The sequence below is a fragment of the Chromobacterium alkanivorans genome, from assembly GCF_016937655.1.
Lineage (GTDB): Bacteria > Pseudomonadota > Gammaproteobacteria > Burkholderiales > Chromobacteriaceae > Chromobacterium > Chromobacterium alkanivorans.
Genome location: NZ_JAFHKL010000005.1, coordinates 226,383 through 338,221, shown reverse-complemented (window position 1 = coordinate 338,221; position 111,839 = coordinate 226,383). Strand labels below are relative to the sequence as shown.

The following is a 111,839-nucleotide window of genomic DNA, read 5'->3' as shown; positions in this document are numbered from 1 at the left end:
TATATTATGTCAAATTAAGGACATACAGGAGAAAACCCTCAAAGCTCCTCCGCCGTCTTTGTTGCCACCCCTCTACGCCAAAATCTGCCATTTCACCGTGCCGCCCAGCTGATCGGTTTGCGTCATGTCGGCGTCGATGCCGATTCCGTTCACCGTTTGAGGCACTAGCGTCTGCACCATTTGATAACCCCGCTGCGGGATGCTCGGCACGCTGCTGCAAGACTGCCAGTAATGCTGGAAAGGCAATTCGTACAACTGCGTTCCGCTCAAGCCCGCCGCGGACCCCACATACAGGCCTGGCGCATAAGCCGCGTTGGACACCGCTTCGAACCATTGAGTGCAGTAATCGGCGACATCCTGCCCGGATGCGCCGTCCGCCACGCCTTCCAGATCACACCAGACGTTTACGCCGGGCAACAGCCCTGCGGTCTGCGCATGCGCGACGGTGTTCTGGCCGTCGCTCTTTCCCATGGCGGCATTGGGCGACCAACCGGGGTCTCTGACATGTTGCACGGCCATCAAGGCCAGGCCCGCGCCAAGAATGTCCTGAGCTTCGCCGGCGGACAAGTCCGCCGCGTAGGCATTGGGGCCCAGCGTCAGATAACGCACGCAAAACCGGTAGCCGGAGGCGGCGAATTGTCGGGCAAGCTCCAGCGACAACGGCGTGTCTGCGTCAAAGCCATGCGCGCCGGCCGGCGCGGCCGCCACGCAAGCGCCGTTCTGTTTGTAAGGGGTGGTTGAGTCGCTCATTTCAAGCTCCGCGCAGAAACAACACTCATCAGCATAAGCCAGGCGAAATCTCGCGCAATGGCCAATGGGAGGGTTGCGTTTCAGTCGTACGCATCCTCGCCACTGTCCTGAGGCCTGGCCGCGGGCTTGTGAAAGCAGCTGGGCGGCGGATTGCCTTTGATGGCGGCGCTGTAGATTTTTCTGGCCAGCGCGAAGTCGGACTCGCCGTAACGCGCCGGATCGGCCTTCAGCGCTTGCTCTAGCATATTGGTGAGGTGCGCCCACTCCTTGTCATTTAACGTTACGGTGACGGTATTTGCTCGGTACTTGCGTTGCCGTTCGGCTCCGGACATCGCCAGGCCGGTGACCGGACGACCGCGTTTCTTGCTTGCCGCGATCGCGGTTTCTTGCAACGGGTCTGCGCTCATCGGATGCCCTCCTCTACTGGTCTGAGTTCATTATGCGTTACCGTAACGGAAATTAAAAGTTATCGTCACCATAACGATAATTACCCGTGCAAGCGCCCTTCCGCTGGCCGCTTGTGCCCGGCATTTCGCCCTGGATGCATAATAAATTCGAAGGAGATATGGTATTGAGATGCTATTTTTTTTGTTTTTGGATTAAAATTTGGAATAAAGTAAATATGTGACAGGTATTTGCATGGCATTTTATTTGTCGAGTTCGCCCGCTCGGGCGATAACCAGCAACACTGGCTGCGCACAGCCGGAAGCAACGATCTAAATGACCAACAAAAACATAAAACTACATAATCAACGGCTGCCCCAGCACCTGCTGCGGGCCAGGGAATCGGTGATGGCCTACTTCCGCCCGATCCTCAACCGTTACGGGGTGACAGAGCAACAATGGCGCATTCTGCGAGTGCTGGAGGACTTCGGCGACCAGGAGGCTGGCGTCATTGCGGACCGGGCCTGCATCTTGCCGCCAAGCCTGACCGGCATTCTGGTCCGCATGGAAAAGGCGGGGCTGATTCATCGCCAGCGCGATCATGTGGACAGCCGGCGCCTGATCATTTCAATGTCGCGGGACGGACGCGAACTGATTCAACAAATCTCCCCGTTGGCGGAAGACTGTTATCGGCAGATTGAAAGCCATCTGGGTCAGGAAAAACTGACGCAATTGCTGGGCCTGCTGGATGACCTGGAGAAACTGCCGGCGCCGCGCGCCGGCTGATGATCAGGACTCCGGACCCGGGGCGGTCTCCGCTTCGGGTTCGGGCAGCCTTTGCGCCGGGTCCTGGCGGTAAAACAAGACAAGCTGCTCGTACAACTCAGGGCAATCCAGCTTGAGATGGTGCGGCAGTTCGAAAAAGGCTTCGCTCAACACGGCGAAGAACTCCGCGGGGTTCTCCGCCGCGTACGGGTCCAGCCAGCCGGGATCGATGCCGCGGTCCAGCATGCGGCACAATAGACGATACCCCCGGGACCAGACGCGGCTCCATTGCGCCTGCTTCATGCCCTTGTGCAAAGGCGGCGAGCCGTTGGCCGGACCGTTGAGCATGTCCAGCTTGTGCGCCACTTCATGGATCACCACATTCCAGCCGTCCAATTGCTCGGAGGCGCGCGCGTCCGGCAGCGACAGCACCACCGGGCCGTCCTGACGCGCCTGGCCGATCAGCACGCTCTCGCTTTCATGCTGCAAGCCTATGCCGTCCATCCAGATGTCGCGCGCGACAAATGGCGACGGGTACAGCACCACGTCGTTCCAGCCGCTCAGGGCGGCCTTGCCCAGATTCATCGCGGGCAGCGCCATTTGCAAAGCCACGCTGGCGCAGGCGCGGGCGCCTAGCCTTACCCCGTCCTGACCGGAAAAGCTTTTGCTGCGCAACACCCAGGCCGCCAGTTCGATCAAGCGCGCCAACTCCGCTTCGTTCAGCCCGGCCAGCAGCGGCATGCGCGCGGCCTGCTCCCGCAGCGCGGCCATCGTTTCCGGAGCGGTTTTGCCGGTCAGCGCGCGGCGAATCCACTCAATCACCATGAACTCTCGTCCCGTTTTATCGTCTCTCATACTCTGAGGGCGATTTTGCGCATTTCAATGCGCGCCCTTTCCGATCCGTCGCAAGACGTCAACATTCCGCTTTCGCTGCGCCGGCCCAAGCCGGCGCGACAGTCAAAATCATAAAATAAACGGGGGAATCATCATGAGCCTGCCTTGGCAAACGCTGGCGCTCAATCCTTTGGCGGCATTCGGCGTGCTGTTGTCGCTGGGGGTGATAGGCGGCCAGATCGCGGTGCGGGTGGCGCGGCTGCCCGCCATCGTCGGCTATGTGCTGACCGGCTTGCTGATCGGCCCGCACAGTCTGCGCCTGCTGGACGAGCAACTCTTGCAGCAAGCGTCCATTTTCGTGCACCTGGCCTTGGGCATCGCGCTGTTTGAGGCCGGGCGCCGCGTGGATCTGCGCTGGCTGCGGGTGGAGCGCACCCTGCTGTTGACCACGCTGTTCTATTGCCTGTTGACCTTGCTCGGCCTGTTCGCCGCCTTGCAGCTGTTCGGCCTGGGTCTGGCGGCCAGCCTGATGCTGGCGGCGCTGGGAGTGGCCACTTCGCCGGTGGTCACGCTGGAGATCGTGCGGGAATCGAACGCGGACGGCCAGGTCAGCGAACGCCTGCTGGTGGCCACCGCTTTGTCCAATCTGCTGGCGCTGCCCTGCTTCGCGCTGGCCTTGTCTTACGGACACTTGTCCGGCAACAACGGGGTGGAAAGCGGCATCCTGCTGCCGGGCTGGCTGACGCTGGCCTCCTGTGCCTTGGGCCTGCTGGCCGGCCTGGCGGCGATCCAGCTGAACCGCTGGCTGGGCGGCAGGCAGCGCGAAGCGCAGAAAGTCATGCTGTTCGGCTTGATCGCGCTGGTGGTCGGGGTGGCGGACATGCTGCAGGTCTTGCCGTCGCTGGCCTTGCTGACGGCTGGCCTGGCCACGCGCAACCTCAAGCACGGCCATACCGTGACCGAACGCGGCATCATGTCGTCCGCCCATATCTTTACCGTGGCCTTCTTCGTGGCCGCCGGCGCGCAACTGGCGCCGCAGTCGCTGGCGCAGTTCTGGCCGGTGGCCGTGGCCTGCCTGCTGTTGCGCACCGGCGTCGCCGTGCTGATCTGGTGGCTGGCGGCCGGCGCCAACGGCCTGCCCAAACGCCACGGCGCCTGCCTGGGGCTGGCGCTGAACTCCTGGTCCGGCGGCACCTCGCTGCTGATGAGCCTGGGCGCCATTTCCCTGGGCACGGCCGCGGGCGACTTCAGCGGAGTGATGATGGCGGTCCTGGTAATCAATGAATTGTGCGCGCCGGTGCTGACCCGCCTGGCCTTGAAGCTGGCCGGCGAAACCCGGCCGCAGGAGTGAGACGATGCTGGAATTCAACCGCAGTCAGCCGCTGACCCTGGGGGTGGAACTGGAGCTGATGATTCTCAATCGGCGCGATTACGATTTGACCCGCGGCTCGGACGATTTGCTGTTGCAGGTGAATCGCCAACAGCACGGTTTCGACATCAAGCCGGAAATCACCCAGGGCATGATAGAAATCGGCACCGCCGTGCACAGCGACGTCAACAAGATGCTGGAGGAGATCCTGGCCATCCGCGAACTGCTGGTCAGCAGCGCGCGCAAATTGAACCTGGGCCTGGCCGGCGGCGGCTCGCATCCGTTTCAGCACTGGGACGAGCAGCGCATCTATCCCAAGGAGCGCTACCACCTGGTGTCCGAGCTGTACGGCTATCTGGCCAAGCAGTTCACCGTCTACGGCCAGCACATCCACATCGGCTGCCCGGACGGCGACAGCGCGGTGCGGCTGACCCATTATCTGGCGCGCTATATTCCGCATTTCATCGCGCTGTCCGCGTCCTCGCCGTTCTACCAGGGGGTGGACACGCTGTTCCAGACCTCGAGGCTGACCAGCGTCAACGCCTTCCCGCTGTCCGGCTGCATGCCTTGCGTCAACAACTGGGCGCAATTCAACGACTATTTCCGGCGCATGGCCAATCTGGGCATTGTCGCCAGCATGAAGGACTTCTACTGGGACATCCGTCCCAAGCCGGAATACGGCACGGTGGAAATCCGCATCTGCGACACGCCGCTGTCGGTGGAAACCCCGGTGTTGCTGGCGGCTTACGCGCAGATGCTGGCGCACCGCTGCCTGGGCGAACGCCAGGACGAGGTGTGCCAGGAACATTACCTGACCTATAGCTACAACCGCTTTCAGGCCTGCCGCTTCGGTTTTGACGGCATGTTGGTGGATGCCGGCAACAATAGCCAGGTCGGGCTGCAGGAGGACTTGCTCAATATGCTGAATCAACTGGAGCCGCAGGCCGAGGCGCTGGGCAATCAGGCGCAGCTGGCCGCCCTGCGCCAGCGGGTGCTGAAGCGGCAATCGGACAGCGCCTGGCTGCGCCAGGTGTTCGACGACAGCGGCTCTTTGTCCGAAGTTGTGCGGCGGCAAAGCGAACACTGGATGTACGCGGCGCCGGGAGTGGGCGTAAACTGAGCGGCTCAAACCTCAGCCAAGCCGCCATGCCATTCGACCTGCCCGTCCTGCCCGACCCTGCGCTGCCTGCCCGCTACTGCATTTTCGAAGGGCCAAAGATCCTGTTGCTGGACCAGGCCTTGCCGGACGAGCGCGCGCGCGGCTGGCCCTTGTCCCAGCAACTGTTCATCGGCGTTCACGACGGCCACAATCTCTATCTGGCGGAACTGGTGGGCGCGCCGCCGGCCGGCTGCGACTGGCTGGCCCTGCGGCCGGCCCTGCTCAGCCTGCCTTCCGGGCTGACCCCCGCCATCGCCCGCGCCGCGCAGATCCGCCAATTCCAGCGCACTCACCGTTATTGCGGCCGTTGCGCCGGACCCTTGGTGCAACGGCCGGACGACAGCGGCAAGCGTTGCTCCAGCTGCGGACAGCTCTATTATCCCAAGCTGTCGCCGGCGATGATGGTGGCGATCCACCGCGGCCGCCAGCTGTTGCTGGCGCGCAGCCCCCACTTCGCCCCCGGCGTCTACAGCGCGCTGGCCGGCTTTGTCGAGCCCGGCGAGACGCTGGAGGAGTGCGTGCACCGCGAAGCCTTCGAAGAAGTGGGCGTGCGCATCAAGAACCTGCGTTATGTCTGCTCGCAATCCTGGCCCTTCCCTCATTCGCTGATGCTGGGCTTTACCGCCGAGTACGACAGCGGCGAGATTCTGCCGCAGGAAGGCGAGATCGAAGACGCCGGCTGGTTCGACATCGACGCCCTGCCGCTAACGCCGACGCCCATTTCCATCGCCTATCAATTGCTGAATCACACCGTGGCCTGGTTGCGCGAGCAGGATGATCTGCCGCGACCCGGTCTTGTCTAGATCTAGCGCCAAATTAAGATAGCCGGAAGCCGTCTGGCAGCCGGCTTCTTGCCTCTATCGAAGCAAACCCCTGCTTCGCAAGCGGCCCCTCGGTCGCTCGCCCGCTGCGCGCCAAGGCATCGCCTTGGCGACGCCGCCCTCCTCTTTTTCTCCTGTCTTCATATCCTCAAGCGCCGCGCTGACGTCCGTCTCTTTATATAAATTTTTCTACTCATATACATAAATACAAAAAGTAATACTGATATGCGAGCGGTGATAAGCTAGGGTCATTGCTACAGACAAAGCGACCCAATCTCTCCCAATGGCTGGAGATTTCGCAAATTCAATGAAATACGGCGCCGATAACGCAAATGGCCTCCTCCCTCAGGTCGAATCGCCGCGCCGCACAAGGAGTGCAAAATGAAAATCCGCATGCTTGCCTTATCCCTCATGCTGGCCTGCGCCGCAGGCGCCGCCCTCGCCAGTCCGACCCAATGCGAAAACAAGGACTACTCGTTGCAATTGCTGGGCTCTGGCGGGCCGATCTCCGATGACGGCCGCGCCTCGTCGGCCTCGCTGATCTGGTGGAAAAACAAGCCGGTGGCGATGATAGACGCCGGCGGCGGCGCCTTCCTGCGCTTCGGCCAATCCGGCGCGCGCCTGGAAGACGTGCGCTTCATCGGCCTCACCCACTTCCACACCGACCATGTATCCGATCTGCCGGCGCTGCTCAAGGGCAGCTACTTTTTCAGCTCGCCCCGCGCCATCGAGATGTCCGGCCCAAGCGCCGGAGCCGGCTTTCCCAGCCTGAGCGGTTTCATGAACGCCCAGTTCAACGCCAAGAGCGGCGCTTACGCCTATCTGTCTGGCATCTACTCCGGTCAGGGCGACATTCCGCTGAAGGTGTCACTGTCCAATGTGGACTACCGCAAGACCACGCCGACCAAGGTCTATGAAAAAGACGGCGTCAGCATCAGCGCGCTCGGCATTCCGCACGGCGACGTGCCCTGCCTGGCTTATCGCATCGACACCAAGGACGGCAGCATCGTCGTCTCGGCCGACCAGAACGGCAGCAACCCGCACTTCCTCGACTTCGCCAAGAACGCGGACATCCTGGTGATGCCGCTCGCCATCGACGAGCAGGCGGACCCCGCCTCCGCCTTCCTGCACGCCAAACCGTCCGCCGTCGGCCGCATCGCCGCCGCGGTGAAGCCCAAGCAGCTGGTGCTCAACCATTTCATGGGCAAGGGCCTGCGGCTCAAGGAGCAATCAATCTCCATCGTCCGCCGCTACTACAAAGGCCCGATCCACGCCAGCCGCGACCTTTCATGTTTCCCGGTGCATTGAGCGCCGTCACCCCGAAGGAGACCCGTCATGAAAAAACAGATCATTCTTTCCATCGCCATGACATCCTTGCTCGGCCTGAGCGCCGAAACCGCGTTGGCGGCGGAAGCCAGCCAGCCGGCGCAAGCGGTGAAAAGCCAAAGCGGCCACGGCGGCAAATGCGCCAGCGGCAAGTGCGGCACGGTGAAGATGTATGAAAAAGCCCATCTCAAGCACGACCCGCAAGACCAGCTGGTGCGCGCCCGCGACGGCAAGTGCGGCAAGACCGGTCAGGGCGTCCATGCCGACAAAGCCGGCAACAGCAAAATGGTGGAGGGCGTATGCGGACAATGAATCAGCGAGCCGTCGGCGTGGGGCTGCGCGCCGAACATGCTCAATGGCTGGCCGATCGCGACCCGCAGCCTGAGATCGACTTCCTGGAAATCACGCTGGAAAACTGGATGGACGTCGGCGGCCGCAAACGCGAGCAGCTGGACCGTCTGGCGGAGAAATACCCGCTGATCGCGCACGGGCTCAGCCTGTCGATAGGCGACGAATTGCCGCTGGACGCGGACTATCTCCAGCGCGCCAAACGCTTTCTCGACCGCTATCGCATCCGCCTGCACAGCGACCACCTCAGCTACTCCCGCGACCGGCAAGGCTATCTGTACGAATTGCTGCCGATTCCGCGCGACGAGGCGGCCGCAACGCGCATCGCCGCCAAGATCCGCCAGGTTCAGGACACGCTGGAACGGACGCTGATCCTGGAAAACATCAGTTATTACCACGCCCACCCCGGCCAGATGGCGGAGGCGGACTTCATCCGCGCCGTCGTGGAACAAAGCGGCTGCCAATTGCTGCTGGACATCAACAACGTCTACGTCAACGCCTGCAATCACGGCTACGACCCGCGGCGCTTCATCGCCGACATGCCGTCCAGCGCCATCCGCTACTTCCACATCGCCGGCCACTGGCGCCGCGACGACGGCATGTTGATCGACACCCACGGCGCGACCGTGTGCGAGGAAGTTCTGGAACTGGCCCGCTACGCCGTGGCGCGGCACGGCCCGCGCCCGCTGCTGCTGGAGCGGGACAACAGCATGCCGCCGTGGCGGGAGTTGTGCGCCGAAGCCGCCGAGCTGCGGCGGCGCATTCATCAGCCGGCGGCCCAGGCCGCCTGAGCGCGGCAAAGGAGAAAAACATGAACGCGACATCGGACATCGAAACCTTCTGCCGGCGGCTGCGAGACGCCCCCGCGGCCTTGGGCGAGCGCTCCATCGAGCTTTACCGCCAATTTCTGCGCGGCAATATAGAAGAAGTGCTGACCCACGTTTTTCCCCTGTTCTGCGCCAGGCTGCCGGCGGCGGAGCTGCAACGGCGCATCGACGAGTTTCTGACGGAACACGCGTCGTCCAGCCCTGAATTCCACCACATCGCCACCGAGTTTCTCTGCTTCTCCCAATCGCGTCTGCCCGACGATCTGCGGCAATGCCTGGAATACGAATGGCTGCTCTTCAGCGTGGAAATAGACGACGCCGTGGTGACGCCGCCCTCCGCAAGCGCGTTGACGGACCACTCCGTCGTCTCGCTCAACCCCACGCTGGCCTGCATTGAGGTTCGGCTGGATTTCGCCGAGCTGGCTGGCCCCTTCGCCGTCTTCCGCGATTCCAGCCATAGGGTGATCCAGAAGCCGCTGACCGGTTTCGATCGCTGGCTGCTGGAAAAGCTGCAAACGCCCTGCCGCTATCCCGCGCTGCGGGCCGAGGCTCCAGCAGACGCTGTGCCGGCCTGGCTGAATGAAGCCGCCGCCATCGGCTTGATACACATAGGCGACGCCCGCGCGTCGTCGCCGGCCGACGGCGTCTGACGCCGGCCGCCCAATTCAAGGAGTACGAAAATGATTGCCAAGATAATGAATGGTTTCGACCGGGCGCTTGCCGCCTGCAAGCAATACGACTTCATCGCCCTGCTGGGCATCCGGCTCTACCTGCTGCCGGTGATCTATGTCGGCGCCCACTCCAAGGTGGTCGGCTTCAGCGAGGCGGTGAACTGGTTCGGCGCGCCGGCCAGCGAAGGCGGCCTGGGCCTACCCTTCCCTGTTCTGTTCGCCTTCCTGGCCGCGGCCACCGAGGTGCTGGGCCTGGTCTGCATCGCGCTGGGGCTGTTCACCCGCGTGATGGCCATCCCGATGATGGTGCTGATGAGCGCGGCCAGCGCCATGGTGCACCTGCCGCGCGGCTGGCTGGCCATCGCCGCCAAGGACATGGAGTCCAGTCAGCGGCTGGCCGGCTTCCTGTCCTGGCTGGCTGAGAACTTCCCCGGCCGGTACAACTACATCACCGAGCTGGGCGATCCGGTCATCCTGAACAACGGGATGGAGTTCGCCGCCACCTACTTCGTCATGCTGCTGGTGCTGTTCTTCTACGGCGGTGGCCGCTACGTCAGCCTGGATTACTGGCTGCGCAAACGCTACGCCGCTTAGATCCGCTAAAACCCCTGATCCTGCGTCGCGCCGACTTGCCGTGCTCAAGTGCGGCCTGCGTCGGCGCGCCTTGCCTCAGTCGTGAAACTGACCGCGTTGCGCCGCTCTGTCCCGCGGCGGCGAGCTCAGTCTTTTTCATCGCCGCAGAACGCCCCTCCGCAACTCTTCTGGAGCCCCTCATGAACGGATTCGACGCGCTGACGCTGGCGCGAATGCAATTCGGCGCCAATATCAGCTTTCATATTCTTTTCCCCAGCATCAACGTGGCGCTGGGCTGGCTGCTGCTGTTCTTCAAGCTGCGCTACGCCGCGAGCGGCCGGCAAGGCTGGATGGACGCCTACCACTTCTGGATCAAGGTGTTCGCGCTGTCCTTCGCCTTGGGCGTGGTCAGCGGCGCCACCATGAGCTTTCAGTTCGGCACCAACTGGCCCGGCTTCATGCGCGTGGCCGGCAATATCGCCGGGCCGTTGCTGTCCTATGAAATCCTGACCGCCTTCTTCCTGGAGGCCACCTTCCTGGGCGTGATGCTGTTCGGCCGCCCCCGGCTGTCAGAGCGCGCCCACACCGCGGCCACCTTGCTGGTGGCCTTCGGCAACACCTTGTCCACCTTCTGGATCCTGACGCTGAACTCATGGATGCAGACGCCGGCGGGCTTCAAGATGGTGGACGGCCACGCGGTGGTGACCAGCTGGTTGCAGGTCATCTTCAACCCTTCCGCACCCTACCGCTTTGCCCACATGCTGATCGCCTCCGGCCTCACCGCGGCCTTCCTGCTGGCCGGCCTGTCCGCCTATCGCCAATTGCGCGGCGACGATGGCACAGGCAACCGGCTGGCCTTGAAAACCGGCGTCTACCTCGCCGCGATGCTGATCCCCCTGCAATTTGTCGCCGGCGACCTGCACGGACTGAAAACGCGTGAAGTCCAGCCGGCCAAGCTGGCGGCCATGGAAGGCGTCTGGCGCACGGAGAAGGCCGTGCCGCTGCTGCTGTTCGCCCTGCCTAACGAAGCGACTCGCAGCAACGACTACGCGCTGGGCATCCCCCATCTGGCCAGCCTGATCCTGACTCACCACCCGGATGGGGAAATCAAGGGCCTGGACGCCTTTCCCCAGCACCCGCCGGTGGCCAAAGTGTTCTGGTCCTTCCGCGCCATGGTCGGCATGGGCGCCTTGATGCTGCTGACGGCCTGGCTGGCCGCCTGGCGCTTGAAAAAACGCGGCAGACTGCCGAAGCCCTTGTTGCGCGTCCTGGTCGGCATGAGCTTCTCCGGCTGGATCGCCACGCTGGCCGGCTGGTACGTCAGCGAAATGGGGCGTCAGCCCTGGCTGGTCAACGGCGTGCTGACCACCGCCCAGGCCGCCGGCCACGCCAGCTCCGCCATGCTGACGTCCAGTCTGGGCATGTATCTGGCGCTCTACGCGGTCTTGGTGGCCAGCTATGTGGCCGTGCTGTTCCACATGGCGGGCAAGGCCGCCGCCGCCGACCGGACAACGCGTTTAGAGGAGAAACGGATATGAGCGCGAGCTACTGCCTGCCCATCGTCTTTGCCGGACTGTTGACGCTGGCGATGCTGATTTATGTGATTCTGGACGGCTACGATCTGGGCATCGGCATGCTGTTGCCCAAGGCCGCTCGTCCGGACAAGAACCGGATGATCGCCTGCATCGGACCGTTCTGGGACGCCAACGAAACCTGGTTGGTGCTGGGGATAGGCCTGTTGCTGGCCGCCTTTCCCGCTGCCAACGAAGCGGTGTCCGCCGAACTGTACCTGCCCCTGGCGCTAATGCTGGGCGGCCTGATCGTGCGCGGCGTGGCTTTCGACTTCCGCGTCAAGGCGCACGACCCGCACCAGCCCTGGTGGGATGCGGCCTTTTTCGCCGGCTCCTTGCTGGCCTCGGCCATGCAAGGCCTGATGCTGGGCCGCTATCTGACCGGTTTCGCCGCCGGCGTCGAGGCCTGGGCCTTCGCCTGCTTGAGCGCCGTCGGCCTGTGTTGCGCCTATGTGCTACTGGGCGCCAGCTGGCTCATTCTCAAAACCGACGGAAGCTTGCAGGCGCGCGCCTACGCCTGGGCCCGCCGCGCGCTGTTCGGCGCCGCCGGCTCGGTGGCGCTGGTTTCCATCGCCACGCCGCTGGCCAGCCCCGCCATCTGCGCAAAATGGTTCGCCCTGCCCCGTACGCTGATGTTGCTGCCCCTGCCGCTCGGCGCCGCCTTCCTGTTCGGCCTGCTCTGCTGGCTGTTGCCTAGGCTTGCGGCCAGGCAGGCGCGAGGCGACGATCGCTACTGCTGGCTTCCCTTCGCCCTGTGCGTCGGCATCGTCTTGCTGTCGTTCTGGGGGCTGGCTTACAGCGTGTTTCCGGACATCGTCATCGGGCGGATGTCGATCTGGCAGGCCGCCGGCGACGCCGAAGCGTTATGGGCAATTCTGGCGGTCGCCATCGTGGTCTTGCCCCTGGTGCTGGCTTACACCGGCTTTGTCTACCACCTCTTTCGCGGCAAGGCGGCGGATGAGTTGAGCTATCACTGACAGGCCGTTTACGCTCTCTCAAACAAGGCAAGATCTCGGCGCGACGATATGGATGACTGGCCAAGGGGCAAGGCCAGGGCTCTGAAAGGAAAGCGCCCTGCGTCGCCGGCCTTTTGGTCAGAGCGAGCGAGCGGATTGCCCGCCTATAACAGGCAGTAGCTGGCACCCTCATGTCAGCCTCCTGTTATGACCATGCCCCCCGGCCAGGCTTGGCTGGGGGCTTTTTATTTCCTCATATCGCATGATCAAGCCGACGCGCGTTGCACCATGTAAGATCTCCTCCGCAAAGTCCGAACTCATTCCCGTCGACAGGTCCGCTCAATATTCGCCGCAAACGCCGGCCTTACGCTCAGCAGACCACACTTGTCGAACGAACAAGACCAGGGCCACTAATTCCGGGAATCGATCCCACACTTCGTCGGAGTGATTGAAGTACATGTTTCGCAATTCGCCTTTGTGTCGTCATGTGCCTGAGATGTGTGAGCGGCGGCCAGGGGCAATGACTCGCCGTCAAGCCAGCGACCTCGGTTTGGCTTGTATCGGGAATGTGAGGACGAGAATGGCGAGAATAACGGCGGCCACGCCAAGGGCCTGCACCCATCCGATCTGTTCGCCGAGCACCAGCGCGGCAAGCACAACCGCCGTCAGCGGTGCGACTGCGGTAAATGTCGCAGCCTCACTCCCTCTCACCCGCGCAACTCCGCCGTACCACAACAAAAAGCCGCCGACCGTGGGCACCAGTGCGTACCAGACGACTGCTGCGATCGCTGCGGTGCTGGGTGCGGCAACCGGCAGTTCGAGGAAGGCAACGGGCAGCGACACCAGCAGGCCCAATCCCGTCATCGTCGTGGCCTGCAGCAATGGCTTGAGTGGCACCGGCATGCGCTTGTTGAGCAGAATGGACGCACTCTCGCATACGACAGCTCCCAGGATGTAGAGCATGCCGGTCAACGACGACGCTCCACCGCCTTTCCACCCTACCGCCATCACCCCGAGGGTGGCGAACAATACGCTGATCAGCAAGCGTAGTCCCGGTCGTTCGCCAAGCACTATCACGGAAAGGAGTTGTCGAGAGCCAAGGAGCGCATCGACACTCACCCGGAAATCCCTGTCTCGCTCGCCGAGCTTGCTGCCGAAGCAGGGTTGAGCCGTTTCCACTTTCTTCGCATATTCAAGGCTGCGATGCATCTGCCGCCGCACGCCTATCGTCTTCAGCGTCAACTGCAGATGGCGCGCCGCCTGATCATGGCGGGCCATTCGCTTCTCCAGGCGTCTTACCTCGCGGGCTTCGCGGATCAAAGCCATTTGACTCGTCATTTCATATCGAATTACGGGCTGACGCCGGGATCGCTCTCCCACTCCCTGCGCACACAGCATTTGTCAGTCACCGAGTAAGTCACAATGATTGATTGGAGTCATGCGGCCAGCCGGATCAAAATGTACAATATTAATTCTTGAATTCGCACATATTCAAGTTAACCCTGCTTGAGCAGATGTCAAAACAGCTAGGGCATGCCAATTGCAAGAAAATCCATGAAAATGACTAAACAGAGCGGCAGGACGAGATCCAAGGCGGTAAACGACGGCTTGGCGAAACAATGGACGGGTTTTGGGCATGCTAGAAACGCGGCACTGGATGGCGTTTTGTAAGGGATAAAGGCGGGATGTATTTAGACATTGCTGTCTAATATTTTTCCTGAAATGCATCAAGGGCTTACAGAAATAAATCTGTAAGCCCTTGATTTTATTGGTGCCGGCGGCAGGAATCGAACTCGCGACCCCCTGATTACAAGTCAGGTGCTCTACCAACTGAGCTACACCGGCGAAGAGAGGCGTATTATGTCGCGCCTCAATCGCTTTGGCAAGCCGTCAACCCGCCTTTTTCGACGCTTTTTTATGCGTCTTTTTGGACTGTTTGCTTACCGTTTTGTTTTTGCTGGATTTTTTGGCGCTTGCCTTATGCGGCGCGCGTTTCGCGGCTTTGGTCGCGTGGCGGGGCTTTTTGGTCGTTGATTTCTTGAGCGCCGATTTTTTAGTCGCCGGCTTGACGGCCGCCTTGCCGTGACGCGCTTGCTTGGCGCTGATGGCCTTGGCTTGGCGCTTGCCCTGCTTGGCGGATTTCGCCTTGGCCTTGGCCTTGGTCTTGGCTTGGCGCGCCGGCTTGGCTTGCTGGCTGGCGCGTACGGGCTCGGCTTGCTGAATGGTTTTGACCGGAGCGGCCTTGCGCGCGGGCTTGCTCGCCGGCGCCATCTGCACATCGCCGGGCAGAGGCATGTCTTCGGGTTCGGCCAGGCTGGCCGGGCTGATCAACGCCAGGCTCAAAGCCAGCGCAATGGTGTGCGTCGCGAATTTCATGATCGGGGGTCTGATGCTCTCTGGGATGAAACGGGCCGCGCGCGTTGCGCTGCCAAAACCCGCATACTAGCACGGTGTTTCCCGCGCCTTGGCGGAAATTGATCGCCGCGGGCTAAGTCCGATCCGCGACGTTGACTGATTTTTATTGCCGCAGTGCGCCATTGCCCCTTCTCATATGCTATACCCACAGTGAGATGCCAATGTAATGGATTATTGGCGCCTATGCTCCGCTTGCTTTCCCTTTCCTGACACGTTACGGAAACCGCATGCCTCAGCCTAAAATTTTGTTGGTGGACGACAGCGCCACCAATAGCTTGATGGTCCGCACTTTCGTTGAAGACCTGGGTTATCGGTGCGATCTCGCCGGTAACGGCCGGGAGGCCGTCGCCATGTGCAAGGAAGTCGGCTACGACCTGATCCTGATGGACATCATCATGCCGGTGATGAACGGGCTGCAAGCCACGATGGAGTTGCGGACCCTGTTCGGCGAGCACTGGGTACCCATCATCTTCCTGACCGGCTTGAGCCAGCAGCAAGACCTGATCGAGGGCCTCAAGGCCGGCGGCGACGACTACCTGACCAAGCCGGTCAGCCCGGACCTATTGACGGCCAAGATCCAGGTGTTCCTGCGCATCGCCCAGATGCAGCGGCAGATCAACCAGGACGCGGTGCGCCTGGAGCGTTACTTCCTCAACAACGAGCGCGAGCAAAGCTACGCGCTGGAATTGATCGAGCGCCTGAACCGGCAACAGCTGGAGCTGCCGTCCCATGTCTGGCGCCATCTGCGCCCCGCCTCTCAGTTCAACGGCGACCTGGTCTGCTACGCCCGCGCCGGGGACCGGGAATACCTGATGCTGGCCGATTGCACCGGCCACGGCCTGACCGCGGCCATCAGCGCAATTCCGGCGGTGGAATGCTTTTACGACCTGGCGCAGACTCAGGCGGCGCTGGGCGACATCGCCGCGGCCATTAACGACAAGCTGCATCGCCTGCTGCCCTTCGGCCGCTTCGTCGCCGGCATCCTCATCGCGATCGACGCCGCCGCCCAATGCGTGCAGGTCTGGAACGGCGGGATTCCCTGCGCGCTGATGTTTGATCCGCAAGGCCGCAAGATCAAGCAATTCCGTTCCGAGCACCCTCCTCTGGGAATTTTGGCGGCGCGGCAGTTCGACCGTTCGCTGGAGACCAGCATGCTGAAACCGGAGCATGCACTGGTCGTCTGCTCGGACGGCATCACCGAGGCCCAGGCGGACAATGGCCAGATGTTCGGCCTGGACGGGGTGATCAAGGCGGTGGAGACCGGCTGGCCTGGCCGGATCGGCAATACCGTATTGCAGGCGCTGCAGCGGCATCGTCAAAACGAAGCCATCCTGGACGACGCGTCCTTGCTGGTGGTGCACGCGCCATCGCTCAAAAACAAGCAAGGGGCCGACATGGGTTGCGTCTCCCCAAGCCGCTCCCGCTGGCACGACGCCTGATCTCAGCCCCGGTTTCGCCTTGATTCGAGATTGAGATGGCAACATAATCTGCCGTTTTCATAAATTGGAGCGAATCCGGATGACGCCGATCTTAGAGCGCAAGCCCCTGCCCTTGCCCGGCGGCCATGACAAGGTGTTGCTGCACTCCTGCTGCGCGCCCTGCTCCGGCGAAGTGATGGAGGCCATGCAGGCTTCCGGCATCGACTTCACCATTTTCTTCTACAACCCCAACATCCACCCGCTGAAAGAGTACGAACTGCGCAAGAACGAGAACATCCGCTTCGCCGAACAGTTCGGCATCCCCTTCGTGGACGCGGATTACGACCGCGACAACTGGTTCGAACGCGCCAAGGGCATGGAAAACGAGCCGGAGCGCGGCGTTCGCTGCACCATGTGTTTCGACATGCGCTTCGAACGCACCGCCCTGTACGCGCACGAGCATGGTTTTCCGGTGATTACCAGTTCGCTGGGCATTTCGCGCTGGAAGAATATGCAGCAGATCAACGACTGCGGCGTGCGCGCGGCCGCGCGCTATCCCGGCCTGATCTATTGGGAATACAACTGGCGCAAGGGCGGCGGTTCCGCGCGAATGATAGAAATCAGCAAGCGCGAACAGTTTTACCAGCAGGAATATTGCGGCTGCGCCTATTCCCTGCGCGACAGCAACCGCCAGCGCCGCGAAGCCGGCCGCGCGCCCATCCGCCTCGGCGTCAAATACTACGGCGACGAAGACGAGCAGACCTGAAGCGTCCCCGCCTCATTGCTCTATCTCGCGCGCATAGCGCGCCAGCGCCTGCAAAAGCTGGGCGAAGCGATGCGCGGCCAGGTTGCCGTCCGAGGGCGTGAGCCAGGTGCTGCTGATTTCCAGCTGGATGGCGGGAACGCCCAAGCTCGCGGCGAACTTGGCGATGGTCTGGTGCTTGGACGCGGCGAAGTAGTTGTCGGAGACGTTCAACAGTCCCTGCTGCCTCAGGTTTTGCTCCAGCTTTTGCAGCAAATCCGGCTTGCCCAAGAGCGAAGCTCCGTTCAGGGTGCCGAAGTCCACGTCGTAAGGCCGGTAGGGATGGCTGCCGTGCAGATCCAGCACCAATAACGGACGCCGTTTGGCGACCAGCGCCGCCAGCTTGCGCTTGAAGTCGTTATCGTCCTCGTAATTGGGGTCGGACGGCGAAGCGCGGGTGGTGTAGATCGCGGTGACGCCGGCCAGTTGGTGCAACATCGCCGCCAGGGCCGCGGTGCCGCCGCCGTCGGAGAAGCGGTATTGTCCTTCACGAAACGGACTAGTGGCGTGCGGCGCGGTCACGATGACGGGCCGCTCGCCTTCCAGCACCGCGAACCATGGCTCGCCGTTTTGCGGCGGCCTGTCCTTGGCCTCGTCCGCCTGCCGTTGCAGCTTGATGGCCTCGACGATGTGGGCCGGTTCGATGATGGCCCGCGCCAGCGGCGACTTGCCGACGGCGGGCGCCGTCGACAGCGCCAGGACCAGGATGCCCAATGCCAGTTTGCTTCCCACCGCCCCTCCCCGTTTCGGTGACCGCGGGCCGCATGCCCGGTCTTTGCTGGACCGAGCCGGCGCAGCTTGGTTCTGCGCGCCAGCCCGGCAAGGCAATGCTAAAGCATGGGCTTGCGCGCAGTGAGCAGCAGCAGGGCCGGACGCCGCGCATGCGGCCGCAACCCTTGCTGGCGCGCCAGCGCCCGCTCGTCCGGCGCGGGTTCGCCCAGATGCAGCAACTGGAATCCGGCGCCCAGCAAGCCGGCCACATAGCTTTCCACTGTGCGATGGTGCTTGATCACGCCGTCGACGAACCAGCGGGTTTCGCGCGCGTCCTGCCGGAAATAGCCGTCCAGCGTCCAGTGCGCCTGCCGCCCGGCCTCGTCCAGCGCCCAGCCCCGCGGGCTTGCGGTGCAAATCGGGTGCTCCACCGTCAGCGCGAACACGCCGCCGGGCTTCAGCGCGGCGAACACGCGCGCCGCCACGGCGGCGTAGTCCGCCACGTAATGCAAGGCCAGTGAAGACACCGCCAGATCATAGGCCTCGGCGGATGGCTGAAAGTCCTCGATGGCCGCGCACTGGTATTGGATGGCTTGATCCTGGGTGCGCGCCCGCGCCTGCTCCAGCATGCGTTCGGACAAATCCACCGCGGTGACGCCGGCCGCGCCCTGGGCGCGCGCCCAGCGGGCGAAATCGCCGAAACCGCAGCCCAGGTCCAGCACCTCGGCGCCGGTCAGCGGCGGCAGCGCGCCGCGCAAGGCGGGTTGCTCCAAGGCGCCGTTCAAGCCCGTGTCGCTGTCGCGCAAGGCCTGGTATTGGGAGAAAAAGACCGGATGGTCGTAGATGTTTTGCTGCATTTGGAGGCTCCGTAAAGACTTAAAGGAAGCGCTCCAGGGCGGCGCGCGGCCATGCCGACGCGCAAAAGCGCGCCAGGCTCTCACGGCATGGCGCGCGTCTTCTCTCATCCGGACTCTCACCGTCGGCTTCGGCTTCGCACCGAATCTGCTGACCCGCGCGTCGTGGCTACGACAGCGCGGCGCTCGCGGGCTCGCCGCCGGCAAACGCCGCGGCATACCGCCGGTGGGGAATTTCACCCCGCCCTGAAGACCGGCACAGCATAAAGGCCTCGGAGAAGTTGGACAAGCCCCGGCCCATCGCGCATAGTCTGCGCATTCCAATTGCAATGGAGCGATGCATGACCCTGAAACTGCCGATCTGGCTAGCCTTACTCCTGAGCGCCGGCGCCGTTTTCGCCGCGCCCGCGCCGGCCGCCAAGGCCGAGATCAATCATCTGCTGGACTACCTGGCCAAATCTGGCTGCGAATTCAATCGCAACGGCAGCTGGTACGGCGCCAAGGAGGCCCGCGATCACCTGAACGACAAATACCAGTACCTGCTGAAGAAGGACTGGGTCAGCAACGCGGAAAGCTTCATCGAGCGCGCCGCCACCCAGAGCAGCATCAGCGGCAAGGCCTACCAGGTGCGTTGCGGCGCCGCGCAGCCTGTGGCCAGCGCCGTCTGGCTGAAAGCGGAGCTGGGACGCTACCGCCAGCGCAAATAAGCGTCGCCTCGCGCGGCCGGCCGGCAATCCCGGCCAGCCGGACCGCCACGCAGCTGTTATAATCGCCGCTTTCCTGTAATCCAGTGTTCTTTTCCCGATGACTGCTGCCCAGCTGCTGGCCCGACTCAAGGCCGACCTCCCCTCTTGTCTGATCCGCGACCGCCACGCCTTGCGCCGCAAACTGAGCGACGCCGCCGAGCGGCTGAAGAAGAACCAGCCTGCGGACAAGCAGCTGGCCGACATCCAGTCGCAGATCGAACGCTCCGCCGCCAAGGTGGCCGCGCGCCGCGCCCATCTGCCCAAGCCCGATTTCGACGACGCGCTGCCGGTCAACCAGAAACTGGCCGACATCAAGACCGCGATCGAGCGCCATCAGGTGGTGATCATCTGCGGCGAAACCGGCTCCGGCAAAACCACCCAGCTGCCCAAGATCTGCCTGGAGCTGGGCCGCGGCGTGCACGGCCTGATCGGCCACACCCAGCCGCGCCGGCTGGCCGCGCGCTCGGTGGCCAGCCGCATCGCCCAGGAACTGAAATCCACGCTGGGCGAGCACGTCGGCTTCAAGGTGCGCTTCACCGACAAGTTGTCGGAAAAATCGGTGATCAAGCTGATGACCGACGGCATCATGCTGGCGGAAACCCAGACCGACCGTTACCTGGAAGCCTACGACACCATCATCATCGACGAGGCGCACGAACGCAGCCTCAACATCGATTTCCTGCTGGGCTATCTGAAGCAGCTGCTGCCGCGCCGGCCGGATCTGAAGGTGATCATCACCTCGGCCACCATCGACGCCGACCGCTTCTCGCGCCATTTCGACGGCGCGCCGGTGATTGAAGTCTCCGGCCGCACCTATCCGGTGGAAGTGCGCTACCGGCCGCTAGCGCAGCGCGACGAAGACGAGCGCGAGGTGGAAATGGAAGGCGCCATCGTCGACGCCGTCGACGAACTGTCTCGCCAGGGCCCGGGCGACATGCTGGTCTTCCTGCCCGGCGAGCGCGAAATCCGCGAAACGGCGGAAAAGCTGCGCAAGTCCGGCATCCGCGGCTACGAGATCCTGCCCTTGTTCGCGCGGCTGTCCAACGAGGACCAGCAAAAGATCTTCAAACCGTCCGGCGGCCGCCGCATCGTGCTGGCCACCAATGTGGCCGAAACCTCGCTGACGGTGCCGGGCATCAAATACGTGATCGACACCGGACAGGCGCGCATCAACCGCTACAGCCCGCGCGCCAAGGTGGAACAGCTGCAAGTGGAGAAAATCTCCCAGGCGGCGGCGCGGCAGCGCGCCGGCCGTTGCGGCCGCGTCGAGGCCGGCATCTGCGTGCGTCTGTACGGCGAGGACGACTTCAATCAGCGCCCGGCCTTCACCGATCCGGAAATCGTCCGCTCCAACCTGGCCGCAGTCATTCTACGCATGGCCGCGCTGCGGCTGGGCAAGGTGGACGCCTTCCCCTTCCTGGAAGCGCCCAGCAGCCGGCTGATCGCCGACGGCTATCAGGTGCTGACCGAGCTGGGCGCGGTGGACGACAAGGGCGAACTGACCGGCGTGGGCAAGGAACTGGCGCGGATTCCGGTGGACCCCAAGGTGGGCCGCCTGCTGCTGGCCGGCCGCGACTTCGGCTGCGTGCGCGAAGTGCTGATCATCGCCGCCGCCTTGAGCGTGCAGGACCCGCGCGAACGCCCCTTCGAGGCGCGCGAGGCGGCCGAACGCGCGCAAGCGCGCTTCAACGACGAGAAGTCCGACTTCCTGTCCTTTCTGCACCTGTGGGACTTCTTCGCCGACGCGCTCAAGCACAAGAAATCCAACCGACTGCTGATCAACACCTGCCACGAGCACTTCCTGTCCCATCTGCGCTTGCGCGAATGGCGCGAACTGCATGCGCAGCTGGCCGACATCGCCAGCGAGTTGGGCTTGATCAAGCGCGAACAGGCGCATGCCGACGCCGAACAGCCGGACGCGCAGATGACGCAGAAAAAGCGCCAGCAGCTAGACGCCGTCGCCTATGAAAACCTGCACAAGGCGCTGGTGACCGGCCTGATCGGCAACCTGGGCATGAAAAACCAGGAAGGCGACGACTATCAAGGCACTCGCGGCGTCAATTTCCATGTTTTCCCCGGCTCCGGCCTGAAAAAAGCCAAGCCCAAGTGGCTGGTGGCGGCGGAACTGGTGGAAACCACCCGCCTCTACGCCCGCTGCGTGGCCAAGATCGAGCCGGAATGGGTGGAAAAGCTGGCGCCGCATCTGGTCAAATACCATTACTTCGACCCGCATTGGGAAAAGAGCCGCGGCGAAGTGGTGGCCAGCGAGCGCGTCACCCTGTACGGCCTGACCCTGGTGCCGCGGCGCCCGGTCAGCTATGGCCGCATCGCGCCGGAAGAGGCGCGCGAACTGTTCATCCGCGGCGCGCTGGTGAATATGGAATACGTCAGCAACGCGCCCTTCTTCCAGCGCAACCAGCAATTGATCCGCGAAGTGGAGCAGCTGGAGCACAAGGCCCGCCGCCAGGACGTGCTGGTGGACGAAGAGGCGCTGTTCGCCTTCTACAGCGAACGGATTCCGGCCGAAGTGGTGGACGCCGCCAGCTTCGAGGCCTGGCGCAAAGAAGCGGAAAAAACCGAAGCCAAGCTGCTGCACCTGACGCGCGAGGAGCTGATGCGCCACGCCGCGCAACATGTCACCGAAAACCAGTTCCCGGAATGGCTGGAACTGGAAGACGGCCGCCTCAAGCTGCGCTACCGCTTCGAACCCAATCACCCGCTGGACGGCGTCACCCTGGACGTGCCGCTGGCCATTCTCAACCGCCTGCAGCCGGCGGCCTTCGAATGGCTGGTGCCCGGCATGGTGCGAGAGAAGCTGCAACAGCTGATCAAGGGCCTGCCCAAGCAGATCCGCCGTTGCTGCGTGCCGGTGCCGGACTTCGTCACTCGCTTCCTCAGCGGCAATCCGGACCCGCAGCAGCCGATCGCGCCGCAGCTGGCGCGCTTCATCCTGCGCGAGACCGGCGGCGTCAAAGTGGACATCGACGACTTCCGCGCCCAGGAACTGCCGGCCCACCTGCTGTTCAACTTCCGCGTCATCGACGACGGCAAGCAGGAAATCGGCCTGGGCCGCGACTTGCTGGCGCTGCAAAAGCAGTTCGGCCAGGCCGCCCAGCTGACCTTCCGCGACACCAGCGCGGAATTCGAGCGCGACGAGGTCAGCAGCTGGGACTTCGGCGAACTGCCGGAAAGCATACAGTTCGCCCGCGGCCGTCAGCAGCTGACCGGCTACCCGGCCTTGACGCTGGAGCAGGACAAGGTGGCGATCCGTCTGTTCGATACCCAGCTGGTGGCCGAGCGCCATCATCGCCAGGGGGTGATCCGGCTGCTGCAGCTGCAGCTGAAGGAACAGATGAAGCAGCTGTCCAAGGGCCTGCCCGGCATGACCCAGCTGGGTCTGCAACTGCGAGCGGTGGCCAATGTCGACGAATTGCTGGCCGACGCCATCGCCTGCATCTGCGACCGCGCCTTCATCGGCGACGACCCGCTGCCGCGCACGGAAAAAGCCTTCAACGATCAGAAAACCCGCGCCCGCACCCGGCTGCCGGCGGTCAATCAGGCGGTGACCCAGTACCTGGGCCAGGTGGCGGCGGAATACGGCCCGCTCAGCGTCAAAATGCAGAAGCACAAGCTGGGCTACGACTTGCAGCAGCAATTGGCCAAGCTGGTTTACAAGGGCTTCCTGGCCGCCACGCCGTGGAGTCAGCTGCCGCATTTGCCGCGTTATATGCGCGCGATGGGTCTGCGCATGGACAAGCAGCCGGCCAATCCGCAGCGCGACGGCCAGCGCGGCGCGGAAATCCGCGACCTGTGGCAGAAGTGGGAAACACGAGTGGCAGAGGACAACGAAGCCGAAGGCGCGTCCCAGGCGCTGCTGGACTTCCGCTGGCAAATCGAGGAGCTGCGCGTCAGCCTGTTCGCCCAGGAACTGAAAACGCCCTATCCGGTGTCCGCCAAGCGGCTGATGAAGCTGTGGAGCGAGCTGCCGCGCTAACGGCGCAAGCCGCGCATGGCACAACGGCGGCGTCCAGCCATCTGGATGCCGCCGTTTTTTTATTGCCTGCTTGCGGCCGAAGCCGCTCGCCTCAATGCACCGGGTGGGACAAGCCCGGCCTATCTCCCCAGGCCAGCAGGAACAGGCCCATCGCCAGGCCGATCAGGCAGAAGATCAGCAGATAGCCGGCCAGCGCCAGCGAACTGGCTTCCATCCACACCGACAACAGCACCGGCGTGAAGCCGCCCACCACCGCGTAAGCCACATTGTAGGAAAACGACAGGCCGCTGAAGCGGATGGGGGCCGGGAAGGCGCGCACCATCAGATAAGGCACCGCGCCGACGATGCCGGCGGCGAAACCGGTCAAAGTGTACAAGGGACGCAGCCAGCTCGCGTCCTGGCCCATGGTCTGGTAGAAACACCAGCTGCTGACGCCCAGCAGCAGGCTGCCCACGGTGAATACCGGGCCGCCGCCGAAACGGTCCGCCGCCAGGCCGGCGACGATGCAGCCCACGCTCAGCGCGACGATGGCCAAGCTGTTGGCGAACAGCGCCTCCACCGGCGGCACGCCGAACTGTTTTTGCAAAAAGGTGGGCGTCATCAGGATCACCACCACAATGGTGACCGACAGCATCGCGGTGGCCGCCATCGACAAGGCCATGCCCAGCCGGTGACCGCGCAGCGCCGCCTTCAAGGGCAGCTCGGCGGACAGCGCCTTGCGCGCCTGCATTTCGCTGAACACCGGCGTTTCATGCAGCCAGCGGCGCAAATACATCGCCACCAGGCCGAACACCCCGCCAACCAGGAAAGGAATCCGCCAGGCGCCGTCCTCCAGCTGCTGCGGCGTGAAGGCCAGGTTCATCGCCATCGCGATCAGCGAGCCGAACAGAATGCCTATGGTCAGGCCGGAGGTGATGATGCCGCAGGCGAGACCGGTGCGGCGCGCCGGCGCGTGCTCGGCGACGAAGACCCAGGCGCCCGGCACTTCGCCGCCAATGGCCGCGCCCTGCAATACGCGCAACAGCAGCAGCAGGATCGGCGCCCATATCCCTATGTTCTGATAGGTGGGCAGCAGACCCATCGCCAGCGTCGGCAGCGCCATCAACACGATGCTGAGCGTGAACATGCGCTTGCGGCCGAACAAATCGCCGAAATGCGCCATGACGATGCCGCCCAAGGGCCGCGCCAGATAGCCGGCGGCGAAGATGCCGAACACCTGCAGTTGCCGCAGCCAGCCCGGGATGTCGTGGGGGAAGAACAGCTTGCCCAGCACCAGAGCGAAGAACACGTAAATGATGAAATCGTAAAACTCCAGCGCGCCGCCCAGCGAGGCCAGGCCCAGCGTCTTGCAGTCGTTCCGGTTCAGCTTGCGCGTGTGCGCCGTCTCGGCGCTCGCGGTTTGAGTCATGTCGGGTCCTTTCCGCGACCAGGATGCGATCGCCCTCCCCGCCGCGCGGCGCGAAGGGCGCGATATTCATTTTTTGAAGGGATTGATCGTCGGCGCGTCCTCGTGCTGGACAATGCCGAAGCTGCGACGGATCAGAGAATTGAGCACCGGCTGGCGATGGCGTATCCACAGCGAGGTCGGCACCGGCCGGCAGCCCATTCTCGCCTTGGGTTCCAGCGCGGTGCGGCCGAAGATCACCCGCCGTCCGCCGGCGGCCAGCGCCGACTCTATCGCCGAATGCAGCAGGCGCAGATACAACGGCAGCGTCTTGGCCGCGGCGCGGTCGAAGCCTATCTGCGCGGCGGTGATCTCAGCGCCGTTCTTCAGGACCAGCAAGAAGCCCAGCAGCGCGCCGTCGCGCCACAGTCCGCGCAATTCCGCCCGTTCCGGCCCCAAGGCGGCCATCCGCCGCCAGTAAGCGGCGCTCACCGTCACCGGCCGCAGCGTGGCGTTGTCCTGCACCGCCAGATAGAGCTGCTGCATCCGCTCCGCCTGGGCGTCCACCTGCTCCGGCGTCATCACGCCGATTTCGCAGCCGGCGGCCTCGATAGGCTTGAAGATCTGCTGGCGGATGGCGCTGCGGTACTTGGAGGTCATGCCGGCCAGGTAATCGTCGTAAACGCGCCAGTCATCCGCCAGCGGCAACACCATATTGGGTTCCGTTTCCAGGGCGCTGTAGCTGAGCTTGCCCAGCGCCTGGCTGTCTTCCCGCGCCGTCTCGTCCAGATCCTTGACCAGCACGAAGTCGATCTGGCCGTTCAGCTTCTCGGCGCGGCGGATGCGGTAGAGGATCTCCGCCGTCGCCTGCCAGCGGGTCTGCGGGTCCAGGTCCGCGGCGAAGGCCGCGCCGTCCAGGCCGTAGCTGAGCATATTGCCGCAGACCAGCAGCCGTTGCCGCAGCCGCGGCTTGAGGTTTTGCGCCAGCGCCGCGCGCAGCGAGCCTTCCGGACGCGGCCCGGGGTGGGCGTGCATGGTCTCCAGGCTGACCTCCAGCAACTGCATCGCCACCGCCGCCACCGGCACGCCGTCGCGATAGGCCAGCGCGTAGCGGACTTCGAAATCGGCGAGCCCGGACTGCTCCAGCGCGCGCCAGTAATCGCGGGACATCAGCAGGCCGTGCGGCGCCGCCAATTGATCCCAGTGTTGTCCGTTCAGGAAGTCTATGCGCTCGGAAAAGGCGAAATTCAGCGCGCTGGCTTGCCGCAAGCGACGGCGCAGCTTCCAGCCGTCGCCCAATTGGCGGGCCAGTTGTTTGATTTTCTTGCTCATGGGTGGGGACGCAGCAGGCGGGCTCTATGATTGACAATCATTCCAGTGTGCCGCAATGCCAAACGGGCAACAAGCGTCCTCAACTCATCTCCCCTGCCAGCAGCCGGCGATAACGCTCCGGCGAATAGCCCAGTTGCTTGTTGAACATGGCGATGAAGGCGGAGGCGGTGCCGTAGCCCAGGTCAGCGGCGATGTCCTGCACCGCCCGGCCCTCGCGCAGCCAGACCAGGGCCCGCATCAGGCGCACCCGGGTGCGCCACTGGACGAAGCTCATGCCCAGTTCCAACTGAAAATGGCGCGCCAGCGTGCGCTCGGTGCCGTGCACCCGCTGCGCCCACTGCGCCAGCGTGGTGTCGTCGGCCGGGCGCTCGCGAATGGCCGCCAGGATGGGCGCCAGCTGGCGGTGACGGCTGTCCGGCAGATAACTGTCCTGGTGGCCGGCCCGGGCCAGCCGCTCCAGCAGCAGCTCGGCCTGGCGGCGGTCCCACGGGTCCTGGATGGCGGTGACGCCGCGTTGGCAGAAATCCTCCAGCAGCGCGCGCAGCAAGGGCGTTTGCGGGATCAGACAGGGGTGGCCGGGCAGCTTTGCCGCCTGCTCGGCGTCCACGTAGACCGAGGTGTAGCGTATCGCCTGACGCACCGAGGCCGAATGGCGAACGCCGGCCGGCACCCAGATCAGAAACTCCGCCGGCGCCGCCAACGCGCGCTCGCCCTGATCCGGCTCGTACAGGGTCAGCTCTATCACCCCCAGGCTGATGCTGTTCAACTGCCCCCAGGAATGGCTGTGCGGCAAACATTCGGAATCCGGCGTCAGCAAGTGGTGGCGCAGGTGAATCGGCGCGGGCTCCGGCAAGCCCGGGTCCAGCAGATAGTCGTCCAATTTGTCGGTTTCCCGTTATCGTCTTGTCTGAATTGCGCTATATGAGATAAATCAGACAGCGGTACACTGCGGACTGTCAATGCTTTTCTGTGCTCTTGCCGGCAAAACCGCCGAGAGCCGCATCCGGAGCCGCACCATGTACTCATTGTTTCCCATGCTGGCCGTGCTGATCTGGTCCGCCAACACCGTGGTGTCCAAAGCCGCGGCCCAGGCGCTGGACCCCGCCGCCATTTCCTTCTATCGCTGGCTGCTGGCCGCGCTGATTCTCACCCCGCTGAGCCTGCGGCCGGTGCTGCGCCAATGGCGCGTCATCCGCCCCTGGCTCGGCCGCTTCGCCGTGCTGGCCGCGCTGGGTATGGTGATGTACCAATGCCTGGCCTATTACGCCGCGCACAGCACCAGCGCCACCAATATGGGCGTGATCTGCGCCCTGATCCCGCTGCTGGGCCTGGCCTTGAACGCCATCGCCTTCCGCCAGCCGGTGGGCGCGCACGCGCTGTTCGGCGTCGCGGTGTCCTTGCTGGGCGTGCTCTACCTGCTGGGCCAGGGCCGGCCGCTGGATCTGCTCAGCGGCGGCGTCAACCGCGGCGACGCGCTGATGCTGGTCGGCTCTCTCTCCTACGCGCTGTACGGCATTCTGCTGCGCCGCTGGGCGCCGCCCTTCGGCAGCTGGACCAATCTCTACATCCAGGTGCTGCTGGCGGTGCTGATGCTGGTGCCAGTGGCGATGAGCGCGGACAGCCTGGCGGTGCCGCCGCAGGGCGTGGGCCTGGTCGCCTTCGCCGGCATCGCCTCCTCGGTGCTGGCGCCCTATCTGTGGATGCGCGGCATCCAGGGCCTGGGCAGCGAGCGCACCGCCATCTTCATGAATCTGTTGCCCTTGTTCACCGCCGTGATCGCCAGCGCGCTGCTGGGCGAGACCATCCACGACTTCCACTGGCTGGGCGGCGGCCTGATCCTGCTCGGCGTCAGCCTGAGCCAAGGCGGCTGGGCCAAGCTGCGCGGCCTCGCCCGTTCGACGGCCTGAGCTTCGCTTTTCCCGCCGCGCCCGGGCTCCACGGCCGGCGCGGCGGGATTGCCGCGGCCCCGCATATCGCCTAAGCTCTGTAACAAAACCGCAGCCGGCGCGGGCCGGCCATGACAACCTCTTTACCGTGGAACTCGAACCCATGTGCCAGTTATTGGGCATGAATTGCAATACTCCAACCGACATCCTGTTCTCCTTCGAAGGCTTTCACCGCCGCGGCGGTCAGACCGACCATCACGCCGACGGCTGGGGCATCGCCTTTTTCGAGAGCAAGGGCTGCCGCATCTTTTTGGACGACAAACCGTCGGTGGAATCGCCGGTGGCCAATCTGGTGCGCAACTATCCGATCAAATCGGAAAACGTGATCGCCCACATTCGCAAGGCCACCCAGGGCGAAGTCAACCTGGCCAACACCCATCCCTTCATGCGCGAGATGTGGGGCCGCTACTGGATCTTCGCCCACAACGGCAATCTGGAGAACTTCCAGCCCGAAGCCGGCTGCCATTACAACCCGGTGGGCGGCACCGATTCCGAACGCGCGTTCTGCCACCTGATGGAGCGGCTGCGCGCCAAATGGTGCCAGCAGCCGCAGCTGGATGAGCTATTCGCCGAAGTGGCGCGGCTGGCGGCCGAGATTTCCAGCCACGGCGTGTTCAACTTCATGCTGAGCAACGGCGAGGTGCTGTTCGCCCACTGCTCCACCAATCTGCACTACATCATCCGCCAGGCGCCGTTCAACACCGCCCACCTGGTGGACGACGACGTCAGCGTGGACTTCGCCTCGGTCACCACGCCGCACGACCGCGTGGCGGTGATCGCCACCCAGCCGCTGACCGACAATGAAAGCTGGACCCCGCTCGTCCCCGGCGAGCTGCTGCTGTTCCGCGACGGCTCCCCGCTGTCGCAGCACCTGCCGGACTGAGCGTCCGCCGACAAGCCCTTGCCGCCGGTGTTATGCTGGCGGCAACGTCTTGTGTTCCGCGAGGGCCGCCATGCAGCGATTCGACTTCAGCCACGCCCCCTTCGACGCCCTGAGTCCGGACGAGCGCCTGCGCCTGGAGGCCTGCGCCGACATCCTGTTCTACGCCGACGAGCAAACCGTGCTGGCGCCGGACGCGGCGGTGACCGCCATGTACGTGGTGATCAAGGGCGTGGTGCGGGAAATGGCCGGCGACGAGATCGTCGCGCTGTACCGGGCCCAGGACGGCTTCGACGCCCGCGCCATGGCCGCCGGCCAGACCTCCCACCGTTTCATCGTGCAGGAAGAAGCGCTGCTCTACAGCCTGCCGCGCGCCGAAGTGCTGGCGCTGACCGAGAGCAACCCGCGCTTCGGCGCCTATTTTTACGCCAGCGTGTCGGAAAAGCTGGGCCGGCTGGCGCAGAGGGCCGGCCAGCGCGAACTGCAAACTTTGCTGGCGGCCACCGTGCGCGACGTCGGCGGCCGCCAGCCGGTGTTCGTCGACGGCGACGCCAGCCTGCGCGACGCGGCGGCGGCGATGAAGGCGCACAAATCCAAATCCGTGCTGCTGCGCGACAACGGACGGCTGGGCATCCTCACCACCACCGACTTCCGCGACATCGTGCTGAACGGCGTGTCCTCGGACGCGCCGGCGGCCGCGCATTGCCAGTACGAGCTCCTGACCATAGACATCGACGACTTCCTGTTCAACGCCCTGCTGCTGATGACGCGCCGCAATCTGCGCCGCCTGGTGGTGACCGAGCGCGGCGAGCCGGTGAGCATGCTGGCCCAGGTGGACGTGCTGTCCTATTTCTCCAACCACTCCCATCTGATCGCGCAGCGGCTGGAGCGCGCGGCCACGCTGGACGAACTGACGGAAGTGGCGGAGCAGATCCCGCGGCTGGTGCGCATCCTGTCCGGCCACGGCGTCAAGGCGCTGCAACTGGGCCGGCTGGTGCAAAGCCTCAACGCCCGGCTGTTCGCCCGCGCCTGGCGGCTGATCGCGCCGCCGGAGCTGGTGGCCAACAGCTGCCTGTTGGTGCTGGGCTCGGAGGGGCGCGGCGAACAGATACTCAAAACCGATCAGGACAACGCGCTGCTGCTGCGCGACGGCGCGGCGTGGCCGCAACTGGAGGCCAGCTGTCAGGCCTTTTCCGCCGCGCTGGCCCGCTTCGGCTACCCGCCCTGTCCCGGCGACATCATGCTCAGCCATCCGGACTGGCGCTTCAGCGGCGCCGAGCTGCGCGACCGCCTGCACAACTGGGTGCACCGCCCGGACGGGCAAGCCTTGATGCGGCTGGCCATCTTCGTGGACGCGGAAGCCGTCTGCGGCGACGCCGCGCTGCTGGAGGACGCCCAAAGCTATCTGCGCGCCACCTTGCGCGACGACGCCGGCTTCTTCTCCCGTTTCGCCCGCGCCATCGAACAGTTCGACACCCCGCTGGGCCTGTTCTCCCATCTGCAGACCCGAGACCGCGACGGCCGCGCCGCGCTGGACCTGAAAAAAGGCGGCATCTTCCCGCTGGTGCACGGCATCCGCGCGCTGGCGCTGGAATACGGGGTCAGCGACAACAACTCGCAGCAAAGGCTGCAGGCACTGGCGGCGCAAGGCCGGCTGGAGCGGAGCCTGGCCGAGGACGTGGGCGAGGCGCTGTCCTATCTGATGCAGCTGCGGCTGGAACAGGGGCTGGAGCGGCTTGGCGCCGGCAAGCCGGCCGACAATCTGCTGGAACCGGAAAAGCTGTCCTCGCTGGAACGGGACCTGCTCAAGGACGCGCTGGCCGTGGTCAAGCGCTTCAAGGCGCAGCTGCGCCACCATTACCGGCTGGGCAGCTTCTGATGCTGACCGCCCTGCTGCGCCAATGGCAGCGCCGCCGGCTGCGCGATCCGGCCTACGCCGGCATGTATAGCGAGCATCCTGACGAACTGGTCAGCCTGGACTGCGAAACCACCAGCCTGAATCCGGCGGAGGCCGAGCTGCTGTCCATAGGCGCGGTCAAGCTGCGCGGCAACCGCATCCTCGCCAGCGAGGCGCTGTATCTGTTGGTGCGGCCGGAACGGGCGCCGCCAGCGGACAATGTGCGCATCCACGGCCTGCGGCCCATCGACGTTAATCAGGGCATGGAAGCCCTGGACGCGATGCGGCGGCTGCTGGACTTCGTCGGCGGCCGGCCGCTGCTGGGCTATTACCTGGAATACGATATGGCGGTGCTCAACCGCTATATCCGCCCCTGGCTGGGCGTGCCGCTGCCGCAGCGGCGCATCGAGATCTCCGGCCGCTATTACGACTACAAGCTGCGGCAAAACCCGGACGCCCACATCGACCTGCGGCTGGCCAGCATCTGCCAGGATCTGGACATGCCCGCGCCGCCGCGTCACGACGCGCTCAACGACGCCATCAACGCGGCCATGCTCTACCTGGCGCTGAAACAGCGCGGCTATGGCTAAGAACCTGTTTACGATCTGCTGCGCTGCGGCGATACGGCGTTGAAAACGCCTTCGAAATGCTCATGTACCCTCTGTACATTCCGCTTTCTCAGCCGTTTTCGCCTTGTCTCGCTCTTGCTCGCGAGATCGTAAACAGGTTCTAAGCCCGCAGCGCGAGGGCCGAACCTGCCGGAACATGGCGGCTTGCCATTGCGCATCAGACTGATAGCTTGTTCTGTTTGCCGCTCACAACCTTGGAGGCACAGGCATGCACTCGAGCCGAATCCAGCTAGCGGACGGCGAGCACACTGTTGTTGAATGGCACGGCGTTCCGGAACAAGCCCCGCAGGGCGTGATCCTGTTCTTGCCGGCCTTGGGCGTCAACGTGTCCTACTATCGCGCGCTGGGCGCGGCCTGGGCCGCGCGCGGCTATTGCGTGGCGGCGCTTGAGACCAGGGGCATGCGTCAAAGCTCGGTGCGGGACGTCCGCCGTCAGGACTTCGGCTACCAGGAAGTGCTGGCCGATATCGCCCATCTGCGTCGACGGCTGGGCGAACAGACATCCGGCCGGCCGCTGCTCCTGGCGGGACACAGCCTGGGCGGGCAATTCGCCCTGCTGCAAGCCTGCGAAAATCCGGCCGAGGTGGCCGGCGTGGCTTTGCTCGCGAGCGGCTCCAACTACTTCCGCGCCATGCCCGGCGCATTGTCCGCCTGGAAACGCGGCTTTGGCCTGCGGCTGATTCAACAACTCAACCGCGGCCTGGGCTACTTTCCCGGCGACAAGCTGGGCTTTGGCGGACGACAGCCGGGGCGGCTGATCCGCGACTGGACGCAGGAAGCCTTGCACGGCCGTTACCGGCCGGAAGGCGTGGACACCGACTACGAAGCGGCGCTGCGCCGGCTGGAACTGCCGGTGCTGCTGCTATCGCTGTCCGGCGATCGCTTCGTTCCCCGCTCCTGCGCGGATTTTCTGGCCGACAAGCTGGCGCGCGCCAGCGTGACGCAGCGGGAATTGCAGGCCGCGGATCACGGTCTGCGCGCCTTCTCCCACTTTGCCTGGGCCAAGTCCCCGCAACCGGTGCTGGACGCGTTTCAGGCTTGGCTGGAACAGCTGCCCAACGCGGCGGCCTGACTAGCGCCCTCCGCCGCGCAGCCGCCGGTACACCGTGCTGCGCGCCACCCCCAACTCCACCGCCGCGCGGCTGACATTGCCCTGACAGCGCGCCAGCGTCTGTTCGATCAAATCGTCGCGGCCGGCGGCCAGCGTCGGAGAGAGGGTGGCCGCTTCGGCGCGGCAGCCGGCCGGCAGGTTCTCGATCCCCAGTTCCGCGCCGTCGTCGGCCAGGGCCAGCATGGTGCGCAGCGCGCTGTGCAGCTGGCGCGCGTTGCCCGGCCAGCTGTAGGCCAGCAAGGCCGCCCGCAGCGGGCCGCCCAGGCGCACGCCGCGTCGCGCGGCGCCCAGTTCGTCCCAGATCTCGTCGATCAGAAGCGGCAGGTCGTCGCGCTCGCGCAAGGGCGGCAGCCGCACCGGATAGTCCTGCAGCCGGTAGAACAGGTCGGCGCGGAACTCGCCGGCCGCCGTCATCGCCGCCAGGTCGCGGTGAGTGGCGCAGACCAGCGCGAAATCCACCGCCTGCGTTCGGCCGCCGCCCAGCGGCGTGACTTCGCGCTGCTGCAAGGCGCGCAGCAGCCGCGCCTGCATCGCCGCCGGCATGTCCCCCACCTCGTCCAGGAACAGCACGCCGCCGTCGGCTTCGCGCAGCTTGCCCGTCATGCCCTTGCGCCGCGCGCCGGTGAACGCGCCCTCCTCGTAGCCGAACAGCTCAGACTCGATCAGTGCCTCTGGTATCGCCGCGCAGTTGACGGCGACGAAGGGTCCGCGGCCGCGCCGGCTGGCGGCGTGCAAGGCGCGGGCGAACACCTCCTTGCCCACGCCGGTTTCGCCTTGCAGCAACACAGGAATGTCGGCGTTCAGCACTTTGACGGCGCGCTGCAAGGCGACCGAGGGCCGCGCCGCCGCGTCGGCCTTGGGCGTTTGCCGCGCCGTCGGCGCCTGACTCGCCGGCGGCGTGATGTGCAGATGAAAATGCTGGCCGCGCCGGCCTAGCCGCGTTCGCAGGCCGTCGGCCGGCTGCAGCTCGCCGTCGAACAGCTGGCCGAAGCGCGCCCGCCCCAGGTCGGCCCAGGCCAGGCCGAGCCAGGCCAGCGCGCAGCTATTGGCCTCCACCAGCACCTCGTCGGCGAAAACCAGCACGCCTTCGCGCGGCGAGCCCAGCAAGGCGTGGTTCAGGTGGAAGCGCACCAGCCAATGTTCGGAGGCCGGCCGCGCCAGCCAGCGGTGTTCGATCTGGCGCGCCGCCAACCGCACCAAGCCCAGCGCGTGCGCGTCGTGGGCGCGCGCGTCGCTGCTGATGTTGAGCGCGCCGGCCAGGCGGCCGTTGGGCGCGAAGATGGGCGCGGCCGAGCAGGAGATGCCGCCGTTGCTGGCCAGATAGTGTTCGCCGCCGTTGACCTGCACCGCCGCGCCCAGCGCCAGCGCGGTGCCGATGGCGTTGGTGCCTCGGTCGCGCTCGCCCCAGGCCATGCCTGGCAGCAAGGCCACCTGTTCCGCCTTGGGCAGAAAACCGGGGCAACCGGCGGCGTTGAGGATCACGCCGTCGGCGTCGCTGAGCAGCACGATGCCGCGGCGGTCGACGACTTGTTCGCCCAGCCCGTCCAGCTCGGGCTGGGCCAGCCGCAACAACAGGCCGTTGGCCTCGCGCAGCGCGTTCAGCGCCGCGCTTTCCAGGCCGTCTTGCCGTCGCGCGCCCTGCGGCGGCAAGGCCTGCTGCCGGCAGCGCTGCCAGGACTGGGCGATTTCGCCCCTGAGCCCGGCCGGCGCCAGCCCTTGTTGGAAGAAGCTGCGGCGCGCCCGCTCCACGGGCGAGGCGATGGGATGATCCATGATGACTTCCCTCCGGACGTGAGCGCCGGCGCTAGGTCTCGCGAGCGGCCGCGAGACGGGACGAAAACGGTTGCGGCGGCGGATGAACCGCCACCTTAGCACGACGCGCGCCGGAGCCGGCGTCGCATCGGACGCGACACTGTAGCGTTTTGCGACAGCTTGCGCCGCGGCCAATCGGACAGGCCGCCCCCTTGGCGCCGGCGTCGGCCTGCTGCGGCGCAATGCGCGGCGCGCGGATCGCAACGGCCTGGCCGGCATGCCGCGTTTTGCATCGCAACACGCCGTCCCGGCGGCCGTCATTGGCACGCTTTCTGCTGCACAGCGGCCACCGCGGCCCGCCGCCGCGCGGCAACGGCCAATCCACAACAGGAGAAACACCATGCGTTACGCCCACCCCGGCACGCCCGGCGCGCTGATCGCCTTCAAGCCCCGCTACGGCAACTACATCGGCGGCGAGTTCACGCCTCCGGTCAACGGCCAGCACTTCACCAACACTTCGCCGGTCAACGGCCAGCCCATCGCCGAATTTCCGCGCTCCGACGCCGCCGACGTCGACAAGGCGCTGGACGCCGCCCACGCCGCCGCCGACGCCTGGGGCCAGACCTCGGCGCAGCAACGCTCCTATCTGCTGCTGCAGATCGCCGACCGCATCGAAGCCAATCTGGAGGTGCTGGCCGTCACCGAAACCTGGGACAACGGCAAGCCGGTGCGCGAGACGCTGAACGCCGACATCCCGCTGGCGGCGGATCACTTCCGCTATTTCGCCGGCTGCATCCGCGCCCAGGAAGGCACGGCGGCGGAAATAGACCACAACACCATGGCTTACCACATCCACGAGCCGCTGGGCGTGGTGGGCCAGATCATCCCGTGGAACTTCCCCCTGCTGATGGCGGCGTGGAAGCTGGCGCCGGCGCTGGCCGCCGGCAACTGCGTGGTGCTGAAGCCGGCGGAACAGACGCCGCTGGGCATCGCGGTGCTGATGGAGGTGATAGGCGATCTGCTGCCGCCGGGCGTGGTCAACGTGGTGCACGGCTTCGGCAAGGAAGCCGGCCAGGCGCTGGCCACCAGCAAGCGCATCGCCAAGATCGCCTTCACCGGCTCCACCCCGGTGGGCCGCCACATCCTGCAATGCGCGGCGGAGAACATCATCCCGTCCACCGTGGAGCTGGGCGGCAAATCGCCCAATATCTTCTTTGAAGACATCATGCAGGCGGAGCCATCCTTCATCGAGAAGGCCGCCGAGGGCCTGGTGTTGGCCTTCTTCAACCAGGGCGAGGTCTGCACCTGCCCGTCGCGCGCGCTGGTGCAGGAATCCATTTACCCGGCCTTCATGGCCGAGGTGATGAAGAAGGTGCAGGCGATCAAACGCGGCGATCCGCTGGACACCGACACCATGGTGGGCGCCCAGGCCTCGCAGCAGCAGTTCGACAAAATCCTGTCCTACCTGGACATCGCGCGCCAGGAAGGCGCCGAGGTGCTGAGCGGCGGCAAGCTGGAGCCGCTGGAAGGCGGGCTGGCTCAGGGCTATTACATCCAGCCCACCCTGCTGAAGGGCAACAACAAGATGCGGGTGTTCCAGGAGGAGATTTTCGGCCCGGTGGTCAGCATCGCCACCTTCAAGGACGAGGCGGAAGCCGTCGCCATCGCCAACGACACCGAGTTCGGCCTGGGCGCCGGGGTGTGGACCCGCGACATCAACCGCGCTTACCGCGTCGGCCGCGCGATCAAGGCCGGCCGGGTGTGGACCAACTGCTATCACCTCTACCCGGCGCACGCGGCCTTCGGCGGCTACAAGAAGTCCGGCATCGGCCGCGAAACCCACAAGCGCGCGCTCGACCATTACCAGCAGACCAAGAACCTGCTGGTGAGCTTTGACGGCAAGCCGCTGGGCTTCTTCTAACCCTTCCATCAAGAAAAAAGGCGGGGCCGATCGGCTCCGCCTTTGTCGTTCACCGCCGGCTCAGACCGGCGGCGTCCACTGCTCGCCCACCGCCGCGCCGCCCATCGCCGGATCGCTGTAGCCGTCGCGCCCGGTTTCCACCCGCCCGGCGAAACGGCGGCTGAAGCCGGGGAAGACCGGCGCGCCGACGCTGACGTCGTACCAGCCGTGGCTGTTCTTCAGCGGCCAATTCAACACCGCCTCGCCCTGCGGCCCCACGGTGACGCGTTGCGGCTCGCTCTTCGCGTAGGCGTTGGCGCGCACCAGGAACTCGCAGTTCTCGCGGCCGCTATTGTGCAGCTTCAGGTAAACGTCGCCGGCGGCCGGGTCGTAACAGACCTGGATTTCCGGCTGCGCCTTGCTCAGGCGGCCCAGCTGGCCGGCGTCGCCGGTGAAGTGGCGATGGAAGCCGTTGGGGCCCAATACCCACAGATCGTAAAGATTGGCGTCGTAATTGACCCGCCACAGCCCGGACAGCTGCTTGCCGGCCTCCACCGCGTAGCGGCGCGGCGGCGCGTCCAGATGGCGGCGGTCGTAAACGTGGAACACCGCCGCCGCTTGGCCGCTATTGGCGAAGATCAACTCCACGGTGCCGGCGTTGCCGTCCACGCGCGCGCTGGCGTGCAGCTCGTAAGGCAGCGCTCGCGAGCGGCGCAGGCCAATGGCCTGGACCGGCAGCTCCGGCAAGGCCGGCGCGCTGGGCTTGGTGCGGCCGGGCAAGGCGCGCGCCCGCGCCGCCAGCGCGGCGGTGGCCGGCAGCTTGGGCAGCTCCGCGTTGGGATTGACGAAGTCGAAACAGGACAGCAGATCGCCGCACACCGCGCGCCGCCAGGCGCTGATATTGGGCTCCTTGACGCCAAAGCGCTGCTCGATGAAGCGGATCACCGAGGTGTGGTCGAACACCTGGGAGTTAACCCAGCCGCCGCGACTCCACGGCGAGATCACGTACATCGGCACCCGCGGCCCCGGCCCGTAAGGCACGTGGATCAGGTCGGCGCGCTCGTTGCCGGTCTCGCTGCTGCGCAGATGATGGTATTCGCCGTCGGTGGCCACGGTGGAGGCGCCGGCCAGAACCGCCTTGGCTGGATCGGAGTCCCAGCTCAGATAGCTGGGCGCGGCCGGCGGCGGCACGTGGTCGAAGAAGCCGTCGTTCTCGTCGAAATTGACCAGGAACACCGTCTTGCTCCACACCTCGGGGTTGGCGGTCAGCGCGTCCAGCACGCGGGCGGTGTAGTCGGCGCCCTGCGCCGGGCTGGACGGCCCCGGGTGTTCCGAGCCGTCGGCGGTGGCGACGATGTAGCTGACCTGCGGCAGGCGGTTGGCCAGCACGTCCTGGCGCAGATCGTCCAGCGTCCAGGTGGACAGGCCCTTGCTCTTCAGCGCCGGCTTGGCGCCGGCCTCGCCGAAATAGGCGGCGCGGAAGCTGCGGAAGCCGGCCACCGGATTGTCGGTGAAGTTGTCGGCCATGTCCTGATAGATCTTCCAGCCCACCCCGGCCTGCTCCAGCCGCTCGGCGTAGGTGCTGAAGGTGTAGCCGCCCTTGGGGTTGTAGTCGACCGAGTCGTAGGCGTTAGCGATCACCGGGCCCTTGCCCTTCTGCAGAGGATCGTTGCCGCCGCACCACAGGAACACGCGGTTGGGGTTGGTGCCGCCCTGGAAGGCACAGTGATAGGCGTCGCACAGGGTGAAGGCGTTGGCCAGCGCGTACTGGAACGGCAGGTCCGCCTCCTTGAAATGGCCCATGGAATGGTTCTGCTTGTACGTGGGCCAGGCGTTCATCGCGCCCTTGCCCCAGGCGTACTGCGCGTCCGACCACACATGCGGCGTGCCCTCCACCCGCATATAGGCGAAAGTCTGCTCGGTGTTGAGGTGGAACGGCGCCACCACCCGCGGCGGCGTGGCGCTATTGCCCTGATTGGTCTGATACCAGACGGTCTTGCGCTTGAGCAGGGCGCTGTCGGCCAGCGGCAGCGGGAAACGGTCGCCGAAGCCGCGCACGCCGGCCAGGCTGCCGAAGTAGTGGTCGAAGGCGCGGTTTTCCTGGGTCAGGATCACGATGTGCTCGACATCCTGCAAGGTGCCGGTGCGATTGTTGGCGGGAATGGCCAGCGCGCGCTGGATGGAGGCCGGCAGCAAGGACAGCGTCAAGGAACTGGCGGCTAGCGCGCTGCCGCGCTTGATGAACTGGCGGCGGGAAGTGGAAACGGGAGTGTCGGTCATGGCGGGCTTGTCCGGGTTCAGGGCGCGCAGCGGAGCTTGGCCGGCGGCTGGGTTTGATTGGAATTGCCGTTGCCCGGTTGGCCGGCGTTGTCTTGATTGTCGCCCAGGCAGCCGGCGAGCGCGGCCGCCAGCAGACAGGCGGCCAGCCGGCGCGCCCAGCGGGCCGCCACGGGGGAGAGAAAGTTGAGCGTCATCGGAGTGCAGTCGTCTTGTGGCGGCGCGCGCGCCGCGGTGAAAAACCAAGGGCCCGGAAGCGGAATCCGGGCCCTTGCCCAGCCCGGCGGAACGGCCGGGCGGGAAAACGATAGCGAGAACGCGTTACCTGATGATGGCGGTTTTGTGAAATCGGATATTCATGCCGTCGTCAAGACCGTCGCGCTCAAGACTGCGGCGGGGGCGGCGGCGCCAGCGCTTCCGGCGCCGCTTCCTCGCTCCGCGCGGAGAAGCGATACCAATCTAGCCTCCGGGTCAGCGTCATGATGGCGGTCAGCGCGGCGAACAGCAGCAGGCTGCCCAGCAGCAAGGCGTTGTCCTCGGACTGCAACAGGCCGTACAGCACCGCGTACAAGAGGCTGAGCAGGCCGGCGAAGCCCAGGCCGCGCTTCCAGCCGCCGAGGATGTGGCTGACGTAGAAACCGATCTGGCCGACGCAGGCCGTCGCCGCCAGCAGATAGGCAGGCCCGAAACCCAGGTGCTCGGACAAGGCCAGCAAGACCAGGAAGAACATCACCAGCGCCATGCCCACCAGCACGTACTGGATGGGGTGCACGCGCAGGCTGCGCAGCGTTTCCAGCAGGAAGAAGGACAAGAAGGTCAGGCCGATGAACAGCACCGCGTATTTGACCGAGCGCTCGTTCTGCTGATACTGGTCCACCGGCTGCACCAGGCCGGTGCTGAAGGACGGCAATGCGCTCAGGCCGGACTTCCCTTCGCTGAAGGCCGCCTGCTGGAAGCGGTCGTTCAGATTGTTGGCGAACCAGCTGCTCTCCCATTGCGCCTTGAAGCCCTTGGCGTCCACATTGCGCTGCACCGGCAGGAAGTTGCCGATGAAGCTGGGGTGCGGCCAGTTGGACGCCAGGCTCAGCGTGCTGCTCTCGCCCACCGGCACATAGCTGATGCTGCGCGTGCCCTGCAGATTGAGCTGGAAGGCGAACGGCAGCGTCTGCGCCTTGGACAGGTCCAGCAGCTGCGGCAACGCCGCGTGTATGCCCTCGCTCATCCGCGGCAGGCCGGCGCCGGCCGCGAAGGGGAGCGCCTTGCCGCCGGCGTTCAGCCGCGGCACTTTGCCTATGCCGCGCGGATCGCTGATGCCCACCGCCAGATAGGGAGTTTTCAACTGAATCGACGGCTTGAGCAGTTCCGGCTGCGGCGGAATCTCGAAATGGCCGTTGAAGCCGGCCTCGCTGCCGAAGATCAACGCCTGATAAATGCCAAGCGAGCGCGGGCTGACTTTGAGCTTGCCGTCTATCGCCAACTGGCGCGGCAACACATAGCGCTCCAGCTCGTGCTTGACGCTTTGCGTCTTGCCGTTCTGCTTCTCCTCTACGGTTTCCACATAGGGAATCACCAGCACCGGACCGATCACGGTCTGCTCGCCGCTGGTGCTGGCCACCACTTTCTCCACCGCTTCTTCCTGGTAATGCTTGCGTTCGGAGATCAGGTTGCTGATCGCGCTCACCGGCACCAGCAGCGCCAAGGACAGCGTCAGCAGGATCAGGATCTTGGTCAATAAGGGGTTTTTCTTCATCGCTTGCCTCCGGGTTTCATCACGGAAGACAGCGTAAGCCCTGGGAGTGAAGCGGAAATGGGCTGGTGTGAAGAGCGTGTGAAGTCCGCGCGGCTCAGCCCGGCGGCAGCCACAGCCGCGCCTCGGCGCCGCCGTCGGCGTGGTTGAACAGCTCGGCGCGGCCGCCGTGCAGCTGCGCCACCTCCCGCACCAGGCTCAGGCCCAGGCCGGTGCTTTTGCCGCTGTCCGGGCGCGGCAGCGAGTAGAAGCGCTCGAACACGCGCTCCAGCGCGTAATCCGGCACGCCCGGCCCGTGATCGCGCACGCGCAGCAGATAGCCGCCCTCTTCCGGCGCGCCGTCCAGTTCGATCACGCCGCCCGGCGGGCTGAACTCCAGCGCGTTGTCCAGCAGATTGGACAAGGCCTGCGCCAGCAGCAGCCGGTCGCCGTTCAGGCTGGCCGGCGCCAGCCTGCGCACCATGCCGACGCCGCGCCGCGCGGCGGCCAGCGCCTTGCCGTCGGCGGTTTCCTCGATCAAGGCGGTCCAGTCCAGCGCCTGGGCGTCCGGCCGCAGCCGGGACTCCACCCGCGCCTGCCACAACAGCCTTTCGATCAACTGCTGCATGCGCAGGCTCTGCGCCAGGATGTTGTCGACGAAGCGGCGGCGCGTTTCCGGCGGCGGATCTTCCCGCAGCAGCTCGCCGGCGCCGCGTATCGCCGCCAGCGGGCTTTTCAGCTCGTGGCTCAGCGTGTGCACATAGCCTTCCACATAGGCCTTGCCCTCCAGCTTGCGCCGCATCGCCTCCACCGCCTGGCCCAGGCTGTCCAGCTCCGGGCTGCCCAGCCGCGGCAGATTGGCCGGCTGGCCGGCCGCCACCGCCTCGGCGTAGCCCACCAGCCGGCGGATGGAGCGGTTGATCCACCACACCATCACCGCGCCTATCAGCAGGGCCGCGCCCAGCAGCGCGCCGCCGGCCAGCATGATCTTGCGCTCGCTGCGGCGTATCACCGGCTCCATCGTCACATTGGGCTTGGACACGGTCAGCGAGCCGACGATGCGCCCATCCAGCCGCACCGGGGCGGCCACGTGCATCACGCTGCTGTTTTCGTCGTCCGGCTTGCTGCGGGTGCTGCGCGCGCCGTATTCGCCGCGCAGCGTGCGGTAGACGTCGTTCCAGCGCGAGTAATCGCGACCCAAGTCGCGGCCGCTGGAATCGAAAATCACCACGCCGCGCGCGTCGGTGACGTAGACGCGGAACTCCATATTGTTCTTGACGATGCCGGAGATGTTGGCGGCGATGGGCGGCCGCGCCTTGTCGCGGAAGGCGCGCGCCAGCCGTCCGTTGGCGATGTCGCCGTCGGCCAGGTCGGCGGCGGCGATGCCGGCCAGCACATTGGCGCTGTCCACCAGCGTGCCCTCGGTGGCGCGGCGCACGCCCGGCTTCACTTCCTGGGTGAAAATGGCCAGCACGAACCAGCCGGCCACCGCCACGATCAGGAAATAACCGAGGAACAGCCGCAGGCCGAAGCGCATGCTCACTCGCCCAGGCTGTAGCCCAGGCCGCGGTGGGTCTGGATGGGCTGGGCGTCGGGGTCGATGTCGCGCAGCTTGGCGCGCAGGGTTTTGACGTGGGTGTCCACGGTGCGGTCGAAGCTGTCCTCGGCGTCGCGCCACACCCGCTCCATCAGCTGCTGGCGCGAAAACACCCGGCCCGGCTCCGCCAGCAGGGTTTTCAGCAGCAGGTATTCGTAGCGGGTCAGGTTCAGCTTATGGCCGGCGAAATGAACGCAGGCGCGCGCCTCGTCCAGTTCGAAGCCGGCGGGCGCCGGCGCGGCGGCCGGTGCCTGGCCCTTGGCGTAGCGCCGCAGGATGGTGCGCGCGCGGGCGCTGACCTCGCGCGGCGAGAACGGCTTGGCCACGTAGTCGTCGGCGCCGATTTCCAGGCCGATGATGCGGTCCATTTCCTCGCTGCGCGCGGTCAGGAACATCAGCGGCAGATCGGCTCGCTCGCGCAAGCGGCGGCACAGCTCGAAACCGTTGATGTCCGGCAGGCCCACGTCCAGGATGCACAACGACGGGACGGCGTGGTCCAGCCGCTCCAGCAGCGGCAGGCCGCGCTCGAACCACTCGACGGCGAAGCCGTCGGTTTCCAAGGTGTAGATCAGGGTGTCGGCGATGCCGGCCTCGTCCTCGGCCAGCCAGATCAGCGGCTTCATGGCCGCGCCGGCGCCGGAGCCAGCCTTTGCGGCAGCAGCCGCAGCGCCTCGGCGTTGGACGGCGAGAACACTTTGTCGGCGGCCTCGTCCCAAGGCAGCCATTGCTGGGCCAGATGCTCGCGCGGCGCCAGCGTCACCGTCAGCGGCCGCTCCAGGCACAGGCCGAACACGTGTTCGTCGTTGTGGGTGACGCCGTCCGGATAACGGTGGCGCCAATGCGGATAGATTTCGTAGCGGTTGACCAGGCCCCAGTCGCTGAGCCGGGGGTCGTCGCGCTCCAAAACCAGGCCGGTTTCCTCGGCCAGTTCGCGCAGCGCGGTGTCGCGCAAGGCTTCCTCGCCTTCCCGGCTGCCGGTCACGGATTGCCAGTAACCGGGCTTGTCGGCGCGTTCGATCAACAGCGCCTGGCCGTCCGCGGTGTGGATCACCACCAGCACCGATACCGGTTGCTTGCTGCCCATCAGCGCTTGCCTCCGTTGGCCGGGCTCTGGCTGGCCAGCAGGCCGGCCAGCTCCACCGCGGATTTGACGCCCATCTTGTCGAACACGCGGGCGCGGTGCACTTCCACCGTCTTCATGCTGATGGCCAGCTCCTCGGCGATCTGCTTGTTGAGCTTGCCGGTGAGGATCAACTGCATCACTTCGCGCTCGCGATCGGTCAGCAGGGACAGCGCGGCGGACACCTTGCTGCGGCGGCCATGCAGCAGACGGTTCTGCTCGTCGCGCAGCACCGCGGCCTCGGCGCGCTCCAGCAAACGCTCGTCGTCGAACGGCTTCTCCATGAAATCCAGCGCGCCCAGCTTCAGCGCCGCCACCGCGTGCGGCACGTCGCCGTGGGCGGTGAGCATGATCACCGGCGGACAGTATGGCCAGCCGGCCAGCTTTTCCAGCAGCATGATGCCGCTCATGCCGGACAGCCTCAGGTCCAGGATGATGCCGTTGAAGTCGCCGCCGTCCGGGCAGGCCAGAAACTCCTCCGCGCTGTCGAAGCCGCTGGCCAGATAGCCCTGGCCGTCCAGCAGCCATACCAGCGACTCCCGCACCGCGGCGTCGTCGTCTATGATTGCCAAGCGTTTGCCTGCCATGGAGGCGTCTCCCCTGCCTTAGTCTTGCGGCTTGTCGTTGAGAATGCGGATTTCCCGCTGCGGGAACGGCATTTGAATGCCATGTTGCTGGAACAGCCGCCAGATTGCCATATTCAGATCGGATTTCAAGCCCATGAAGCCGTTTTCCGGGTCCGCCACCCAAAAGCCCAGCTCAAGATTGATGCTGCTGTCGGCAAACAGGGTGACGAAACCGCGCGGCGCCGGGTCCTGCTGCACCCGCGGGTGATTGGCCGCCTGCTTGAGCAGCTCCAGCGCCTTGTCCAGATCGGTGCCGTAAGCCACCGACACCGGCAGGCTGGTCCACATGCTCTTGTCGGAATACGACTGGTTGACCACGGTATTGGACATCAGCGAGTCGTTGGGAATCAGCGCCTCGGTGCCGTCCGCGCCCTTGAGCACCACGTAGCGCGAGGTCATCTTGGTCACGTAGCCCACGCGGTTCTCCACCATCAGCCGGTCTCCGATGCGAATGGAGTGGTCCAGCAGGATGATGAAGCCGGACACGAAATTGCTGGCGATCTTCTGCAAGCCGAAACCCAGGCCGATACCCACCGCGCCGCCGAACACCGACAGTACGGTCAGATCGATGCCCACCACCGGCAGCGCGATCAGCACCGCGGCGATCAGCAGCCCGGTGCGGGTCAGTTTGGCGAACACGATGCGCAGGCTGGGGTCCAGATGCTTCAAATTCATCAAGCGCGATTCGATCAGGCGGCTGGCCCACAAAGCCACCACCACGATGATGGACACCCACAGCAGGCCGTTGAGTATGGTCAGCATGTTCAAGCGGCTCTTGCCCACCGAGAACGACATCGACTCCAGCCACTCGATCACCACCATGTCGAAGCCTATGGCCCAGCTGACGAAGCCCAGCCACAGGGCCGTGGCCAGGAAATGCTCGGTATGGCGTTCGAAACGGCCCTTGGGCAGCGCCTGGCGCACCACCGCGCAGCACAGCCGGATCAGGGTCAGCCAGAACAGCATCGCGCTCAGCAGGTGCAACACCATCGCGCGCTCGTGCAGCAGGTGCACCCAGGCCGAACGCGACAGCATCACCAGCGCCTGCGCCGCCACCGGCAGCACCAGGCGGAAACCCACATAGGGCAAAAAGCGCTCGTAGCGCTCGGGGCTGTGATCGAAAAATTGCTTGAAGGCGAAACGGGCCAGATAGAAGGCGATGAACACGCACAACACGCCTATCGCCGACTCCATCATGCCGGACGGGGTTTGCAGAATGTCCAGCAAGGCATCGAAATCGATTTCTTCACGCTTGAACAGCAATGTGGTCTCCTAAAGCTTTGGAACGAGTCCCGATAAAAATCACAGCGGCAGATCGGCGGCGCGCGCCGTCTCCGTCAACTTGCCTTCCGTCAGGCGCAGCACCCGCTGGGTGCGCGCCGCCAGGTCCAGATCATGGGTGACGATGATCAGGCTGGTGCCCAGCGTGCGGTTCAGTTCCAGCATCAGATCGAACACCTGCTTGGCGGTGTGCACGTCCAGATTGCCGGTGGGCTCGTCCGCCAGCAGGCAGGCCGGACGGGTCACCAGCGCGCGCGCGATCGCCGCCCGCTGGCGCTCGCCGCCGGACAATTCGCCCGGCTTGTGCTGCAGCCGCTGACCCAGGCCCACGCGGCCCAGCATCTCGCTCGCCTCCCGCTCCGCCTGCTTGCGCGGCATGCGGCGGATCAGCAGCGGCATCATCGCGTTTTCCAGCGCGCTGAATTCAGGCAGCAGATGATGGAACTGATAAACGAAGCCCAGCGAAGCGTTGCGCAGCCGGCCGCGCTCGGACTCGGACATGGTCGCCAGATCGCGGCCCAGCACCTCCACCCGGCCGGCGCTGGGCGTGTCCAGGCCGCCCAGCAAATGCAGCAGCGTGCTCTTGCCGGAGCCGGACGCACCGACGATGGCCAGGCTGGCGCCCTTCTCCACCGTCAGGCTGACTTCGGACAACACCGTCAGCTGCAGCTTGCCTTCGTTATAGGACTTGCCCAGCCCTTGGCACGACAACACATTACTCATAGCGCAAGGCCTCCGCCGGTTGCGTGCGCGCCGCGCGCCAGCTGGGGTACAGCGTGGCGAACAAGGCCAGCGCCAGGGAAATCAGGGTGATGGTGGAGACATCGCTCCACTGCACGTCGGACGGCAGGTAGTCGATCATATACACCTCGCTGGACAGAATCTTGCTGCCGATCACGCGTTCGATCAGCGGCACGATCACATCCAGGTTCAAGGCGATCAGCACGCCCGAGGCCACCCCGGACAAAGTGCCCAGCACCCCGGCCACCGAGCCCTGGATCATGAAGATTTTCATGATGCTGGCCGGCGACGCGCCCAGCGTGCGCAGAATGGCGATGTCCGCCTGCTTGTCCGTCACCACCATCACCAGCGTGGACACCAGATTGAAGGCCGCCACCGCCACGATCAGCGTCAGGATGATGGTCATCATCCTTTTCTCGATCTGCACCGCGCGGAAATAATTGGAATTGGTGTCGGTCCAGTCCGTCACCAGGTTTTGCGGCAGCTTGGCGCGCAGCGCCTGCTTCACCGTCGGCGCCAGCATCGGATCGTCCAGCTTGAAGCGCACGCCGCTAACACTGTCCCCCATCCGCGACAACACCTGGGCGTCGCGCAGGTTTACCATCGCCAGCGAGGCGTCGAACTCGAACATGTCCACCTTGAAAATGCCCACCACGGTGAACTGCTTGGAGCGCGGCAGCATGCCCGCCGGCGTGATCGTGCCCTGCGGCACGAACAACATCACCTTGTCGCCCAGGCCCACATTCAGCTGGCGCGCCAGTTCCGCGCCCAGCGCCATGCCGAACTCGCCGGGGCGCAGGCTCTCCAGCTTGCCGGCCACCATGTGGCGGCCCACGTCCACCACCTTGTCCTCCAGTGCTGGCTCGATGCCGCGCACCAGGCCGCCGCGGACATTGCCGTAAGCGGAGAACAGGCCCTGGCCGTTGACGAAGGGCGCGGCGGCCAGCACATGCGGCTGCGCGCCGCCCAGCTGGGCCACCTGCCGCCAATGATCCAGCCGGCCGTCGTAAGTGCTGACCTCCAGGTGCGAGGCCACGCTCAGGATGCGGCCGCGGATTTCCTTCTGAAAGCCGTTCATCACCGACAGCACGATGATCAGCGCGGCCACGCCCAGCGCGATGCCGACGATGGAAATCAGGGAAATGAAGGAAATGAAACCGTTGCGGCGCTTGGCCCGCAAGTAACGCAGGCCGATAAAGGCTTCAAAAGGCCAATGCATCAAAAAAGCCCCTTTCCGGAGCGAGTCGCGGGCTCGCCGCGCGCGGCGGCCAACCCGAGGGGGTGGATGAAAACGGCGCTCAGCGCCCTTGATAGGGGTTGTGCAGGCTTTGCATCACCTGAACCAGGAAATCCTTCACCTGACCCTCGTCGCAGCCCATCAGCACCGCGTCTTCCAGCGCGTCCTGCGCCAGCTGGGCCAGCTCCTCCAGGTTCTCCTGCATCACTTTCAGTTTTTCCACGCAAGCCACCACATTGCCTTGCGGGTCTTTCCACACCGGTATGTCCACTTTCAATGCCATCGTCTCGCTCCAAAGCACATTGCCCGCAACGCGGGCAATGTCGTTCCTGCATCCTTATCAGCTTAAGCCGCCAATCAACGCTTGGCTTTTTTCTTGGCGCCGGCGGAGGCCTTGCCGCCCTTCTTCGCCGCCGCCTTGCCGCCGCTCTTGCCCGACTTCTTGGCTTCGGCCTTGCCGCCCTTTTTGGCGGCGGCCTCCGGCTTGCACTTCTTGCCCTTGCGGCATTTCGTCGCCGGAGCACTTTCCGCCGCGGCCTTGCGCGTCGGCGCCGCCACGTTCAGATCGTCCGAGGTGTCAGCCGATTGCGCCGCCGTGCTGCGGTTCACCCGCCGCGCGCCGTTGAAGCGGCCGTTCCAGTAGCTCTGGTTGATATTGGCCACTTCGATGTTCTTGCCGGTGCGCGGCGCGTGAATGAACTTGCCGTTGCCCATATACATGCCGACATGGGAATAGCTGAAGCCGCGGGTGTTGAAAAAGACCAGATCGCCGGGCACGAGTTCGCTGCGATTGATGGATTTCCCCACGCGGGCCATTTCGGCGGAAGTGCGCGGCAGATTCACTTTCAGGGATTTTTGAAACACATAGCGGATAAAGCCGCTGCAATCCAGGCCGTTTTCCGGCGAATTGCCGCCGAAACGATAGGCCACGCCCAAGAGGCTCATGGCTTGCAACAACAAATCCCCCACCGCGTCTTCCGCGGGGGAGGAGAATTTGGATATGGGATCGTCCTGGCCGGACTGCGCGCTAGCTTCCGCCGCGGGGCGCCCTTCCGGAGGGGCCTTTTCCGGCGCCGCTTCAGCGAATACCATAAAGCCCGCCAGCACCAGAGTCATTAAGCGGAGTTGCAATTTCATAGGCCGAACTCTATCGGACGGGGGCGGTAGTGTAAAGCCGCAGCCCGGCCGTTTCCAGCGCTTTGGGCCGGCCCGCTTGAACCTTGGACAAGACAGCCGGCACTAATGGCGTACAATCCATCGCATTGGCATGGCCGACGACAAAACCGCGCGGCGGGACGGCGCCGGCGCGCCCGGACGGCAAGCCTTTGTTTTTGAGTAAAAACCCAATGCCCACAAGGCAGAACCGATGCTGAGAGAAACTCTGATCGCCATGCGCGACCTGCCGCGACTGAAGGAAATCAGCGGCATCCTGATCCGTCACGGCCTGGGCGAATTCGCCCAAAGGCTAAAATTACCGCGCGCGGTGGAAAAAGCCGGTCAATGGCTGAACCTCAACCTGCCGGAGCCGGAAAACCGCCCGCCCACCCCGGTGCGCGTGCGCCTCGCCTTTGAAGAACTGGGCCCCACCTTCATCAAGCTGGGCCAGATTCTCTCCACCCGCGTGGATGTGTTTCCGCCGGACTGGATCACCGAATTCGAAAAGCTGCAGAACAAAGTGCCGCCGGTGCGACCGGAAGCGGTGCGCCGCCTGGTCAAGGCCGCGCTGGGCGACGAGCCGGAAGCCGTGTTCGCCCACTTCGACTTCAACCCCATAGGCTCCGCCTCCATCGCCCAGGTGCACCGCGCCACCCTGCACGACGGCAGCGACGTGGCGGTCAAGCTGCGCCGCCCCGGCATTGTGGACAAGGTGGAAGCGGACCTGCGCATCCTCAATCACCTGGCCGGCCTGCTGGAACTGGAGTTTCCCGACGTGCGCCGCTTTCAGCCGGTGGAAATCGTCGGCCAGTTCGCCCGCTCGTTGAAGCGGGAAATGGACCTGGCGGTGGAAGCGCGCAACTCCGAGCGTTTCGCCCGCGACTTCGCCGACGATCCGGAAGTGCAAGTGCCCAAGGTTTACTGGGACTACACCAACGCCGCCGTCAACGTGCAGGACTACATCGCCGGCGTGCCGGCCGCCCGGCTGGAACAACTGGCCGACAGCGGCCTGGACCCGGTGCTGCTGGCCCAGCGCGGCGCGGACGCGGTGCTGAAGATGATCTTGATCCACGGCTTCTTCCACGCGGACCCGCATCCGGGCAACGTCTTCTTCCTGCCTGAACACCGCATCGCCTTCATCGACTTCGGCATGGTGGGCCGCATCAGCCACGGCCGCCGCGACGAAATCGTCGACCTGCTCGCCGCCGTGGCCAACCGCGACGAGGCCGGCATCATCGACGTGCTGATCGAATGGACCGGCAACACCCCGGTCAACGAACGCCAATTCGCCCACGACGTGGGCGAATTCCTGTTCCAGTACGAACATGTTCCCCTCAAGGGCATCAACATCAGCCAGCTGATCGCCGACATCATGGCGCTGATCCGCGACCACTCCATCCTGCTGCCGCCGGACATGGCCATGCTGTTCAAGGCGCTGATCACCCTGGAAGGCCTGGGCCGACAGCTGGACCCGGACTTCCAGCTCATCGCCCACATCACCCCCTTCGTGCGCGAGCTTTCCATCGCCCGCTACCACCCGGCGGCCCTGCTCAAGCGCGGCCGCCACTCGCTGGGCGAAGCGCTGGCCATGCTCTCCAGCCTGCCGCGCGACCTGATGCGCATGGGCAAGGACATGCGCCACGGCAAATTCCGCGTCAACCTTGATTTGCAGCGGCTGGACAGCTTCGGCCGTCAGCTGGACCGCAGCACCAACCGGCTGACCATGGGCATCGTCACCGGCTGTCTGATCATCGGCTCCTCCATCGTGATGACCGTCAACGCCGGCCCCAAGCTGTTCGGCCTGCCCTTCTTCGGCTTCGTCGGCTTCATGCTGGCCATGTTCAACAGCGTGTGGCTGGTCTGGGCCATCTGGCGCTCCGGCAAGGATTTGTGACATGAAATCAAACAAGAAGAACCTCTTTGCGGCCGCCTTGCTCGGCCTGGCCGCCGCGGCCAACGCCGCCGACGTCATCACCCTCAACTGGCGCGACGGCGACGAAGTGGCCGCCGCCCTGCGACCGCAGCTGCGCGACGGCGAAAAATTGGGCGCGCTGGGCAACCAGCTGATCCTGGACGCCCCGCCCGGTCGCAGCGCCGAACTGCGCCGGCTGATCCGCCAACTGGACGTCAAATCCTCGTCCTTGCTGGTGGAAGTGACCCAGGACGGCGTCAGCCGCGAAAGCAAATCCGCGGTGCAGCTAGGCGGCCAGGTTCAGGGCGGCGGTTACAGCATCAGCACCGGCAAGCCGATGACGGTGCGCCCCGGCAGCCAGGTGGTGATCGCCGGCGGCGCCAGCCAGTCCAATACCCGGCTGCAGGCTAGCCAGGCGCTGCGCATGCTGGACGGCAAGACCGGCTTCATCGAGATAGGCAGCAGCCGGCCGCTGCCCTGGCTGATGTTCGGCGCCGACGGCCGGCCAGTAGTGGGCGTGCGCTACCAGGACGCCGTCACCGGCTTCTACGCCCGACCGCGGCTGCACGGCCAGCGCGTGACGCTGGAACTGGCAGCCAGCCAGCAAGCCTTCAACGGCCAGAACCTGGACAGCGCCAAACTGGCCACCACCGTGGAAGGCGCTGTAGGAGAATGGTTGACTGTGGGCGGCATCGGCCGCGACCAAAGCGGCCAGGAAACCGTGCTCATCGGCGTCAGCCGCAGCAATGTGCAACTGGAGCGCAGCATCAAGGTGAGAGTGACGCCGGCGCAGTAAGAGCCTGTTTACGATCTGCCGCGCGTCGTGAGACGTGGCACGGTGAGTACCGTTTCGAAATGCTCATGTACCACGCGTACATTCCGCTTTCTCAGTCGCAACGCCTTGTCTCGCCTTAGCTCGCGAGATCGTAAACACGTACGTAAGAGCCGCTAACAAAACCGCGCAGCGCACCTGAGCCAAGGCGCGCCGACGCAGGCAGTAAAAGTCGTACGACAAGGAGACGCAACGCGGGATCAGGGGTTTTGTTAGCGGGTCTAAGCGCCTACTCCGCCGGAGGCAGCCCGCGCTCGCTGTCCGGCATCTCGCCGCGGCCGCCGCGCGGACCGCGCGCGACCCGCCCGCCGCCGCGGGAAAGCGTCCGCGGCGAATCATAGGCCGAGGCCGGGCGCTCCAGCCTGGCCTCCAGCTCGCCGCCGCGCCAGGTCCACACCATCGCGTTCAAGCGATTGCGCGCCTGACGCGCGCGCCACGCGCCGCCGTCCTCGTCCACCGTCATCGTCTCCTCCTGATTGCAGCTGGCCACCAGGGTCCAGCTGCGCACCCGGTAGTCGCGCACTTGCAGCAGGCGGTAAGCCGGCGCGCACTCCGCATCGTCCGCGCGCAGCAACACCAACGCGTCCTTGCCAACCACGCGGGCGTCCACGATGCGCACCCGCTTCCATTGCGCGTCCAGCGGGGCCACCAGTTGCCTATCGTAGAATTTAAGCTCGAAGCGCCCGCCCAGAGAAGAGCGCAGCACTAGGTGATTGCCGGCCAGCGGCACGTCCTGATGCACGAAAGCCAGCGCCTCCTGCAAATCCAGCTGGCGTTTGAGCGTACCGTCGGCGGAGCGTTGTTGCGAACAAGCGGGCAAGGCCAGCAACAGCGGCACCAGCCAGGCAAAGCGGCGAATCCTCGTCATGCCAGCCCTTTCGCGGCATGGTTGCTGATCGTTCAATACTACCACCAATATTTCCAGCTCCCGCCCGCCCGTCGTCCCAAACCCGTCCCAAAGGCTCCACGCCCGCCCCATCTCCCCCTGCGCCCGGCGAACGCCGCGCTTGCCTAGCCCGCCGCGGGCCGGCAATAATGCGGCCGTGCTTGAGATTACAGGCACCGGGATTGAGAGCCCGTTCTGCAAAGATTCCCGGTTGTTCACCACAACCGGCGCCATTGCTACGCCCAATTTTCGGCGAGCCGTGGTGGGGAGGCCTTTACGGCCTGCCGGGTCCTTTGCGCCGGTCTCTCAACCCCGTCACGTGCTCGCCATCCCGACTGAGAGCGGGGCCGCGAGTAAGAACATCGCAAAGGAGTGTCGTTATGAAATGCAATCTCCCTCGCCGCCGCCGTTACCATCCCGACCCTCGGCCTCTGCCCTACCAGGCCTTGCCCTTCGCCGCCCTGCCCCCCGGCCAAGCCAGAGCGCACTGCTGGCACGTGCCGCCGCTTGCCGATCGCCGCCAAGCCTATCTGCTGGGACGGGAATACGCCGGCCACTACCTCGTTTTCCTGCAGGACAACCCAGGCAGCGCGGACCGTTTTCTGCTGGCGCGCATTGCCGAAGACGTCGACTTCAGCGCCCCCGGCGCGGCCAGCGCGTGCTGGGCCGGCTTCTTTCATCTGGTAGAGCAAGTGCTGACGCAGAGCATCGCGCCGCTGGACGTGTTCGACTACATCGACCGGCTCAACACCTACGAGGCTTCGCTGCAGCAGATCTTGCGTCAAACGCCGCCAGAAACTTAAGATATGCACAAAACAATACCGGCCGATTCTGCTGCGCCAGTTCGCACTGCAATAGTCCCGCTCCCCATGGAGGCAATCGCCATGACGATGACAATTCCGCAACAAGCCGCAGCTAAAACAAAGCCATCTCAGGCTAAATTTTCGCGGCGAGCGACAAATCCGCCAGCCGCCGGCTTAACATGGACAAACAATTCATTTTGCATAAGTCGACGCCGTGCGACGCGGCGGCGGCCAAAACCAAAGGCAGCTCTTTTATTTTGAGGATGATGAATATGCGCACTATATGCGTGGGCTTGTCCGCCTTGCTGGCGGCTCAACTCGCAGTGGCGGACCCGATACCGGCGGAAAACGGCTTCTCCGGCAGCATCGGCCTGGGCGTGGGCGGCAACCGCGTCAAATCCAACCTTTTCAAGGGGGATAAAAATCAAAGAACCAACAGCCTGAACAGCGCGCCGGAATCCCATAACGACTCCTTCGCGTTGCCGGTGCTGGACCTCAGCTACACCTTCGCCGCCAGCCGCACCCAGATCGTGTTCGACAGCCAGATCCACGACCCGCTGGGCATGGACGACACCCTGGAACTGGGCGTGCGCCAGCAAGTGGGCAACAACGGCATCGTCTCCGCCGGCCTGCTCTACGGCGGCCTCAGCAAAAACACCTGGACCGACCCCTACGCCGTGGGCGTGGACCGCGACGGCACCAAGCGCAAATCCACCGGCCTGTTGCTGGGCTGGGAAAACATCATGGGCACCGGCTTCAAGGCCCAGCTGACCCAGCGCAACATCAAGATAGACGACGAGCGCAGCGGCCAGAGCGTGGCCGGCCTCAGCGCGGCGGACCGCGCCACGCTGAACCGCAACGGCGACGCCACCTTGTTGAAAGCGGGCTATGAATGGGCGTTCGCCCCCAATCAAACGCTGACCCCCGGTTTGAGCTGGGGCAAAGACAAGCTGGACGGCGGCGCGATGAGCAACAAAAGCTACGGTCTGAGCCTGGACTACGCCTACAGCAGCGATCTCAACACCTTCAGCGCCGGCCTGCAATTCCGCAAACAGCGCTTCGACCAGGGCAACCCGCTGTTCAGCAATAAAAAAGCCGACAGCAACGCCTATGCCGTCGACCTCAACTACCTGCGCCATCAGCTGTTCGGCGAGAAAGCGCTGTCCGCCTTCGTCAGCGCCGCCTACGGCAAATCCAACGCCGACATCAGCTTCTACGACGCTGAAATCCGCTCGCTGGGCGTGGGGCTGATTTACTCGTTTTAAAAAGGCGCACCAAGCTCAGCCGTTTTTGAGTATGAATGGCTGCAATTAAAAAACCCGCTTCCGCGGGTTTTTTACATTGTATTTTCCGATAAACCTTACTGGATCATACGATACCAGCACCTGACTTATCGTTTGCTCTTGCAGTAAAAAGTAGACTCCCCGCCCACTTTATTAATTTCATACTCCCACTTCACAATATCAGGCGTAGCGCCATATATGCCGGCAACGCCCATGCTGCCATCTTTATGAATATTGATATGAGCATTGCTGCCATCAATGCCAAAAATCAAGCTAGCCCCATCAGACGCATAAGGTACATTATTTACAATAACCGGATCAATATCCAATGTAACAATGCAATTGGAGGAACTGCCAAACTGTCGGCTGGAGATAGCAAGATTGCCTATCCCCGGATTCTGGCTGGGGCCCACGCCTTCAGGCAAAAAAGTCCATTCTTTTTCAATCGAATACACCAACACGCCACCTAAATTCAGAGATCGCCCATCCGCGCTCACAAATCGAAATGTCGTTCTCAAAAAGCTAGAATTTGCTTGGGACTCCATTTGTTCATCCTTGTCAATAGAGTATAAGCCGTACCACACTCGCAACGCCGTCAGCTTTGCACCATGCAACCAAACCAACCTCTATTACACTCTAGACAAACGTTCCGTAGAAATCCCAAACACCTGAAAAAATGTCAGGATTTGTCAATCTTCAAGCACCTTAGCCAAGATTTTCCGCTTTGCTTGAATAGCAAATGACAACACCCTATCAAGGTCAGTATTAATATTTACATGACGCAACAGCAGGATGCCCATCGCTTTATTTTTCATTCAACACACCAAAAGCGTCATTGCATCTCAATAAAATGAAGCCCAACCATTCTCCAAATTATTTTTCACATTCATTAAGGTGGAAACAAAACCAGCGAGATCCAAATCAATCACCCCATCCTTTAGTGGAAAATTTGAACTCTAGCCCTCTCACCCTCAGGCTCACAATAAATCTCTGCCAACTACCTATCATTCTGAAATATTTCAAAAACAACATTATTTCTATCCGGCAGACTAGCTATTTGTACTAACAAATCATCGCTCATCTCAGAGATTCCAAGAGATCACTCAATCAACCCTATTCATTCTGCAGCATACTTGCATTCCACCTCTCATCAGCATGCTTTCACGACAAGCAGTCACCTCACAGCCTGCTCCAAGTACCCTTGTTTCTGCTGCTCAATTTGAGATAGAGCTACACCCCCCGTCATAAGACCCTGCTGCAGGCGAAGCAGCTATTGTCCAAGCTCATTAAAACGAGCACAACAACCCTAGTGACTAATCATTCCCCAAATTACCATAGCAATCTGGCAGCACATACCCTTCAGGCAGCTCCGGCCACTCCCCCATTTTAAGTATGGCTTCCGCATCATCAGCAATTGCATCAAACAAACTTGACAAGCCCATTGCGTAGCTCCTTAACCTTAACAAAGCCGATTGCATTGCCAATTCATCGTTAACACTTTTTGCACGAGAAAGCAGAGCAGCTCTAGACTGGCAAAGTGCCATATACTTCAATAGCAAATTTTCTAGTGACACCCTATAGTCAATCGACAAATCATCAACATCAACATCAACAGCACTAGAAGATTTTTCGTTAATAATTTCTAGAAAATTAATTTTCATTTCATCAAGAAAAGAATATGTTACCACCAATCACCCTATCAAATAGAAAATTCACTTCTGCGCAAATCCGAAGCTATTTGCTCCGCCACCTGTTCTACTTTCCGAATGGTGTAACACTCTTTGCTTCCGGAAGCTTTATTCACCAAAGGCGATCTTGATTAAAAAACAACCAAACTAACATGAATCCAGCTCAGGGTTACATTAGTTTTCGCCCAATATAAACCCCTAGCAGGACGGCCTTTACGCCCACAACAATTCGTTAAATTTAAAAAATCTCAAAATGCAGACCACTAACAATTAAATTAAATTTTTTAATATCAACAATCTCTCCTTGGAATTTTACATCCTCACTTTTCCGCAGAGTACCAATTATGCTTGCATCACACAAATAGCTGAACTCACTCCCGCCGAGGGCAGGAACCAAGGAGAAAAGTATTTTCTCAAGATCGGGATGCTGGATTTTTATAGCATTTTTCATAGAGAACGCGTCTTCCTTACTCTCTACCAAGTACCCAACCCCTGAGACCATAGCAAAACAGCAATTAATCTCAACATCTTTATCAAAGCCACTACTCAGAATAAAATTTTCCATTCATCTAACCATCAATGTGTGTAAACCACTTGGCCTGTAAATTTTTTCACAAAATCAATAACGGGAGTGAAATATTGCGTCCCCGTACCAGGATCTCTGATTGCAACCACTCGCTGGCCCTGCCTAGAAGTCACCCCATCCACTACAACAAAATGTCCACCGCCGGAGTCAAGCGAAACCCTTGCTATTACTGCATTACCTCTAGACGTTCCTGCTGCAATATCATTAACAGACTGTCCCACTGCCCACTTTGCTGAAGGCAACCCATTTTTTTGCAATGCACCAGTTAAGCCAATCACATCTGTACCTACACCAGGAATTAGATTAGCATCTTTTGCAATTTGCGTGATATTAACCCATTTCCCCGTGTCATTTAATATCATTGTACAAGAAGTTGGGCCACATGCCACATTGCCAATGTTTGACACATATCGCTGATCTATAACTATACGCGACCCAGCCCTTGACATTGAATTTGTTTCTGTTTGCAAGCTACCGGCCACATCTGTCGCCAAGCTCCCAGAACTTGCCCCATCGGAAGCGATTGCCTTAGGCCCCTTCAACCCTATCAACCAACCAAAATCACCAACCGCAAGTTTAACAACATCCAGAACCCCACCATAACGCATGGCTGCGTTACGTATTGCGCCTCCCGCCATGTCATTGGCGCATTCAACTGTACTACACGTCAATCTTGCCAACTGCAAGCTGTTTGCAACCTCAGTAACACACTGACTATCTGCCTTGCAAATTGAGGATACACTAGACATTGCATTATTCAATGCGGTATTGAATGCCTTTTGGTACTCTGGGCTAAAGTTATTTCGCCGATCACTTTCTTGAACCGCAGTTTTAATTAAGTCATTTTCACACAATGACTTAGCTGCACCTGATTTCCCTCCACACTGAGTTGCAAGCTTTCTTCCCAAAGCATCAATTTCTTTGGGCTTTAGTGTATTGTTCTCCACTTCATTCTTAGCCGTCTGTGCCCCTGCCAGCGCACCGGCACTATCACCGCCAGCCAACGAGCCAGCCAAACTACCCGCCATCGTCGTCAGCGCGGAAATGGTCTGTTTCTGGGACTCGTTGAGATCCTCGACTTTTTTCCCAGGATATAGCTGAGTTAACAACAATTCTGCCACGACGGGAGCCGTTGCGCCGCCCGCAGCCCCCGCTGCCGCGCTCTCTCCCTTCATCTGTGCCAGCGCCGCGCCCAGCAAGGCGTGCGCCATCACATTGGCTTCCTTATTGCCGTCGGTCATTTTCTTGACCACGCCGGCCAGGTAAGGCGCGGCGGCGCCGCTGATGGCGGCTTGCACATTGCCGCCGGCCAGGCCTTGCAGCGCGGCGGTGGCGGCTTGGGCAGCACGCTGGAAGTCACTGTTGGCACCCCATTTATCCTGTAGCGCCTTGTACTTTTCGCTCTTCGCGTACTCGGGATTGCGCCGAACCTTCTCGTTTTCCTCCATCATCATCTGAGTGGCGACGATCTGGGTGGCTTGCGCGCCGATCTGGCCGACCAGCTGCGCTTCCTGCAGGCGGTTGAGCTCCTTCTCCTTGTCGAAAATCGGGCTCAGGCCGTTGGCGGCGTGTTCGGCGTCGCGGCTCAGCTCTTTCAGATCTTGTTGCTGTTTGTCCTGGTCGCGGACCTTGATCGCGCCTTCGCTGACCGCGGCGTAGGTGGTGGATTCGGCATGGCCGCTGCTGTTGCCTCCACCCAGCACGCTGCTGGCGCCCTGGCTCATCAGCGTGCCTTTTAGCGTGTCGGTGATGTTGCCGCCGCTGCTGATGCCGAAGCTTTGGCTCTCCACCTTGAAATCCGCCTGGTTGTGCTGGTTGCTGAAGCCCAGCGTGCCGGTATCCATCGTGTTTTTATCCGCCTTGGCGGTGCTGGCGATCACCGCGCCGTCCAGCTGGGTGTGGCGGCCCACCTTGACGTCGAAACCGCCCTGGCCGGCGTAGAGGCCGGTTTGCTCCTGCACGCTGACGAAGTCGCTATTGGCCTTTTGACGGCTGATGCTGATGGAGGCGCTGCCGTTCATGCTGCCGAAGGTGAAGCTGGCGCCGGCAGAAGCGTTGCTCTGCTCGCTGTGGTAGCGGTCCTGATCTTGCAGACTCTGCAACGTCAGGTTCCGCCCTATGTCCGCCACCACGGTTTTGCCGCTGGCGCTGGCGCCGGTCAGGCTCGCGTCGCGGCGGCTTTGCAGGTTCAGGGTATCGCCGGCGCTGAGCACAGTTTCGTTCCAGCGACTGCCCTGGCCCTCTTCCTTGCCCCGGCCCTTGTTGGCGTTGGCGAAGATGGAGATGCCGGCCCCCTGGCCAACGCCGATGCTGAAACCGGCGTTCCAACCACTGCTCTTGTTGCCGCCGCTCTGAGAGTCTTCATTGCGGCCGGCTTGCAGTTGCAAATCCCGCGCGGCGTCCAGCGTCAGGTCCTTGCCGGCCTTGAGACGGCCGCCGGTAACGCTGATGTCGCCGTCCAGCGCCTGGCCCTGGGCGTCTTTGGCGCCGCTGCCGGTGGCGGTCAGGCTGAGATTGCCGCCGGCGGTGAGCTGGCTGCCCTGGCTCTGGCTCTGCTGGCGCTGGCTGTGGGATTGGCTTTGCTGGTTGCCCACGGACAAGCTGATGCCGACAAAGCTTTGTTCCGCCGCCGGTTTCATCGCTTCCTGCTGGTAGGCCTGATAAGCCTGGTAGCCTGACAGACCAGCCTGAACGCCTTGCAGCGCGGCCAGGCGGCCGCTGGCTTTTTTGCTGTCCTGCGCCTGCTGCACGGCGGTGTTGGCGGCGGCGCCCACCACGCCGGACAAGGCCACGGTGAGGCCGCTCTTGCTGGCTTCGTGCTTCTCGTCGCGCTGATAGCGGTTGGCTACGTCCTCCACGCGAATGTTCTGCGCTTGTACGTCGATGTCGCCGCCGGCAACCAGGTCGGAGCCCTTGATCAGCGCATTGCGGCCGGCGTCGATATTGACCTTGCCCAGCACGCTGCCCACCGTGCTATTGGTTTGGCTGACGCTGGTTTCGCCCACCTGATCGCGCTGTTTCTGACTGCCGATGGTGAAGCCGATGCCGCCGCTGCCCAACAAGCCGGATCGTTTGACGCTTTCGTCGTGCTGCTGGTATTGACGGTTTTCCGCTGTGGCGACGTTGACGTCGCGGCCGGCGCTCAGGTCCACGTCATGAGTGGCGGCCACGCTGCTGCCGGCCACGGTCAGGTCTTGTCCGGCTTGCAGGCTGATGCTTTCACCGGACAAGCTGCTGCCCTTCGCCAGCGTTTGCCGTTCATCGGTCTGGCTGAGGCTTTGCTTGCTGTTGGCCAGATTCTTGCGGGTGCTGGCGGCTTGCTCCTGGAAGCTGTGGCTTTCTTCCGCCGCGCCCACGCGGATATCCTGCGCGGCGCTGAGTTTGAGGTCGCCGTTGTCGCTGGCCAGTTCGCTGCCCTGCACAATGAGGTCCGTCTTGCGCGCCTGGATGGTGACGCCCTGCTGACCGCTGATTTGGCTGCCCTGCGCTTGCATGTCGCGAATGGCCTGCTGGCGCTGGCTGCGGGTCTGGCCGATGTGGTTGTTTTCGGAATCGTCGATTTCCACATGGCGTTCCGTCGCGCCGATGTCCACTTGCGTGCCGGACAACAGCACCTGGCCCTGATCGCTGGCGACTCGGCTACCTTGCACGCTCAGTTCCTGGCCGGCCACGGCGACCACGCCGGCTCCGCCGCTGAGCTGGCTGGCGATCAGCGTATCGGCCTGATAACGCGCTTCCACCCGGGAGCTGGCGCTGTCGGCGGTGAGCTTGGTGTTGTTGGTGGTTTTGTCCGCCTGCACCGTAAGCTTGTCGCCGGCGCTGACATTGAGCTGCCCCTTGGCCTGGGCGCTGGAGCCGCTCAGCGTCAGGTCCTTGCCCGCGCTCAAATTGAGCTTGCCGCCGGATTGCAGGCTGCTGCCCTGCGCGGTTTCCCATGTGCCGCTGACGGTGGCGACGCCGCTGCCGCCCACGTCGGCGCCCAGCGTGGCGTCGCGGTTGCCCATGCTGCCGGCGATCAGGTCCACGCTGCCTTCCTTGCGGCTGCGCGCGGTGCCCAAGGTCAAGTTGTTGCTGGCGCTGAGACTGAGCAGTTCGGTCGCGTCGATCTTGGCGCCTTTCAAGGCGATGTCCGCGCCGCTCAGGCTGATATCGCGCCCGCTGACGGCGGCCTGGCGGCCGGCGTTTTGCAGATCAGTGTCCAACATCAGGCTATCCGCCAGCAGCTTGACGGTGTCGGCCTGGATCAGCCCGCCGGTGTTGCGGATGACGTCGGCCTTGGCCACTAGGCTTTGGTCCGCCTGCAGCTTGCCGCTATTGCCCAGGCTGGCGGCGGACAGGCTGAGGTCTTTGCCGGCGATCACCGCGCCGTCGCCGGTGAGGCTCACGGTGTTGTGCGCCAGATAGACGGTGGGCACCAAGACGGTTTGAGGGCCGTTGGCGGTGTTGACGGTTTCGCTGACCATCCAGACGATGTCTTGCTGCAAAGCGGCAATCTGCGCCGGGGTCAGCGCCACGCCGGTGGTCAGCCGGAAGTCCTTGGCCACGTTGACGCCCTGGTTCATCAGCGTCTTGAATTGTTCGGTGGCGTCCTCTCCGCGCAGCGATGGACGGCCGGTCAGCGCCAAGATCTGGTCGCGCACCAGCTTTTGCTCGTAATAGCCGTCGCCCAGGCGCTTGTGCGCGCCCACCGGATCATAGTTCAACTGCTTCAGCATGTAGTCGCTGCTGATGAAGTTGTTGTACTGGGTGAAGCGGCTGTCGGTTTCGATCAGGTACTGAGCTGTGGGACTGGGGTTTTGCTGGAACAGCTGGTTGTTGGGCAGGCGGTCCAGCAAGCCGGGCTGAGCGGCGCTGCCCTTGAGCGAACCGGCTTTCGCGCCGGCCGCGGCGGAGGCAGCGGCCGCTGCCACGTCTTGCTTGTCCCAGCGCGCCTGCTCCGCTTCCGCGGCGGCCTTGGCCGCCTCGGCCACGCTGACCTGGGCCGGATTGACGGTGATGTTTTCTATGCTGGGCGCGCGCACGCTGACACCCTGGTGGCCGGCGATGGTGGCGTCTATGGTCTGCAGCGCCACCGTTTTGTCCTGGGTGTATGTGGGATACCAGTGCCGCGTATTGCGGTCGTAGTGGTCCGTGCCGGTTTCCTGGGTGCGCTCGTTGACGGAGTAGCCGCGGTTGATCACGCGCGCGTCGCCTCCGCCATTGCCCGCTCCGTTGATGGTGACGGCGCCGTTGGCGGCGATGCGGCTGGCGTCGTTCAGCAATTGCCCGCTGACGCTCACCGTCATATTGCCGCCGGCGCTCAGGCTGGCCACTTCGCCGACGGAGATCAGCTTGTCGCGGGTCTTGGTGCCGCTGGCGGAACGGTTGCGCAAGTTGAACTTGTTGCCGGGATCGACAAAATCCAGTTCCAGCGGGTTGAGGTGGACGGCCGGGTTCCATTGTTCGTTGCTGCCGGACCAGACCTCTCGCCATACCGTGTGCTCATAGGGACAGGCGGCGCCCTGGAAGCAGCTGTAACCTTGGTAGAAGGTCATGTCGTAGCCGCCGCTGTCGTTCTTCTTGATGGCGTTGTAATTGACCCAGCGTTCCTGTGTGCCCTGGAAGCGGACCAAGGCCTGCTTCTTCGCTTCGTTCACTTGCAGAATGGTGCCGTATCGCGTCTTGGCCGCTTCCGCGTCGTTGACCGGCAAGGACTTGGTCACCGCGGACCAATCCCAGCCGCCCACGCGCTCGAACACATCAAAGTAGTAGTTGTATTTGTACCAGCTGTATTTTTCGCTCTCGGCCTCGCGCTTGATGTCCACGTGGGTGCGCTGGTTGTTGAACCGGGCGGCGCTGATGGCAACGTCGCCTTCGGCCTCTATCGTGGTGGAGATGTTTTCGATCAAATCTCCGCTGCTCAGGCTCAGGGCGCCGCCGCTGTAGATGTAGCCGCTGTCGCGGTTGCTCAGGCGGGCGCCGGCGTTGAGGCTGAGGCTGCGGGTGGCGGCCAGCACCGCCTGGCCGCCGTGATTGTCGATGACGCCGCCGTTCACCGTGACGTCGCGGCCGCTGATCATGCCGCTATTGTCCAGCCCCCCGGCGCTCAGCGTCAGTTGTTCCGCGTCCAGCCGGCCCTGGTTGACCGCCTGGCCGGCGCTGTTGATGTCCAGGCGGCCGCTGGCGGCCAGCTTGGCGCCAGCGGCGTTGCTGAAACTGGCCGCCTGCAGACTGACGTTGCCGGCGCTGGCCCACTGGCTTTCGTTGCGCAGGCTGCCGCTGGTGCGGAAACTCAGAGACCCCTGGCTGGCCAGCGTCTCTCCGTCGCGGAAGACGTAGTCCTGCTGCAAATCCAGGCTGAGGCCGCTTTGTCCCACCATCTTGCCGCCCTGGTTGCCCAGTTGCCCGGCGGTCAGGCTCAGCGCCTGGCCGCTGTTCACCGCGCCGCCCTCGTTGTGGAGCCGGCTGGCGCTCAACTTCTGATTGCGATTGGAGATCAGCTTGCCCTGACGGTTGTCGATCTGGCCGCTCAGTTCCGCCTCCAGCGCGCCGGTGGTTTGGATCTGACCGTATTGGTTGTCGAAACTGGCCAGCCCCAAGCTGACGTCTCCCAGGCTCAGCAGGCTGCCGTAGCGGTTGCTCAGTTCGCCGGCCTTGAGCGCCAGCGCGCCTCGGCTGTTGAGCAAGCCGCCGGCGTTGTCCACGGCGGCGGCCTGCAGCGCAAGGCCCTGGTCCGCCACGATCTTGCCTTGCTTGTTGTCCAGCGCGTCGCTGACGGTCAGCCGCGCCGCGCCGCCGCTCTGCAGTTCGCCTTCCGCGTTATGCAACTGCGCCAACTGGTAGTTTGCGTCGCCGCCGCTGAGCAGCTTGCCTTGCTGGTTGCTCAGCAGACCGCTGTCCACTTTCAGGCCCTGGCCGCTGCTGATCTTGCCGCGCCGGTTGTCCAGTTCCCCTGCGCGCAAGCGCTGGCCTTGGTCAGCCACCAGCTTGCCGTCCTGATTGTCCAGCAGGCCGCTGGCGTCCAGCGTCAAGTCGCCCAAGGTCTGGATCTGACCCCCCTGGTTGCTGAGCGCGCCCAGGGTCAGCGTCAAGCCTTGCTGGCTGGCCGCCGCGCCGCCTTGATTGTCCATCTGGCCGGCGTTCACAGTGATGCGTTCGCCGCCCGCCAGCGTGCCTTGCCGATTGTTCAGCGCGCCGGCGTCCAAGCGCATCGCGCGCTGGGCGCTGATGTGTCCTTCCCGGTTGGCGATGTCCCCCTGGGTTCGCACGGCCAGCGCGCCGCCGCTTTGCAGCTTGCCGCCGCTATTGTCCAGCGCAGCCAGTTGGAAGTCGCCGTCGCCCAGGCTGACGATGCCCCCGCCCCGGTTTGCCAAGGCGCCGGCTCGCAGCGTCAGCGCTTGTCGGCTGCTGATTTCGCCGCCGTCGTTGTTGAGGCTCGCGGTCTCGATCTCCTGATCCCGGTTGCTCAACAGCTTGCCCGCGCCGTTGTCCAGCGCGCCGTCGGAGCGCAACGTCAACGCGCCTTCGCTCTCCACCTTGCCGCCGGCGTTGTCAATCTCGCCCGCTTGCAGGCCGACGGCCGCGCCGCCGTGGATGGAGCCGGCCTGATTGCTCAGCTTGCCCGTCGCCTTGATCGTCAGCGGTCCGCCACCGTCTATCCGCCCGGCCTGGCCATTGCCCAGTTGCGCCACTTCCAGCTTCAAGGCGGCGTCCGCCAGCAATGCGCCGCCGCGGTTGTCAAACGCTCCGCCCGTCTCCAGCGTTAAGGCGGCGGCGCTTTTCAGCGTGCCGCCGGCATTGTCCAGGCTGCCGACGTTCAGACTCAGGTCCCCATTGCTCCCCGTCAGGCCACCCTGATTGTTGAAGCCGCCGCGCACGGTCCATTCTTGCGCCGTGCCGCCCAGGGCCAGCAGTTTGCCGCCGCCGTTGTCCATCTGGCCAAGACTCAGCGCCAGGCTGTCGGCCTCGATGCGGCCGCCGCGGTTGTCCAGCAGTTGGCCGATGCGGAAGTCGCCGCTGCCCTGGCCTATCTGTTCCCAAACGCCGCCCAGGTTGTTGAGCGCGGCGGCGCTAGCCTGCCATTGGCCCGCTTGCAGCGTGGCCGAGTCGCTGTCGATCTGCCCGCCGGCCTGGACGATCAGCCGGCCGGTGTTCAAGCTGGCGCGGCTGAGCCCCAACCCGTCCGCCGCTTTCAAGGTGGCGCTGTCCTTGGCGCGCAGTTTGGCGTCGGCGGCCTTGATCGTCACCGCGTCCAGTTCCAGGCTGGAGCCGGCCAGCGCGTGGCCGCTCAGCTGCAGGCTGTCGCCGGCCTTCAGGCTCAGCGCGCCTGCCGCGCCCACTTGCCCCTTGTCGTCGCTGCCGGCGGCGAAGTCGCCGCTGGCGGCGATGCTGCGCGCCTTGACCCTTACTTCGCCGGCCGCCGCCATGGTGCCGCTCTGGCGCAAGGCGGCGTCGCCGTCCAAGGCCAACTTGCCGCGGCTGTAGCTGGCGCCGCCGTGTTCGATGTCGCCGGCGGCGTGGTACTGGATGTCGCCGCCGTTCTGGCGGCCGCTCAGGGTCAGCTGGCCGGCGCTGTCCAGCCGCAGCTGCTCGTCGCCGCTCAGCTGCCCGCTGCTGCGCACGCCTACGCCGACTTCGGTGGCCAACAGGCGGATTTTGCCGGCGTACATGCCGCCCAGTTGCGCCACGTCGATGGCGAAGCCGGGCCGGCCGGCGCCGGCCGCCGCCAAAGCCTGGACGTTTTGATGGTCGGCGCTGACGCGGTTGCGGCCGGCGCTGACGCGCAGATTTTGCGCCCAGATGCCGGCCTGCACTTCCACCGCGCGCGCCATCAGATCCGCGTATTCGGTGCTGCCGGCCTGCATGCCGGCGCCTTCAATGCGGATGGCGCCGCTTTCCACCCGGTAGCCGGCCAGGCTGCCGTCCGGGTTCAGCTCAGGGCGTCCGGTGGTCAAGGTCATGCGCCCGGCGTTGATGGTGCCGCAGCCGTCGCAGAGAATGCCGGAAGGGTTGGCCACGATGACCTGCGCGCGGCCGCCGGCCACTTCCAGGAAGCCGCGCAGCTGGCTGGGGTTGGCGCTGTTGACCTCGTTGAGGATCACCCGCGCCGGCGCGCCGGGACTGAGATTGGGATTGCCCTGTATCCAGCCGCCCAGCTGGGTTTGCACGCTGGTGGCGCTGTTGTTGAGAATGGCCCCGCCTTTGTCGACGTCGAACTGGCTGTACTGATTGCGGGACACCCCGGCGGCGCTGGGCGCCTGGATGTTCACCTGCGGCAGGCCGTTGGCGGTGCCGATCACGCCGGGACGCTGCGCCGCCGGCGCGTTCGGGTCCGCCGCGATGCCAGCGGCCAACGCGCCGCCTGCGAACGCGCACCAGCTTGCCCAGACGATGCCGCGCAAGGTCACGGCCAAGCGCCGGCTTGCCGCCGCCGGCGCGGCGGAACGGCCGCCGCCCGCGCCCAGCGGCTTGACGATCTCGGCGACGGCCATGATCAGGCCCCGCGCGCGGTTGAAAATCAGACGGTAACAAAGACGGTTCATGGCCAAAACTCTCGACAAGAGCGAGGCCGCCAACGCGAGGCGTTGCCGCCGGCCCCAAATTCAAAAATCAAAATTGCAGGTTCAGACTGAAGCCCGACGCGGCGCCGGTCTGGAAACCGGCGGGTTTCTGGATGGGCCAGCCGGTGAACATATCGTAGGACAGGCGCTTGAACAGGCTGCCGCGCATGCCGACCGCGCCGCCGGCCAGTTGCCGGCCTATCAACTGCGCGCTGGCGGCGCCGCTGACGCGGCCCAGGTCCAGCGCCAGATACAGTTCCTGGCCGCTGGGACCCATCGCCCAGGACAGCTCGTTGCGCCACAGCCAGCCGCGCTCGCTGGACAGGCTCAGGTCGCCGTCGAAACCGCGCACGGTGTAACGGCCGCCAATGGCGAACCGGTCTTGCGGCGCCAGCGCGCCCTTGCTCCACTGGCCTCGCCATTGGCTGTTGAGCCGCAGCTTTTGCGCGCCGATTTGCAGCGGCTGGTTGTAGCTCAGGTCCGCGGTCACGATGCTGGGCCGGGAGCTTCCGTTGCCGGTTTCTTCTTCCGGCGCGGGCAAGGCGCCCAGCATGCCGGTGCCGCGCCGCCAGTTGAGACCGGCGTCCAGCGTGGCGTCGCCCAGATAAGAACGCTGGTTCAGTCCCAGTTCCCAGCCTGCGGTCTGCCGGTGCTGCAGGCGGATTTCCGTGTCTTCGACGAAGTTGCGCGATTTGCGCTGGTAGGCTCGCAGGCTGAGCGTGGTCTTGTGCGCCTGGCTGCGATACACCACCCGCGACAGACTGAGCTGGCTGTTCTCGCTGTCGCCGCGGTACAGATATTTTTCGTTGGCGCCGGCGATGGTCTGGTGGTAACGGTAATCGTTGAGGCTCAAGCCCAGCTGCCAGTAACCCAGGGGCAGCGAGTAATGCAGCGAACGGCTTTTCGAGCCCAACGGGTCGTGCTGGAACAGGTCCTTGCCCTGGCTGTAATAGAACAGGTCGTTGACGGTGAGTAGATTGTCCAGCGACAGCGTGGCGCTGCCCTGATAACGGCCGGTGGCGTCGCTGCCGCCGTCGTCCAGGCTCAAGGACAGCCGGATGGGCAAGGCCTCTTTCCAGGCGATCACCAGATCGCTTTCGCCGTCGGCCCCGGCCGGCTCGATCTGGATGTCGGCGTCCGCCGTCGGCACCCGTTTGAAGTTTTCCAGCGCCTGTTCGATGTCGCGCAGATTGAGCACGTCGCCCGGACGTGCCGGCAAGGCGTTGGACCAGCGCGCGCGCCATGACGACGGATCGGCGAAGCGGATGGCGTGGATGCGGCCGGGAACCAGCGTCAGGGTCAGCACGCCCGGTTTCAGATCCTGCGGCTTGACCAGCACCCGGGTGGTGACGTAGCCCTGTGCGATCAGGGCGTTCTGCACCCGCTTCATCGCCAGGTTGACCCCTTGCGCGCCTAGGCAACGGCCGGGGGCGTCGGCGGCGGCCAGCGCCCAGCGGAAACGCTCGGCCAGTTCCCCGGCCAAGCGCAGTTCATGGATGGCGAAGCACGGCGCTTCGCTGGCCGGATAGTCCGCCTGCGCATCGGCCTGGCGCGGCAGACGCACGTCGGGCGCCGCCGGCTGCGCCTGCTCTTGCAAGGCCCGCTCGCGCTCTTGTTGCAGAATCAGTTGCTGATTGGGAGACGGCAACTCCGCCGGCAGCTTGGACCAGGCCGGCGCGGCCAGGCAAAACGCGCTTAGCGACGCGAGAATGGCCCCGGCTGGCCGTTTTAACAGGAAGGCCACCGGTTCTAATTTAAAGTGCGACACTTACGAATGCTAGTTTTCTTGAAAACGGGCGATTCTATGACAAACGCCGCCTCTCCCCATCCGTATAACTACGTAACCCACGGGTGTGAATCTTCACACCAAATCGTTTGAAACATTTTGTTTTTATTAGGAATAAATGACCGACACCATTCCACCCCCTCATCCTTCCTTCTTTCCCGCCCGCTTGTCCGCAACGCATCCATCATGAAAATCTAAAATTCCGCTGAGGGCCGAGAAACCCCGGAACCAGGGCAAGCCGCCGCCGGTCTTTTTTACATCTCGCCCCTTGCCACCGCTCCAGCCGCGTATAATTGCGATGGTATTTTCCGGAGCCTCGTCCATGTCTTTGCCATTCCGCCTTGCGCCCGCGCTTTTGGGTTTCGCCTGCGCCGCCGGCCTTGCCGCCGGCGTCACCACTTTCAGCCCCCAGGGCGAAGTCAAAGAAGTGCAGCAGGTGCGCGCCACCTTCAACAGCAGCATGATTCCGCTGGGCAATAGCGCCGCGCCGGCTCCGTTCGCCTGGAGTTGCGGTTTGAAGGCCAAGGGCCACTGGGTGGACGACAAGACCTGGGTGCTGGACGTGTCGGAAACCCCGGCTGCCAACACCGACTGCCGCTTCACGGCCAAGCCCGGCCTCAAGGATCTACAGGGCAAGGCCGTGGACACTGGCTTGAGTTTCCGCTTCTACACCGGCGCGCCGGTGGTGGTGGAGCGCTGGCCGCGCAACGGCCGCATCGAGGAAGACCAGGCCTTCGTGCTGCAATTCAACGGCGCCGGCGTGCCGGCCTCGTCCCTGTATTGCCAATCCTCCAGCTTGCCGGAACGCATCCCGGTCCAGCCCTTGCCGGCCGGCGAGCGCGCGGCCCTGCTCAAGCATCTGAAGTTGGAATCGCAATCCGCCAAGGTGCTGACCTTGCGATGCGGCCAACGGCTGGCGCCGGACAGCAAGCTCACCCTGGTGCACCAGCGCGGCGCGGCCGCGCCGGACCGGCTCAATTACCAGGTGCGGCCGCCGTTCACCGCCAATATGAGCTGCCTGCGCGAGAACGCAAAAGGCGCGTGCATCCCGTTCAAGCCCATCACCCTCAATTTCAGTTCGCCGGTGCCGGAAAAACTGGCGATGGCGATACGCCTGAGCGGCGCCGGCGCCGAGCGCGCGCCGCAGGCGGAGGCGCGCGGCAAGGGCGAGCCGGTGGACAGCGTCAGCTTCGCACCGCCGTTCCCGCCCTTGGAAACGCTGACGCTGAAGTTGCCCAAGGACTTTGGCGACGAAGTGGGCCGCCCGCTGGTCAACGCCGAGCGCTTCCCGCTGGCCATCAAGCTGGCCGACTATCCGCCCTTGGCCAAATTCGCCGCCGCGCCGTTCGGCATCATCGAATCCGGCGCGGACGCGGCGCTGCCCATCACCCTGCGCGGGGTGGAGGGCGACCTCAATATCAAATCGGTGCAATTGGGCGGTCAGGCGCTGCGGCTGAACAAGGACCAGGACATGATGGCCTGGCTGGCCAAGGTGCTGCGCTATCACGAAAGCGCGCTGCCCGCCGGCAAGGACAAGACCATAGAAAGCCGGCGGCTGTCGCTGCTGGCCAAGGAAAAGGCCGCCCAGCCGCTGAAGCTGCCCAGCCAGCCTGACAAGCAGGGCAAATGGCCGTTCGAAGTGGTGGGCATCCCGCTGCCCAAACCCGGCCTCTACGTGGTGGAAGTGTCGTCCCGGCTGCTGGGCAAATCGCTGCTGGCCAGCACCAAGCCCATGTATGTGCGCACCGCCGCGCTGGTCACCAATATGGCGGTGCACTTCAAGAGCTCCAAGGAAAACGCCGCGGTGTGGGTGACCACATTGGACAAGGGCAAGCCGGTGCCGGCCGCCCGCGTCAACATCTACGATTGCAAGGGCAACGCGCTGTGGTCCGGCAAGACCGACGCCAAGGGCGTGGCCGCGGTCAAGTCCGTGCTGCCGGCCGGCAACTGCGACAACGAGGAACTGTCCGGCCTGTTCATCACCGCCGCCGCCAAGGACGCCAACGGCAACGACGACGTGTCCTTCGTCCGTTCCAGCTGGAACCGCGGCATCGAATCCTGGCGCTTCCCCTTCCCCACCCAGTGGAGCGACAGCCCCAATATCCTGGCCCACACCATCCTGGACCGCGCGCTGTTCCGCGCCGGCGAAACCGTGTCGATGAAGCATTTGCTGCGCACCCAGGTCAGCCGCGGCCTGGCCCAGCTCAAGCCCGGCCAGCTGCCGCAGCAACTGCGCATCGTCCACGACGGCAGCGGAGACGAAATCAGCCTGCCGCTGAGCTGGCGCAACGGCCGCTACGCGGAAAGCAGCTACGCGCTGCCCAAGGAAGCCAAGCTGGGCGAGTACACACTGTACCTGGAGCGCAAGGGCGCGCGCGGCCCGGACGACAAGGACAAGCCGTCCAGCCCGGAGCTGGACGGTTACTCGCTGCACAGCGGCAGTTTCCGGGTGGAGGAATTCCGCCTGCCCACCATGACCGGCCGCGTCTCCACGGTGAAGAACGCCGGCATTGCGCCCAAACAGCTGCCGCTCAACGTATCCCTGTCCTGGGGCAACGGCGGCCCGGCCAAGGGCTGGCCGGTGGAAGTCAGCGCCATGCTGGCCGACGCCTACCAACGCATCAAGGGCTATGAGTCTTACAGCTTCTCGCCGCCGCAGCGTCAGCGCGACCAGGCCGAATCCTCGCTGGACGGCAAAGTGCTGCTGGACAAGGCCGCGCTGCAACTGGACGCCAACGGCAACGGCAAGACCACGCTGGACAAGCTGCCCAAGCTGGATCGCCGCTACGACCTGGTCACCGAGGCCGCCTACCGCGACCCCAACGGCGAAGTGCAAACCCTGACCCGCCGCATTCCCTTATGGCCGGCCGGCCTGCAAGTGGGCATCAATGTGGACAGCTGGATCACCGCCGGCCGCGCGTTGCAGCTCAAGGCCGTGGTGCTGGACACCGCCGGCAAGCCGCTGGCCGGCAAGAACGTCAAGATCAGCCTGCGCGAACACCGCTACCTGTCCAGCCGCAAGCGGCTGGTGGGCGGCTTCTACGCCTGGGACCACAACGAAGAGACCGACGACAAGGGCAAGGTGTGCAGCGGCAGCACCGACGGCCGCGGCCTGATGTTCTGCGAAGTCAATCTCAAGGACGCCGGCGACATGGAGCTGATCGCCGAAGCCGCGGACGACAACGGCAATCTGGCGCAAAGCGCGCAATCGGTGTGGGTCAGCAAGCACGACGAATTGTGGTTCGACGTGGACAACAACGATCGCATCGACATCCTGCCGGAAAAAATCAGCTACGCGCCCGGCGAAACCGCCCGCCTCCAGGTTCGCATGCCCTTCCGCAAAGCCACCGCCTGGCTGGCGATTGAACGCGAAGGCGTGATCGAAACCCGGGTGGTGGAGCTGGAAGGCAAGAACCCGGTGATCGAACTCAAGATCGAGCCGGGCTGGACACCCAACGTCTACGTCTCGGTGCTGGCGGTGCGCGGCCGCGTGCGCGAAGTGCCGTGGTACTCCTTCTTCACCTGGGGCTGGAAAACCCCGAGCGAATGGTGGGACGCCTACTGGAACGAAGGCGGCGATTACACCCCGCCCACCAGCATGGTGGACCTGTCGCGGCCGGCCTTCAAATACGGCATCGCCGAAATCCAGGTGGGCGACGCCGCCAAGCGGCTGGACGTCACCGTGAGCCCGGCGCGCAAGAGCTACGGCATCCGCGAAACCGCCGAAGTGGCCATCCAGGTCAAGCTGCCCGGCGGCAAGCCGGCGCCGGCCGGCACTGAGGTGGCCTTCGCCGCGGTGGACGAAGCTCTGCTGGAACTGCAGCCCAACCGCAGCTGGGAACTGATGCAGGCGATGTACCAGCGCCACAGCTACGGCGTGGAAACCGCCACCGCCCAGCTGGAAGTGGTGGGCAAGCGCCATTACGGCCGCAAATCGCTGCCGCCGGGCGGCGGCGGCGGCAAGGCGCCCACCCGCGAACTGCTGGACACCCTGCTGCTGTGGCAGCCGCGCGTGGTGCTGGACGCCAACGGCAGCGCCCGCGTCAAAGTGCCGATCAACGACGCGCTGACCCGCTTCCGCCTGGTGGCGGTGGCCGACGTCGGCAATGATCTGTTCGGCACCGGCGAAGCCGGCTTCAACGTCACCCAGGACTTGCAGCTGAGTTCCGGCATCCCGCCACTGGCGCGCGAAGGCGACCAGTTCAGCGCCGGCGTCACCGTGCGCAACGGCGGCGACAAGCCGCTCAAGGTCAAGGTCCAGGCCGGCGCGCCCGGCTTGCCGGACTTGCCGCCGCAGGAGATCAGCCTGCCGGTGGGCGAGGCGCGGTTGTTGAGCTGGCCGGTGACGGTGCCCAACGACGTCAAGGAATTGAAATGGAGCTTCAGCGCCCAGCAAGTGGACGGCAAGGCCGCCGACAAGCTGGCGGTGCGCCAGGAAATCGAGCCGGCTGTGCCCGTCACCGTGGAGCAGGCCACGCTGCAACGCGTGGCGCCGGAACTGAGCATCCCCGTCGCCTTGCCGCCGGGCGCCCTGCCCGGCCGCGGCGGCATCCGCGTCAGCCTGCAGGCCAAGCTGGGCAATGAACTGCCCGGCGTGCGCCGCTGGTTCCAGGACTACCCCTATGTCTGCCTGGAACAGCGCAGCTCGGTGGCCCTGGGCCTGGCCGACGCCAAGCGCTGGGATCAGCTGATGAGCGAACTGCCGCTGTATCTGGACGGCAGCGGCCTCGCCGCCTACTTCCCGCTGGCCGAAGGCGCGCCGGACCGCGGCAGCGACATCCTCAGCAGCTACCTGCTGGCCGCCGCCCACGAAGCCGGCGTCGCCATTCCGGAAGCCCAGCGCGCGCGGCTGCTGGACGGCCTGACCGCCTTCGTCGAGGGCCGGCTCAAGCGCGACCTGCCGCTGGGCCGCCAGGACGCCGACGCCCGCCGCCTGAGCGCGATGGAAGCGCTGGCGCGCTACGGCCGCTTCCGTCCGGCCATGCTGGACGTGCTGGACCTCAATCCGCAGAAAATGAGCACCGCCATGCTGGTGGACTGGCTGGCATTGCTTAACCGCGCCGCCGACGTTCCACAGCGCGCCGCGCGGCTGAGCGAGGCCGAAAACCTGCTGCGCGCGCGCCTCACCTACCAGGGCACGCGCATGGGCTTCAGCACCGAGGCCAGCGACAACGCCTGGTGGCTGATGGGCAGCGCCGACGTCAACGCCGCCAAGCTGTTGCTGACGGTGCGCAAGCTGCCGGGCTGGCAGGCGGACATGCCGCGCCTGCTCACCGGCCTGCTGGGGCGTCAGCAAAAAGGCCATTGGGGCACCACCACCTCCAATCTGTGGGGCAGCCTGGCCGTTGCGCAATTCTCGCGCCAGTTCGAAACCGCGCCGGTCAGCGGCCAGACCAGCGCCGCGCTGGGCGGCGCCAAGCTGAACCTGGCCTGGCCGCAGGAAGGCGTCAAGCAGTTGGGCCTGCTGCCCTGGAGCGCCGGCGGTGGCAGCCTGCAGCTCAAGCACGCCGGCGGCGGCGCGCCGTGGGCCACGGTCCAGGCCGAGGCCGCCATCGCGCTCAAGGCCCCGCGCTACGCCGGCTACAGCATCAAGAAAACGCTGAGCCCAGTCAGCCAGAAAACCAGCGGCCAGTACCAGCCCGGCGACGTGATCAAGGTCACGCTGGAGATCCAGGCGCAAAGCGATATGACCTGGGTGGTGGTCAACGACCCGATCCCGGCCGGCGCCACCATCCTGGGTTCCGGCCTGGGCCGGGATTCGGCGATCAACGCCAAGGCGGACAACGACGGCGACCCCGCCGACTACGTGGAGCGCCGTTTCTCCGGCTACCGCGCCTACTACAGCTACGTACCGCGCGGCGGCCTGAAAACCAGCTACACCATGCGCCTGAACAACCCCGGAGCCTTCAAGCTGCCGCCGACGCGGGTGGAAGCGCTGTACGCGCCGGACGTGTTCGGGATGTTGCCCAACCCGGTGTTCAAGGTTGGGAAAGGGGAAAACTAAGCCTGCGCCCCCTCTTTGGCCGATATCTAAAGAGGGGGCGCAGCAAGCGGGCAATGCCTCATGCCCGCGCGTCGACAACTTTCGTTCAAGACAAGGTCGCCGCCTTCGGCAACCGCCGCTTATGGAATGACGATGGACACGCTAAGCACGCGCGTTCCCAGCCTTTCTCCAAAGGAGCCGTCGGACTTGGGGCGGCCGTAGAGATGGAGCGTGATGCGGAAATCTTCTCGACCAGAGTCCGTCACATCATGAGTCCAGTAAAAAAACGATGCTTTTTCAACATGGAGCCGCGTCATATTGATTTCGGAACTGGCGGCATCCTGCTCGGGCAGCAACTGCCCTCTTTTGCAGAGGCATGGAGCGGTGATCGAAGTGGCTGCTTGTCCGCCGAGGTGGTCAACGGCATAAGGGATGACGCCCATCCCCTGACTTGGAGAGGCGCTCGCGCCATACCAGCGTATCGTATTCCCCACCCTGGCATCGGGCAGAGACAATAGGAGCAGACCATTCTGTAAACGCTCCTCGACTAGGGTATGACTGGAAAAAACCCGTACCGCGCCTTCATTGACTGCTGCGGGCGAATCCTCCCGCAGACCCAAGACGTTTTGCGGCACGTCCGGTTGCAGCGCCAGGGTCAAGTCGATAACCGGATTCATAATTCATCCTTACAATAGGTGAAGTGCCGGCAAGCTGAACAGTTTGCCGGCACTTCGGTTTCAATAAAACCTGATACTTCAAGAAACCTGGATAACCGGATCCCAATAGAAGTAACCAAGGGTTTTAACTTGATTGCCGCTTACTTGCTCGGTGATATAGAACCAAACCTGGTAATTTTCAGTGCCCGTGTCAGTCACGTTGCACCCAAGGTAGTAGTTTGGAATTTGTTGCGCGGTATAATTCAGGGGATCCACCACTTTGTCCGCATTCTGGTTGGGAATGGGCACCCAAGGTCTGGACTCGGTCGGAACCGGGATGGAGGTCACCTGACTGCCGGAGAATTTTTGGATTTTGTAAACGATAACGCTTTGGCTGACGTTCGAAGACAGAGACAATGCACGCCACCGGATCACATCGTCCACTTCAGCCTTCACCGCCAAATCAGCGGAAGCTTGTCCGCCAGTAACAAAACGGCTCTCCGCCACCATATAAACGTCCTGATGGGCGATGCCGGTTGGCTGTCCAGAGTTTTGGCTTGGACTAGGGTACTTGTTGAGAATGGTTTGCGTATCGAACACCATTTCAATGTTGACGATATTGCTCATCACTTCCTCCGTATATAAATCGTCTCAATAAGGCGAAATAATTTCACCCAAAGGCCATTTATTGATACAGCATGACCATGGGAATAGAACCTAGTGCAAATACCTAATTGGCAACTTACTTGCTGCAATATTTAATTGCGATTAAAAATATTTGACCATGAAATACCACAATCAAAATCTATTTCTGTAAAATCAGCATGCAATGCATACCCCACCGCCATGCCATCCACTCCGCCGCAAACTCGGTCTCGCACATGACGCGCATCCTCCCTCTTCGACTGCTGCGCTCCAAACCTCCACGCCATGCCTGCCTTTGCGAGCAAACCTCCATAAAGGGATGGACGTGGTTGGCGGCGCTGGCTTTGTGCGGCGCCGCCGCCCAGGCGCAGGCCCAGCCCAGTTTTCAGCAGGTCAAGGCGGAATGGCGGCCGTCTGACGTGGTGGTGCTGGACCGCAACGGCCAGCCCCTGCAGCGGCTGCGAGTGGACAAGCAAGGCCGGCGGCTGGACTGGGTGAGTCTGGCCGACACTTCGCCGGCCTTCCGCCACGCGCTGGTGGTGTCGGAAGACCGGCGCTTCTACCAGCACAGCGGCGTGGACTGGTCCGGCGTGGCCGCGGCGGCCTGGGGCAATCTGTGGAACACCCGCACCCGCGGCGCGTCCACGCTGACCATGCAGTTGGCCGGCTTGCTGGACAACGACCTCAAGATAGGCCGCAACGGCCGCAGCCTGTGGCAGAAAATGGGCCAGGGCTGGTCCGCCGCCTGGCTGGAAACGCATTGGAGCAAGGCGCAGATCCTGGAGGCTTACCTGAATCTGGTGGGTTTCCGTGGAGAGTTGGTGGGCTTGTCCGCGCTGTCCGCCACCTTGTTCGGCAAACTGCCGGCCGGCCTCAATCTGGAAGAATCCGCCATCGCGGTGGCCTTGATCCGCGCGCCCAACGCCGCGCCGGACAAGGTGGCCGCCCGCGCTTGCCGCATCCTGCAGGACATGCGCCGCCAGCCCAACTGCGCGGCGCTGGCGGTGCGCACCCGCCAGGCGCTGGCGCAAAGCCGCGCCGCCAATCCGCTGGCGGAGCAGGACGCGCCCCACTTCGCGCAAAAACTGCTGCAACGCCAGCCGCTGGCGGCCGGCAGCCGTGTCGGCTCCACTCTGGACCTGGGCCTGCAACGCTACGCCGTCTCGGTGCTGCGCCGCCACCTGGCCGCGCTGGCGCAACGCAATGTGCAGGACGGCGCGCTGGTGGTGCTGGACAACGCCAGCGGCGACATCCTGGCCTGGGTGGGCTCCAGCGGCCGCGGCCTGTCCAACGCCGCGGAAGTGGACGGCGTCACCTCGCTGCGCCAGGCCGGCTCCACGCTCAAGCCCTTCCTCTACCAGCTGGCGCTGGAGCGCCGTTACCTGAGCGCCGCCTCCCTGCTCAACGACAGCCCGCTGGACCTGCAAACCGGCTCTGGGCTGTACGCGCCGCAAAACTACGCCAAGGACTTCAAAGGCCTGGTGTCGGCGCGCACCGCGCTGGCCTCCTCGCTCAATGTGCCGACGGTGCGCGCCATCGAAATGGTGGGCCCCAACGCGCTGCGCGACCGCCTGTACCGGCTGGGCCTGAGCAGCCTGCAACAGGACGGCGACTACTACGGCTACAGCCTGGCGCTGGGCGCCGCCGACATCCGCCTGCTGGAACTGGCCAACGCCTACCGCACCCTGGCCAACCAGGGCCTGGCCAGCCCTGCCCGCTGGACGCTGGCGGACCCAAAACCCAAACCGCAGCGGCAGCTGGACGCCGCCAGCAGCTTCATCATCGCCGACATCCTGTCCGACCGCACCGCGCGCGCGCGCACCTTCGGCCTGGAAAGCGCGCTGTCCACCCGCTACTGGAGCGCGGTCAAGACCGGCACCAGCAAGGACATGCGCGACAACTGGGCGGTGGGCTTCTCGCGCCAGCGCACCGTGGCGGTGTGGGTGGGCAACGCCGCCGGCGAGCCGATGTGGGACGTATCCGGCATGCACGGCGCGGCGCCGGTGTGGCAGGCGGTGCTGGACCGCGCCCAGCAAGGCGCTCCGGCCTCCCTGCCGCCGGCCCCGCCGCCCGGCGTGGTGAGCCAGAACGTGCGCTACGAGGGCGATGTCGAAGCCAGCCGGCGCGAATGGTTTCTGGCCGGCACCGAGCGCGCGCTGATCGTGCCGGAGCGCGGCGGCGCCAGCCAGACGCCCGGCATCGCCGCGCCGGTGGACGGCAGCGTCTACGCGCTGGATCCGGATATCCCGCCGGCCAATCAGCGTCTGCTGCTGCGCGCGCGCGGCGTGGCCCGCCCGCAATGGTGGCTCAACGGCAAACGCCTGGGCTCAGGCGCCAGCCTGCCCTGGTTCCCCTGGCCCGGCCGCCACGCGTTGGAACTGCGCGACGCCAAGGGCCTGGTGGTGGAGAAAATCCGCTTTGAAGTACGCGGCGCGGTGGCCGTGCCTGGCCGAAAGGCCGGCAAAGCCGGGTCCCGCGTCAACTGATAGCAGCAAACGCCGCCTCATGCCATAAACATAAATGGCGAGTCGATTTAATCTCAACGACAAGGAGCGGCACATGAAATATTCATTCGAAAACCTGGCTCTATCCGGCGGCGGCGTCTGGGGCATCGCCTACCTGGGCATGTTGGAGGAACTGGAAAAGGCCGGCGCGCTGGCGCAAATCCAACGCGTGGTCGGCGCCTCCGCCGGCGCCATCTCTTCCATGCTGATCAGCTTCCAGCTCAGCGCAGCCGAAACCAAGAAGCTTGCAGACTCCTTGGTCTATAGCAAAATCCCGCAAAAAACCACCGAGCCGCGCTCGGTGCAACTGGACGCCGCCTACCACGCCTTCCAGGCCCATGCGCCGGGCATCACGCCCGACGACTTCGTCTGCCTGCTGCGGCTGATCAACAAGAAGGGCTGGTACTCCAGCGAATATTTCTACCACTGGCTGCAAGGCGTGGTCGCCAGTCAGTTCAAGGATGGCCGGCCGGGCAAGAAATACACTTTCGCCGATTTCGCCAACCCCGCACTGCACAAGAACGAACAAGCCTTCCGCCAGCTCCATGTGATCGGCTGCGACGCCAACACTCACCAGGCCATGGTGTTCTCCACCGAACTGACCCCGAACGTGGAAGTGGCCGAGGCGGTGCGCATCTCCATGTCCATCCCCTTCTTCTTCGAGGCGCAGAATTTCACCTACCCAGGCCAGGAAACCGGTGTGTTCGTAGACGGCGGCACCATCTGGAACTACCCGATCAATTTCTTCGACGACAAGTACCCAGCAAAGCCAAAGCAGGGAGAAGAGAAGGAGGAGAAAACCTTCGGTGCCCGTTTCGACGCGCCACCGGGCGAGCCGTCGTCGGACGCCAACCTGATCCAACACATCCAGAACATCACCCAGAGCGCCTGGCAAGCGCAAAACCTGAACTACCAGCATTCGCCGCGGGATCAGGCGCGCAGCATCAATATTCCCACCGAAGGCGTCTTGGCCACGGACTTCAATATCAAGACCGGTGACGACAAGTATCAGCGGCTATTCGAGGCCGGCGCCGCCGCCACCCGCGCCTTCCTCGCCGGCTGCGAACGCTAAGAAGCGGTTCAAAGTCTCGCGAGCCAGAGCGAGGCAAGGCGAAAACCGCTGAGAAAGCGGAATGTACAAGCGGTACATGAGCATTTCGAAGGTGTTTTCAACGCCGTATCGCCGCAGCGCAGCAGATCGTAACAGCCGCCCGCGCCTGACGGCGCGGGCGGTGCTCACTCCGCGGCCAGCAAGCGCCAGCGCTGATTCGCGCCGCCGTGGCAGCTCCATTGAATCAGCTGCTGGCCCGCCTGGGCCGAACCATTGGCCACATCCACGCATTTGCCTGCCTGCGCGCCCACCAGGCTATACCCGCCGGCGCCGTCCGCCTTCAGGCTGAAACGCTGATTGGCCTGGCCGCTGCATGGCCACTGGATCAGCTTGCCTCCATCCTGCTTGGACCCGCCCTCCACATCCAGGCACTGCCGGGAGTGCGCGGCCGTCAATTGAAAAGCGTCGCCGCTGACGGCCAGCTGCCATACCTGGTTCTGCCCGGCGGCGGCCTGCTGCACCACCGCCGCGCCGGCGGCCGCGCTATTGTCCTTGACCGTCAGCCACAGCCCGCTGCTCGCCGACTGCAGCCGGTAAGACTTGCCGGCCTGCGGCCCGACGGCGCTGCTGTCTATCAACTTGCTTGCGCGCGCGTCGCTACGGTCCAGCACGTCGGTCAGCGTCAAGCTCACTTGCAGCTTGGCCGGCGCCGGCGTTCCCGCCGGCAGCTTCAAATTGGCCGCGCGGCGCTCGCCGGAGATTTCGCCGCCTTGCGCCAAGGTCTTGCCGCTGGCGGCGTCGCTTACGCTGAGCTGGTATTTGAACTGCGGCGCGCCATAGAGGCTGGTTTGCCAGCTCACCGTCACCGCGCGCGCGGCGGCGTCGTAAGTGGCGTTCAGCTGCTCGATCTTGGCCGGATCCGCTTCCGGCGCGGCCGGGCGGCGGGTGGTGGAAATCAGCGGCGATTGAAAACCGGCTAGCGGCGCGCCCTGCTGCATCACAAAGCGCCCCTGCGAGGACACCGCGTGCTGCTTGGCCTGCGCCGGCGTCAGCTCGGTAACGGTGGGCGTGGCTCGGTTGATCGCCTGCCAGCCCTGCGCGCCGCGCGCCCAGACATCGTAGTACTCGGCGGTGCGGGTCACGTCCTTGGCCTGGCCGCTCCAGTTCTCGATGAAGCTGTTGGCGGACTGGGCGGCGAAATCGACATTGGCCACCGGGAAATCGAAAGTGGCGTGGTGGGTCCAGACCCGCGTGGCCGCGTCCCGCGTCCACATGCCAAAGTAGGTGTGGCCGTTTTGCTGCCAGTTGCGCACCAGGGACGTCACCGGCTGGCCCAGCGTCCACTTGGTCTGCAAGTCGAAATACTTCAGCCCCTCGCCCTCGCCGCCAAAACGCTCCACCTTGGCGCCGGGCTTGGCGTACACCGCGCGGATGGGGATGCCGCGCACCGATATCGGATCCCAGATCGAAAAGATATAGGCCGGCACGCCGTTGTTGTGGCTCTGAATGCCGGTGTAGCCGCCGGCCTCGCGGCCGCCGTTCCAGCCCAGGGTCTCGTAATAGGTATGCTGATGCGTGTTCAACACCTTCACCGTCATCATCAGAATGTCGGCGGAAACATTGGGATAATTGAGATGGGCGGAACCGGTGCCGGCCAGCGCCGGCGCAACGGGAACACAGATAAGGGCCAAGCGGGCGACGCCGCGGCTGAGTGAGAACATGGCAACACCTTTATCCAATGAGGGAAACCATGGCCGGCCGCATACGACAGCAGCCTGCCGCCAAACACTTAACAAGTGAGTGAACGACAGGCCGCCTGGTTCCGCCTCCACGGCGGAATGGCACTATTTACACCGGCTCAACGCTGGATCAGATAGCGTATCGTCGGGCCGTCCTGCTGGATTTCCAGCACGGTGTAGCCATGATTCTTGGCGTCCAGCGGGATGTTGTTGATCGACTGCGGGCAATCGGTCACCACCTCCAGGATTTCGCCCGACTGCAGCTGCGGCATCGCCTCCAGCGTGGCCACCGCCGGATACGGGCAAGGCTCGCCCATCATGTCCAAACGGTAATTGGGGGTATAACTCTGCTTGCTCATGCCGCCTCCTTGCTGAATCTCGCCGCCTGCGCCTTATTGGCGAAAAAGCGTTTCTCCCACCACAACACCGCCAGCATCGCCAGCGCCAACATCGCGTAAGTCAACACCAGGCCGCCTTGCGGGCCAAACACCGCCAGCAGGTTGACCTTAGCGTAATCGGTGGCCACCGCCGGCGCAATGTCGTCCCACCACGCCGCCAGCAAGGTGGCGCCGACGATATTGCCCAGCCCCACCCACCAGTAATGCACCTGGCCCTCCACCGCGCGATACATCCAGCCGGTTTCGCAACCGCCGGCCAGCACGATGCCGAAGCCGAACAAGACTCCGCCTATCACCGCGTTGGGGCCGGCCCACAGAATCTTGGGCGGCACACCCAGCTGCACATAGCTGTACACACCGATCACACTGACCGCCATGCCGGCGATGATGGCCTTGGCCATTTGGGTGCGGCCGGTCAGCCACAGGTCGCGGAAGGCCGAGGTGAAGCACACCTGGGCGCGCTCGATGATCAGGCCGAAAGCCAGGCCGAACAAGGCCGCCAGCCCCAGCTTGGGCATGGAGAAGGTCCGCGCCAGCGCCCACAGCGTGAAGGCGACGAAAATCAGCATGCCCAGGCGGAAGCGGCGCCGCGCCTGATCCTCGCGCTGCTGCAAGGGCTGCGGCGCGCTCACCTTCTGCAGCTTCACCGGAATGCGGAACACCGGCAGCATGCTCACCCGCGCGCCAAACCAGGAACCGGCCGCCGTAGCCAACGCAAACAGCCAGGCGTGCAAGGAAAACTGCGGAATGCCGGTGAAGAAGGCCGCCAGATTGCAGCCCATCGCCAAGCGCGCGCCAAAGCCGGCGATCAGGCCGCCCAGCACCGCCTGCACGATGCGCACGCGATGATGCGGCATGCGCAGCTTGACGTTGTTGGCCCACAAGGCCGCGGACAGACAGCCGGCGAACATGCCAATGATCATCATGCCGTCCACGCGGTCCAAGGGCGTGCCCTCAAGATGGATCACCTTGAAATAGCCCCAGGTTTCCGGGTGAAAACCGAACAACTGCAAAGCGTGGCCGCCCCAGCGCGTGAACTCCCCGGTCACCGCCCAGAAGGTGCCGGTAATGCCGAAATAATAAGCGGACAACACCCCGGCGGCGATCACCGCCGGCACCGGCGCCCAAAAGCGCACCAGGTATTGCATCTTGAAATCCTGCCAAGTCATGGCTCAGACGTCCCCCAATAAAAAAACCCGCCCGCGGGCAGGGTCAAAAGCACAGGCTTGGCATTGTAAAGCAACACGTCGGCCTCTTCAGCCGTGAATTGTCGCACCGGGCCGCCATCTGCGGCAAACCTAAAAGTCCAGCGAGCGCACCGTCACCATTCCGTCATCCGCCGCGCCTAAGCTGTACCGTATCCCACCATGTCGGCCGCGCGCCATGAACCACCCCATCGCACAGCAACAATACGGCTCGGACCAGGCCGGGCTGATCTGCGGCTTTTGTTTTCATCCGGACGGCGCCGGCGCGGAGATTGATTCCGCCCAGGCTCAGGCCTGGCTGCGCGCGCCGCCGGACGGCGAGGCCTTTCTGTGGCTGCATTTCAATCTGGCCAATGCCGCCAGCGAGCGCTGGCTGCGCGCGGCCTTGCCGCTGCAGGAGGATTTCTTCGAGGCGCTGCGCGGCGGTTCCAACTCCACCCGCATCGAGTTGCTGGATCAGGCCTTGCTGGCGGTGATCAACGATGTGGCCTTCAGCTTTGGCCTGGCCTCGTCGGACATCGCCACCCTGTGGGCGCATGCGCAGCCGCGGGTGCTGATCACCGCGCGGGTCAAGCCGCTGCACTCGGTGGACCGGCTGCGCGCGGCGGTGCGCGGCGGCGCGGCCTTCCGTTCGCCGGCGGCCTTGCTGGTGCACTTGCTGCAGAACCAGGCTGACGCGCTGGCCGGCATTGTGCGCGCCAGCGGCGCGCAGGTGGATGTGCTGGAGGACAGGCTGCTGGCGCAAAGGCTGGACGACCAGCGCGCGCAGCTTGCGGCGATGCGCCGCTCCCTGGTGCGCCTGCAACGCTTGCTGGCGCCGGAACCCAGCGCGCTGTTCCGGCTGCTGAACCGGCCGCCGGCCTGGCTGGACGCCGCCGACGCGCAGGCGCTGCGCCAGTCGTCGGAGGAATTTGCGTTGACGCTCAACGATCTGGCGGCGCTGGTGGAACGCATCAAGCTCTTGCAGGAGGAGCTGGCCGCGCGCCTGAACGAGCAGAGCAACCGCACCCTGTTCACGCTGACCCTGGTCACGGTGCTGGCGCTGCCCATCAATATCGTCGCCGGCTTCTTCGGCATGAACGTGGGCGGCGTGCCTCTGGCCAATCATCCGCACGGCTTCTGGGTGCTGGTGCTGCTGGTGGCCAGCTTCAGCCTGCTGGCCGGCTGGTGGGCGTTCCGCCGTCAGCGCGGCGTGTAGGCGGCCCTCACGCGGCCCCGCCTGCCGGCGCGAACATCCGCTGGCACAGAAAATCCACGAAGACGCGCAGCTTGGGCGACAGCTGGCGGCTGGACGGCCACAGCACATGGAACATGCCGGTCTGGCCCAGATAAGGCTCCAGCACGGTTTGCAGCCGGCCGGCGGCCAGCGCGTCGCGCACGATGAAGTCCGGCAGGTAAGCCAGGCCCTGATCCTGGCTGGCGGCACAGATCAGCGCCTCGATATTGTTGCAGCTCATGGCGCTGCTGGGCGGCCAGTCCTGGCCGGCCGGCGCGCCGTCCAGCGCCCAGGCTTGCAGCTTGCCGGTGCTGGGGAAGCGGTAGCGCAGGCAGGCGTGCTGGGCCAGGTCCTCCGGGCTTTGCGGCGTGCCGCGCTCGCGCAGATAGCCTGGCGAGCCCACCACCAGCAGGCGAAACGGCCCCAAGGGCCGCGCCATCAGCCGGGAATCCGCCAGCGGGCCGCTGCGCACCACCGCGTCCAGGCCCTCTTCTATCACGTCCACCATGCGATCGGAAAAATCCAGGTCCAGCTCCACTTCCGGATAACGCTGCATGAAGTCCGGCAAGATAGGCAGCAGCATGCGATAGCCCACCACCGGCAGGCTGACCCGCAGCTTGCCGCGCGGCGCGGCGCGGCTCTGCGCCAGTTCGGCCTCGGCGTCGTCGATGTCGTCCAGGATGCGGCGGCAGCGTTCGTAGAACAGCTCGCCCTCCGCCGTCAGCCGCACATGGCGGGTGCTGCGCTGGAATAGCCGCACCCCCAGCTTCTCCTCCAGCCGCGCCACGCTCTTACCCACCGCGGACGAGGACACGCCCAGCGCGCGGCCGGCGCCGACAAAGCTTTGCGCCTCCGCGGCGCGCACAAAGGCGGCCAAGCCGCTCAAACTATCCATGAAGCCCTCAATTAAAGAGTTTTTGTCCGCTTAATTTGGACACGGCGCCTGTTTTTCGTCAATTGCCGTCAAATTATCATGTGTTCGCCCAATGACCATCCGCATCCGCCCGCCGCGCCACGCGGGCGCTTGTCCCACTCTTTGAAAGGCGAAATCATGCATCCCTCCAAACCGGCGCCCTCCCAACGCGCTCCTTTACTGACCCTGGCCGCGGTCTGCCTGGCCGCGCTGACCACGCCGCTCAGCTTCACCGGCCCGGCGCTGGCCTTGACCGCGATAGGCCGCGAGCTGGGCGGCAGCGCTCAAGCGCTGACCTGGGTCACCAACGCTTTCATGCTCACTTTCGGCGGCTGCCTGATGGCGGCCGGCGCGCTGGCGGATCAATACGGTCGCAAACGGGTGTTCATGCTCGGCATCGGCCTGTTCTCGCTGTCCTCGCTGGGCTTGTTCCTGGTCGGCAGCCTGCTGTGGCTGGACTTGTTGCGCGCGGCCCAGGGCCTGGGCGCGGCGCTGTCCTTCGCCAGCGGCCTGGCCGCGCTGGCGCAAAGCTTCGCCGGCGCGGCGCGCACGCGGGCCTTCAGCCTGATAGGCACCACCTTCGGCATCGGCCTGGCCTTCGGCCCCCTGCTGTGCGGCTTTATGATCCAGGCCTGGGGTTGGCGCTCCATTTTCGCGCTGGCCGGCCTGGTTGGCCTGCTCTCCCTGGGCCTGGCCGCCTATTGCATGCGCGAATCGCGCGATCCGCAGGCCGCCGGCCTGGATTGGCCGGGCGCGCTCAGCTTCACGCTGGCACTGAGCCTGCTGACTTACGGCGCGCTGGCGGCGCCGGAGCTGGGCTGGGGCAACCCGCAGGTGATCGGCTTGTTGCTGGGCTCGGCGGCGGCGTTCTGGCTATTCGTGGCGCTGGAGCGGCGCGCGGCGCGGCCGATGCTGGACCTGAGCCTGTTCCGCTATCCGCGCTTCGTCGGCGTGCAATGCCTGGCCGCCGCGCCGGCTTACGCCTTCGTGGTCTTGCTGGTGCTGCTGCCCTTGCGCCTGGTGGCCGCGGAAGGCGTCAGCGAGGCGGAGGCCGGCCGGGTGATGCTGGCCTTGTCCGCGCCGATGTTGGTGCTGCCGCTGTGCGCGGCCTGGCTGACGCGCTGGCTGTCCGCCACGGTGCTGTCCGCCGGCGGCTTGCTGTTGTGCGCGCTGGGGCTGTGGTGGCTCAGCCGCTATCCGCAGCTGTCCGCGTTGCAGCAGACGCTGTGGCCCTTGCTGTTGATAGGCGTGGGCATCAGCCTGCCCTGGGGCCTGATGGACGGCCTGGCGGTCAGCGTGGTGCCCAAGGAGCGCGCCGGCATGGCCGCAGGCATTTTCAGCACCACGCGGGTGGCCGGCGAAGGCATAGCGCTGGCCTTGGTGGGCGCGCTGCTGGCGGCGCTGCTGCAGCAGCGGCTGGCGCCGCTGTCCGCGGCGGCGCCGCAGGCCTTGGCCGAGGCCTCCAGCCTGGGGTCCTTGGGCAAGCTGGCCGCCGTAGGCGAGCTGTTGCCAGGCCTGTCTGCCGAAACGCTGTCCCAGGCCTACGCCGCCGCCTTCCAGCGGCTGTTGACGGTGCTGTCCGTCCTGACCGTGCTCAGCGCGCTGGTGGTGGCGCTGTTCCTGCGCGGCGCCGGCCAGGCGCAGCCGGAGGAGACCGCCGCGGAACCGGCGCTGGATTCCGCCTGCTCTTGAGCGAGGACGCCGGTTTGCCTTCCCGCGAGCCGGCGCTCAGAACGTGTTTACGATCTTGCGAGCTAAGGTGAGACAAGGCGAAAACCGCTGAGAAAGCGGAGTGTACACACGGTACATGAGCATTTCGAAGCGGTACTCGCCGTGTCACGTCTCACGACGCGCGGCAGATCGTAAACAGGTTCTCAGGCCGTTTCATTGACGATGGCGATGGAAAACCCGTCCCAGCCCTTGACCCCTACGGTCTGCAGCGCGGTCGCGGTCAGCCGCGGCTCCGCGCCCATGTCTTCGATGAAGCGGCGCACGCCGCGCACGCCGGGGTCCTGGCTGACCACATTGGCCACCGCGCCGCCGCGCGCCACATTGTCGCCGACGATGGCGGCGCCGGGGCGCGCCAGCTTCAGCGCCCATTCCAGGTAGGCCGGGTTGTTCGGCTTGTCGGCGTCGATGAAGATCAGATCGAAGGGTTCGCTCCCCGCCAGCAGCGGCAGGCTGTCCAGCGCCGGCCCTTCGCGCAGTTCCACCCGATCCGCCACGCCGGCGGCAGCCAGATTGGCCCGCGCGGTGTCCGCGTGTGCGGGGTTGGCCTCCAGCGTCACCACCCGGCCGTCGGCCGGCAGCGCCCGCGCCAGCCAGATGGTGCTGTAGCCGCCCAGGGTGCCGATCTCCAGCACCCGCCGCGCCCGCATCAGGCGCGCCAGGATGTGCAGAAAGCGCCCTTGCAGCGGGGACACGTCCTGCGCCGGCAGGCCGGCGGCGGCGTTGGCCGCCAGCGCGCCGTTCAAGGCGCTGTCCTCCACCCGCAGCGCCGCGGTGTAATAGCGGTCCAGGCCGCTCCATTCTGCTTGCATCGGCTTCTCCTGGCGCAGCCACCCCGGGCAAGGGCCCGTCCCGGCCGCGCATGGTTGAAGCCACATGATAAGCGCATTCCGGGCCCGGCCGTCGCCACGCCTGTCATTGCGCCCAGGGGAACGGCGCTCATCGGAGAGGCCATGACCGACATCAAGGCGACGACGATGGGCCGGCTAGCCCTGGAGCAAGGGCGCGCAGGCGCGCAACTGCGCGCGCAGCCAATCATGGGCGGCGCTGCGGCCGTGGCGGGCGTGGCTGTAGACCTTGAGGGTGTAAGACGGAATATCGAACGGCGCGGCGTGAACGGCGATGGGCGCGGCCCGGCTCAGGGCCTGGGCCGCCAGCCGCGGCAGCGTCATGATCCAGTCGGACTCCGCGATGATGAAGGGCGCGGCCAGCACCGACGGCAGTTGCAGCGCCACGTCGCGGCGCAGGCCCCGCCGTTCCAATGCGCGGTCGATGCCGCCGCGGGTTTCGCCCCAGGGCGTCACCACCACGTGGCGCGCCGCCAGGTATTGTTCCAGGCTGAGACCGTCGCGGATGCCGGGGTGGGCGCGGCTGGCGATGGCCACATAGCGGTCTTCCAGCCAGTCGAAGCTTTCGATCCCGGCCGCCGGTTCGGCGATGTCCTCGACATAGCCCAGCGCGAAGTCGATGCGGCCGGCGGCCAGATCCTCAGCGGATTCGCGGCCGCGCGAATGCACCAGCTTGAAGCGCAGCCGCGGCGCCGCTTGCTGCAAGCCCGCCAGCAGCCGCGGCATCACCGCGAAGGCGGTGTAGTCGGTGACCGCGATCACGAAGGCGCGCTCGCTGCGTTCCGGCTGGAAGCCGCCGGCCTCGGCCAGCCCTTGCGACAGCGTTTCCAGCGCGGCACTCACCGCGCCGGCCAGCCGTTCGGCGTAGGCGGTGGGCTGCATCGCGTTGCCGATGCGGACGAAGAGGTCGTCGCCCAGGGCGGCGCGCAGCCGCGCCAGCGCGTGACTGAACGCGGACGGGCTCATCGCCAGTTCGTCGGCGGCGGCGCCGACCGAGCGCTGGCGCAGCAGCGCGTCGAAGACCAGCAGCAGGTTGAGGTCCAGACGGCGCAGGTCAGAATGCAGGATGTTCATCATGAATTGAAAACAATGCAGCGCATGCAGTTTGTCTTGGCCGTAGTATAGCGGCTTATCCATTCACCACGATTCAGGCCTTGCCCATGTCCATCCATATCCGCCCCGCCCAAGCCGGGGACGCCGCGCTGATTCTGCGCTTCATCAAGGAGCTGGCCGTTTACGAGCGCGCCGGCGATCAAGTGGCCGCCACCGAGGACGGCATCGTCGCCAGCCTGTTTGGCGCGGACAGCCCGGCGCGGGCGCTGATCTGCGAGGTGAACGGCGAACCTGCCGGCTACGCCGTGTACTTCTTCAGCTATTCCACCTGGCAGGCCAAAAAAGGCCTGTATCTGGAAGACCTGTATATTTCGCCGCGGCAGCGCGGCGGCGGCGCCGGCAAGCTGATGCTGCGCCGGCTGGCCCAACTGGCGGTGGAGCATGGCTGCGGCCGCTTCGAATGGAGCGTGCTGGACTGGAACCAGCCGGCCATCGATTTCTACCTGTCCATCGGCGCCAAACCGCAGGCGGAATGGGTGCGCTACCGGATGGACGGCGCCGCGCTCGCCGATTTCGCCGCCGGCTGAGGCGGCCCCTTAGAGCCTACGCACCGTGCAACCCTTCACGAAGCGCAGCAGATCGTAAACAGATTCTTAGCCACTCACCGTCAGCGCGGAGCAGCCGGCGCCGCCGGCCCGGCTGACCCGGATTTGCACCGGTATGCGCTCCTTCAGCGCCTCCACGTGGCTGATCACACCTATGGTTTTGCCGCCGGCGTTGAGCGCGTCCAGGGCGTCCAGCGCCAACTCCAGCGTTTCGCCGTCCAGGGTGCCGAAGCCTTCGTCCAGGAACAGCGAATCGATCGAGGTTTTGTGACTGGCCAGGTCGGACAAGGCCAGCGCCAGCGCCAGGCTAACCAGGAAGCTTTCGCCGCCGGACAGGGTGCGGGTGTCGCGCGCCGCGTCGCCCTGCCAGCTGTCGACGATTTCCAGCTCCAGCTCGCCGTCGGCGCGGCGGTGCAGCCAATAACGGCCGTGCAGCCGGCTCAGATGGCGGTTGGCCAGCGCCACCAGATGCTCCAGCGTCAGACCCTGGGCGAAGCGGCGGAATTTGTCGCCGGCGGCGGAGCCGATCAGGCCGTTCAGCCGCTGCCAGACGTCGGCCTCGTCGCGCAGGCCGTCGATGCGGGCGAACAGCTCCCGCTGTCCGTCGCGGCGCGCAAGGTCGTTGTCCAGCAAGGCGCGCAAGGCGCCGTCCTCGCCGGACAGCCGTTGCCGCTCGGCGTCCAGCGCGTCCATGCGCTGGCGCAGTTCCGCTTCCGGCAGGTCTGAGGCGTTTTCCCGCTCCAGCGCTTCCAGCCGTTCCGCGCCCTGCTGACGCAGCGCCGCCGTGCGCAGCCGTTCTTGTTCCAGCTGCCGGCCCAAGGCGCCCAGGCGCTCGCGCTCCACATCCGGCAAGGCCGCCGCCAGGAAGGCGGCGGCGTCCGCAAACGGGCTGGCGGCCAGCGCTTGGGCCCAGGCCTGCTCCGCCTCTTCGGCGCGCCGCCGCTGGCGCGCGGCGTCGGCCTCCGTCCGTTCCCGCGCGCCCCGGTTCCGGGCCAAGGCCCGCGCCAATTCCTCGCAGTCCGCCGCCGCGGCGAGCCAAGCGGCCTCGGCGTCGTCCTGTTCCGGCAAGGGCACGCCGTCCGGCAGCCCCAGCGCCTTCCAGCGCTCTTCCCAGTCCGCGGCGCGCTCGCCGGCCAGCCGGTGCGCGGCGGCCTGGGCCTCCGCGTCCGCCTCGCCCTGCCGGCGGGCTTGCTCCAAAGCCTTCCAGGCTTGCCAATCGGCGTCGCGCCGCTGCAGCCAATCCGCCTCCCGCCCCGTTTCCGGGGCCTGGAAGCCGGCGGCGGCGATGTCGGCCTCGCGGCCCTCGGCCTGTTCCCGCCACTCGGCCTCGCGCTGCGCGAGTTCGTCCCCCAGCGTTTGCAGGCTCTGCTCCAGGCTGCGCAGGCCGTGTTCTTGCAACGTCCGTTTCTGGCTCAGCGCCTGCGCGGCCTCGCTCTGCCGCCGCGCGTCCGCGCGCGCCAGCTCCAGCGCCGCTTCGGCCTGCTCGGCGGCGCGCAGCGCGCTTTCCTGCCGCTGTTGCCGCCGCTCGGCGTCCTGGCTCGCCTGTTCCAGCCGCTCTCCGCGCCAATCATCGTCCGCCAGCCCGCAGGGCGCGCCCTCGCTCAACCATTGCGCGGCCAGGCGCTCGCGACGCGCTTGCTCCTGCTCTGTCGTCTCGTCCAGCTGCCGCAATTGCGCTTCGTCTCGCGCCAGTTGCGCCGCCGCCTGCTGGCCTTGCTCGCGCAAGGCCTCGAGCGCGGCCTCCTTGGCGCTCAAGGCCGCCTCGGCGGCGCCGATGTCCAGCGCCTGGTAGGCGGCCACCGCCGGATGCTCGCTGGCGCCGCACAGCGGGCAGGGTTCGCCCGGCCGCAAGGCGGCGCGGTGCTGCTCCAAGCTGAGGATGCGCCGCTCCTGCTCCAGCAGCCGCCGCTTGTCCGCCGTCTGCTCCTGCATCTGCCGGTAATCGGCGCGCAACCCTTGCAGGTCGGCGTCATGGCGGGCGCGCTCGGCTTCCAGCGCCGCCCTTTCCTCGCGCCGGCCGGCCAGCCGCGCTTCCAGCGGCCTCAGTTCGGCGGCCAGCGCCGCCAGGCCGCGCAAAACCGTGGATTGCCGCAAGGTGAGCTGCCATTGCTCGCGCCATTCGGCCAGGCTGCAGCCCTCCAGCGCCGCGCTCGCGCCCTCTTCCGCCCGCCGCAAGGCGGCGTCGGCCTCAAGGCCCTGCCGTTCAGCCGCCTCGGCTTCCGCATTCAAGGCCGTCAGGCCCTGCCGCTGGCGCAGCGTTTGCGCGTCCAGTTCCGCGATGCGCGCGGCGCAGCCCTCGCGCTGTTGGCGCAGCCGCTCCTGTTGCGCGAAGCCGGCTCGCCAGCGTTCCAGCAACTCGCCCAAGCGCGCGTGATGGCTCAACCGCCTCGCGGAGGCTTCTTGCTCTCCCGCAACGGCCTTGAGCGCGGCCAGGCGCTCGCGCTGGGTCCGCTCCAGCCGGCGGGCGTGGCTCAAGGTCCGCCAGTGGCCTGCCTGCCAGTCCGCGTTCAAGGCCGCGCTCTCCTGCCCCAGCGCCTGGCTTTCCGCGTCCAGCCGCCGCAACTCCGTCCGCGCCTGCTCCGTTTCGCGCCATTGCGGCTGGATGCGCCGCGCCGGTTCGTCTCGACGCAAACGCTCCAGCTCCGGCTCCGCCTGCGCTTCGCGCTCGCAGGCCCGCCGCCATTCGCCGTCCGCGTCGGCGCTGTGGCGCCGCGCCTGCTCGACGGCTTCTCGCCATTGCCATTGCCCGCGCGCGCGCTCCCACTCGCCTTGCGCCTGGAGCGAGGCCGCGCCGAGCTCGGCCAGCCTCGCCTCCATTTCCCCCCGCCGCTCCGGCGCCAGCAACTCCACGCCGTCGGCGCGCGCCTGCCATTGCTCCAGAGTCTGGCGCGCGTCGCGGGCGCGCTCGAACACCTGTTGCGAGATCCGGCCGTAGATTTCGCTGCCGGTCAGCTCTTCCAGCAATTCCGCGCGCGCGTTGGCGTCGGCGTTGAGGAAGGCGGCGAAGCCGCCTTGCGCCAGCAGCATGGATTTGGTGAAGCGTTCGTAATCCAGGCCGGTGATGGCTTCGACGCGCTTGAGCTTGTCCGCCACCTGGCTGCTGAGAATCTCGCCGTCGGCGTCGGCCAGCTCCACCTTGGGCGCTTGCAGCGCGCCGTCCGGCTTGTCGCGGGCGCGGCGCTGGCTCCAGAAGGCGCGGTAACGCCGGCCTTTGACTTCGAACTCCACCTCCGCCAGGCAGTCCGCGGTGTGCCGGCTCATGATGTCGTTGCTGCCCTGGGTCACCGCGTCCAGCCGCGGCGTCTTGTGGTAGAGCGCCAGGCAGATGGCGTCCAGCAAGGTGGATTTGCCGGCGCCGGTGGGGCCGGTGATGGCGAACAGGCCGCTGCCGGCGAAGGGTTCGGCGCTGAAGTCCAGCTTCCACTCCCCTTGCAGCGAATTGAGGTTTTTCAGGCGCAGGGTCAGGATCTTCATGCCGTCTCCTCCCGCAGCGCGGCCAGGGTTTCGCGGTAGCGCAGCCGCAGTTGCTCCTGTAGCGGAGGCTCCAGGGTTTCCAGCGCCAGCCGGCGCTCGAACACGTCCAGCGGCGTCAGTTCGTCCAGGGTCTCTCCTGCGACGGCGGCCAATCCGGCGGCGGCCTGCCCGCGCTCCCGCCTCACCCGCAGCAGTTCCAGCGGCAAGTTCGCGCACATCGCCTGCGCGCGGGCGGCCAGATCGCTCAGGTAGTCGTCGGCGCTGACCACGACCTCCAGCCACACCGGCTGTGCGGCGCTGCCGGCTTCGGCGGCCTCCGCCAACAAGGCCGGCAACTGCGCCAGGCTGCCGCGCAACGAGCGCAAGGGCTGAAAACAAGGCACCGCCAGCGGCGTGACCGCGCGCAAGCCCTGGGCGTCCAGTTCCACCAACAGCACTTCCTTGCCCTGGCCGGCCTCGTCGAAGCTCAGCGGAATCGGCGAGCCGCTGTAACGGATGTGTTCGTGGCCGCCCACTTTCTGCGGCCGGTGGATATGGCCGAGGGCGATGTAGTCGACCGGCGGGAAGGCGTTGCTGGGGAAGGCCTCCAGCGCGCCGACGTAGATTTCGCGGACGGATTCGCTGGCGCTGGCGCCCACCGTGGTCAGGTGGCCGCTGGCGATGATGGGCAGTTCCAGGCCCAGCGCCTCGCGGCGGCGCAGCGCCTGCAGGTACACCTGTTGGTAGCGTTCGCGGATGGCGTCCTGCAAGGATTGCTGCTTTTGCTCCGCGCTCTGGCCAGCCTGGCTGCGCAGCACGTCGCGCGGGCGGATGTAGGGCAGCGCGCACAGCAAAGCGCCCGGCTCGCCGTCGCGGCGCATCAGGACCAGCACCTGTTCGGCCGGATCTTCGCTCAGCGCCGGCACCACGCAGGCGGACAGATAGGACAGCAGCGCGCGGCTTTCCGCCAGCGTGGCCACGGAATCGTGGTTGCCGCCCAGCAGCACCAGCTGCACGCCGGCGCGGTGGGCGGCGGCGATCAGGCCGTTGTAGAGTTCGCGCGCGTAGCTGGGCGGCGCGCCGGTGTCGAAGATGTCGCCGGCCACCAGCACCGCGTCAGCCTGGTGGACGGCGGCCTGCTCCAACAACCAGTGAATGAAAGCCTGGTGTTCCGCCTGACGGGTCTTGCCGATGAAATGCTGGCCCAGGTGCCAGTCCGAGGTGTGAAGAATGCGCATGCCGGCCGCTGTGTGGGATTGATGCCCGGCAGTGTACCGCGTTGCGGCGCGCGGCGGCGCCCGGCCTCCCGGTTTATCGCCCCGGCGCTATCTGACGCCGCCGGCCGGCGGCGGCAAGGTCTTGGCGTTCAGCGGCGGACAATAGGCGTAGCCGGGGTGGCTTTGGCAGTCTATCGGCGTCTTGGGCTGCTGCTTGTCGCGCAGCGCCTGATCGGCTTGTTGCTGAGCGAGTTCGGACGGCGGCTCGTTGAAACGCTTGCTGTCGTAGCCGCGGCTCCAGCCCGGGTCCGCCGTCGCGGCGGTCGGCGCGGACGCCGCCGCCTTGATGTCCAGCGTCAGCGCCGCCGCGCCGGCGGCCAGGCTCAAGCCGGCCAGGAATAAAGCGATCTGCGTCGAGTACCTCATCCGCGCCCTTCTCCTTTGCTAAATCCATTGCTTGCGATCGCCGTCGCTTTCGCGTCGGCCGAATAGATAGCGACTGGCGTCGGGCCGGCAAGTTCCGCCCCGGCGCCGCGGCGTCCATATGGACAGATGCGCCGCTGCAGCCATGGACATCGCCGCCGTATGCCTACAGAATGCCGAGGCCTCGCCCCGGCAAGGCCTTGATCAACCTGCCCCGCTCGGTGCGCCGCCCATGACCCATCCCGAATCCCTCGCCCTGCTCCGCCGCGTCGACCAACGCGTCCGCCTGCAACTGTCGCCGCTGGCCGCCGCCATCGATCAGCAAGCACATTACCCGGAAGATATCTTGCGCGGCCTGGGCGAAGACGGCGTTTACGCGGCGCTGTTGCCGGCGGAGGCCGGCGGCAGGGCGCCGGGCCTCGCCGCGGCGATGGCGGCCATCGCCGAAGTCGGCGCCGTCTGCGGCAGCACCGCCTTCCTCGCCTGGTGCCAGAGCGCCAGCGTCTGGCTGCTGCGCCACGCGCCGCCGCGAACGGAACTGAAATCGCTGATGACGGAATTGGCCGCGGGCCGGCGCCTGGGCGGCCCCGGCCTGTCCAACGCCATCAAGCACCTGGCCGGCCTGGAGCCGCTGCGGCTGCGCGCCGAACCCTGCGCCAACGGCTATCGGCTGTCCGGCGATCTGCCGTGGGTGTCCAATATCGGCGACGGACATCTGTTCGCCGCCGCGGCCGCCGTCGCCGACGGCGGCAAGCTGGTTTTCCTGGCCGATTGCGACGCGCCGGGGGTGCGGCTCTGCGACGGACCGCCCACCGCCGGCATGGCAGGCACCCGCACGCTGAGCGTGAAGCTGGACCAGGTGTTCGTGCCCGCCGAGCGAGTGGCGGCGGAGCCGGCCGACTTCGCCGCCTTCATCCGGCGCGTCCGTCCCGGCTTCGTGCTGGCGCAGGCGGCGGCGGGCCTGGGCATCGTGCAAGGCTGCCTGGACGACATTCAGGAAGCCAATCGGCGCGACGGCGAACAGAACCGTTGGCTGGACCATTCGTATCAGGATCTGGCGGCGGAATTGGCCGGTTTATGGAGCGAGGCGAAAACGCTGGCGCCTCAGGCCGAGGCGGGCCGGGTTCAGCCCCTGCGCGTGCTGCGCCTGCGCGCCGCCGTGGGGGAGTTGTGCCTGCGCGCGGCGATGTCGGCCCAACTGCACGCCGGCGCCGCCGGCTTCCTGCTGTCGCACTCGGCGCAGCGGCGGCTGCGCGAAGCCAGCTTCATCGCCATCGTGACGCCGACGCTGAAGCAGCTGCGCCGCGAAATCGATCTCGCGGAACAGGCGCAGCCGGCTTAGAGCCGCCGACAAAACCCCTGCTCCCGCCTTGCGCTTCCAGGCCGGAGCATGGGCCTTCTCCGCGAAGGGCGGTCAGCGCTAGTGACGCAGATAGGCGAACAGCGCCACCAGGGCGATACAGGCGATCAGCGTCGCATGCAGCAAGACTTCCTCTTGCCGGGCGCTGAGCCGCCATTTGGCGTGGCGCTTGGCGCCCGCCAGGGGTAAATGAGGCGAAAAATGCTGATAAAACGCGCTGGGACTTCGATCTGCGGAGTCGGAATGACCGCTTTTCATGAGAAATAACTCTGAAGTTGTCGGGTGTAAGCAATTTTACACCCGCCACTCTATGCTTTTTACATTTTTTTCACAAGCGCGGCTTGCCGGCCGCCGGCCCGGCGCTTTATTCGCAGCCGGGCTGACCCAGATCAAACGCCGGCGTCGCCCGCCTGGAAGCCCGTCAGCACGTTCACCGCGTTGACGCCGATGTCGTCCACCATATAGCCGCCCTCCATCACGAACAGCGTCGGCAGACCCAGTTGGGCGATGCGCGCGCCCAGACGCAGGAAGTCTTCGCTCTCCAGGCGAAACTGGCTGATCGGGTCATCCTTGAAAGTGTCCACGCCCAGCGACACCACCAGCGCGTCCGGCGCGTAAGCGGCGATCCGGCCGCAAGCGTGGCTCAAGGCTTCGCCGTAGGCCGGCCAGCCGGTGCCGTGCGGCAACGGATAATTGTGATTGAAGCCCAGGCCGGCGCCTCGGCCCTGCTCGTCGCCATGGCCGGAAAAATACGGGTAGGAGGATTTGGGGTCGCCGTGCAAGGACAGGAACATCACGTCGTCGCGTTCGTAAAAAATGCTCTGCCCGCCGTTGCCGTGATGGTAGTCGACATCCAGCAAGGCCACCCTGCCGGCGCCGCCGTCCAGGCAGGACTGCGCGGCGATCGCCGCATTGTTCAGATAGCAGTAGCCGCCCATATACTCGGCCGCCGCGTGGTGGCCGGGCGGCCGGCACAGCGCGAAGGCGCTTTGCTCTCCCGCCAGCAAGGCGTCCATCCCGCTCAAGGCCACGTCGGCGCTGGCGCGCGCCGCCTGCCAGGTGCCGGCGGTGATCGCCACCCCGGCGTCCATCGCGTAAAAGCCCAGCTTGCCGTCGATGAACTCCGGCTCGATGTCGCCGCGCAGATCGCGCACCGGCCAGATCAGCGGCAAGGCGTCGTGACTGCGGCCGGCGGCCGTCCACTCGTCCCAGGCCCGCTCCAGGAAACGCACGTAGCGCTGGCTGTGCACGCGGGCGTAACGCGCGCTGTCGTATGCGCGCGGCGCGGCCACCGGGCCCAGCCCCGTCGCCCTCACCCGCGCCAAGATGGTGTCCGCGCGCCCCGGCTGCTCGAAACAGGGCATCAACACCCCGTCCTTCAGTTCGCAACCATGGTGCAAATGGTGCGCGTCGCTGTAAATCGTCAACATCGCCGTCCCTCCTCGCCTCTCGCTTGAATCGGCAAAAGCCCAGTATGCGCCGCGGTCGCTGGAATAGTTTTGCTTTTGCCCGGGCTTCGGCGCTAATCTGGAGCAAGAAAGCGATATTGAAAGCGATGGTTGAGCATGAATAGACTCAAAACGCCGCTGGATGACACGGATCTGACTCTGTTGCGGCTATTGCAGCAAGACGGAGCCATGTCCAATCCCAAGCTGGCCGAACGCTTGTCCCTCAGCGTCACCCCGTGCTGGCGCCGGCTGAAGCGGCTGGAGGAAGCCGGCTACATCAAGGACTACCAGGCCAATCTGGACCGCCGCAAACTGGGTTACGACGTGCTGGCCTTCGTCCGGCTCAGCTTCGGCGAACACGCCGACGACGCCCCCAACCGCTTTGAAGCCCAGATGCGGGAACGTCCGGAAGTGCTGTCCTGTCACAAGATCACCGGCGACGCCGACTACCTGCTGCAAGTGGTCGCGCCCAATCTGGACGCGTACAGCGACTTCATCGAAACCGTGCTGCGCCGCACCCCGGGCCTGCACTCCATCCACTCCAGCCTGGCGCTGCGCGAAGTCAAGGCCGGCAGCCGCCTCCCCATCTAGCGCGCTCAGGCGCCATGGAAGAACCCGCCCATGATCACCGTCCACCACTTGAACAACTCGCGCTCGCAACGCGTGCTCTGGCTGCTGGAGGAGCTGAATCTGCACTATCGGATTCAACACTACCAGCGCGACCCGCTTACCCTGCTCGCCCCGCCGGAGCTCAAGGCCGCCCACCCGCTGGGCAAGGCCCCGGTCATCAGCGACGGCGAATTGACGCTGGCCGAAACCGGCGCCATCGTCGAACACCTGGTGGACACCTACGGCTCCGGTCGGCTCAAGCCCGCCGCCGGCTCGCCGGAGCACAGCGACTACCTGTTCTGGCTGCACCACGCCGAAGGTTCGCTGATGCCGCCGCTGGTGATGAGCCTGGTGTTCGCGCGGCTGGGCCAGCCGCCGGTGCCCTGGCTGCTGCGGCCGCTGGCGCGCAAACTGGCCGCCGGCGTTCGCCGCGCCTATCTGCAGCCGCAGCTGGACGCGCTGCTGAGCCATGCCGACCACAGCCTGGCCCGCAACGGCTGGTTCGCCGGCCCCGTCTTCAGCGCCGCCGACATCCAGATGAGCTTTCCGCTGGAAACGGCGCGCGCGCGCGGCTTCCTGGGCCGGGAACACCCGCACGCGCTGGACTTTCTGCAGCGCATCCACGCGCGCCCGGCCTACCAGACCGCGCTGGAAAAAGGCGGGCCTTACGCTTACGGCGCCGATTGAACCCTTATTAATTGAGCGGCGTCGAAACCAGGGAATATCCGCGGCATGGACGCCCTTCTTAATGGCAGGGCGCCGCTTATTTTCATTATTGCTCCATGCCTACGGCTTATTTAGTGTTGCGGCGCACACAAAAATGTAAAAAAGTTTGATTCAGGATTGCCTATACCCGCAAAGCCCCCTATAATCCGGGCATCTCAAATACTGCAAAGGTTCATCGTGGACAACGACGGAAGTAGTCGATCTTGTATCGCAACGCCGTCTTGCAGGATTTAGCAGAACGTTTCCTCTGCCACATCCTGCAATGACAGGGTGTGGTGTCTAAAAATTCGGCAGCAACGCACATCAGCGGCCCCTTCTTGAGCGGCCCAGTGCGAGCCGGAATCCAGGCCAAACGGCCGCTTAGTTCAGACATCCCCAGATTCGCGCCGCGCGGGCGGCTTGCCGCCTGATTGCGCACGGACTCCCCTAGACGGCGTTTGCCTTCGGATTTCGTCGCGTCCTCCTTGCATCGCCAACGGGAGGAATCATCATGCGCTTGATCACTAAACTGGCGGCCCTGCTACGCCCGGGCAAAACCACCGCTCCGGCAGCCGTTTACCAGTTGAACATTTTTTGCGTCCATGCGGACCTGACCATGCTGCGCGTGCAAGCGGCCAAGCAGCTGCACGCTCGCGGCCTGGAGGTGGAACGCATCGCCCTGACCGCCGGAGACAACGACCTGGCCTGTCTGAGCGTGCTGTTCGCCTGTCCCGACGTGGCCAGCCGTTGCCTGAATCAGCTCGCCGCTCATTTCTGCCAGCTGCCCCAGGTCAACCGAGTGCACTGGGCGCGCCACGCGCAGCGCCCCCGCGTGCCCAACCGCGCCTTTTTGCTGGCCCAGCGGGCCCACTTGGCGCACTGAACGCCCCTTGCTTGAACATTTCCCGCGCGCGGCCCGTCCGCGCGATTCTTGAAACGCAAACGCTGCCAGCCAGCAGGAGGTTCTGATGTTGATTGAAGACCCTGAACCGCGACCGCGCCGGCCCATGGCGAATTGCTGATCTGAGCCTCTCCCTTATTGCGACAGCGGGACTGGCCAATTAGCCGCCGCCGACCATCGCAATCGACCATTGAGTTTATTTTCATTTCTGCGTCTATAAAACACGGAAAGGGAATAATGCTGCCTGTCGCATTTTCAAAATGAAAATGAGGGAGAAGAATATGCGCCACAATAAACTGGCTTGGTTATTTAATTACCTCGCGCGCACCCCAAGCAAACGCCAAGACGAAACCAGCTGCCACCTGAATGTGATTTGCGACATCCCGGTGATTACCGCGCTGCGCAAGCAATTATTCTGGGAAATGCACACCCTGGGCCTGGCGGCGACCCACGTCACCATCACGCCGGCTTCCGCCGCCGGGCAAGCCTGCCTGAGCGTGCGGCTGGATTGCCCGGTGGCCCTGCGTCGCGCCTTCAATGAAATGGCGCTGCGCCTGAGCAAAATGCCGGAAATTCATCGCGTGCGCTGGGGGCGCCGCAAACCGGAGACGCGGGCGACGCCCCGTCGCTGGGCCGCCAGCGCCTGAGCGCACGCCCAATATCCGCCGCGCCCAGGCGCGCCGTTCAACCTCTTAAGTCAAGAAAGGCCAGCCATGTCTGAAGAACCGGAACCCCGATCTTGCAGACCCGAGGCCGCCCGCACCGCCTGATCTCCTCCGCCTGACGGCGGCGGGATAGGCTCGCGCGCCTCGCCACCGTCAAACACAGCCCTGTCATTGCATGCCGCCAGGCAGGGACCGGCACGTCCGCACGCGACGTAAAGCCGGATCGCAAGGAGATCGCCATGAACGACATCATCCGCCACAACATCCGGCCGCAGCGCTATCAACTGTCGGTCATCTGCCCCACGCAAGCGGTCAAGGCCGCGCGCAGGGAAATCCGCGCCGCCGCGCAGGGGCACGGACTGAAAGTGTCCAGCTGGAACGAAACCCTGCTGGTCGGCGAGTGCCAGGCTTCCGGCGCGCCGGCCAACTGGATGCTGGCCACCGAGTTCCGTTCCCGCGGCGACGCCTCCATGCACTTCCTGGAAGCCGTCATGCAGCGGCTCGGCAATCTGCCGCTGGCCCGGGTCCGGCTGGACATTCTGCCCGGCCAGATCCGGCCCGAGTGGTCCGCCGGGGTGCGTCCGCTGGCCCAGTCCTGATTCTTCTTTCCGCGCCGCCGCTCAGCCGCGGCGGCGCGGGCTTTCACACTTCAACTCCGCATAAAGGAAACACCATGACTGACGAAAGTTACCCGCGACCGCCCGCCCTGCATACACCGACAACAACGCAGGCGGGCGCAAAACTCGAACTCAGAACATCCGCAACACCCGCTGTGCTGCGCCCGCCAGACAAACGCTCCGCCTAAACAGGCCGGACGTACTGCGCGGGACTCGCGCGCAGGAGACTAAACAATGACGAAACACACTAGCAGCCGACACAAGCTGAAAGGCTATGTCGCCACCCCTAGCGCAAAACAGGAAAAACCGGTCATCCGAGCGGTACAGGAAGCCGACAGCTCCGTAGAAGAAACCCTGCAACGCGTACGCGGCCACCAGGACGGCCTGACCATGGCGGAAGCGCATCAGCGCTACGCCCAGTTCGGCCCCAACGAGGTGGCCCACGACAAGGCGCCGCACCCGCTGATCCAGCTGGCGCACGCTTTCAAGAACCCCTTTGTCGTCGTACTGATGGTGCTGGCCGCCATCAGCTATTTCACCGACATCTACTTCGCCGCCCCGGGCGATGAGGAATGGACCGGCATCACCATCCTGCTGACCATGGTGGGCATCAGCGGCCTGCTGCGCTTCTGGCAGGAGTTCCGCTCCGCCAAGGCAGCGGAAAAGCTCAAATCGCTGGTGCGCAACACCGCCACCGTGCAGCGCCGCCCGGCCAACGGCAGCAGCCCGATCCGCCAGGAAATCGCGATGAACGAGCTGGTGGTCGGCGACATCGTCCACCTGCAGGCCGGCGACATGATCCCGGCCGACATCAAGCTGCTGGAGTCCCGCGACCTGTTCATCAGCCAGGCGGTGTTGACCGGCGAAGCGCTGCCGGTGGAGAAGTACGACACACTGGGCGCGGTGGCCGAGAAATCCGCCAACGGCCAGGCCAACGGCGACACCGACCTGCTCGACCTGCCCAATATCTGCTTCATGGGCACCAATGTGGTCAGCGGCAAAGCGTCCGCCGTCGTGGTGGCCACCGGCACCGACACCTATTTCGGCTCGCTGGCGCGCAGCGTGGTCAGCCACAAGCGCGTGGAAACCAGCTTCGACCGCGGCGTAAGCAGCGTGTCCTGGCTGCTGATCCGCTTCATGCTGGTGATGGTGCCGGTGGTGTTCATGATCAACGGTCTGACCAAGGGCGACTGGATGTCCGCCCTCACCTTTGCGCTGGCCGTGGCCGTGGGCCTGACCCCGGAAATGCTGCCCATGATCGTGTCCGCCAACCTGGCCAAGGGCGCGGTGGCGATGGCGCGGCGCAAGGTGGTGGTCAAGCGGCTGAACTCGGTGCAGAACTTCGGCGCGATGGACGTGCTGTGCACCGACAAGACCGGCACCCTGACCCAGGACAAGATCATCCTGGAACACCATTACAATATCCATGGGCTCAAAGACGAGGGCGTACTGCAACTGGCCTGGCTGAACAGCTTTCACCAGAGCGGCATGAAGAACCTGATGGATATTGCCGTGGTGGAGCACGCCGACGAGCTGGGCAAGCGCGTCAAGCCCGACGGCTACAGCAAGGTGGACGAAATGCCGTTCGATTTCGTGCGCCGCCGGCTGTCGGTGATCGTGGAAAACCAGCGCGGCCGCCAGTTGATGATCTCCAAGGGCGCGGTGGAAGAAATGCTGGCCGTCTCCAGCCACGTGCAGGACGGCGATCAGATCAAGCCGCTGACCGAGGACGAGCGCGCCGCCCTGCTCAAGCGCAGCCAGGAATACAACGCCGAGGGCTACCGCGTGCTGCTGGTCGCCACCCGCGACATTCCGGCGGAAGAAGCCAAGCGCAACTACAAGACCAATGACGAGGCCCAACTGGTGGTGCGCGGCTTCCTGACCTTCCTCGATCCGCCGAAGGATTCCGCGGCGCCGGCCATCCGCGCGCTGAAGGAATACGGCGTGGCGGTCAAGGTGCTGACCGGCGACAACCCCATCATCACCGCCAAGGTCTGCCGCGACGTGGGCCTCAGCCCCGGCGTGCCGCTGGTGGGCAAGGACATCGACGCGATGGACGACGTGGCGCTGTGCAGCGCGGTCAAGCACACCACCATCTTCGCCAAGCTGACCCCGCTGCAGAAGTCTCGCGTGGTCAAGGCGCTGCAGGCCAACGGCCACACCGTGGGCTTCCTCGGCGACGGCATCAACGACGCCCCGGCGCTGCGCGACGCCGACGTCGGCATCTCGGTGGACAGCGGCGCGGACATCGCCAAGGAAACCGCCGACATCATCCTGCTGGAAAAGAGCCTGATGGTGCTGGAAGAAGGCGTGATCAAGGGCCGCGAAACCTTCGGCAACATCCTCAAGTACCTGAACATGACCGCCAGCTCCAACTTCGGCAACGTGTTCTCGGTGCTGGTGGCCTCGGCCTGGTTGCCGTGGGAGCCGATGCTGGCGATGCACCTGCTGATCCAGAACCTGATCTACGACGTGTCGCAGATGGTGCTGCCCTGGGACAAGATGGACCCGGAGTTCCTGAAGAAGCCGCGCAAGTGGGAAGCCAACAACATCAAGCGCTTCATGCTGTGGCTTGGCCCCACCTCCTCGGTGTTCGACATCACCACCTACGCGCTGATGTGGACGGTGTTCGGCGCCGGCGCGGCCTACTACGCGGGCATGGCCAACGGCGTCAGCGACGGCGGCGCCAGCATCATGCACTCCGGCTGGTTCATCGAAGGCCTGGTGTCGCAGACCCTGGTGGTGCACATGCTGCGCACGCGCAAGATCCCCTTCCTGCAAAGCACCGCTTCGCTGCCGGTCCTGCTGTCCACCTCGGTGGCCATCGCCATCGGCTGCTACCTGCCGTTCTCGCCGCTGGCGGAGAGCATAGGCTTCGTCAAGCTGGACACCAGCTACTTCTGGTGGCTGCTGGCCACGATGCTGGGCTATATGACGCTGGCGCAGACGGTGAAGACCTTCTACATCAAACGCTACGGCCGCTGGTTCTAAGCCGGCAGACAGTTCCAACCCCGACCCCGCTTGCGCGGGGTTTTTTTACGCCGGAGCAAGCCATTCCCAGTTCGACGCCGCGCTGGCACAATCGCCTCGCCCCCACCACAAGGAGATCCCATGAGCCTACCTTCTCTGCGCCGCGCCCAGCAGTGCTTCAAAAGCCTGCTCGCGCTTTCCATCGCCCTGTTCGGCCTGCTGGTCGCCAGCGGCAACATTCTGGACTACGACAGCAACTGGCAATTCGTCCGCCACGTGCTGGCCATGGACGGCATGGAGCCCTGGTTCAACGGCCAAGCGCTGAAAAGCCGCGCCATCACCCATCCCGGCGTGCAGCAAGCGGCCTATCTGGCCATCATCGCCGGCGAACTGAGCTTCGGCCTGATCTGCGCCTGGGGCGGCGGCGCCATGCTGCGCGGCGCGCTATGCGCGCGCGAGGACGCCTATCTGCGCGGCAAGACGCTGTTCACGCTGGGCTGTATTCCGGCGCTGCTGATCTGGCACACCGGCTTCGCGGTGATAGGCGGCGAATACTTCGCGATGTGGGCCAGCCAATGGAACGGCCAGATGAAGGCCTACGCCTTCATCGGCTTCATCCTGCTGAGCCTGGCCTACCTGTCGCAGCCGGAAGCGGCGGACGCCTAGCCCGCCCGGCAACGGCGGCGGCCCTCGTATATCATGAACCATGCCGACCTTCGCATCCGCGCCATGCTGTCCCGCCGCCTGACCCTGCCCGCCCGCATCAGCCGCTGGCTGTTGATCTGCGTTGCCGCGCTGCTGCCTCTGACCGTCATCACCCCCATCGTCTATTGGCAGGAGAGCAACCGGCTGCAACAGCAGGCCATGCTGCAAACCAGCCAGGCGGAAAGCATGCTGGACCTGATGCTGGACTACGCGGCGCAGGCCGCCGGCACCGTCGCCCCGCTGACCGGCCAGCCGTGTTCGCGGATTGAACAGGCGCTGCGCAAACAGGTCACCATCGTGCCCTTCATCCGCAGCGTCACGCTGGAGCGCGGCGGCATTCTTTATTGCTCCTCGCTGTTCGGCGTCTACCACCGGCAGATCTCGCCGCCGGACAAGCCGCAGCCGGAAACTACGCTGCGCCTGATGTCCGGCAACGAGCTGACGCCGGGCCGCCCTTTGATCATCTACCGCAAGCAGTCGGGCCAGGCCGCCATCTACATCGCCATCGACGGCGTGCATCTGCAGTTCAGCCTGGACATGGCCAGCGACTACAGCCCGGTCTATATGCGCGTCGGACGGCATTGGATAGGGCCGGATCACGCGGTGCACGACAACCCCAGCCCGCCCTTCGACCTGCTCACGATAGAACGCGCCTCCTCCCGCCACCCCTATACCGTGGTCAGCGGCTTCAACCACCGCGACCTGTACCGGCAGATGGCCAACAGCTATGAGCTGGTGTTTATCAGCATGGCGGCGCTGGGTCTGGTGCTGGCCGCCGCGCTGCGCTGGCAGTTGAACCGGCCGGCCTCGCCCACCATAGAGTTGCGGCGCGCGCTGGACAACGGCGAGTTCGAACCTTTTCTACAGCCGGTGGTGCGCGCGGACGGGCTGGGCTGGCAAGGCGCGGAAGCGCTGATGCGCTGGCGCCATCCGCGCGACGGCCTGATCCGGCCCGACCTGTTCATTCCCCGCGCCGAGGATTGCGGCATGATCGTGCCGATGACGCGGCAGATGATGCGCCAGCTGGCGCGAACCCTGGGGCGGAGCCGGCTGCCGCCCAAGTTCCACCTGGGCATCAACATCACCGCAGCCCATCTGCGCGACGACGCCTTGCTGGCGGACTGCCGACAGTTTCTCGAGCACTTCCCGCCGGGGGAGCTGAATCTGGTGCTGGAGTTGACGGAAAGAGAGATGGTGGAGCCCACGCCGGAGGCTTGCGAGCGGCTGGCTCGGCTGCGCGAACTGGGAGTGAAGATAGCGATAGACGATTTCGGCACCGGCCATTCCAGCCTGGTCTATTTGCAGCAACTGCCGCTGGACGGCATCAAGATAGACAAAAGCTTCACCGCCAGCATAGGCGCGGACGCGCCGTCCAGCCACATCGTCGACAGCGTGGCCGAGCTGGCGCACAAACTTAAGCTGGAAATCGTGGCGGAAGGGGTGGAGACGGAGGCCCAGCGCGCCTATCTTAGCCGGCTGGGCGTGGGCTGGCTGCAGGGCTATCTGTTTGCGCGGCCGATGCCGCTGCGCGAATTTCTGCTGCGCCCGGAGCTGGACGCCGCGCGCGCGGCGGCGGCGGAGTCCGGTTCGGCGCTTTAGAGCCGCTGACAAAACCACGCAGCCTACCTGAGCCGAGGCGCGCCGACGCTGAAAACGAAGTTTCCGCGAAGCTACAGTACCCGTAGTACGACAAGGAGGCGCAACGCAGGATCAGGGGTGTTGTTAGCGGGTCTTAGAACGCGTTTACGATCCCGCGAGCCAGAGCGAGACAAGGCGAAAACCGCCGAGAAAGCAGAATGTACGAGTGGCACATGAGCATTTCGCAGCGGTTTTCAACACGGCATCGCCGCGGCGCAGCAGAGCGCAAACAGCTTCTTAGCGCCGACTTTCCTTGCAATCGTCCAGCAAGGCCTTGTCGCTGTTCTCGTTACGCAGCGCGCCTTCCGGCCCCTTGGTCCACCAGCTGTATTGCTCGGCCGCGTATTTGGCGCCGGAGCCGGACACCACATTGGCCAACAGCATGGTCTTGCCCTCGATAGGCAATACCGCGAAGCTCTGCCCGTTCTTGACGTTGTAATACTTGACCGTCAGCTTGGCGCCGTCGGCGCAGACGTAGTTGACGATCTGGCGCTGTCCGGCCGGGATCTCCGGCAAGGTCAGCGGTTTGGCCAGCGCGGCCGCGCTGCTCAGGGCCAGTACGGCGAATACGGCGGATTTCATCATTTCACTCCTGTTCTTGGCTGCCGGCCGCCGGCCATTCGGCGGCGACCGGGGATAGACCGCGGCGCGGCGGCTTCGTTCGCCTCCGCCATGAAAAAGCCCGCCTGACGGCGGGCTTGAACGGCGAGCCGGGGGAAACGGCTCAGCCGTGCATGCGGGCGAAGTCCTGCATGAAGTTGGCCAGCGACTTGACGCCTTCTATCGGCATCGCGTTGTAGATGGAGGCGCGGATGCCGCCCACCGCGCGGTGCCCCTTCAGCTGAATCAGGCCGTTCTTGCGCGCCTCCAGCAGGAAGGTCTCTTCCAGGCCCTCATCCTTGAGCCGGAACACCACGTTCATTCGCGAGCGGAACGGCGCGTCGATATGGGTATGGTAGAAGCCGCCGCTGGACTCGATCACGTGATTGAGCAAGCCGGCCTTTTCCTCGTTGCGGGTGGCGATGGATTTGACGCCGCCCTGCTCCTTCAGCCATTTGAACACCAGGCCGGAGATGTAGATCGGGAAGGTGGGCGGCGTGTTGTACATCGAATCCGCGTCGGCGTGGACCTGGTAGTTGAGCATGGTGGGCAGGTCGGCGCGCGCCTTGCCCAGCAGGTCTTCGCGCACGATCAACACCACCAGGCCGGACGGGCCGATGTTCTTCTGCGCGCCGGCGTAGATCAGGCCGAACTGGCTGACGTCCACTTCGCGCGACAGGAAGTCCGAGGACATGTCGCAGACCAGCGGCACGTCGGGCAGGCTTTGCGGCACGAAGGGGAATTGCAGGCCGCCTATGGTCTCGTTGGAGGTGTAGTGCAGATAGGCCGCCTTGGGGTCGCGCTGCCAGGCGGCTTCGTCCGGCACGTAGGCGAAGTTGCGGTCCTCGCTGCTGGCCGCCACATTGACCTTGGCGTAGCGGCGCGCTTCCTTGATCGCCAGCTTGGACCAGTGGCCGGTGTTGACGATGTCCACGCTGTCGCGCTCGCCCAATAGATTAAGCGGCACCTGGGAGAATTGCAGCGAGGCGCCGCCCTGCAGGAACAGCACCTTGTAGTTGGCGGGAATCTGCATCAGTTCGCGCAAGTCGTGCTCGGCGTCATGGATGATTTCCATGAACTCCTTGCCGCGATGGCTCATTTCCATCACGCACATGCCGGAGCCGTGCCAGTCCAGCATTTCGCTTTGCGCTTCGGCCAGCACCTGGTGCGGCAGCACGGCGGGGCCGGCGGAGAAGTTGTACACTTTGGCCATGTTCATCCTCTATTTGCGTTGACGGCCCTCGGCACCCGCGCCGGCGAACTCCGGGCCTTGATATGCGAAGGCCCGATCGCGAAGCGCCGGGCCTTTGTTATAGCTTACTGGCTGAGCAGGAAGTGGGCTCTCGCCACGGCGACCGGCTTTCGCCGGTCTTCCTGCCAGGCTTCGATCAGCACATTGGCCACCCGTTTGCCCTGCTTGGTGATCTCGCACTTGGCGTACAGGGTTTGCGCGCGGCCGGGGCGCAGGTAGTCCAGCGAGAAATCGACGATCTTCGGCGTTTCCAGCGATTCGCGGTTCCACATCAGATGCAGCATCGCCGCGCTTTCCAGGAAGCCGCCGATCAGGCCGCCGTGCAAGGCCGGCAAGGCGGTGTTGCCGACGTTGCGTTCGGAGAACGGCAGCAGGAACAACAACTCGCCGGCCTCGTCCTCGGCCAGCTCCATCCCCATCAGCTTGTTATAGGGCAGCTCGTTGACGATTTGCGCATAAGCTTTTTGATCGCGCAAGGCGTTGAAACGCTCCATGAACTGGCTCATGCGGCGGCCTCCGGCAGCATCGGCGTGCGGCTGGATTCGCGCATGAAGGTGGCCACGCCGTGGGCGATCGGATCGCTGGGCGATTCGTGGTAGCACACCGCGCGGGTAAAGGCGATCTGGCGGGTCAGCCGATAGCATTCCGCCCGGCAGAAGATGGGCTTGCCCGGCGTGGCGGCCTTCAGATAATCGATGCGCAGATCCAGCGTGGCGATGGTTTCCAGCTCCGGCAGATGCGCCGTCACCGCCACCGCGCTGCAGGTGTCCACCAGCGAGGTGATCACCCCGCCGTGCAGAATGCCGGTGACCGGATTGCCGACCAGATCCTCGCGCCAGTCCACTTTCAGGGTGGGCCTGCGCCCCTCGGTGCCGATGTACTGGAAACCCAGGGCGTGACAGTGCGGAAAGGAGACGAAAAGCTGGCTCATCGCCTCCAGCACTTCGGGATTGGCCGGCGTCGGAATCATGCCTCGCCGCCCTCGTCCGCGGCTTCGACGCCGTCTTCGCCTTCCAGCGCGTCCGCGTCGTCGTCGCTATCGCCCTCGGCCACTTTCTCCAGGCCGATCAGCTGCTCGCCTTCGTCCAGATTGATCAGGCGCACGCCCTGGGCGGAACGGCCGGTTTCGCGCACTTCCGCCACCTTGGTGCGGATCAGCACGCCGCCGGTGGTGATCAGCATCACGTCGTCGGTTTCCTCCACCAGGCTGGCGGCCACCAGCTTGAAGCCGGTCTTGTCGGTCAGGTCCATGGCGATCACGCCCTGGGTGCCGCGGCTGGTCAGGCGGAAATCGCCGGTGCGGGTGCGCTTGCCGTAACCGCCGTTGCTGGCAGTCAGCACCATCTGGTCTTCGGAGTTGGTCACCAGCAGGGAGATCAGCTTCTGGCCTTCGCCCAGCTTCATGCCGCGCACGCCTCGGGAAGTGCGTCCCATCGGCCGCACCTGGCTTTCGCTGAAGCGCACCGATTTGCCGGCGTCGGAGAACAGCATCACCTGATCGCCCTCGACCGGCAGGCCGTCCTCGATCAGCTCGCCTTCAACCGCGATGTCTTCTTCTACGATGGCCTCGTCATCCTCGTCACCCTGGCCGGCCACGCTCTTGCCGCAGGTCAGCGCCACGCCGATCAGATAGTTGCCCTCGTCCAGATTGATGGCGATGATGCCCGCCGCGCGCGGCTTGGAGAAGGCGCGCAGCGGCGTCTTCTTCACGGTGCCGTCGGCGGTGGCCATGAACACGTACTGGTCGTCGCGGAATTCCTTGACCGGCAGCAGCGCGTTGATCTTCTCGCCATCTTCCAGCGGCAGCACGTTGACCATGGGCTTGCCGCGGCTCTGGCGGCCGCCCTGCGGCAGATCGTAGACCTTGCGCCAGTAGCAGCGGCCGCGGCTGGAGAAACACAGCACGAAGTCGTGGGTGTTGGCCACGAACAGGGTGTCGATGAAATCGTCGTCCTTGGTGGCCGCCGCCTGCTTGCCGCGACCGCCGCGGCGCTGGGCGCTGTAGTCGTCGATGGGCTGGGCCTTGATGTAGCCGGTGTGGGAAATGGTCACCACCATGTCCTGCGGGGTGATCAGGTCCTCGATATTGATGTCGCCGCCGAAGGGCTCGATCTCGGAGCGGCGCGCGTCGCCGAACTGGGCGCGGATGGCGGTCAGTTCTTCGCTGATGATCTGGTTGATCCGTTCCGGCTTGGCCAGGATGTCCAGCAAGTCCAGGATCACCGCCATGATGTCGCGGTATTCGGCGACGATCTTGTCCTGCTCCAGACCGGTCAGGCGCTGCAGGCGCATTTCCAGGATGGCCTGGGCCTGGGCGTCGGACAGGCGGTAGCCGTTGGCCTTGAGGCCGAACTCTTCCGCCAACCCGTCCGGGCGCGCCTTGTCCTGATCCACGCGGGACAGCATTTCCTCCACCAGCGGCGAGCGCCATTCGCGCTCCATCAGCGCGATCTTGGCTTGCGGCGGAGTTTCCGACGCCTTGATCAGCGCGATGATTTCGTCGACGTTGGACAGCGCGACGGCCAGGCCTTCCAGGATGTGGCCGCGTTCGCGCGCCTTGCGCAGTTCGAAGATGGTGCGACGGGTCACCACTTCGCGGCGGTGACGCAGGAATTCCACCAGGATCTGCTTCAGGTTCAGCAGGCGCGGCTGGCCGTCCACCAGCGCCACCATATTGATGCCGAAGCTGTCCTGCAGCTGGGTCAGCTTGTACAGGTGGTTGAGCACCACTTCCGGCATTTCGCCGCGCTTGAGCTCGATCACCACGCGCATGCCGGATTTGTCGGACTCGTCGCGCAGGTCGGAAATGCCTTCGATCTGCTTATCGCGCACCAGCTCGCCGATGCGTTCCAGCAGCCGCGCCTTGTTCACCTGGTACGGAATCTCGTCGACGATGATGGCCTGGCGGTCGCCCTTGCCGATGTCTTCGAAATGGACGCGCGCGCGCATGATCACGCGGCCGCGGCCGGTGCGGTAGCCTTCCTTGACGCCGGCGGTGCCGTAGATGATGCCGGCGGTGGGGAAGTCCGGCGCCGGGATGATGTCGATCAGCTCGTCAATGGTCAGTTCGCTGTTGGCCAGCAAGGCCAGGCAGGCGTCCACCACCTCGTTGAGGTTGTGCGGCGGGATATTGGTGGCCATGCCCACGGCGATGCCGGAAGAACCGTTGATCAACAGATTGGGGATCTTGGCCGGCAGGATCAGCGGCTCGTGCTCGGAACCGTCGTAGTTGGGACCGAAGTCCACGGTTTCCTTCTCGATGTCGGCAAGCAGCTCGTGGGCGATGCGCGCCATGCGGATCTCGGTGTACCGCATCGCGGCGGCGTTGTCGCCGTCCACCGAACCGAAGTTGCCCTGACCGTCCACCAAGGGGTAGCGCAGCGAAAAATCCTGCGCCAGGCGCACGATGGTGTCGTATACCGCGCTGTCGCCGTGCGGGTGGTATTTACCGATCACGTCGCCAACGATACGCGCCGATTTCTTGTACGCGCGGTTCCAGTCGTTGGACAGCTCGTGCATGGCGTACAGCACCCGACGGTGCACCGGCTTCAGGCCATCGCGCACATCAGGCAAGGCGCGGCCCACGATCACGCTCATCGCGTAATCCAGATAAGAGCGACGCATCTCCTCTTCGAGGCTGATGGGGATGGTTTCCTTGGCGAACAGGTTATCGGTCATAGTTTCTTGATTCGTAAGGATGAACAGGCCGCCCTGCGATTGCGGGTGCATTCACGCGCCCGCCGCAGGGCGGCCAGCATAGGTAATGACAGCCCGTATTCTATCACGAAACGGTCATCTCCAACTGACTTCCGTCAGTCCGGAGCAGGCTCCTCCGGCCCTTCCGCGCCCTCGTCTTCCGCCGCGCCCAGTTTAAGATGCTGCTGTAATTGCTTGTTATTGCGCACCCCCAGCTTGCGCAGCCGCTCGGCGCTGGCCACCAGATTGCCGCGACCGCTGGACAGCTGCTTCATCGCGTCGCCGAAGCTGTCGCGCGCCACGTCCAGCTGCTTGCCCAGTTTCTCCAGATTGGCGGCGAAGCCGACGAATTTGTCGTACATCGCCCCGCCCTGGCGCGCGATCTCCTGCGCGTTCTGGTTCTGGTACTCATAACGCCAGATGCTGGCCACGGTGCGCAGCGTCGCCAGCAGGGTGCTGGGCCCGACGATCATGATGCGGCGCTCGAAAGCCTCGTTGAACAAGCTCATGTCTTGCTGCACCGCCAGCAGATAGGCCGGCTCCACCGGAATGAACATGAACACGAAGTCCAGGGTGTTCAAGCGGTACAAGTCCTGGTAGCGCTTCTCCGACAGCGTGCGGATGTGGTTGCGGATGGCCGCCACGTGGGCCTTCATCTCCGCCGCGCGCTCGGCCTCGTCCTCAGCGGCGGTGTAGCGCACATAGGCGTTCAGCGACACCTTGGAATCCACCACCAGCTGCTTGCCTTCCGGCAGGTCTATCACCACGTCCGGCTGGTAGCGGCGGTTGCCGTCCTCGCCGACCACCACGTCGGACACCTGCACCCGGTACTCGCGGTCCTTGTGCAGGCCGGAGGTTTCCAGCACCCGCTCCAGCACCATCTCGCCCCAGGAGCCCTGCGCCTTGCTGCTGGCGCCGGTCAGCGCCCGGGTCAGCGCGATGGCGTCGTCGCCCAGCCGGACGTTGAGCTCTTGCAGGCGCTTGAGCTCGGTCTCCAGCGACAAGCGCCCCTGGCTGTCTTTCTCGTAGCTGTCCTGCACCAGCTTGCCGAAATCCTGCAGCCGCTGCTGCAAGGGCCCAAGCAAGTGGCCGAGATTCTGCTGATTCTGCTCGGTGAAGCGCTTGGCCTTCTCTTCCAGGATGTCGCCGGCCAGCGCCTTGAACTGCCCCGCCATGCTTTCGCGCGCCTCGGCCAGCAAGGCCAGTTTTTCCGCGTTCTGGCCGCGCTCCTGTTCCAGCAGCGTCGTCAATTCCTGTTCTCGCGCGGTCAGACGGGTAATCTCCTCGCCCTGGGTCTGCGTCCGCCCTTGCAGAACGGCCAGCATCTTGCCCTGCTCTTCGCTGGCGGCCAGCAGCGCGCCGACGCGCCGCAGCTCTGCTTGCAGCAGATCCAGCTGCCGCTCCCTGTCCTGCGCCTGCCGTTCCAGTTCCGGCACGCGCTGAGCGCGCGCCACATAGGCGCCCAACTGGGTCTGAGCGTCGCCCAGTTGCTGCCCCTGCTGCTGCAATTGCGCGCGCGCGGCCTGCTCCCGTTCCCTGCACTCGTCCAGCTGCAGACGCAGCATCTCCTGTTGCGCTCGCTGGTCCGCCGTCTGCCGCGCGAAACGGCCGCGCAGCATGACGGCGGCGGCGCCTGCGCTCAGCAGGCCCAGCAGCAGGCCGATCACCAACATTTCCATCGTGAAGCCTCAAATGGGCCGGCCCGCTCTCAGCGGCCCGGCAGCGATTGTTCGATGACGAAGCGGAGCCGCTGCGCCAACGGCGCCGGCGGCACTTCGATGATTTGATAAGCCAGACGCCGATACGTCCGCTCCATCGCCTCGCAAGTGCGCTCCG

The 111,839-nt window shown here is 64.9% G+C and carries 92 protein-coding genes, 1 tRNA gene and 1 riboswitch (1 of these 94 only partly in view); of the genes, 41 read left to right on the top strand and 52 right to left on the bottom strand.

All coding sequences use genetic code 11. The annotated features are described in order from the left end of the window. Positions 1-72: 72 nt before the first annotated feature. Positions 73-750 (bottom strand): glycoside hydrolase domain-containing protein, encoded by a 678-nt coding sequence (locus JW897_RS11535; protein ID WP_205466202.1) that lies wholly within the window; start codon positions 748-750, stop codon positions 73-75. An 80-nt stretch (positions 751-830) separates the two neighbouring features. Beyond that, positions 831-1,157, bottom strand: coding sequence for a hypothetical protein (locus JW897_RS11530; RefSeq protein WP_205466200.1), 327 nt, complete (start codon positions 1,155-1,157; stop codon positions 831-833). 313 nt (positions 1,158-1,470) lie between these two features. On the opposite strand from JW897_RS11530, the gene hpaR reads away from it, so the two are divergent. Beyond that, a complete protein-coding gene (gene hpaR, locus JW897_RS11525) occupies positions 1,471-1,920 on the top strand; it encodes a homoprotocatechuate degradation operon regulator HpaR (protein WP_048415242.1) in 450 nt (149 codons plus the stop codon). A gap of 3 nt (positions 1,921-1,923) precedes the next feature. Here the strand turns inward: hpaR and JW897_RS11520 are convergent, their stop codons facing one another. After that, positions 1,924-2,724: a M90 family metallopeptidase gene (locus JW897_RS11520; RefSeq protein ID WP_240352170.1), complete on the bottom strand. Its 801-nt coding sequence runs from the start codon at positions 2,722-2,724 to the stop codon at positions 1,924-1,926. A 163-nt stretch (positions 2,725-2,887) separates the two neighbouring features. Here JW897_RS11520 and JW897_RS11515 point away from each other — a divergent pair, with 163 nt between their 5' ends. The 10 genes from JW897_RS11515 to JW897_RS11470 all read left to right on the top strand — a co-directional run bounded on the left by JW897_RS11515 (position 2,888) and on the right by JW897_RS11470 (position 12,375). Continuing rightward, entirely contained in the window at positions 2,888-4,084 is a 1,197-nt protein-coding gene (locus tag JW897_RS11515) for a cation:proton antiporter (protein ID WP_048415241.1), read from the top strand. A gap of 4 nt (positions 4,085-4,088) precedes the next feature. Then, on the top strand, positions 4,089-5,222 hold the full coding sequence (locus tag JW897_RS11510) for a YbdK family carboxylate-amine ligase (RefSeq protein ID WP_205466197.1): 1,134 nt from the start codon (positions 4,089-4,091) through the stop codon (positions 5,220-5,222). 26 nt (positions 5,223-5,248) lie between these two features. Continuing rightward, positions 5,249-6,064 (top strand): NAD(+) diphosphatase, encoded by an 816-nt coding sequence (gene nudC / locus JW897_RS11505; RefSeq protein WP_048415239.1) that lies wholly within the window; start codon positions 5,249-5,251, stop codon positions 6,062-6,064. Between the two features lie 411 nt (positions 6,065-6,475). Continuing rightward, a complete protein-coding gene (locus tag JW897_RS11500; protein ID WP_197083090.1) occupies positions 6,476-7,390 on the top strand; it encodes an MBL fold metallo-hydrolase in 915 nt (304 codons plus the stop codon). A 27-nt stretch (positions 7,391-7,417) separates the two neighbouring features. Continuing rightward, positions 7,418-7,720 carry a hypothetical protein gene (locus JW897_RS11495; protein WP_048415237.1) on the top strand — a complete coding sequence of 101 codons (303 nt, stop codon included), beginning with the start codon at positions 7,418-7,420 and terminating at the stop codon, positions 7,718-7,720. Then, positions 7,717-8,547: an MbnB/TglH/ChrH family RiPP precursor modification enzyme gene (locus JW897_RS11490; protein WP_205466195.1), complete on the top strand. Its 831-nt coding sequence runs from the start codon at positions 7,717-7,719 to the stop codon at positions 8,545-8,547. The genes JW897_RS11495 and JW897_RS11490 overlap by 4 nt, the downstream gene beginning before the upstream one ends. 20 nt (positions 8,548-8,567) lie before the next feature. Next, complete coding sequence (locus JW897_RS11485) at positions 8,568-9,233, top strand: HvfC/BufC family peptide modification chaperone (protein ID WP_205466193.1); 666 nt, start codon at positions 8,568-8,570, stop codon at positions 9,231-9,233. Positions 9,234-9,263: 30 nt separating this feature from the next. Then, a complete protein-coding gene (locus tag JW897_RS11480; RefSeq protein WP_048415235.1) occupies positions 9,264-9,848 on the top strand; it encodes an HvfX family Cu-binding RiPP maturation protein in 585 nt (194 codons plus the stop codon). Positions 9,849-10,027: 179 nt separating this feature from the next. Beyond that, positions 10,028-11,365, top strand: coding sequence for a cytochrome ubiquinol oxidase subunit I (locus JW897_RS11475; RefSeq protein WP_205466191.1), 1,338 nt, complete (start codon positions 10,028-10,030; stop codon positions 11,363-11,365). Beyond that, positions 11,362-12,375 (top strand): cytochrome d ubiquinol oxidase subunit II, encoded by a 1,014-nt coding sequence (locus JW897_RS11470; RefSeq protein ID WP_205466189.1) that lies wholly within the window; start codon positions 11,362-11,364, stop codon positions 12,373-12,375. Before JW897_RS11475 ends, JW897_RS11470 begins: the two co-directional genes overlap by 4 nt. A 510-nt stretch (positions 12,376-12,885) precedes the next feature. On the opposite strand, the gene JW897_RS24665 is transcribed toward JW897_RS11470, so the two are convergent. Continuing rightward, positions 12,886-13,317 (bottom strand): EamA family transporter, encoded by a 432-nt coding sequence (locus JW897_RS24665; protein WP_420837265.1) that lies wholly within the window; start codon positions 13,315-13,317, stop codon positions 12,886-12,888. Positions 13,318-13,557: 240 nt separating this feature from the next. Here JW897_RS24665 and JW897_RS24660 point away from each other — a divergent pair, with 240 nt between their 5' ends. Beyond that, a complete protein-coding gene (locus tag JW897_RS24660; RefSeq protein WP_420837264.1) occupies positions 13,558-13,770 on the top strand; it encodes a helix-turn-helix domain-containing protein in 213 nt (70 codons plus the stop codon). 353 nt (positions 13,771-14,123) lie between these two features. Here JW897_RS24660 and JW897_RS11455 read toward each other — a convergent pair. Both JW897_RS11455 and JW897_RS11450 read right to left on the bottom strand, forming a co-directional pair. Continuing rightward, positions 14,124-14,199, bottom strand: a tRNA-Thr gene (locus JW897_RS11455). A gap of 45 nt (positions 14,200-14,244) precedes the next feature. Continuing rightward, on the bottom strand, positions 14,245-14,730 hold the full coding sequence (locus JW897_RS11450; protein ID WP_205466183.1) for a hypothetical protein: 486 nt from the start codon (positions 14,728-14,730) through the stop codon (positions 14,245-14,247). Between the two features lie 266 nt (positions 14,731-14,996). On the opposite strand from JW897_RS11450, the gene JW897_RS11445 reads away from it, so the two are divergent. Both JW897_RS11445 and JW897_RS11440 read left to right on the top strand, forming a co-directional pair. Further along, the gene (locus JW897_RS11445; protein ID WP_205466181.1) at positions 14,997-16,208 is read left to right on the top strand and encodes a SpoIIE family protein phosphatase; all 1,212 of its coding nucleotides are present in this window, start codon (positions 14,997-14,999) and stop codon (positions 16,206-16,208) included. Between the two features lie 79 nt (positions 16,209-16,287). Beyond that, positions 16,288-16,953 carry an epoxyqueuosine reductase QueH gene (locus JW897_RS11440; protein WP_205466179.1) on the top strand — a complete coding sequence of 222 codons (666 nt, stop codon included), beginning with the start codon at positions 16,288-16,290 and terminating at the stop codon, positions 16,951-16,953. A gap of 12 nt (positions 16,954-16,965) precedes the next feature. Here the strand turns inward: JW897_RS11440 and JW897_RS11435 are convergent, their stop codons facing one another. Together JW897_RS11435 and JW897_RS11430 are read right to left on the bottom strand one after the other, a co-directional pair. Further along, positions 16,966-17,721 (bottom strand): N-formylglutamate amidohydrolase, encoded by a 756-nt coding sequence (locus tag JW897_RS11435; RefSeq protein WP_205466176.1) that lies wholly within the window; start codon positions 17,719-17,721, stop codon positions 16,966-16,968. A 98-nt stretch (positions 17,722-17,819) separates the two neighbouring features. Beyond that, a complete protein-coding gene (locus tag JW897_RS11430) occupies positions 17,820-18,557 on the bottom strand; it encodes a class I SAM-dependent methyltransferase (protein ID WP_205466174.1) in 738 nt (245 codons plus the stop codon). A gap of 92 nt (positions 18,558-18,649) precedes the next feature. Continuing rightward, a riboswitch (FMN riboswitch) is annotated at positions 18,650-18,812 on the bottom strand. 83 nt (positions 18,813-18,895) lie between these two features. Between JW897_RS11430 and JW897_RS11425 the strand changes: the two genes are divergently transcribed. Then, positions 18,896-19,261: a YfeK family protein gene (locus JW897_RS11425; RefSeq protein WP_082159105.1), complete on the top strand. Its 366-nt coding sequence runs from the start codon at positions 18,896-18,898 to the stop codon at positions 19,259-19,261. A 97-nt stretch (positions 19,262-19,358) separates the two neighbouring features. Then, positions 19,359-23,294 (top strand): ATP-dependent RNA helicase HrpA, encoded by a 3,936-nt coding sequence (gene hrpA, locus JW897_RS11420; protein WP_205466172.1) that lies wholly within the window; start codon positions 19,359-19,361, stop codon positions 23,292-23,294. A 91-nt stretch (positions 23,295-23,385) separates the two neighbouring features. Here the strand turns inward: hrpA and JW897_RS11415 are convergent, their stop codons facing one another. The 3 genes from JW897_RS11415 to JW897_RS11405 all read right to left on the bottom strand — a co-directional run bounded on the left by JW897_RS11415 (position 23,386) and on the right by JW897_RS11405 (position 26,890). Continuing rightward, positions 23,386-24,702, bottom strand: coding sequence for an MFS transporter (locus JW897_RS11415; RefSeq protein ID WP_205466170.1), 1,317 nt, complete (start codon positions 24,700-24,702; stop codon positions 23,386-23,388). Positions 24,703-24,768: 66 nt separating this feature from the next. Then, positions 24,769-26,010, bottom strand: a complete 1,242-nt coding sequence (locus JW897_RS11410) for a GNAT family N-acetyltransferase (RefSeq protein ID WP_205466168.1) — start codon at positions 26,008-26,010, stop codon at positions 24,769-24,771. Positions 26,011-26,089: 79 nt separating this feature from the next. Then, on the bottom strand, positions 26,090-26,890 hold the full coding sequence (locus JW897_RS11405; protein ID WP_205466166.1) for an AraC family transcriptional regulator: 801 nt from the start codon (positions 26,888-26,890) through the stop codon (positions 26,090-26,092). Positions 26,891-27,026: 136 nt separating this feature from the next. Between JW897_RS11405 and JW897_RS11400 the strand changes: the two genes are divergently transcribed. The 5 genes from JW897_RS11400 to JW897_RS11380 all read left to right on the top strand — a co-directional run bounded on the left by JW897_RS11400 (position 27,027) and on the right by JW897_RS11380 (position 32,434). Then, complete coding sequence (locus JW897_RS11400; RefSeq protein ID WP_205466164.1) at positions 27,027-27,917, top strand: DMT family transporter; 891 nt, start codon at positions 27,027-27,029, stop codon at positions 27,915-27,917. A gap of 142 nt (positions 27,918-28,059) precedes the next feature. Next, the gene (locus JW897_RS11395) at positions 28,060-28,839 is read left to right on the top strand and encodes a class II glutamine amidotransferase (protein ID WP_048415220.1); all 780 of its coding nucleotides are present in this window, start codon (positions 28,060-28,062) and stop codon (positions 28,837-28,839) included. 70 nt (positions 28,840-28,909) lie between these two features. Continuing rightward, complete coding sequence (locus tag JW897_RS11390; protein ID WP_205466162.1) at positions 28,910-30,715, top strand: putative nucleotidyltransferase substrate binding domain-containing protein; 1,806 nt, start codon at positions 28,910-28,912, stop codon at positions 30,713-30,715. Continuing rightward, positions 30,715-31,323: a 3'-5' exonuclease gene (locus tag JW897_RS11385; protein WP_205466160.1), complete on the top strand. Its 609-nt coding sequence runs from the start codon at positions 30,715-30,717 to the stop codon at positions 31,321-31,323. The genes JW897_RS11390 and JW897_RS11385 overlap by 1 nt, the downstream gene beginning before the upstream one ends. Before the next feature lie 247 nt (positions 31,324-31,570). Then, positions 31,571-32,434, top strand: a complete 864-nt coding sequence (locus JW897_RS11380) for an alpha/beta fold hydrolase (RefSeq protein ID WP_205466158.1) — start codon at positions 31,571-31,573, stop codon at positions 32,432-32,434. Here JW897_RS11380 and JW897_RS11375 read toward each other — a convergent pair whose 3' ends face one another. Next, a complete protein-coding gene (locus tag JW897_RS11375) occupies positions 32,435-34,246 on the bottom strand; it encodes a sigma-54-dependent Fis family transcriptional regulator (protein WP_205466156.1) in 1,812 nt (603 codons plus the stop codon). 379 nt (positions 34,247-34,625) lie between these two features. Between JW897_RS11375 and exaC the strand changes: the two genes are divergently transcribed. Then, a complete protein-coding gene (exaC, locus tag JW897_RS11370) occupies positions 34,626-36,146 on the top strand; it encodes an acetaldehyde dehydrogenase ExaC (RefSeq protein ID WP_048415215.1) in 1,521 nt (506 codons plus the stop codon). Between the two features lie 60 nt (positions 36,147-36,206). Here the strand turns inward: exaC and JW897_RS11365 are convergent, their stop codons facing one another. From JW897_RS11365 to JW897_RS11310, 12 genes are all read right to left on the bottom strand, one after another. Further along, positions 36,207-38,405 carry a phosphocholine-specific phospholipase C gene (locus JW897_RS11365; protein WP_205466154.1) on the bottom strand — a complete coding sequence of 733 codons (2,199 nt, stop codon included), beginning with the start codon at positions 38,403-38,405 and terminating at the stop codon, positions 36,207-36,209. 17 nt (positions 38,406-38,422) lie between these two features. Continuing rightward, a complete protein-coding gene (locus JW897_RS11360; protein WP_205466152.1) occupies positions 38,423-38,599 on the bottom strand; it encodes a hypothetical protein in 177 nt (58 codons plus the stop codon). Between the two features lie 185 nt (positions 38,600-38,784). Beyond that, complete coding sequence (gene creD, locus JW897_RS11355; RefSeq protein WP_205466150.1) at positions 38,785-40,152, bottom strand: cell envelope integrity protein CreD; 1,368 nt, start codon at positions 40,150-40,152, stop codon at positions 38,785-38,787. Positions 40,153-40,246: 94 nt separating this feature from the next. Beyond that, positions 40,247-41,665: a two-component system sensor histidine kinase CreC gene (creC, locus tag JW897_RS11350; protein WP_205466148.1), complete on the bottom strand. Its 1,419-nt coding sequence runs from the start codon at positions 41,663-41,665 to the stop codon at positions 40,247-40,249. Positions 41,666-41,667: 2 nt separating this feature from the next. Further along, positions 41,668-42,348: a two-component system response regulator CreB gene (creB, locus tag JW897_RS11345; protein WP_205466146.1), complete on the bottom strand. Its 681-nt coding sequence runs from the start codon at positions 42,346-42,348 to the stop codon at positions 41,668-41,670. Beyond that, positions 42,345-42,809: a dihydroneopterin triphosphate diphosphatase gene (nudB, locus tag JW897_RS11340; RefSeq protein WP_048415210.1), complete on the bottom strand. Its 465-nt coding sequence runs from the start codon at positions 42,807-42,809 to the stop codon at positions 42,345-42,347. Before nudB ends, creB begins: the two co-directional genes overlap by 4 nt. After that, complete coding sequence (locus JW897_RS11335; protein ID WP_048415209.1) at positions 42,809-43,432, bottom strand: response regulator transcription factor; 624 nt, start codon at positions 43,430-43,432, stop codon at positions 42,809-42,811. Before JW897_RS11335 ends, nudB begins: the two co-directional genes overlap by 1 nt. A gap of 18 nt (positions 43,433-43,450) precedes the next feature. After that, positions 43,451-44,734, bottom strand: a complete 1,284-nt coding sequence (locus JW897_RS11330) for a mechanosensitive ion channel family protein (RefSeq protein WP_240352168.1) — start codon at positions 44,732-44,734, stop codon at positions 43,451-43,453. Between the two features lie 39 nt (positions 44,735-44,773). After that, positions 44,774-45,475: a lipoprotein-releasing ABC transporter ATP-binding protein LolD gene (gene lolD, locus JW897_RS11325; protein ID WP_039754126.1), complete on the bottom strand. Its 702-nt coding sequence runs from the start codon at positions 45,473-45,475 to the stop codon at positions 44,774-44,776. Further along, a complete protein-coding gene (locus tag JW897_RS11320) occupies positions 45,468-46,712 on the bottom strand; it encodes a lipoprotein-releasing ABC transporter permease subunit (protein WP_043593116.1) in 1,245 nt (414 codons plus the stop codon). The genes lolD and JW897_RS11320 overlap by 8 nt, the downstream gene beginning before the upstream one ends. A gap of 79 nt (positions 46,713-46,791) precedes the next feature. Then, a complete protein-coding gene (locus tag JW897_RS11315) occupies positions 46,792-47,013 on the bottom strand; it encodes a hypothetical protein (protein WP_048415208.1) in 222 nt (73 codons plus the stop codon). 74 nt (positions 47,014-47,087) lie between these two features. Further along, positions 47,088-47,867: a C40 family peptidase gene (locus JW897_RS11310; protein WP_048415207.1), complete on the bottom strand. Its 780-nt coding sequence runs from the start codon at positions 47,865-47,867 to the stop codon at positions 47,088-47,090. 229 nt (positions 47,868-48,096) lie between these two features. Here JW897_RS11310 and JW897_RS11305 point away from each other — a divergent pair, with 229 nt between their 5' ends. Beyond that, positions 48,097-49,779, top strand: a complete 1,683-nt coding sequence (locus JW897_RS11305; RefSeq protein WP_048415206.1) for an ABC1 kinase family protein — start codon at positions 48,097-48,099, stop codon at positions 49,777-49,779. Between the two features lies 1 nt (position 49,780). Continuing rightward, positions 49,781-50,593 (top strand): hypothetical protein, encoded by an 813-nt coding sequence (locus tag JW897_RS11300; RefSeq protein WP_205466145.1) that lies wholly within the window; start codon positions 49,781-49,783, stop codon positions 50,591-50,593. Positions 50,594-50,858: 265 nt separating this feature from the next. Here the strand turns inward: JW897_RS11300 and JW897_RS11295 are convergent, their stop codons facing one another. Continuing rightward, positions 50,859-51,497: a hypothetical protein gene (locus JW897_RS11295; protein WP_205466143.1), complete on the bottom strand. Its 639-nt coding sequence runs from the start codon at positions 51,495-51,497 to the stop codon at positions 50,859-50,861. A 398-nt stretch (positions 51,498-51,895) separates the two neighbouring features. On the opposite strand from JW897_RS11295, the gene JW897_RS11290 reads away from it, so the two are divergent. Together JW897_RS11290 and JW897_RS11285 are read left to right on the top strand one after the other, a co-directional pair. Then, on the top strand, positions 51,896-52,318 hold the full coding sequence (locus tag JW897_RS11290; protein ID WP_205466141.1) for a hypothetical protein: 423 nt from the start codon (positions 51,896-51,898) through the stop codon (positions 52,316-52,318). Positions 52,319-52,590: 272 nt separating this feature from the next. Next, positions 52,591-53,583: a DUF2860 family protein gene (locus JW897_RS11285; RefSeq protein WP_205466139.1), complete on the top strand. Its 993-nt coding sequence runs from the start codon at positions 52,591-52,593 to the stop codon at positions 53,581-53,583. 125 nt (positions 53,584-53,708) lie between these two features. Here the strand turns inward: JW897_RS11285 and JW897_RS11280 are convergent, their stop codons facing one another. From JW897_RS11280 to JW897_RS11255, 7 genes are all read right to left on the bottom strand, one after another. Beyond that, positions 53,709-54,146 (bottom strand): hypothetical protein, encoded by a 438-nt coding sequence (locus tag JW897_RS11280; protein ID WP_205466137.1) that lies wholly within the window; start codon positions 54,144-54,146, stop codon positions 53,709-53,711. Positions 54,147-54,290: 144 nt separating this feature from the next. Further along, entirely contained in the window at positions 54,291-54,416 is a 126-nt protein-coding gene (locus JW897_RS24525; protein WP_275899865.1) for a hypothetical protein, read from the bottom strand. Between the two features lie 498 nt (positions 54,417-54,914). Then, positions 54,915-55,289, bottom strand: a complete 375-nt coding sequence (locus JW897_RS11275) for a hypothetical protein (protein ID WP_205466136.1) — start codon at positions 55,287-55,289, stop codon at positions 54,915-54,917. Positions 55,290-55,527: 238 nt separating this feature from the next. Then, on the bottom strand, positions 55,528-55,854 hold the full coding sequence (locus JW897_RS11270) for a hypothetical protein (RefSeq protein WP_205466134.1): 327 nt from the start codon (positions 55,852-55,854) through the stop codon (positions 55,528-55,530). Positions 55,855-55,865: 11 nt separating this feature from the next. Continuing rightward, positions 55,866-65,396 (bottom strand): hemagglutinin repeat-containing protein, encoded by a 9,531-nt coding sequence (locus tag JW897_RS11265; RefSeq protein ID WP_205466132.1) that lies wholly within the window; start codon positions 65,394-65,396, stop codon positions 55,866-55,868. A 67-nt stretch (positions 65,397-65,463) separates the two neighbouring features. Continuing rightward, positions 65,464-67,182 (bottom strand): ShlB/FhaC/HecB family hemolysin secretion/activation protein, encoded by a 1,719-nt coding sequence (locus JW897_RS11260; RefSeq protein ID WP_205466131.1) that lies wholly within the window; start codon positions 67,180-67,182, stop codon positions 65,464-65,466. Between the two features lie 159 nt (positions 67,183-67,341). After that, complete coding sequence (locus tag JW897_RS11255; RefSeq protein ID WP_156187923.1) at positions 67,342-67,524, bottom strand: hypothetical protein; 183 nt, start codon at positions 67,522-67,524, stop codon at positions 67,342-67,344. Here JW897_RS11255 and JW897_RS11250 point away from each other — a divergent pair. Then, positions 67,523-73,204, top strand: coding sequence for an alpha-2-macroglobulin family protein (locus JW897_RS11250; RefSeq protein ID WP_240352167.1), 5,682 nt, complete (start codon positions 67,523-67,525; stop codon positions 73,202-73,204). The two genes, JW897_RS11255 and JW897_RS11250, sit on opposite strands and share 2 nt — an antisense overlap. A 119-nt stretch (positions 73,205-73,323) precedes the next feature. Here the strand turns inward: JW897_RS11250 and JW897_RS11245 are convergent, their stop codons facing one another. Together JW897_RS11245 and JW897_RS11240 are read right to left on the bottom strand one after the other, a co-directional pair. Next, positions 73,324-73,860, bottom strand: a complete 537-nt coding sequence (locus JW897_RS11245; RefSeq protein ID WP_048415200.1) for an AidA/PixA family protein — start codon at positions 73,858-73,860, stop codon at positions 73,324-73,326. A 78-nt stretch (positions 73,861-73,938) separates the two neighbouring features. Beyond that, on the bottom strand, positions 73,939-74,466 hold the full coding sequence (locus tag JW897_RS11240; protein ID WP_048415199.1) for an inclusion body family protein: 528 nt from the start codon (positions 74,464-74,466) through the stop codon (positions 73,939-73,941). 347 nt (positions 74,467-74,813) lie between these two features. On the opposite strand from JW897_RS11240, the gene pbpC reads away from it, so the two are divergent. Continuing rightward, positions 74,814-76,970, top strand: a complete 2,157-nt coding sequence (gene pbpC / locus JW897_RS11235) for a penicillin-binding protein 1C (protein WP_240352166.1) — start codon at positions 74,814-74,816, stop codon at positions 76,968-76,970. A gap of 73 nt (positions 76,971-77,043) precedes the next feature. Further along, positions 77,044-78,060: a patatin-like phospholipase family protein gene (locus tag JW897_RS11230; RefSeq protein ID WP_048415198.1), complete on the top strand. Its 1,017-nt coding sequence runs from the start codon at positions 77,044-77,046 to the stop codon at positions 78,058-78,060. Between the two features lie 164 nt (positions 78,061-78,224). Here the strand turns inward: JW897_RS11230 and JW897_RS11225 are convergent, their stop codons facing one another. The 3 genes from JW897_RS11225 to yedE all read right to left on the bottom strand — a co-directional run bounded on the left by JW897_RS11225 (position 78,225) and on the right by yedE (position 81,345). Then, complete coding sequence (locus tag JW897_RS11225) at positions 78,225-79,760, bottom strand: DUF3472 domain-containing protein (RefSeq protein ID WP_205466127.1); 1,536 nt, start codon at positions 79,758-79,760, stop codon at positions 78,225-78,227. A gap of 137 nt (positions 79,761-79,897) precedes the next feature. Further along, positions 79,898-80,137 carry a sulfurtransferase-like selenium metabolism protein YedF gene (gene yedF / locus JW897_RS11220; protein ID WP_205466126.1) on the bottom strand — a complete coding sequence of 80 codons (240 nt, stop codon included), beginning with the start codon at positions 80,135-80,137 and terminating at the stop codon, positions 79,898-79,900. Beyond that, positions 80,134-81,345: a selenium metabolism membrane protein YedE/FdhT gene (gene yedE, locus JW897_RS11215; RefSeq protein WP_205466125.1), complete on the bottom strand. Its 1,212-nt coding sequence runs from the start codon at positions 81,343-81,345 to the stop codon at positions 80,134-80,136. Before yedE ends, yedF begins: the two co-directional genes overlap by 4 nt. Before the next feature lie 214 nt (positions 81,346-81,559). On the opposite strand from yedE, the gene JW897_RS11210 reads away from it, so the two are divergent. After that, positions 81,560-82,579, top strand: a complete 1,020-nt coding sequence (locus JW897_RS11210) for a transporter (RefSeq protein ID WP_205466124.1) — start codon at positions 81,560-81,562, stop codon at positions 82,577-82,579. 7 nt (positions 82,580-82,586) lie between these two features. On the opposite strand, the gene JW897_RS11205 is transcribed toward JW897_RS11210, so the two are convergent. Further along, positions 82,587-83,492: a LysR family transcriptional regulator gene (locus JW897_RS11205; protein ID WP_205466123.1), complete on the bottom strand. Its 906-nt coding sequence runs from the start codon at positions 83,490-83,492 to the stop codon at positions 82,587-82,589. Between the two features lie 156 nt (positions 83,493-83,648). Here JW897_RS11205 and JW897_RS11200 point away from each other — a divergent pair, with 156 nt between their 5' ends. Continuing rightward, the gene (locus JW897_RS11200; protein ID WP_205466122.1) at positions 83,649-85,202 is read left to right on the top strand and encodes an MFS transporter; all 1,554 of its coding nucleotides are present in this window, start codon (positions 83,649-83,651) and stop codon (positions 85,200-85,202) included. A gap of 182 nt (positions 85,203-85,384) precedes the next feature. On the opposite strand, the gene JW897_RS11195 is transcribed toward JW897_RS11200, so the two are convergent. Beyond that, positions 85,385-86,050: an O-methyltransferase gene (locus JW897_RS11195; RefSeq protein WP_205466121.1), complete on the bottom strand. Its 666-nt coding sequence runs from the start codon at positions 86,048-86,050 to the stop codon at positions 85,385-85,387. 174 nt (positions 86,051-86,224) lie between these two features. Next, positions 86,225-87,223, bottom strand: a complete 999-nt coding sequence (locus JW897_RS11190) for a LysR family transcriptional regulator (protein WP_240352165.1) — start codon at positions 87,221-87,223, stop codon at positions 86,225-86,227. 23 nt (positions 87,224-87,246) lie between these two features. Here JW897_RS11190 and JW897_RS11185 point away from each other — a divergent pair, with 23 nt between their 5' ends. Next, positions 87,247-87,726, top strand: a complete 480-nt coding sequence (locus JW897_RS11185) for a GNAT family N-acetyltransferase (protein WP_205466119.1) — start codon at positions 87,247-87,249, stop codon at positions 87,724-87,726. A gap of 66 nt (positions 87,727-87,792) precedes the next feature. On the opposite strand, the gene JW897_RS11180 is transcribed toward JW897_RS11185, so the two are convergent. From JW897_RS11180 to JW897_RS11170, 3 genes are all read right to left on the bottom strand, one after another. Then, on the bottom strand, positions 87,793-91,218 hold the full coding sequence (locus JW897_RS11180; RefSeq protein WP_205466118.1) for an AAA family ATPase: 3,426 nt from the start codon (positions 91,216-91,218) through the stop codon (positions 87,793-87,795). Continuing rightward, positions 91,215-92,435, bottom strand: coding sequence for an exonuclease subunit SbcD (gene sbcD, locus JW897_RS11175; protein WP_205466116.1), 1,221 nt, complete (start codon positions 92,433-92,435; stop codon positions 91,215-91,217). Before sbcD ends, JW897_RS11180 begins: the two co-directional genes overlap by 4 nt. Before the next feature lie 87 nt (positions 92,436-92,522). Next, on the bottom strand, positions 92,523-92,840 hold the full coding sequence (locus tag JW897_RS11170; RefSeq protein ID WP_205466115.1) for a hypothetical protein: 318 nt from the start codon (positions 92,838-92,840) through the stop codon (positions 92,523-92,525). 229 nt (positions 92,841-93,069) lie between these two features. Between JW897_RS11170 and JW897_RS11165 the strand changes: the two genes are divergently transcribed. Next, positions 93,070-94,179: an acyl-CoA dehydrogenase family protein gene (locus JW897_RS11165; RefSeq protein WP_205466114.1), complete on the top strand. Its 1,110-nt coding sequence runs from the start codon at positions 93,070-93,072 to the stop codon at positions 94,177-94,179. Positions 94,180-94,257: 78 nt separating this feature from the next. Here JW897_RS11165 and JW897_RS11160 read toward each other — a convergent pair whose 3' ends face one another. Then, positions 94,258-94,455: a hypothetical protein gene (locus JW897_RS11160; protein WP_048414712.1), complete on the bottom strand. Its 198-nt coding sequence runs from the start codon at positions 94,453-94,455 to the stop codon at positions 94,258-94,260. Between the two features lie 131 nt (positions 94,456-94,586). Next, on the bottom strand, positions 94,587-95,627 hold the full coding sequence (locus JW897_RS11155; RefSeq protein ID WP_205466113.1) for a histone deacetylase family protein: 1,041 nt from the start codon (positions 95,625-95,627) through the stop codon (positions 94,587-94,589). Between the two features lie 135 nt (positions 95,628-95,762). Between JW897_RS11155 and JW897_RS11150 the strand changes: the two genes are divergently transcribed. The 8 genes from JW897_RS11150 (at position 95,763) to JW897_RS11115 (ending at position 104,416) form a co-directional block, all read left to right on the top strand. Beyond that, positions 95,763-96,236 carry an Lrp/AsnC family transcriptional regulator gene (locus JW897_RS11150; RefSeq protein ID WP_231589288.1) on the top strand — a complete coding sequence of 158 codons (474 nt, stop codon included), beginning with the start codon at positions 95,763-95,765 and terminating at the stop codon, positions 96,234-96,236. A gap of 30 nt (positions 96,237-96,266) precedes the next feature. Further along, on the top strand, positions 96,267-96,941 hold the full coding sequence (locus JW897_RS11145) for a glutathione S-transferase (RefSeq protein ID WP_205466112.1): 675 nt from the start codon (positions 96,267-96,269) through the stop codon (positions 96,939-96,941). 529 nt (positions 96,942-97,470) lie between these two features. Then, positions 97,471-97,842: a hypothetical protein gene (locus JW897_RS11140; protein ID WP_048414716.1), complete on the top strand. Its 372-nt coding sequence runs from the start codon at positions 97,471-97,473 to the stop codon at positions 97,840-97,842. Between the two features lie 299 nt (positions 97,843-98,141). Continuing rightward, on the top strand, positions 98,142-98,507 hold the full coding sequence (locus JW897_RS11135) for a hypothetical protein (protein WP_205466111.1): 366 nt from the start codon (positions 98,142-98,144) through the stop codon (positions 98,505-98,507). Between the two features lie 257 nt (positions 98,508-98,764). Beyond that, positions 98,765-99,124: a hypothetical protein gene (locus JW897_RS11130; RefSeq protein WP_048414718.1), complete on the top strand. Its 360-nt coding sequence runs from the start codon at positions 98,765-98,767 to the stop codon at positions 99,122-99,124. Positions 99,125-99,376: 252 nt separating this feature from the next. Beyond that, positions 99,377-102,133 carry a magnesium-translocating P-type ATPase gene (gene mgtA, locus JW897_RS11125; RefSeq protein WP_205466110.1) on the top strand — a complete coding sequence of 919 codons (2,757 nt, stop codon included), beginning with the start codon at positions 99,377-99,379 and terminating at the stop codon, positions 102,131-102,133. Between the two features lie 120 nt (positions 102,134-102,253). Next, a complete protein-coding gene (locus JW897_RS11120; RefSeq protein ID WP_205466109.1) occupies positions 102,254-102,778 on the top strand; it encodes a DUF2165 domain-containing protein in 525 nt (174 codons plus the stop codon). Between the two features lie 33 nt (positions 102,779-102,811). Next, entirely contained in the window at positions 102,812-104,416 is a 1,605-nt protein-coding gene (locus tag JW897_RS11115) for an EAL domain-containing protein (protein WP_205466108.1), read from the top strand. A gap of 276 nt (positions 104,417-104,692) precedes the next feature. Here the strand turns inward: JW897_RS11115 and JW897_RS11110 are convergent, their stop codons facing one another. From JW897_RS11110 to JW897_RS11080, 7 genes are all read right to left on the bottom strand, one after another. After that, positions 104,693-105,040: an MliC family protein gene (locus JW897_RS11110; protein WP_205466107.1), complete on the bottom strand. Its 348-nt coding sequence runs from the start codon at positions 105,038-105,040 to the stop codon at positions 104,693-104,695. A gap of 139 nt (positions 105,041-105,179) precedes the next feature. After that, a complete protein-coding gene (gene serC / locus JW897_RS11105) occupies positions 105,180-106,268 on the bottom strand; it encodes a 3-phosphoserine/phosphohydroxythreonine transaminase (protein WP_205466106.1) in 1,089 nt (362 codons plus the stop codon). A gap of 104 nt (positions 106,269-106,372) precedes the next feature. Further along, positions 106,373-106,813 carry a PaaI family thioesterase gene (locus JW897_RS11100; protein ID WP_048414723.1) on the bottom strand — a complete coding sequence of 147 codons (441 nt, stop codon included), beginning with the start codon at positions 106,811-106,813 and terminating at the stop codon, positions 106,373-106,375. Beyond that, positions 106,810-107,277, bottom strand: a complete 468-nt coding sequence (locus JW897_RS11095; protein WP_048414724.1) for a PaaI family thioesterase — start codon at positions 107,275-107,277, stop codon at positions 106,810-106,812. The genes JW897_RS11100 and JW897_RS11095 overlap by 4 nt, the downstream gene beginning before the upstream one ends. Next, positions 107,274-109,985: a DNA gyrase subunit A gene (gene gyrA, locus JW897_RS11090; protein ID WP_205466105.1), complete on the bottom strand. Its 2,712-nt coding sequence runs from the start codon at positions 109,983-109,985 to the stop codon at positions 107,274-107,276. The genes JW897_RS11095 and gyrA overlap by 4 nt, the downstream gene beginning before the upstream one ends. A gap of 134 nt (positions 109,986-110,119) precedes the next feature. Beyond that, positions 110,120-111,682, bottom strand: coding sequence for a DNA recombination protein RmuC (locus tag JW897_RS11085; RefSeq protein WP_205466104.1), 1,563 nt, complete (start codon positions 111,680-111,682; stop codon positions 110,120-110,122). Between the two features lie 29 nt (positions 111,683-111,711). Then, on the bottom strand, positions 111,712-111,839 hold the end of the coding sequence (locus tag JW897_RS11080; RefSeq protein ID WP_338030566.1) for an AAA family ATPase. Its footprint extends 430 nt past the window's final position; the window shows 128 of its 558 coding nt (coding positions 431-558); the start codon falls outside the window, past its right edge; it ends in the stop codon at positions 111,712-111,714.

What these genes read in the sequence shown, in the direction of transcription:
- JW897_RS11210 (WP_205466124.1), top strand. Translation starts at nt 81,560, where the DNA reads ATGAACCACCCCATCGCACAGCAACAATACGGCTCGGACCAGGCCGGG.
- JW897_RS11160 (WP_048414712.1), bottom strand. Translation starts at nt 94,455, where the DNA reads ATGAAAAGCGGTCATTCCGACTCCGCAGATCGAAGTCCCAGCGCGTTT.
- JW897_RS11515 (WP_048415241.1), top strand. Translation starts at nt 2,888, where the DNA reads ATGAGCCTGCCTTGGCAAACGCTGGCGCTCAATCCTTTGGCGGCATTC.
- JW897_RS24660 (WP_420837264.1), top strand. Translation starts at nt 13,558, where the DNA reads ATGCATCTGCCGCCGCACGCCTATCGTCTTCAGCGTCAACTGCAGATG.
- JW897_RS11375 (WP_205466156.1), bottom strand. Translation starts at nt 34,246, where the DNA reads ATGGATCATCCCATCGCCTCGCCCGTGGAGCGGGCGCGCCGCAGCTTC.
- JW897_RS11400 (WP_205466164.1), top strand. Translation starts at nt 27,027, where the DNA reads ATGTACTCATTGTTTCCCATGCTGGCCGTGCTGATCTGGTCCGCCAAC.
- JW897_RS11310 (WP_048415207.1), bottom strand. Translation starts at nt 47,867, where the DNA reads ATGAAATTGCAACTCCGCTTAATGACTCTGGTGCTGGCGGGCTTTATG.
- JW897_RS11180 (WP_205466118.1), bottom strand. Translation starts at nt 91,218, where the DNA reads ATGAAGATCCTGACCCTGCGCCTGAAAAACCTCAATTCGCTGCAAGGG.
- JW897_RS11085 (WP_205466104.1), bottom strand. Translation starts at nt 111,682, where the DNA reads ATGGAAATGTTGGTGATCGGCCTGCTGCTGGGCCTGCTGAGCGCAGGC.
- JW897_RS11095 (WP_048414724.1), bottom strand. Translation starts at nt 107,277, where the DNA reads ATGATTCCGACGCCGGCCAATCCCGAAGTGCTGGAGGCGATGAGCCAG.
- JW897_RS11335 (WP_048415209.1), bottom strand. Translation starts at nt 43,432, where the DNA reads ATGGCAGGCAAACGCTTGGCAATCATAGACGACGACGCCGCGGTGCGG.
- JW897_RS11495 (WP_048415237.1), top strand. Translation starts at nt 7,418, where the DNA reads ATGAAAAAACAGATCATTCTTTCCATCGCCATGACATCCTTGCTCGGC.
- JW897_RS11120 (WP_205466109.1), top strand. Translation starts at nt 102,254, where the DNA reads ATGAGCCTACCTTCTCTGCGCCGCGCCCAGCAGTGCTTCAAAAGCCTG.
- JW897_RS11285 (WP_205466139.1), top strand. Translation starts at nt 52,591, where the DNA reads ATGCGCACTATATGCGTGGGCTTGTCCGCCTTGCTGGCGGCTCAACTC.
- creB (WP_205466146.1), bottom strand. Translation starts at nt 42,348, where the DNA reads ATGAAGCCGCTGATCTGGCTGGCCGAGGACGAGGCCGGCATCGCCGAC.
- JW897_RS11130 (WP_048414718.1), top strand. Translation starts at nt 98,765, where the DNA reads ATGAACGACATCATCCGCCACAACATCCGGCCGCAGCGCTATCAACTG.
- JW897_RS11290 (WP_205466141.1), top strand. Translation starts at nt 51,896, where the DNA reads ATGAAATGCAATCTCCCTCGCCGCCGCCGTTACCATCCCGACCCTCGG.
- JW897_RS11385 (WP_205466160.1), top strand. Translation starts at nt 30,715, where the DNA reads ATGCTGACCGCCCTGCTGCGCCAATGGCAGCGCCGCCGGCTGCGCGAT.
- JW897_RS11150 (WP_231589288.1), top strand. Translation starts at nt 95,763, where the DNA reads ATGAATAGACTCAAAACGCCGCTGGATGACACGGATCTGACTCTGTTG.
- JW897_RS11280 (WP_205466137.1), bottom strand. Translation starts at nt 54,146, where the DNA reads ATGGAGTCCCAAGCAAATTCTAGCTTTTTGAGAACGACATTTCGATTT.
- JW897_RS24525 (WP_275899865.1), bottom strand. Translation starts at nt 54,416, where the DNA reads ATGAAAAATAAAGCGATGGGCATCCTGCTGTTGCGTCATGTAAATATT.
- JW897_RS11445 (WP_205466181.1), top strand. Translation starts at nt 14,997, where the DNA reads ATGCCTCAGCCTAAAATTTTGTTGGTGGACGACAGCGCCACCAATAGC.
- mgtA (WP_205466110.1), top strand. Translation starts at nt 99,377, where the DNA reads ATGACGAAACACACTAGCAGCCGACACAAGCTGAAAGGCTATGTCGCC.
- gyrA (WP_205466105.1), bottom strand. Translation starts at nt 109,985, where the DNA reads ATGACCGATAACCTGTTCGCCAAGGAAACCATCCCCATCAGCCTCGAA.
- JW897_RS11395 (WP_048415220.1), top strand. Translation starts at nt 28,060, where the DNA reads ATGTGCCAGTTATTGGGCATGAATTGCAATACTCCAACCGACATCCTG.
- JW897_RS11300 (WP_205466145.1), top strand. Translation starts at nt 49,781, where the DNA reads ATGAAATCAAACAAGAAGAACCTCTTTGCGGCCGCCTTGCTCGGCCTG.
- hpaR (WP_048415242.1), top strand. Translation starts at nt 1,471, where the DNA reads ATGACCAACAAAAACATAAAACTACATAATCAACGGCTGCCCCAGCAC.
- JW897_RS11225 (WP_205466127.1), bottom strand. Translation starts at nt 79,760, where the DNA reads ATGTTCTCACTCAGCCGCGGCGTCGCCCGCTTGGCCCTTATCTGTGTT.
- JW897_RS11520 (WP_240352170.1), bottom strand. Translation starts at nt 2,724, where the DNA reads ATGGTGATTGAGTGGATTCGCCGCGCGCTGACCGGCAAAACCGCTCCG.
- JW897_RS11305 (WP_048415206.1), top strand. Translation starts at nt 48,097, where the DNA reads ATGCTGAGAGAAACTCTGATCGCCATGCGCGACCTGCCGCGACTGAAG.
- JW897_RS11365 (WP_205466154.1), bottom strand. Translation starts at nt 38,405, where the DNA reads ATGACCGACACTCCCGTTTCCACTTCCCGCCGCCAGTTCATCAAGCGC.
- JW897_RS11470 (WP_205466189.1), top strand. Translation starts at nt 11,362, where the DNA reads ATGAGCGCGAGCTACTGCCTGCCCATCGTCTTTGCCGGACTGTTGACG.
- JW897_RS11190 (WP_240352165.1), bottom strand. Translation starts at nt 87,223, where the DNA reads ATGGATAAGCCGCTATACTACGGCCAAGACAAACTGCATGCGCTGCAT.
- JW897_RS11315 (WP_048415208.1), bottom strand. Translation starts at nt 47,013, where the DNA reads ATGGCATTGAAAGTGGACATACCGGTGTGGAAAGACCCGCAAGGCAAT.
- JW897_RS11155 (WP_205466113.1), bottom strand. Translation starts at nt 95,627, where the DNA reads ATGTTGACGATTTACAGCGACGCGCACCATTTGCACCATGGTTGCGAA.
- JW897_RS11390 (WP_205466162.1), top strand. Translation starts at nt 28,910, where the DNA reads ATGCAGCGATTCGACTTCAGCCACGCCCCCTTCGACGCCCTGAGTCCG.
- JW897_RS11480 (WP_048415235.1), top strand. Translation starts at nt 9,264, where the DNA reads ATGATTGCCAAGATAATGAATGGTTTCGACCGGGCGCTTGCCGCCTGC.
- JW897_RS11135 (WP_205466111.1), top strand. Translation starts at nt 98,142, where the DNA reads ATGCGCCACAATAAACTGGCTTGGTTATTTAATTACCTCGCGCGCACC.
- JW897_RS11185 (WP_205466119.1), top strand. Translation starts at nt 87,247, where the DNA reads ATGTCCATCCATATCCGCCCCGCCCAAGCCGGGGACGCCGCGCTGATT.
- JW897_RS11205 (WP_205466123.1), bottom strand. Translation starts at nt 83,492, where the DNA reads ATGGATAGTTTGAGCGGCTTGGCCGCCTTTGTGCGCGCCGCGGAGGCG.
- JW897_RS11450 (WP_205466183.1), bottom strand. Translation starts at nt 14,730, where the DNA reads ATGAAATTCGCGACGCACACCATTGCGCTGGCTTTGAGCCTGGCGTTG.
- JW897_RS11380 (WP_205466158.1), top strand. Translation starts at nt 31,571, where the DNA reads ATGCACTCGAGCCGAATCCAGCTAGCGGACGGCGAGCACACTGTTGTT.
- JW897_RS11485 (WP_205466193.1), top strand. Translation starts at nt 8,568, where the DNA reads ATGAACGCGACATCGGACATCGAAACCTTCTGCCGGCGGCTGCGAGAC.
- JW897_RS11145 (WP_205466112.1), top strand. Translation starts at nt 96,267, where the DNA reads ATGATCACCGTCCACCACTTGAACAACTCGCGCTCGCAACGCGTGCTC.
- lolD (WP_039754126.1), bottom strand. Translation starts at nt 45,475, where the DNA reads ATGAGTAATGTGTTGTCGTGCCAAGGGCTGGGCAAGTCCTATAACGAA.
- JW897_RS11165 (WP_205466114.1), top strand. Translation starts at nt 93,070, where the DNA reads ATGACCCATCCCGAATCCCTCGCCCTGCTCCGCCGCGTCGACCAACGC.
- serC (WP_205466106.1), bottom strand. Translation starts at nt 106,268, where the DNA reads ATGGCCAAAGTGTACAACTTCTCCGCCGGCCCCGCCGTGCTGCCGCAC.
- JW897_RS24665 (WP_420837265.1), bottom strand. Translation starts at nt 13,317, where the DNA reads ATGCTCTACATCCTGGGAGCTGTCGTATGCGAGAGTGCGTCCATTCTG.
- JW897_RS11115 (WP_205466108.1), top strand. Translation starts at nt 102,812, where the DNA reads ATGAACCATGCCGACCTTCGCATCCGCGCCATGCTGTCCCGCCGCCTG.
- JW897_RS11530 (WP_205466200.1), bottom strand. Translation starts at nt 1,157, where the DNA reads ATGAGCGCAGACCCGTTGCAAGAAACCGCGATCGCGGCAAGCAAGAAA.
- creC (WP_205466148.1), bottom strand. Translation starts at nt 41,665, where the DNA reads ATGCGCTTCGGCCTGCGGCTGTTCCTCGGTTATTTCCTGATCGTGGCG.
- nudC (WP_048415239.1), top strand. Translation starts at nt 5,249, where the DNA reads ATGCCATTCGACCTGCCCGTCCTGCCCGACCCTGCGCTGCCTGCCCGC.
- yedE (WP_205466125.1), bottom strand. Translation starts at nt 81,345, where the DNA reads ATGACTTGGCAGGATTTCAAGATGCAATACCTGGTGCGCTTTTGGGCG.
- JW897_RS11255 (WP_156187923.1), bottom strand. Translation starts at nt 67,524, where the DNA reads ATGGACGAGGCTCCGGAAAATACCATCGCAATTATACGCGGCTGGAGC.
- JW897_RS11535 (WP_205466202.1), bottom strand. Translation starts at nt 750, where the DNA reads ATGAGCGACTCAACCACCCCTTACAAACAGAACGGCGCTTGCGTGGCG.
- JW897_RS11200 (WP_205466122.1), top strand. Translation starts at nt 83,649, where the DNA reads ATGCATCCCTCCAAACCGGCGCCCTCCCAACGCGCTCCTTTACTGACC.
- JW897_RS11410 (WP_205466168.1), bottom strand. Translation starts at nt 26,010, where the DNA reads ATGAGCAAGAAAATCAAACAACTGGCCCGCCAATTGGGCGACGGCTGG.
- JW897_RS11110 (WP_205466107.1), bottom strand. Translation starts at nt 105,040, where the DNA reads ATGATGAAATCCGCCGTATTCGCCGTACTGGCCCTGAGCAGCGCGGCC.
- yedF (WP_205466126.1), bottom strand. Translation starts at nt 80,137, where the DNA reads ATGAGCAAGCAGAGTTATACCCCCAATTACCGTTTGGACATGATGGGC.
- JW897_RS11430 (WP_205466174.1), bottom strand. Translation starts at nt 18,557, where the DNA reads ATGCAGCAAAACATCTACGACCATCCGGTCTTTTTCTCCCAATACCAG.
- JW897_RS11320 (WP_043593116.1), bottom strand. Translation starts at nt 46,712, where the DNA reads ATGCATTGGCCTTTTGAAGCCTTTATCGGCCTGCGTTACTTGCGGGCC.
- JW897_RS11250 (WP_240352167.1), top strand. Translation starts at nt 67,523, where the DNA reads ATGTCTTTGCCATTCCGCCTTGCGCCCGCGCTTTTGGGTTTCGCCTGC.
- JW897_RS11270 (WP_205466134.1), bottom strand. Translation starts at nt 55,854, where the DNA reads ATGGAAAATTTTATTCTGAGTAGTGGCTTTGATAAAGATGTTGAGATT.
- nudB (WP_048415210.1), bottom strand. Translation starts at nt 42,809, where the DNA reads ATGGGCAGCAAGCAACCGGTATCGGTGCTGGTGGTGATCCACACCGCG.
- sbcD (WP_205466116.1), bottom strand. Translation starts at nt 92,435, where the DNA reads ATGCGCATTCTTCACACCTCGGACTGGCACCTGGGCCAGCATTTCATC.
- JW897_RS11230 (WP_048415198.1), top strand. Translation starts at nt 77,044, where the DNA reads ATGAAATATTCATTCGAAAACCTGGCTCTATCCGGCGGCGGCGTCTGG.
- JW897_RS11415 (WP_205466170.1), bottom strand. Translation starts at nt 24,702, where the DNA reads ATGACTCAAACCGCGAGCGCCGAGACGGCGCACACGCGCAAGCTGAAC.
- JW897_RS11500 (WP_197083090.1), top strand. Translation starts at nt 6,476, where the DNA reads ATGCTTGCCTTATCCCTCATGCTGGCCTGCGCCGCAGGCGCCGCCCTC.
- JW897_RS11490 (WP_205466195.1), top strand. Translation starts at nt 7,717, where the DNA reads ATGAATCAGCGAGCCGTCGGCGTGGGGCTGCGCGCCGAACATGCTCAA.
- JW897_RS11170 (WP_205466115.1), bottom strand. Translation starts at nt 92,840, where the DNA reads ATGAGGTACTCGACGCAGATCGCTTTATTCCTGGCCGGCTTGAGCCTG.
- JW897_RS11440 (WP_205466179.1), top strand. Translation starts at nt 16,288, where the DNA reads ATGACGCCGATCTTAGAGCGCAAGCCCCTGCCCTTGCCCGGCGGCCAT.
- exaC (WP_048415215.1), top strand. Translation starts at nt 34,626, where the DNA reads ATGCGTTACGCCCACCCCGGCACGCCCGGCGCGCTGATCGCCTTCAAG.
- hrpA (WP_205466172.1), top strand. Translation starts at nt 19,359, where the DNA reads ATGACTGCTGCCCAGCTGCTGGCCCGACTCAAGGCCGACCTCCCCTCT.
- JW897_RS11295 (WP_205466143.1), bottom strand. Translation starts at nt 51,497, where the DNA reads ATGACGAGGATTCGCCGCTTTGCCTGGCTGGTGCCGCTGTTGCTGGCC.
- JW897_RS11100 (WP_048414723.1), bottom strand. Translation starts at nt 106,813, where the DNA reads ATGAGCCAGTTCATGGAGCGTTTCAACGCCTTGCGCGATCAAAAAGCT.
- JW897_RS11245 (WP_048415200.1), bottom strand. Translation starts at nt 73,860, where the DNA reads ATGAATCCGGTTATCGACTTGACCCTGGCGCTGCAACCGGACGTGCCG.
- JW897_RS11195 (WP_205466121.1), bottom strand. Translation starts at nt 86,050, where the DNA reads ATGCAAGCAGAATGGAGCGGCCTGGACCGCTATTACACCGCGGCGCTG.
- JW897_RS11265 (WP_205466132.1), bottom strand. Translation starts at nt 65,396, where the DNA reads ATGAACCGTCTTTGTTACCGTCTGATTTTCAACCGCGCGCGGGGCCTG.
- JW897_RS11140 (WP_048414716.1), top strand. Translation starts at nt 97,471, where the DNA reads ATGCGCTTGATCACTAAACTGGCGGCCCTGCTACGCCCGGGCAAAACC.
- JW897_RS11510 (WP_205466197.1), top strand. Translation starts at nt 4,089, where the DNA reads ATGCTGGAATTCAACCGCAGTCAGCCGCTGACCCTGGGGGTGGAACTG.
- JW897_RS11360 (WP_205466152.1), bottom strand. Translation starts at nt 38,599, where the DNA reads ATGACGCTCAACTTTCTCTCCCCCGTGGCGGCCCGCTGGGCGCGCCGG.
- JW897_RS11240 (WP_048415199.1), bottom strand. Translation starts at nt 74,466, where the DNA reads ATGAGCAATATCGTCAACATTGAAATGGTGTTCGATACGCAAACCATT.
- creD (WP_205466150.1), bottom strand. Translation starts at nt 40,152, where the DNA reads ATGAAGAAAAACCCCTTATTGACCAAGATCCTGATCCTGCTGACGCTG.
- JW897_RS11475 (WP_205466191.1), top strand. Translation starts at nt 10,028, where the DNA reads ATGAACGGATTCGACGCGCTGACGCTGGCGCGAATGCAATTCGGCGCC.
- JW897_RS11425 (WP_082159105.1), top strand. Translation starts at nt 18,896, where the DNA reads ATGACCCTGAAACTGCCGATCTGGCTAGCCTTACTCCTGAGCGCCGGC.